The sequence below is a fragment of the Salipaludibacillus sp. CUR1 genome, from assembly GCF_021028955.1.
Lineage (GTDB): Bacteria > Bacillota > Bacilli > Bacillales > Salisediminibacteriaceae > Salipaludibacillus.
In genome coordinates this window covers 171,276-286,618 of the sequence record NZ_JAIWPE010000094.1, presented here as the reverse complement: position 1 = coordinate 286,618, position 115,343 = coordinate 171,276, and the positions used below count along the sequence as shown (strand labels likewise).

107 protein-coding genes and 4 riboswitches (1 of these 111 only partly in view) are annotated in these 115,343 nt (G+C 43.5%); of the genes, 36 read left to right on the top strand and 71 right to left on the bottom strand.

The genetic code is table 11. From position 1 onward, the window contains the following. A protein-coding gene (gene thiO, locus K8O68_RS17135) for a glycine oxidase ThiO (RefSeq protein WP_230898012.1) crosses the window boundary here: on the top strand, nt 1–697 show its 3' portion. Its footprint begins 416 nt before the window's first position; 697 of the gene's 1,113 nt are visible here — the last part of the coding sequence; the start codon falls outside the window, past its left edge; it ends in the stop codon at nt 695–697. 169 nt (nt 698–866) lie between these two features. On the opposite strand, the gene K8O68_RS17130 is transcribed toward thiO, so the two are convergent. Then, nucleotides 867–1,976, bottom strand: coding sequence for a DUF4097 family beta strand repeat-containing protein (locus K8O68_RS17130; RefSeq protein WP_230898011.1), 1,110 nt, complete (start codon nt 1,974–1,976; stop codon nt 867–869). A gap of 257 nt (nt 1,977–2,233) precedes the next feature. Between K8O68_RS17130 and K8O68_RS17125 the strand changes: the two genes are divergently transcribed. Together K8O68_RS17125 and K8O68_RS17120 are read left to right on the top strand one after the other, a co-directional pair. Beyond that, nucleotides 2,234–3,019, top strand: coding sequence for a GerMN domain-containing protein (locus tag K8O68_RS17125; RefSeq protein ID WP_230898010.1), 786 nt, complete (start codon nt 2,234–2,236; stop codon nt 3,017–3,019). 465 nt (nt 3,020–3,484) lie between these two features. Next, the gene (locus K8O68_RS17120; RefSeq protein ID WP_230898009.1) at nt 3,485–4,045 is read left to right on the top strand and encodes a flavin reductase family protein; all 561 of its coding nucleotides are present in this window, start codon (nt 3,485–3,487) and stop codon (nt 4,043–4,045) included. A gap of 29 nt (nt 4,046–4,074) precedes the next feature. Here the strand turns inward: K8O68_RS17120 and K8O68_RS17115 are convergent, their stop codons facing one another. Together K8O68_RS17115 and K8O68_RS17110 are read right to left on the bottom strand one after the other, a co-directional pair. After that, complete coding sequence (locus K8O68_RS17115; RefSeq protein WP_230898008.1) at nt 4,075–6,195, bottom strand: heavy metal translocating P-type ATPase; 2,121 nt, start codon at nt 6,193–6,195, stop codon at nt 4,075–4,077. Then, nucleotides 6,188–6,553 carry an ArsR/SmtB family transcription factor gene (locus K8O68_RS17110; RefSeq protein WP_230898007.1) on the bottom strand — a complete coding sequence of 122 codons (366 nt, stop codon included), beginning with the start codon at nt 6,551–6,553 and terminating at the stop codon, nt 6,188–6,190. The genes K8O68_RS17115 and K8O68_RS17110 overlap by 8 nt, the downstream gene beginning before the upstream one ends. Nucleotides 6,554–6,753: 200 nt before the next feature. Between K8O68_RS17110 and K8O68_RS17105 the strand changes: the two genes are divergently transcribed. After that, a complete protein-coding gene (locus tag K8O68_RS17105; RefSeq protein ID WP_230898006.1) occupies nt 6,754–7,656 on the top strand; it encodes a DUF2628 domain-containing protein in 903 nt (300 codons plus the stop codon). Between the two features lie 227 nt (nt 7,657–7,883). Here K8O68_RS17105 and csaA read toward each other — a convergent pair whose 3' ends face one another. Then, on the bottom strand, nt 7,884–8,216 hold the full coding sequence (csaA, locus tag K8O68_RS17100) for a chaperone CsaA (protein WP_230898005.1): 333 nt from the start codon (nt 8,214–8,216) through the stop codon (nt 7,884–7,886). Between the two features lie 222 nt (nt 8,217–8,438). Between csaA and K8O68_RS17095 the strand changes: the two genes are divergently transcribed. Further along, nucleotides 8,439–10,457 carry a BCCT family transporter gene (locus K8O68_RS17095; protein ID WP_230898004.1) on the top strand — a complete coding sequence of 673 codons (2,019 nt, stop codon included), beginning with the start codon at nt 8,439–8,441 and terminating at the stop codon, nt 10,455–10,457. A gap of 157 nt (nt 10,458–10,614) precedes the next feature. Here K8O68_RS17095 and crcB read toward each other — a convergent pair whose 3' ends face one another. The 4 genes from crcB to K8O68_RS17075 form a co-directional block, all read right to left on the bottom strand. Further along, nucleotides 10,615–10,998, bottom strand: coding sequence for a fluoride efflux transporter CrcB (crcB, locus tag K8O68_RS17090; RefSeq protein ID WP_230898003.1), 384 nt, complete (start codon nt 10,996–10,998; stop codon nt 10,615–10,617). Beyond that, the gene (locus K8O68_RS17085) at nt 10,995–11,402 is read right to left on the bottom strand and encodes a fluoride efflux transporter FluC (protein WP_230898002.1); all 408 of its coding nucleotides are present in this window, start codon (nt 11,400–11,402) and stop codon (nt 10,995–10,997) included. Before K8O68_RS17085 ends, crcB begins: the two co-directional genes overlap by 4 nt. Nucleotides 11,403–11,705: 303 nt before the next feature. Further along, a complete protein-coding gene (locus tag K8O68_RS17080; RefSeq protein ID WP_230898056.1) occupies nt 11,706–13,118 on the bottom strand; it encodes a sucrose-specific PTS transporter subunit IIBC in 1,413 nt (470 codons plus the stop codon). Nucleotides 13,119–13,250: 132 nt separating this feature from the next. Further along, complete coding sequence (locus tag K8O68_RS17075) at nt 13,251–14,243, bottom strand: LacI family DNA-binding transcriptional regulator (protein WP_230898001.1); 993 nt, start codon at nt 14,241–14,243, stop codon at nt 13,251–13,253. Between the two features lie 371 nt (nt 14,244–14,614). Between K8O68_RS17075 and K8O68_RS17070 the strand changes: the two genes are divergently transcribed. Beyond that, entirely contained in the window at nt 14,615–14,923 is a 309-nt protein-coding gene (locus tag K8O68_RS17070) for an STAS domain-containing protein (protein ID WP_230898000.1), read from the top strand. Nucleotides 14,924–15,009: 86 nt separating this feature from the next. On the opposite strand, the gene cspD is transcribed toward K8O68_RS17070, so the two are convergent. The 11 genes from cspD to K8O68_RS17015 all read right to left on the bottom strand — a co-directional run bounded on the left by cspD (nt 15,010) and on the right by K8O68_RS17015 (nt 24,202). Next, nucleotides 15,010–15,207 carry a cold-shock protein CspD gene (gene cspD / locus K8O68_RS17065; protein ID WP_230897999.1) on the bottom strand — a complete coding sequence of 66 codons (198 nt, stop codon included), beginning with the start codon at nt 15,205–15,207 and terminating at the stop codon, nt 15,010–15,012. A 181-nt stretch (nt 15,208–15,388) separates the two neighbouring features. Next, nucleotides 15,389–15,841: a hypothetical protein gene (locus K8O68_RS17060; protein ID WP_230897998.1), complete on the bottom strand. Its 453-nt coding sequence runs from the start codon at nt 15,839–15,841 to the stop codon at nt 15,389–15,391. 109 nt (nt 15,842–15,950) lie between these two features. Next, nucleotides 15,951–16,688 (bottom strand): glucosamine-6-phosphate deaminase, encoded by a 738-nt coding sequence (nagB, locus tag K8O68_RS17055; RefSeq protein WP_230897997.1) that lies wholly within the window; start codon nt 16,686–16,688, stop codon nt 15,951–15,953. 5 nt (nt 16,689–16,693) lie between these two features. Continuing rightward, on the bottom strand, nt 16,694–17,872 hold the full coding sequence (gene nagA / locus K8O68_RS17050) for an N-acetylglucosamine-6-phosphate deacetylase (RefSeq protein WP_230897996.1): 1,179 nt from the start codon (nt 17,870–17,872) through the stop codon (nt 16,694–16,696). 33 nt (nt 17,873–17,905) lie between these two features. Beyond that, nucleotides 17,906–18,637 (bottom strand): SIS domain-containing protein, encoded by a 732-nt coding sequence (locus K8O68_RS17045; protein WP_230897995.1) that lies wholly within the window; start codon nt 18,635–18,637, stop codon nt 17,906–17,908. 115 nt (nt 18,638–18,752) lie between these two features. Continuing rightward, complete coding sequence (locus K8O68_RS17040; protein WP_230897994.1) at nt 18,753–19,541, bottom strand: Cof-type HAD-IIB family hydrolase; 789 nt, start codon at nt 19,539–19,541, stop codon at nt 18,753–18,755. A gap of 332 nt (nt 19,542–19,873) precedes the next feature. Next, on the bottom strand, nt 19,874–20,674 hold the full coding sequence (locus tag K8O68_RS17035; RefSeq protein ID WP_230897993.1) for an HAD family hydrolase: 801 nt from the start codon (nt 20,672–20,674) through the stop codon (nt 19,874–19,876). Nucleotides 20,675–20,689: 15 nt separating this feature from the next. After that, complete coding sequence (gene phnE / locus K8O68_RS17030) at nt 20,690–21,490, bottom strand: phosphonate ABC transporter, permease protein PhnE (RefSeq protein ID WP_230897992.1); 801 nt, start codon at nt 21,488–21,490, stop codon at nt 20,690–20,692. Next, nucleotides 21,487–22,332: a phosphonate ABC transporter, permease protein PhnE gene (gene phnE / locus K8O68_RS17025; protein ID WP_230897991.1), complete on the bottom strand. Its 846-nt coding sequence runs from the start codon at nt 22,330–22,332 to the stop codon at nt 21,487–21,489. Before phnE (K8O68_RS17025) ends, phnE (K8O68_RS17030) begins: the two co-directional genes overlap by 4 nt. Before the next feature lie 12 nt (nt 22,333–22,344). Continuing rightward, nucleotides 22,345–23,094 carry a phosphonate ABC transporter ATP-binding protein gene (gene phnC, locus K8O68_RS17020; RefSeq protein WP_230897990.1) on the bottom strand — a complete coding sequence of 250 codons (750 nt, stop codon included), beginning with the start codon at nt 23,092–23,094 and terminating at the stop codon, nt 22,345–22,347. Between the two features lie 94 nt (nt 23,095–23,188). Further along, nucleotides 23,189–24,202, bottom strand: a complete 1,014-nt coding sequence (locus tag K8O68_RS17015; RefSeq protein WP_230897989.1) for a phosphate/phosphite/phosphonate ABC transporter substrate-binding protein — start codon at nt 24,200–24,202, stop codon at nt 23,189–23,191. Nucleotides 24,203–24,583: 381 nt separating this feature from the next. Here K8O68_RS17015 and K8O68_RS17010 point away from each other — a divergent pair, with 381 nt between their 5' ends. The 3 genes from K8O68_RS17010 (at nt 24,584) to K8O68_RS17000 (ending at nt 27,322) form a co-directional block, all read left to right on the top strand. Continuing rightward, nucleotides 24,584–26,044, top strand: coding sequence for a SulP family inorganic anion transporter (locus K8O68_RS17010; RefSeq protein ID WP_230898055.1), 1,461 nt, complete (start codon nt 24,584–24,586; stop codon nt 26,042–26,044). A gap of 15 nt (nt 26,045–26,059) precedes the next feature. Beyond that, complete coding sequence (locus tag K8O68_RS17005; RefSeq protein WP_230897988.1) at nt 26,060–26,485, top strand: universal stress protein; 426 nt, start codon at nt 26,060–26,062, stop codon at nt 26,483–26,485. A gap of 195 nt (nt 26,486–26,680) precedes the next feature. Continuing rightward, nucleotides 26,681–27,322, top strand: coding sequence for a class I SAM-dependent methyltransferase (locus K8O68_RS17000; protein ID WP_230897987.1), 642 nt, complete (start codon nt 26,681–26,683; stop codon nt 27,320–27,322). A gap of 281 nt (nt 27,323–27,603) precedes the next feature. Here the strand turns inward: K8O68_RS17000 and K8O68_RS16995 are convergent, their stop codons facing one another. From K8O68_RS16995 to K8O68_RS16965, 7 genes are all read right to left on the bottom strand, one after another. Next, nucleotides 27,604–29,067 (bottom strand): ammonia-forming cytochrome c nitrite reductase subunit c552, encoded by a 1,464-nt coding sequence (locus K8O68_RS16995; protein WP_230897986.1) that lies wholly within the window; start codon nt 29,065–29,067, stop codon nt 27,604–27,606. Between the two features lie 14 nt (nt 29,068–29,081). Further along, nucleotides 29,082–29,609: a cytochrome c3 family protein gene (locus K8O68_RS16990; protein ID WP_230897985.1), complete on the bottom strand. Its 528-nt coding sequence runs from the start codon at nt 29,607–29,609 to the stop codon at nt 29,082–29,084. A 260-nt stretch (nt 29,610–29,869) separates the two neighbouring features. Continuing rightward, nucleotides 29,870–31,273, bottom strand: coding sequence for an MATE family efflux transporter (locus K8O68_RS16985; protein WP_230897984.1), 1,404 nt, complete (start codon nt 31,271–31,273; stop codon nt 29,870–29,872). Continuing rightward, on the bottom strand, nt 31,270–31,740 hold the full coding sequence (locus tag K8O68_RS16980) for a MarR family winged helix-turn-helix transcriptional regulator (RefSeq protein ID WP_230897983.1): 471 nt from the start codon (nt 31,738–31,740) through the stop codon (nt 31,270–31,272). Before K8O68_RS16980 ends, K8O68_RS16985 begins: the two co-directional genes overlap by 4 nt. 430 nt (nt 31,741–32,170) lie before the next feature. Then, the gene (locus tag K8O68_RS16975; protein ID WP_230897982.1) at nt 32,171–34,378 is read right to left on the bottom strand and encodes a bifunctional 2',3'-cyclic-nucleotide 2'-phosphodiesterase/3'-nucleotidase; all 2,208 of its coding nucleotides are present in this window, start codon (nt 34,376–34,378) and stop codon (nt 32,171–32,173) included. Between the two features lie 443 nt (nt 34,379–34,821). Continuing rightward, the gene (locus K8O68_RS16970) at nt 34,822–35,163 is read right to left on the bottom strand and encodes a hypothetical protein (RefSeq protein ID WP_230897981.1); all 342 of its coding nucleotides are present in this window, start codon (nt 35,161–35,163) and stop codon (nt 34,822–34,824) included. A 530-nt stretch (nt 35,164–35,693) separates the two neighbouring features. Then, nucleotides 35,694–36,332 (bottom strand): YczE/YyaS/YitT family protein, encoded by a 639-nt coding sequence (locus K8O68_RS16965; protein ID WP_230897980.1) that lies wholly within the window; start codon nt 36,330–36,332, stop codon nt 35,694–35,696. Nucleotides 36,333–36,576: 244 nt separating this feature from the next. Between K8O68_RS16965 and K8O68_RS16960 the strand changes: the two genes are divergently transcribed. Continuing rightward, entirely contained in the window at nt 36,577–36,963 is a 387-nt protein-coding gene (locus K8O68_RS16960) for a hypothetical protein (protein WP_230897979.1), read from the top strand. 39 nt (nt 36,964–37,002) lie between these two features. On the opposite strand, the gene ytvA is transcribed toward K8O68_RS16960, so the two are convergent. The 7 genes from ytvA to K8O68_RS16925 form a co-directional block, all read right to left on the bottom strand. After that, on the bottom strand, nt 37,003–37,776 hold the full coding sequence (ytvA, locus tag K8O68_RS16955) for a YtvA family blue-light photoreceptor (protein ID WP_230897978.1): 774 nt from the start codon (nt 37,774–37,776) through the stop codon (nt 37,003–37,005). Between the two features lie 126 nt (nt 37,777–37,902). After that, complete coding sequence (locus K8O68_RS16950; protein ID WP_230897977.1) at nt 37,903–39,129, bottom strand: ROK family transcriptional regulator; 1,227 nt, start codon at nt 39,127–39,129, stop codon at nt 37,903–37,905. Nucleotides 39,130–39,165: 36 nt separating this feature from the next. Next, nucleotides 39,166–40,686: a UDP-glucose--hexose-1-phosphate uridylyltransferase gene (galT, locus tag K8O68_RS16945; RefSeq protein WP_230897976.1), complete on the bottom strand. Its 1,521-nt coding sequence runs from the start codon at nt 40,684–40,686 to the stop codon at nt 39,166–39,168. A 12-nt stretch (nt 40,687–40,698) separates the two neighbouring features. After that, complete coding sequence (galE, locus tag K8O68_RS16940) at nt 40,699–41,694, bottom strand: UDP-glucose 4-epimerase GalE (RefSeq protein ID WP_230897975.1); 996 nt, start codon at nt 41,692–41,694, stop codon at nt 40,699–40,701. A 57-nt stretch (nt 41,695–41,751) separates the two neighbouring features. Then, nucleotides 41,752–42,930 (bottom strand): galactokinase, encoded by a 1,179-nt coding sequence (locus K8O68_RS16935; RefSeq protein WP_230897974.1) that lies wholly within the window; start codon nt 42,928–42,930, stop codon nt 41,752–41,754. Nucleotides 42,931–43,327: 397 nt separating this feature from the next. Continuing rightward, nucleotides 43,328–44,131: a coiled-coil domain-containing protein gene (locus K8O68_RS16930; RefSeq protein ID WP_230897973.1), complete on the bottom strand. Its 804-nt coding sequence runs from the start codon at nt 44,129–44,131 to the stop codon at nt 43,328–43,330. A 73-nt stretch (nt 44,132–44,204) separates the two neighbouring features. After that, nucleotides 44,205–45,620, bottom strand: coding sequence for a sodium/glutamate symporter (locus K8O68_RS16925; protein ID WP_230897972.1), 1,416 nt, complete (start codon nt 45,618–45,620; stop codon nt 44,205–44,207). Between the two features lie 183 nt (nt 45,621–45,803). On the opposite strand from K8O68_RS16925, the gene K8O68_RS16920 reads away from it, so the two are divergent. Next, nucleotides 45,804–46,280 (top strand): metal-dependent hydrolase, encoded by a 477-nt coding sequence (locus K8O68_RS16920; RefSeq protein ID WP_230897971.1) that lies wholly within the window; start codon nt 45,804–45,806, stop codon nt 46,278–46,280. Nucleotides 46,281–46,410: 130 nt separating this feature from the next. Next, nucleotides 46,411–47,037, top strand: a complete 627-nt coding sequence (locus K8O68_RS16915; protein ID WP_230897970.1) for an FMN-dependent NADH-azoreductase — start codon at nt 46,411–46,413, stop codon at nt 47,035–47,037. Between the two features lie 199 nt (nt 47,038–47,236). On the opposite strand, the gene K8O68_RS16910 is transcribed toward K8O68_RS16915, so the two are convergent. After that, a complete protein-coding gene (locus K8O68_RS16910) occupies nt 47,237–47,752 on the bottom strand; it encodes a hypothetical protein (protein ID WP_230897969.1) in 516 nt (171 codons plus the stop codon). A gap of 170 nt (nt 47,753–47,922) precedes the next feature. Here K8O68_RS16910 and K8O68_RS16905 point away from each other — a divergent pair, with 170 nt between their 5' ends. Further along, on the top strand, nt 47,923–48,354 hold the full coding sequence (locus tag K8O68_RS16905; protein WP_093055209.1) for a ferritin-like domain-containing protein: 432 nt from the start codon (nt 47,923–47,925) through the stop codon (nt 48,352–48,354). A gap of 275 nt (nt 48,355–48,629) precedes the next feature. Further along, complete coding sequence (locus K8O68_RS16900) at nt 48,630–49,103, top strand: GNAT family N-acetyltransferase (RefSeq protein ID WP_230897968.1); 474 nt, start codon at nt 48,630–48,632, stop codon at nt 49,101–49,103. A gap of 108 nt (nt 49,104–49,211) precedes the next feature. Here the strand turns inward: K8O68_RS16900 and arsD are convergent, their stop codons facing one another. The 3 genes from arsD to murB all read right to left on the bottom strand — a co-directional run bounded on the left by arsD (nt 49,212) and on the right by murB (nt 51,060). Then, the gene (gene arsD, locus K8O68_RS16895) at nt 49,212–49,550 is read right to left on the bottom strand and encodes an arsenite efflux transporter metallochaperone ArsD (protein WP_370640542.1); all 339 of its coding nucleotides are present in this window, start codon (nt 49,548–49,550) and stop codon (nt 49,212–49,214) included. A 22-nt stretch (nt 49,551–49,572) separates the two neighbouring features. Beyond that, nucleotides 49,573–49,941 (bottom strand): ArsR/SmtB family transcription factor, encoded by a 369-nt coding sequence (locus tag K8O68_RS16890; RefSeq protein ID WP_230897967.1) that lies wholly within the window; start codon nt 49,939–49,941, stop codon nt 49,573–49,575. A 198-nt stretch (nt 49,942–50,139) separates the two neighbouring features. After that, on the bottom strand, nt 50,140–51,060 hold the full coding sequence (murB, locus tag K8O68_RS16885; RefSeq protein WP_230897966.1) for a UDP-N-acetylmuramate dehydrogenase: 921 nt from the start codon (nt 51,058–51,060) through the stop codon (nt 50,140–50,142). A gap of 260 nt (nt 51,061–51,320) precedes the next feature. Beyond that, nucleotides 51,321–51,485, top strand: a riboswitch (M-box (ykoK) riboswitch). A 265-nt stretch (nt 51,486–51,750) separates the two neighbouring features. On the opposite strand from murB, the gene mgtE reads away from it, so the two are divergent. The 4 genes from mgtE to K8O68_RS16865 all read left to right on the top strand — a co-directional run bounded on the left by mgtE (nt 51,751) and on the right by K8O68_RS16865 (nt 55,380). Then, a complete protein-coding gene (mgtE, locus tag K8O68_RS16880; RefSeq protein ID WP_230897965.1) occupies nt 51,751–53,112 on the top strand; it encodes a magnesium transporter in 1,362 nt (453 codons plus the stop codon). Between the two features lie 84 nt (nt 53,113–53,196). Then, a riboswitch (M-box (ykoK) riboswitch) is annotated at nt 53,197–53,362 on the top strand. A gap of 67 nt (nt 53,363–53,429) precedes the next feature. Beyond that, nucleotides 53,430–54,131, top strand: a complete 702-nt coding sequence (locus K8O68_RS16875; protein ID WP_230897964.1) for an MgtC/SapB family protein — start codon at nt 53,430–53,432, stop codon at nt 54,129–54,131. Nucleotides 54,132–54,149: 18 nt separating this feature from the next. Beyond that, nucleotides 54,150–55,019, top strand: coding sequence for a CBS domain-containing protein (locus K8O68_RS16870; protein WP_230897963.1), 870 nt, complete (start codon nt 54,150–54,152; stop codon nt 55,017–55,019). Nucleotides 55,020–55,074: 55 nt separating this feature from the next. Then, entirely contained in the window at nt 55,075–55,380 is a 306-nt protein-coding gene (locus tag K8O68_RS16865; protein ID WP_230897962.1) for an antibiotic biosynthesis monooxygenase family protein, read from the top strand. A 166-nt stretch (nt 55,381–55,546) separates the two neighbouring features. On the opposite strand, the gene K8O68_RS16860 is transcribed toward K8O68_RS16865, so the two are convergent. The 4 genes from K8O68_RS16860 to K8O68_RS16845 form a co-directional block, all read right to left on the bottom strand. Beyond that, nucleotides 55,547–57,007, bottom strand: a complete 1,461-nt coding sequence (locus tag K8O68_RS16860; RefSeq protein WP_230897961.1) for a spore germination protein — start codon at nt 57,005–57,007, stop codon at nt 55,547–55,549. 105 nt (nt 57,008–57,112) lie between these two features. Further along, nucleotides 57,113–57,919, bottom strand: a complete 807-nt coding sequence (locus K8O68_RS16855; protein ID WP_230897960.1) for an undecaprenyl-diphosphate phosphatase — start codon at nt 57,917–57,919, stop codon at nt 57,113–57,115. Nucleotides 57,920–58,104: 185 nt separating this feature from the next. Beyond that, a complete protein-coding gene (locus K8O68_RS16850) occupies nt 58,105–61,194 on the bottom strand; it encodes an efflux RND transporter permease subunit (RefSeq protein ID WP_230897959.1) in 3,090 nt (1,029 codons plus the stop codon). A 76-nt stretch (nt 61,195–61,270) separates the two neighbouring features. Continuing rightward, complete coding sequence (locus K8O68_RS16845) at nt 61,271–61,828, bottom strand: TetR/AcrR family transcriptional regulator (RefSeq protein WP_230897958.1); 558 nt, start codon at nt 61,826–61,828, stop codon at nt 61,271–61,273. A 248-nt stretch (nt 61,829–62,076) separates the two neighbouring features. Between K8O68_RS16845 and K8O68_RS16840 the strand changes: the two genes are divergently transcribed. After that, nucleotides 62,077–62,943 carry a transporter substrate-binding domain-containing protein gene (locus K8O68_RS16840; RefSeq protein WP_230897957.1) on the top strand — a complete coding sequence of 289 codons (867 nt, stop codon included), beginning with the start codon at nt 62,077–62,079 and terminating at the stop codon, nt 62,941–62,943. A 12-nt stretch (nt 62,944–62,955) separates the two neighbouring features. Then, on the top strand, nt 62,956–63,639 hold the full coding sequence (locus K8O68_RS16835) for an amino acid ABC transporter permease (RefSeq protein WP_230897956.1): 684 nt from the start codon (nt 62,956–62,958) through the stop codon (nt 63,637–63,639). Nucleotides 63,640–63,693: 54 nt separating this feature from the next. Here K8O68_RS16835 and K8O68_RS16830 read toward each other — a convergent pair whose 3' ends face one another. The 11 genes from K8O68_RS16830 to K8O68_RS16780 form a co-directional block, all read right to left on the bottom strand. Further along, nucleotides 63,694–64,959 (bottom strand): MFS transporter, encoded by a 1,266-nt coding sequence (locus tag K8O68_RS16830; RefSeq protein WP_230897955.1) that lies wholly within the window; start codon nt 64,957–64,959, stop codon nt 63,694–63,696. 849 nt (nt 64,960–65,808) lie between these two features. Beyond that, nucleotides 65,809–66,600 carry an SDR family oxidoreductase gene (locus K8O68_RS16825; protein ID WP_230897954.1) on the bottom strand — a complete coding sequence of 264 codons (792 nt, stop codon included), beginning with the start codon at nt 66,598–66,600 and terminating at the stop codon, nt 65,809–65,811. A 118-nt stretch (nt 66,601–66,718) separates the two neighbouring features. Further along, complete coding sequence (locus K8O68_RS16820) at nt 66,719–67,651, bottom strand: manganese-dependent inorganic pyrophosphatase (protein ID WP_230897953.1); 933 nt, start codon at nt 67,649–67,651, stop codon at nt 66,719–66,721. 87 nt (nt 67,652–67,738) lie between these two features. Further along, nucleotides 67,739–68,872, bottom strand: a complete 1,134-nt coding sequence (locus tag K8O68_RS16815) for a Ger(x)C family spore germination protein (RefSeq protein WP_230897952.1) — start codon at nt 68,870–68,872, stop codon at nt 67,739–67,741. A gap of 19 nt (nt 68,873–68,891) precedes the next feature. Then, on the bottom strand, nt 68,892–70,334 hold the full coding sequence (locus K8O68_RS16810; RefSeq protein WP_230897951.1) for a spore germination protein: 1,443 nt from the start codon (nt 70,332–70,334) through the stop codon (nt 68,892–68,894). A gap of 5 nt (nt 70,335–70,339) precedes the next feature. Further along, on the bottom strand, nt 70,340–71,434 hold the full coding sequence (locus tag K8O68_RS16805) for a GerAB/ArcD/ProY family transporter (RefSeq protein WP_230897950.1): 1,095 nt from the start codon (nt 71,432–71,434) through the stop codon (nt 70,340–70,342). A 954-nt stretch (nt 71,435–72,388) separates the two neighbouring features. Further along, nucleotides 72,389–75,847, bottom strand: a complete 3,459-nt coding sequence (metH, locus tag K8O68_RS16800; protein ID WP_230897949.1) for a methionine synthase — start codon at nt 75,845–75,847, stop codon at nt 72,389–72,391. A 28-nt stretch (nt 75,848–75,875) separates the two neighbouring features. Beyond that, complete coding sequence (locus tag K8O68_RS16795) at nt 75,876–77,738, bottom strand: bifunctional homocysteine S-methyltransferase/methylenetetrahydrofolate reductase (RefSeq protein WP_230897948.1); 1,863 nt, start codon at nt 77,736–77,738, stop codon at nt 75,876–75,878. A 24-nt stretch (nt 77,739–77,762) separates the two neighbouring features. Then, nucleotides 77,763–78,923 carry a cystathionine beta-lyase gene (gene metC / locus K8O68_RS16790; RefSeq protein WP_230897947.1) on the bottom strand — a complete coding sequence of 387 codons (1,161 nt, stop codon included), beginning with the start codon at nt 78,921–78,923 and terminating at the stop codon, nt 77,763–77,765. Beyond that, entirely contained in the window at nt 78,920–80,050 is a 1,131-nt protein-coding gene (locus tag K8O68_RS16785) for a methionine biosynthesis PLP-dependent protein (protein WP_230897946.1), read from the bottom strand. The genes metC and K8O68_RS16785 overlap by 4 nt, the downstream gene beginning before the upstream one ends. Before the next feature lie 196 nt (nt 80,051–80,246). Next, nucleotides 80,247–80,354: riboswitch (SAM riboswitch) on the bottom strand. A gap of 164 nt (nt 80,355–80,518) precedes the next feature. Beyond that, complete coding sequence (locus K8O68_RS16780) at nt 80,519–80,998, bottom strand: GyrI-like domain-containing protein (RefSeq protein WP_230897945.1); 480 nt, start codon at nt 80,996–80,998, stop codon at nt 80,519–80,521. Between the two features lie 281 nt (nt 80,999–81,279). On the opposite strand from K8O68_RS16780, the gene K8O68_RS16775 reads away from it, so the two are divergent. Next, nucleotides 81,280–82,089 carry a DUF4397 domain-containing protein gene (locus K8O68_RS16775; RefSeq protein WP_230897944.1) on the top strand — a complete coding sequence of 270 codons (810 nt, stop codon included), beginning with the start codon at nt 81,280–81,282 and terminating at the stop codon, nt 82,087–82,089. 4 nt (nt 82,090–82,093) lie between these two features. Continuing rightward, nucleotides 82,094–82,819 carry a class F sortase gene (locus tag K8O68_RS16770; RefSeq protein WP_230897943.1) on the top strand — a complete coding sequence of 242 codons (726 nt, stop codon included), beginning with the start codon at nt 82,094–82,096 and terminating at the stop codon, nt 82,817–82,819. Nucleotides 82,820–82,840: 21 nt separating this feature from the next. On the opposite strand, the gene K8O68_RS16765 is transcribed toward K8O68_RS16770, so the two are convergent. Further along, nucleotides 82,841–83,173, bottom strand: coding sequence for a hypothetical protein (locus tag K8O68_RS16765; protein WP_230897942.1), 333 nt, complete (start codon nt 83,171–83,173; stop codon nt 82,841–82,843). Between the two features lie 92 nt (nt 83,174–83,265). Next, a riboswitch (TPP riboswitch) is annotated at nt 83,266–83,373 on the top strand. A gap of 96 nt (nt 83,374–83,469) precedes the next feature. Between K8O68_RS16765 and thiW the strand changes: the two genes are divergently transcribed. Continuing rightward, nucleotides 83,470–83,952, top strand: coding sequence for an energy coupling factor transporter S component ThiW (gene thiW / locus K8O68_RS16760; protein ID WP_230897941.1), 483 nt, complete (start codon nt 83,470–83,472; stop codon nt 83,950–83,952). Nucleotides 83,953–84,017: 65 nt separating this feature from the next. Here thiW and K8O68_RS16755 read toward each other — a convergent pair whose 3' ends face one another. Further along, on the bottom strand, nt 84,018–84,776 hold the full coding sequence (locus K8O68_RS16755; protein WP_230897940.1) for a methyltransferase domain-containing protein: 759 nt from the start codon (nt 84,774–84,776) through the stop codon (nt 84,018–84,020). Between the two features lie 287 nt (nt 84,777–85,063). On the opposite strand from K8O68_RS16755, the gene K8O68_RS16750 reads away from it, so the two are divergent. Further along, the gene (locus K8O68_RS16750) at nt 85,064–87,526 is read left to right on the top strand and encodes a heavy metal translocating P-type ATPase (RefSeq protein WP_255717301.1); all 2,463 of its coding nucleotides are present in this window, start codon (nt 85,064–85,066) and stop codon (nt 87,524–87,526) included. 79 nt (nt 87,527–87,605) lie between these two features. Further along, nucleotides 87,606–88,070: a DUF2188 domain-containing protein gene (locus tag K8O68_RS16745; protein WP_230897939.1), complete on the top strand. Its 465-nt coding sequence runs from the start codon at nt 87,606–87,608 to the stop codon at nt 88,068–88,070. A 243-nt stretch (nt 88,071–88,313) separates the two neighbouring features. Here the strand turns inward: K8O68_RS16745 and K8O68_RS16740 are convergent, their stop codons facing one another. Together K8O68_RS16740 and K8O68_RS16735 are read right to left on the bottom strand one after the other, a co-directional pair. Continuing rightward, nucleotides 88,314–89,150 carry a 1,4-dihydroxy-6-naphtoate synthase gene (locus tag K8O68_RS16740; protein ID WP_230897938.1) on the bottom strand — a complete coding sequence of 279 codons (837 nt, stop codon included), beginning with the start codon at nt 89,148–89,150 and terminating at the stop codon, nt 88,314–88,316. Next, entirely contained in the window at nt 89,151–89,825 is a 675-nt protein-coding gene (locus K8O68_RS16735) for a futalosine hydrolase (protein ID WP_230897937.1), read from the bottom strand. Between the two features lie 265 nt (nt 89,826–90,090). On the opposite strand from K8O68_RS16735, the gene pgsB reads away from it, so the two are divergent. From pgsB to K8O68_RS16715, 4 genes are read left to right on the top strand one after another with little or no spacing between them, the layout of a single operon-like run. Further along, nucleotides 90,091–91,335, top strand: coding sequence for a poly-gamma-glutamate synthase PgsB (gene pgsB, locus K8O68_RS16730; protein WP_230898052.1), 1,245 nt, complete (start codon nt 90,091–90,093; stop codon nt 91,333–91,335). A gap of 59 nt (nt 91,336–91,394) precedes the next feature. Further along, entirely contained in the window at nt 91,395–91,844 is a 450-nt protein-coding gene (gene pgsC, locus K8O68_RS16725) for a poly-gamma-glutamate biosynthesis protein PgsC (protein WP_230897936.1), read from the top strand. A gap of 17 nt (nt 91,845–91,861) precedes the next feature. Beyond that, complete coding sequence (locus K8O68_RS16720) at nt 91,862–93,142, top strand: CapA family protein (RefSeq protein WP_230897935.1); 1,281 nt, start codon at nt 91,862–91,864, stop codon at nt 93,140–93,142. Further along, nucleotides 93,139–94,977 (top strand): gamma-glutamyltransferase family protein, encoded by a 1,839-nt coding sequence (locus K8O68_RS16715; protein WP_230897934.1) that lies wholly within the window; start codon nt 93,139–93,141, stop codon nt 94,975–94,977. Before K8O68_RS16720 ends, K8O68_RS16715 begins: the two co-directional genes overlap by 4 nt. 413 nt (nt 94,978–95,390) lie before the next feature. Here the strand turns inward: K8O68_RS16715 and modB are convergent, their stop codons facing one another. Both modB and modA read right to left on the bottom strand, forming a co-directional pair. Then, nucleotides 95,391–96,050: a molybdate ABC transporter permease subunit gene (modB, locus tag K8O68_RS16710; RefSeq protein ID WP_230897933.1), complete on the bottom strand. Its 660-nt coding sequence runs from the start codon at nt 96,048–96,050 to the stop codon at nt 95,391–95,393. Then, entirely contained in the window at nt 96,051–96,815 is a 765-nt protein-coding gene (gene modA, locus K8O68_RS16705; RefSeq protein WP_230897932.1) for a molybdate ABC transporter substrate-binding protein, read from the bottom strand. A 215-nt stretch (nt 96,816–97,030) separates the two neighbouring features. Here modA and K8O68_RS16700 point away from each other — a divergent pair, with 215 nt between their 5' ends. Together K8O68_RS16700 and K8O68_RS16695 are read left to right on the top strand one after the other, a co-directional pair. Then, nucleotides 97,031–98,452: an MBL fold metallo-hydrolase gene (locus K8O68_RS16700; protein ID WP_230897931.1), complete on the top strand. Its 1,422-nt coding sequence runs from the start codon at nt 97,031–97,033 to the stop codon at nt 98,450–98,452. Nucleotides 98,453–99,323: 871 nt separating this feature from the next. Then, nucleotides 99,324–99,680, top strand: coding sequence for a group I truncated hemoglobin (locus K8O68_RS16695; RefSeq protein WP_230897930.1), 357 nt, complete (start codon nt 99,324–99,326; stop codon nt 99,678–99,680). 65 nt (nt 99,681–99,745) lie between these two features. On the opposite strand, the gene K8O68_RS16690 is transcribed toward K8O68_RS16695, so the two are convergent. The 3 genes from K8O68_RS16690 to K8O68_RS16680 all read right to left on the bottom strand — a co-directional run bounded on the left by K8O68_RS16690 (nt 99,746) and on the right by K8O68_RS16680 (nt 102,042). After that, a complete protein-coding gene (locus K8O68_RS16690) occupies nt 99,746–100,738 on the bottom strand; it encodes a helix-turn-helix transcriptional regulator (protein ID WP_230897929.1) in 993 nt (330 codons plus the stop codon). A gap of 203 nt (nt 100,739–100,941) precedes the next feature. Beyond that, nucleotides 100,942–101,595: a DUF4352 domain-containing protein gene (locus K8O68_RS16685; protein ID WP_230897928.1), complete on the bottom strand. Its 654-nt coding sequence runs from the start codon at nt 101,593–101,595 to the stop codon at nt 100,942–100,944. Between the two features lie 99 nt (nt 101,596–101,694). Next, nucleotides 101,695–102,042: a hypothetical protein gene (locus K8O68_RS16680; protein WP_230897927.1), complete on the bottom strand. Its 348-nt coding sequence runs from the start codon at nt 102,040–102,042 to the stop codon at nt 101,695–101,697. A 262-nt stretch (nt 102,043–102,304) separates the two neighbouring features. On the opposite strand from K8O68_RS16680, the gene K8O68_RS16675 reads away from it, so the two are divergent. Then, nucleotides 102,305–103,474, top strand: coding sequence for a MalY/PatB family protein (locus K8O68_RS16675; protein ID WP_230897926.1), 1,170 nt, complete (start codon nt 102,305–102,307; stop codon nt 103,472–103,474). Between the two features lie 74 nt (nt 103,475–103,548). Here the strand turns inward: K8O68_RS16675 and K8O68_RS16670 are convergent, their stop codons facing one another. Beyond that, nucleotides 103,549–103,746, bottom strand: a complete 198-nt coding sequence (locus K8O68_RS16670; protein WP_230897925.1) for a YwbE family protein — start codon at nt 103,744–103,746, stop codon at nt 103,549–103,551. A gap of 160 nt (nt 103,747–103,906) precedes the next feature. On the opposite strand from K8O68_RS16670, the gene K8O68_RS16665 reads away from it, so the two are divergent. The 3 genes from K8O68_RS16665 (at nt 103,907) to K8O68_RS16655 (ending at nt 106,134) form a co-directional block, all read left to right on the top strand. Continuing rightward, nucleotides 103,907–104,704 carry a YihY/virulence factor BrkB family protein gene (locus tag K8O68_RS16665; protein ID WP_230897924.1) on the top strand — a complete coding sequence of 266 codons (798 nt, stop codon included), beginning with the start codon at nt 103,907–103,909 and terminating at the stop codon, nt 104,702–104,704. A gap of 558 nt (nt 104,705–105,262) precedes the next feature. Next, complete coding sequence (locus K8O68_RS16660) at nt 105,263–105,604, top strand: hypothetical protein (protein ID WP_230897923.1); 342 nt, start codon at nt 105,263–105,265, stop codon at nt 105,602–105,604. 185 nt (nt 105,605–105,789) lie between these two features. Continuing rightward, nucleotides 105,790–106,134, top strand: coding sequence for a YflT domain-containing protein (locus K8O68_RS16655; protein WP_230897922.1), 345 nt, complete (start codon nt 105,790–105,792; stop codon nt 106,132–106,134). Nucleotides 106,135–106,175: 41 nt separating this feature from the next. Here the strand turns inward: K8O68_RS16655 and K8O68_RS16650 are convergent, their stop codons facing one another. Further along, a complete protein-coding gene (locus K8O68_RS16650) occupies nt 106,176–106,769 on the bottom strand; it encodes a trimeric intracellular cation channel family protein (protein ID WP_230897921.1) in 594 nt (197 codons plus the stop codon). A 144-nt stretch (nt 106,770–106,913) separates the two neighbouring features. Here K8O68_RS16650 and K8O68_RS16645 point away from each other — a divergent pair, with 144 nt between their 5' ends. Beyond that, nucleotides 106,914–107,114, top strand: a complete 201-nt coding sequence (locus K8O68_RS16645; RefSeq protein WP_093052221.1) for a DUF2188 domain-containing protein — start codon at nt 106,914–106,916, stop codon at nt 107,112–107,114. Nucleotides 107,115–107,176: 62 nt separating this feature from the next. Here the strand turns inward: K8O68_RS16645 and K8O68_RS16640 are convergent, their stop codons facing one another. The 8 genes from K8O68_RS16640 to K8O68_RS16605 all read right to left on the bottom strand — a co-directional run bounded on the left by K8O68_RS16640 (nt 107,177) and on the right by K8O68_RS16605 (nt 115,172). After that, a complete protein-coding gene (locus K8O68_RS16640) occupies nt 107,177–107,914 on the bottom strand; it encodes a class I SAM-dependent methyltransferase (RefSeq protein WP_230897920.1) in 738 nt (245 codons plus the stop codon). A gap of 158 nt (nt 107,915–108,072) precedes the next feature. After that, entirely contained in the window at nt 108,073–109,035 is a 963-nt protein-coding gene (hutG, locus tag K8O68_RS16635) for a formimidoylglutamase (RefSeq protein WP_255717298.1), read from the bottom strand. Beyond that, the gene (hutI, locus tag K8O68_RS16630) at nt 109,028–110,290 is read right to left on the bottom strand and encodes an imidazolonepropionase (RefSeq protein ID WP_230897919.1); all 1,263 of its coding nucleotides are present in this window, start codon (nt 110,288–110,290) and stop codon (nt 109,028–109,030) included. Before hutI ends, hutG begins: the two co-directional genes overlap by 8 nt. 18 nt (nt 110,291–110,308) lie before the next feature. Then, a complete protein-coding gene (gene hutU / locus K8O68_RS16625) occupies nt 110,309–111,973 on the bottom strand; it encodes a urocanate hydratase (RefSeq protein ID WP_230897918.1) in 1,665 nt (554 codons plus the stop codon). Between the two features lie 17 nt (nt 111,974–111,990). Next, on the bottom strand, nt 111,991–113,505 hold the full coding sequence (gene hutH, locus K8O68_RS16620) for a histidine ammonia-lyase (protein WP_230897917.1): 1,515 nt from the start codon (nt 113,503–113,505) through the stop codon (nt 111,991–111,993). A gap of 120 nt (nt 113,506–113,625) precedes the next feature. Beyond that, the gene (hutP, locus tag K8O68_RS16615) at nt 113,626–114,069 is read right to left on the bottom strand and encodes a histidine utilization transcription antiterminator HutP (protein WP_230897916.1); all 444 of its coding nucleotides are present in this window, start codon (nt 114,067–114,069) and stop codon (nt 113,626–113,628) included. Between the two features lie 227 nt (nt 114,070–114,296). Further along, complete coding sequence (locus K8O68_RS16610; RefSeq protein ID WP_230897915.1) at nt 114,297–114,752, bottom strand: spore coat protein; 456 nt, start codon at nt 114,750–114,752, stop codon at nt 114,297–114,299. 96 nt (nt 114,753–114,848) lie between these two features. Beyond that, nucleotides 114,849–115,172, bottom strand: a complete 324-nt coding sequence (locus tag K8O68_RS16605; RefSeq protein ID WP_230897914.1) for a hypothetical protein — start codon at nt 115,170–115,172, stop codon at nt 114,849–114,851. Nucleotides 115,173–115,343: the final 171 nt, after the last annotated feature.

Sequence of the window (115,343 nt, the reverse complement as noted above, 5' to 3'; positions counted from 1 at the left end):
GGTCATTGCGGGGATATATTCAGATGAAGAAAGTCACGTATTTGCCCCGGACTATGTAAAAGCTTTAAAGGCGGCCTGCGAAAAAAATGGCGTAAGTATTGTTGATAACCTGAAAAAGGTGCGTATAAAAAAGTGGGCGTCAGCGCCGGTGCTGGAGGCCGAGTCTGGCCGGACTTTTACAGGGGATACCCTCGTTGTCTGCTCAGGTGCCTGGAGCGGGGAATTGGAAGCAGTTTTTAATATCCGTATACCAGTTTATCCAATACGAGGGCAAATTTGCGCTTATGATAGAGGTGCTGAAACAGTCAATCATATTATAACCACCAGCCAGGGTTATCTCGTTCCAAAGTCGAATGGCACACTTATTAACGGAGCTTCAGAAGATATAGCGGGGTTTAATACAGAAGTGACTGACAAAGGGATTTCGCGGCTGGTTAACTGGAACAGCCGTATCCTGCCTTTCTTAAAAGAAAAAAGCCCTTTTCATACGTGGGCTGGGCTCCGTCCAGCTACCCAGGACGGCTTTCCTTTAATAGGTCCTCTTAAAGATCACCCGCATATCATTTTTGCTGCCGGCCATTACAGAAACGGAATTTTATTAAGTCCAGTGACTGGAGAAGCAGTAGCTGACTATATCTCCGGAAAGCAGATAGATGACCATTACCGAACGGCCTTTCAACCGGAAAGGTTTACGTGATCAAGATTCTCTAAAAAGGACAAGCATCATTTTTCGGCCCACTCGGATGCTTTGATGCCATCCGGACGGGCCTTAATTTCGATATCACTTGCTCAACTGCTTTTCCGGAAATAAGGTCTTCCTTCCGAAAGCGTGGAAGCCTTTACTCAGAAACGATTACCCAAAAAAGTTAATCCAGAAACGACACCTGAATAGAACCGTTTGTTCCTTTCGCCTGCATATGATAGGTGGCGGCGCCTATAACAGCTGATCCTTCTTTCCTTTCTGTTTTATCCATCCATTCTACATCTCCGCCCACGTTACCGTTTGTCGTTCTCGCGTCAATTGATAAATCGCTGTCTCTTGGAATACGGACCGTAATATTTCCATTAGTAGTTTTGATGTCCCAGTTTCCGCCGATTTTTTCGCTTTCCGCATCTACCGTGCCGTTTGTTGTTTTTAATTTAACGCTTTTCATCACATTTGTAGCGGACATCCGCCCGTTAGTCGTTGCAGCATCCGCATCCCCTGAAATATTTCTCAGGGAAACGAGACCATTAGTATTTACGACTTCAACATTTCCTTTTATCTCTTCGGCCTGCACCCTGCCATTTGTTGTCCGGACTGCAAGATCATTTGACAGATGGCCGGCATCAACTGAGCCATTGGTGACAGATACCTCCAGCTTTCTGTCTTCCGGCACGTAAACTACAAGGTCAGCAATTATTTGATCAGTCTGGAAAAACCAGAATGAGCCGGGCTTTTCAACAGTATAATTGAAACTGCCCTCTTTCATTTCAACATTTCTTACTTCCTCAAAAGTTTTTACCACTTCTGCCTCATTTCCATTACCCCGGACAATACCTTCCAGTGTCATCACATTTTCCGGCGTTCCCTCTATACGCAGTCTCGCGTTTGGGATTTCAAGAATGATTTCGTTTATATCAGCAGGTATGTCATAAGCTTCTTCCACTTCTGCTTCCGCTCCGTTAACTGTCCATTGGAAAAACGGAATACCATGTGCTAAACCAGGTCCGGACCATTGGCTGTTCTGAATGCTTCCACTAACAACCATCGCCATAATGATAATGACGAGAGCTCCTTTATCAAAAGAAATGGTCTCTCCATCCTCCCTGTTGCGGTAAAACAATATCACTTCGATAAGGAGGGCGACTAAAATAATCGGCCATACATAACCAAAAGCGGCCATTAAGGTAATACCAGTCAGCTGCTGAGCCAGAAATATACCTCCAGTCAGTATAAACAATAGACCTAATGTTCTGCGGCCAAGCTTTTTCATAATTAGCCCTCCTCGTATATTGTTCTTTAATTCTATTTTATACGATTTTCCCATTCGAAAGTATGGTCCTGGGAAATATATTTCGTACGTCTTAAGGCGTACAATTATAAAAACAAATAATTGCAGAATGGGCCATGAAACCGGCCAAAAGCTGTTTTTCTTCTTCAGGAAAATATTTCTTCGAAAAGTTGTAACATTTGTTTGCTTATAACGACTAATCAGTTGAATTATACATACAAAAAGAAGGGGACTGGATTATGAAACATTTAAAAATGATTGTATTAAGTTTGTCCTTATTGCTGGTTTTAGCAGCCTGCGGACAAAATGAGAATGTGATTGAAGAAGAAGATGGTAATAACACAGGGAATGCAGGACTGGAATCAAATGAAACAGAAGTAGAAGAGACCGATGAAAATGACCCTGCAGAAGCAAACAATGAAGAAAATGAAAACAACCTTGCCGGTAATAATGATAATGCCGATAACAACAATGAAAATAACGTCACTTCAAACGAAGCTAATGAAGAAACTGCTGAGGAAGAAGTAGGTAATGCGGGCAATACGAACGAGGATATTAACGAAGAAGCGAATGAAGAAGGAACAGCTGAAGACGAAGACGGTGTCGTTGATCCGGTGACACTTTACTTTTCCGACGACCAGCTGTTAAATAATTACCGGGAAAAAACTGATCTTTCCGTCAGCGCGGATGAGCCTGGAGCTATGGAAGCCATGGACTTATGGACAGCAGGTCCGTCACATGACGACTTGTATACTTTATTACCTGAGGGTACCGCCGTTGAACATATTAATTTTCAGGGTGATACAGCCCACATTTCTTTTTCTGAAGAGATTACAGAAGCAAACCTCGGTTCAAGCGGCGAATTAATGCTTATTGAACAAATTGCTATGATGATGGAGCAATTTGGTTATGACCAGACTAAAATTCTTATTTCCGGAGAAGAAGTAGACGACTTTCTTGGTCATGCCGATCTCACCGAACCTGTCTCAGCAGGAAATCCTGAAGACTTCGAGTGGATTGAATAATAGAAGAAGAGGCCGGGACAAAAGAATATTAACCATAAAGAAAGCCGAACAAATCTTATGATTTTTGTTCGGCTTTTCGCTTTTACTGCAAAAGAAGCGGAACTAAGAATAAAGGCAGTGATTTCAGGCCGCCATACGGACGCTTGCCCAGGGGCTTGTCTTCAGCTAAAAAATGATGAGGTTCAAAAATCACGAGACGCCTGTAAGAAAAGCATCTTCTGAAGATCCCGCAGGCGCTTTTTGCCGAGGAGCTGAAGAGATGCCTGCGGCAAGCGGGTGCATTTATGAACCTCAACTCATGGTCTATTGTGAATTCATTGTTCGGTTATACTGGATTTAATTTAGTTATGTCCCGGCCTCTTTAATTGGCTGGATTTCCTATTTTTTCAAATAATAAAAAAAGTGCAACTCAAGCGTCTGTCTATTATAATTAAGTTGGATTTAAAACACTGGGAGGAATGTTCAATGTTAGAAAGCACCCCGCGAACTGTGATGCACTGTTATCCTGGATTAATTGCCCTCGTCACAGCTAAAAATGATGAAACACAAAATATTATGGCTGCAGGGTGGCACTCATACATATCGTATGACCCGCCTATTTATGGGGTAGCTGTTGCAAAAGAGCGTTTTACACATCATCTCATTAAAGAAAGCGGCAAATTTGCCATTAACTTTGTGCCTGCGGAATACGCTCATTTTATTGAAGCGTCAGGTAAAAAGTCCGGTTCTGACGGAGACAAATTTACTAAGCTGATGGCAAAGTGGAAAAAAGGCGAAGCTACCGGGGCGCCAATCCTGGAAAACGCCTATGTAGCCTACGAGTGTGAAGTAATGGATATTAATACTTACGGTGATCACGACTGGATAGTTGGAAAAATTACATTGTTTCATCAGGACAAAGAAAGGTTTGATGAGAATGGCTTGCCTGATTTCAGCAAACTTCAGCTCCCTTTGTTCCTGGGCCAGTCCAAATACTTAATTGCCGACAAAGCAACGACTATGAAAGAGATCCATTTGGATAAATAAATCATCAAAAAAATCTGTTGTGCTTATGGTCACAACAGATTTCTTTTATTTTTTATAAGGCGTAAGCTGTTAAACGTTACAAGAAGCGTGGCTCCCATATCTGCAAGAATCGCAATCCATAAGGTGAGCATACCAAATGGGACAAGTAATAGGGCCATCACTTTTAAACCAATCGAAAAAGCGATATTCTGTTTAATAATCTGAAGTGTTTTCCTGCTTAAATATACTAAATAAGGCAGTTTATGAAGTTCATCCCCCATAAGTGCAATATCTGCTGTTTCCAGGGCGGTATCAGTCCCTCCGCCTCCCATAGCTATGCCTAGATCAGCCTGAGCCATTGCTGGCGCGTCATTTATGCCGTCGCCTACCATCGCTACTATTTTCCCCTCTTCTTTCAATTCCTTAATTTTGTTTAATTTCTCATGAGGTAAAAGCCCCGCCTCCACTTTTGTAACTCCCGCTTCTTTTCCTACTGCTTCTGCAGTGAACGGCTGGTCTCCTGTAAGCATAATGATCTGCTTTATGCCAAGCTGCTTTAATTTTTTCAAGGAATCTCCGGCTTCTTTCCTGACATCATCCCGTAATGCTGCCAGACCGAGTAACCGGTCCGGCTTTCCTGCCAGGATGACCGTCTTTCCCTGTTTTTCCAGATCTTCCACCTGCCTTTTCACCGCAGGTAAAAAAATGTCCTGGTAATACTTATCAACATATGAAGGGTTACTTAAATAAATAAACTCTCCGTTAACTTTAGCTGATACGCCTCTTCCAGTGATGGTTTCCGCTTCGCGGACCTCGAAGCCAAGACCTTCACAGCCAGACGACGCCGCATACGCTGCAAGGGTTTTAGCCAAAGGGTGTGTCGAGTGTTTCTCAAGGCTGTAAATATAATTCAGCAAATCAGAACGGGAAACGGGATCAAAAGGAATCACATCAGTGACTTCAGGAAAGCCTTTTGTCAGTGTCCCTGTCTTATCAAATGCTAGGCTGTTTATTCGTCCTGCCTCTTCTAAATACACTCCGCCTTTAATAAGGACGCCTTGTCTGGCACTATTCCCAATCGCCGTAACGATCGCCACAGGGGTCGAAATAACCAGCGCACACGGGCAGCCAACCACAAGAGTAGCCAGACCTAAATAAATCCACTGCTCCCATGGAGCACCTGCCAGAAGAGGCGGCCCTGTCATCACCATAAAAGCCAAAAGCATAATTGCCGGAGTGTAATAAGCCGCAAACCGGTCTATAAACTGCTGTGCCGGTGCTTTCTCCCCTTGCGCTTCTTCTACGAGATGAATGATTTTAGCAAGGGTAGTATCTTTCACCAGTTTAGTAACTTCAGCTGTCAGCACCCCTTCTTTATTTAACGTTCCTGCAAATAAACTGTCGCCTTGCTCTTTGCCTGCAGGGATGCTTTCACCTGTAATAGCAGCTTCATTAACTGTAGAATAACCATCAGTAACTACTCCGTCCAACGGTATTTTTTCTCCCGGACGAATGATGATTCTTTCCCCTACGCCGACATCTTCCACAGGTACAGACATTTCGCTCCCATGACGGCTAACTATGGCTTCTTTAGGGCTCTTGTGAATGAGAGAGCGGATCGATCGTCTCGCTCTGTCCATTGAGTAACTTTCGAGGGCTTCACTTATTGCAAAGAGGACGACTACTAGCGCTCCCTCTCCCCACTCGCCAATAATCGCAGCCCCAATAATAGCGATTGTCATTAATGTTTTCATATCAAAAATTAAACGGGTAAGATTTTTAAAACCCTGCCAAAACATAGCATAGCCGCCGATAACCATACTTGATAAAAATAATAAGATCGTTAACCCGTGCGCTTCCCCATATAATAAGTGACTGATCCAGCCGGCTGTTACGAGTAAAGCGGCTGCCCCTACCCTGAGCCACTTTGTTTTCCGCCAGACAGGCAGGTCATTTGACCCGTCATTGCCCTGATGGACTTTCAGGTTTTCAAATGCCCCTGCTTTTTCGATTTCTGAAACCGTGACTTCCCCTACCACAGTCAGTTTTTCTGCAGCAAAATTTACTTTAGCCTCCTGAACACCAGGGAGGGCTTCCACATTCTGCTCGAACCGAGCAGCACAGTTTGCTCATGTAAACCCTGAAATTTTGTAAACGTGTTTATTACTCATTTATTTTGCCTTCTTTCATATGCTCTGACGCCACTTCAATAAGCTCCTGGACATGGTGGTCATCAAGCCTGTAAAAAGCAAGCTTTCCCTCTTTTCTGTATTTAACCAACCCATGTTTCTTCAGTATACGCAAATGATGGGAAGCTGTTGCTACGGAGCTGCCAAGTATATTGGCAACATCACACACGCAAAGCTCTTCTTCTTTCGAAAGCGCATAAGCCGCCTTCAGCCTCGTCTCATCCCCCAGAACTTTAAAAATTAGACTGGTGCCACGAATTATTTCTTTGTCCATATGTTTTTTTAATCGTGTGACTTTTTCCGGATCATAACAATAGACATCACAAGTATCCTTAGCCATCTAACCGCCTCCTCTGCAGGTATGCCTTATATTCAAACGGTTGTTTGAATATAGTGTACTTTATCAAAGGGGAATATTCAAATAAATATTTGAATATTAGGGAAATCAGGGGCTCTGCGGTCTTTTTTCCGAATGTTTTTCAGGCCGAGGGTTTTAAGGTAAAATAGACTCAGATTTAAATGTTGAAGGAGCTAATGATTATGAACAGACCGGGCCCCTATATAAATAATGTACTTCTTACTAATAAAAACCCTGTGGTCCAGAGCGTTATCGAAAAAAACACCCGTTATTACATCGGTCAATGGCAAAAATATAAAAATCCCGGTGTATACAGCGGCTGGAACTGGCCCGCTTTTTTCTTTACTCCGTTCTGGCTTGCCTATCGTCATATGTATGTCTGGGTCACGGTTTTTTTCCTGCTCTATTTATCAGGGATAGCCGTGGTCGCCTTCTTGCCTGCCATGACTTATTACGGGGTAATTCCTGAGTATTCTTTACCTGTGTGGCAAATGGTCTATCCTGTAATGATCAATGTGTTTTTCGGTTTAAAAGGAAATGCTTTATACGGAAAACGTACAGCAAAACTCGTGCAATGGAAAGAAGGAAATCTTGATAAACCTATGGCTCCTTTGTTTACTAAAACGGGAAGCTCCTGGCTGAGTGCTTTTGTTACCCCGGCAATCGTATGGCTTCTCCTGTTTGTGCCGTATCAGACAGTAGATTCCTGGGTTTACAACCCGCCTTTGGATTATGGAGTTTACGTCTATTCAGACGACGAACCTTCTCCTCAAGGTGTTTTGGATGTTGAAAGAACTCCGTCATTTGAAAAATACTCTGCCAGAATTAATTTCCTTTATTACGGGAACGAACCTGTAGATAACCGCCGTTTCGAGGTGCTGGTTTTTTACAAAGAAGAAGAGGAGGATAACGGCTGGACATTGGAGCGGGAACGGACGTATACCTTTTTCGCATCTGACCGTGTCTCGCTCGATTTGATTGATGCTGAAGACCCGGCCGCCAAAACAGGAGAGTACCGTCTTGAAATCCACATAGATGACAGCCTGGAAGCTGAGGAGGAGTTTACAATCACTCCTCCCCGGTAAATACGTGCCAATTATTTGGCGGCGGCAAATGAAAGCGTGATGCCTATTTGGAAAGGTGGTCTTTTTGCCTTTTCGTACGGCCTGCAGGCCGCTCGGGCATTTGCGGGCCTCTCTTTTTACCTTTTCCTCTGGCCTGCACACCGCTCGGGCATTTGCCGGCCCGGCCCATACGCTCTACGGCTGACAAACCTGAATAGCCGAAGAACTATTACAATCAATTCATTTTATTAGCTGACTTTTGTGCCGTTTGGTACTTCTTCGTCCAAATTTAACAGCACCACGTCTCCCTTTTCAGGCACTCCGCCCATGACCAGTACTTCCGAAGAATAACCGGCGATTTTCATGGGAGGAAAATTAACCACGGCCATGACCTGACGCCCCATAAGGTCTTTTGGCTCGTAACGTTTTGTTATTTGGGCACTCGACTGTTTTATTCCTATCTCTTCACCGAAGTCTATTCTTAATTTAATAGCAGGGACTCTTGCTTCCGGAAAAGGCTCAGCTTCCACGACTGTCCCAATTCTCATATCAATTTTTTGAAAATCATCAATTGTCGCCATGATGTCACCTCATTTAATAATAGATTTGTTACTTGCTTCATATATCAGTCTTCCTTTACCCCCTATTTAAACACAATATCTCAAATAGTGACGGTTATTCCACGAATTGTTTCATGCTATAGACAAATGGGGTAAATATATTTATCATGACAAGTGGCATTCTTTTTATAGCCAGTTAATTAACAATACGGGAGGAGGCCATCCGCTTCGGATGCCATCACTATGAAAAATTACGAATACGAAACGAAAAAACCTAATATTGTCTTTTATATTTCTGCTCCATTAGTTGCCTTGTTTGTACTTTGGGGTGCTGTAGGGCCAGCTTCTTTAGCTGCTGTTTCAGAAAGGGCTTTAGCCTTTACTTTAGACAACTTCGGCTGGTTTTATATGCTTTCTACTGCCTTTTTTATTGCATTTGTACTTTTTCTAGCTGTGAGTCCTTTCGGAAAACTAAAACTTGGCAAGCCACACGAAAAACCTGAATATAAGTTCTACACGTGGCTCGGAATGCTTTTTTCCGCAGGAATTGGTGTAGGTTTTGTCTTCTGGGGAGTAGCGGAACCAGTTCTGTATTTCTTTGATCCCCATCCGGATTATGTGGGCGCTCCCGATGGCGTAAGAGCTGCTGCAGGCCTTCGTTACGGTGTTTTCCATTGGGCAATGCACCCTTGGGCAATTTTCTCATTAGTTGCTCTTACATTAGCATATGTACAGTTTAGAAAAGGTCAGCCGGCTCTAATCAGTTCAGCTTTTCAGCCGATTTTAGGTGATAAAGCATACGGGCCGTTCGGAAAAGGGATCGACACTTTAGCCGTCCTTGCGACGTCCACAGGGGTTGCCACAACTTTCGGCCTTAGCGCCTTGCAAATCTCGGGCGGCCTTTCTTACTTAGTTGACGGCATTCCTAATAACTGGGGAACACAGTTAACTATTATTGCTGTTATTACTGTTTTATTTATTTTTTCCGCAGCTACAGGCGTCAATAAAGGAATTAAGATATTAAGTACGATTAACCTTTCAATAGGAACCGTTTTACTGCTTTTCGTCATTATTGCGGGGCCGACGTTATTAATTGCTCAGAACTTTGTAACCACCATCGGCGATTATATGACGAACGTCGTTCAGATGAGTTTTGATTTAAATCCATTCGGTGACGGAGAATGGCTCGGCAACAATACTATTTTCTTCTGGGCGTGGCATATTTCCTGGGCACCTTTCATGGGCATATTTATTGCCCGTATTTCCAGGGGCCGGACAATCCGGGAGTTTGTAGCGGGCGTACTTATTGTGCCGTCTGTGTTAGCCGCCCTGTGGTTTACCGCTTTTGGCGGAACTGCACTGGATATGATTCTAGGCGGAAACGAACAGATCGGAAACCTTGTAATGGAAAACGTGGAAGTTGCCCTGTTTGCTACTTTAGGGAATTTACCGTTCAGTCTAATAATGAGTATCCTTGCCGTCATACTCATCATCATTTTCTTTATTACTTCAGCCGATTCAGCTTCTTACGTGTTAGGAGCTATGACTAGTGCCGGAAGCTTGAGCCCTAAACTAAGCATCAAAGTCATTTGGGGATTCCTGATTGCCGGTACAGCCAGTGTCCTGCTGATCAGCGGTGGTCTGGAGGGACTTCAGACTGCTTCCATTGTCGCTGCTCTTCCGTTTGCCATAATAATGGTTGTCATGCTGTTTTCTCTACTGATTATGATGGGGAAAGATTTGCGCGCAGACAAGTTACGTTCAACTAAACGTGAGCGGAAGAAAGTTAAAGAAGAAGTTTACGGCGGCATGAAAGAAAACATTTATGAAGACTTTAAAGAAGAAGCTTATGATGAAATGAAAGATGAAGTTTATAAACAAATGAAGGGCGAAGTCTATGATGACTTTAAAGACAACGCCCAGGACACTATCAAAGGCGAAGTCTACGAGCAAGTAAAAGATGATGTTTACGATGATTTTAAAGAAGAAGCTTACGATGAAATTAAAGACGAAGTGTACGAACAGGTGAAAGATGAAGTATACGATGACTTCAAAGAAGAAGCTTACAAAGATATAAAAGACGAAGTATATGAACAAGTCAAAGACGAAGTTTATGATGATATTAAGGAAGAAGTGTACGAAGAATTTAAACAAAAGATTTACGAAGATTTACGTGACGACATCGGCGATCAGCTCCAAGGCGACTTAGAAGCCAAAGAAAAGAACGAGCCGAAACGCAAGAGAAAGTGGAGAAAGAAATAAGAGTTATTGAGCTGAGACAAAAGAATAGTAACATAAAGAAAGCCGAACAAAATTTTCGAATTTTGTTCGGCTTTTCTTTTTTAGAAATTGAGTGATTTCAGTCCGCCAGACGGACGCTTGCCCTGGGGCTTGTCTTTAGTTTTGTCACGGCCTCATTTTAAAATAATGTCATTAATGCCATACCTGCTAAAAAAGCTGCTATGCTTCCTCCGATGGTTAACCCAATATAGAGAGCGGCCTCAGGCCACTTCTTTTTCTGGAGCAGGGCAGAAGTTTCAACACTGAAAGTAGAAAATGTCGTAAATGCGCCGAAAAATCCAATACCAACTAACAGAAAAAGCGGATCATCATAAGCCAGCATAGGCACTTCATTGTAGATAAATCCAAAAAACAGCCCCAGACCTAAAGAGCCTGTTAAATTAACGAAGAGCATGGCAGTAGGGATCTTTTTCTGCGGCATTCTGCCTTTAATCCACAGACCGAGCAAGTATCTCCCCACTGCTCCGGTTCCTCCGCCAAGAGCCACCAGAAAAACATTCAAGCCCCCTCACCTGCTTCCCTTTTCTTTTGTCCGGCATATTGGCCTAAAGCCATGCCGGCTATAGCGAGCGTAACCCCGCCTGTCAAAGATATAATCAGGTAAAGGCCTGCCATAAATAAAGAACCTCCTTCTGTAAGAAAAAGAGTGTCTGCTGCAAGCGTGGACATTGTCGTGAAACCTCCGCAGAATCCGACACCAAGTCCTTCTTTTACAACGGTGGGAACCACTTTTACAAGCACCCACCCTGTAAGAAAACCAAGCAAAAAGCTCCCTGCGAGATTTTCTATTATGGTGCCTAAAGGAAAAAGGAGGGTCATTGTCTGTAAGTTAATCACATACCTCAATAAGGTACCTGCCGCACCCCCGGCAAAAACAGCGGCTATTACGAGAAGCTGACTCTTCATCTGTACCACCTTATTTATAAAATTTATGTATAACTTTCACTCAGCTGAATCCATTGCTGACTTTCTATTTTATCAGATTTTATTAGCTAAAACGATTTAAATTCAAAAGGCACTTGGTGTATTAAAGGAGGTTTCTAAGCCCCCTTTAATTGGGAGGCTCACTAGTGAGGTGCTTTTTCTGTTTATCATCCAATTAGCAGCTTCGGCTCTTACTGAGCGCCCCGTTTCCGCGTAAGCACTTAAAAAGGGGTTGTCCCCAAAAGTCCGGCTTTTGGAACAACCCCTTGTTTTTTATACAAACTATTATCCGTCCATTTCTTCTTTCATTTTATCTGAGTAACCGAATAACCATGTAAGTGTGAAAGCCACTCCGATAGCTATAACGTTTGTAATCAGGTATAAAATCAGGCTTGGGATTTCATAAATATAAAGAAGCGTTCCCGGTATAACGGTAATTGCCATCCCTGAACCTTGAAGGTTGAAGAGTGCCGCAAAGAAACCGCCGGCTGCCCCTCCGATGAGACCCATAACAAATGGCTTGATATAACGTAAGTTAACACCAAAGATCGCAGGTTCTGTAATCCCTAAAAATGCAGAGATAGAAGAAGGAACTGCCAATGCCTTAAGCTTTCCTGAAGCTGTTTTCAAACCAACGGCGAGCGCCGCACCACCTTGAGCCGCAATTCCCGCTGTAATAAGTGCGTTAAACGGATTTAAACCGTCTTCAGCAAGAAGCTGGATTTCAAACAGGTGGAAAATATGATGGACACCTGTAATAACGATAACCTGGTGAAGACCACCGACTATCAGGCCGCTTAACCCTAACGGCAATTCAAGAGCGACAGACGTTCCTGCCATAATCACATTTTCTACAACCGAGAAAATAGGACCGATTAAGAATAAAGCACCTGTAATCATAATAAGTAACGTTAAGAATGGTGTAAGGATTAAATCAAGTGCTTCCGGCACACGCTGTCTTAGCCATTTTTCCAGTTTAGCACCAAGGAAACCTGCAATAAACGCTGGTAATACGGATCCCTGATAGCCAATAACGGGTATGAACCCTAAGAAATAAAGTGGATCTGCATCCCCCGCACCTACTGCATAAGCGTTAGGAAGCACCGGGTTAACAAGCATTAAGCCCAGGACAATACCAATGACAGGGCTTCCTCCGAATACCCTGAACGCCGACCAGGCAATTAATGCCGGTAAAAATGCAAAAGCTGTGTCTGTTAATACTTCAGTGTACAGGATAAAATTTTCCGGGATCGCTTCAGGAGACGTACCGAATAAAGCGAGAATGTCTTCCTGGGTTACAAGACCGCGAAGTCCCATAAACAAACCCGTCGCAACTAAAACAGGAATAATTGGAACAAAAATGTCACCAAACGTACGCAGAAGTCTCTGGAACTGGTTACCCTGCTTTTTCGTTTCCTGTTTTTGTTCTGATTTAGTAGACTCCGGCGCACCCAAAGCAATTACCTGTTCATGGATCCGGTTTACTGTGCCCGTTCCAAAAATCACCTGGAATTGCCCAGCGGTATAAAACGCGCCTTTCACTTTGTCCAGGTCTTCTACTTTTTTCTGGTCAATTTTTTCTTTGTCTCTAACCATGATACGCAATCTTGTAGCACAATGGGCAACAGAGTCAATGTTCTCTAATCCGCCAACAGCTTCAATAAGTTCTTCTGCTATTTTCCGATTTTCATCTGCCATCATAAAACTCTCCTTTCATTCTTTTACATTATGCCCTGACTGATAAAAGCCATACAATGAGTTCAAATAATGTGTAATCGATTCCATAACGTGTAAAAAATAAGAAAATCGTTATGTAATCGATTCCACCACCTATAATAAACTATCCCTTATTATAAGTCCATAGCTCATCGACAATTTTCTTGTCATTTCTGTGATATTTTTAATGTGCTCGATCATTAACTTTGCTGTTTCTGTTCCCGCTTTTTCATTATAATAATCCACTGTCGACAAAGAAGGAGTGACATATTTCGACAAGTCTGAAGCTCCTATACCCATTACCGACATTTCTTCCGGAATTTTTATACCTTTTTTCTTTAAAGCTTGCATCGCTCCAATTGCCAGCCTGTCAGTTACGGCAAAAATAGCAGTAGGTGCTTGTGTGGAATCAGCCAGCATACTTAACATAGCTTTTTCTCCCGATTCAATATCAAATACCCCTTTTTGAACCCACGCTGGATCAACATTCAATCGCGCTTTTTCCATAGCATCAAAATAGGCTTTTTTCCTCTCATAGCCTACCGCTCTGTCAGTTTCATCTACACCGATAAAACCGATACGTTTATGGCCGCGTTTAATAAACAGCGAGGTCACATCAAATGCTGCGTGGTAATCATCATATAAAACAGAGGACACTCCTGGCACATCCTGCCCCAAAGCTACGACCGGAACATTAACATCCTTAATCGTTTGAATCAATCTCTCCTCAATATTTGTAGCTACGAGGATAATTCCATCTACCCGTCTGCTTTGTAGAAGCTTAAAGTGCTCAATTTCTTTGTCTGTATCTAAATTGGCATTTGCAAGTAAAATATGATAGCCGTGATTGCTTAACTCCCTGTCAATCCCGTCCACTACCCGGCTTGAAGTTTCAGTGCTGATTTTAGGAAGAATGACTCCAATTACTTTTGACTTTTTCGTTCTGAGTGACTTTGCCTGTTCACTTGGAACGTAGCCTGTCTCATTTATAACTTCCACTACTCTCTGTTTAGCTTTTTCACTGACATAACCCGAATTATTGAGCACCCGTGACACTGTGGTGCGGGAAACGCCTGATAATTTAGCTATATCATTTATTGTTACCAATATAACTCACCTCTCATTTACATATCACTACTACTATGGGTAATTCATCCATTTTTTTCAATAGTTTTAACGTCCTGCTTTTTAAGGGCAATAACTGGCTTTTTTCTTAAAAAGGGGAAAATTTACTTACTCAGATACTAATATAATATAACAGGTGGTGAAAATATTTCTATACATCACACCCTAACAAGGCCTGCCTTTAGTTTTGCCCTTAATTAGTAAGGGAAAGGAGCTGCAAGCAATATCAGTTTTGAAAGTGGTATAATTATTTTAGAAGAGACGTGGTGTTATCAACATACCCGGGAAAAGATAATATGAGACGAGGGAATTTTTTACAGACAGGGGGATCCAGACTAGGAAGGAGCGATTGGATGATAAAAACAATTCAGGAGCAGGATGGCTGGGTAAAAGTACAATTAGAAGGTGAAATCTATTTTGAAGAGGCTTCCATTATAAGAGAGAAACTGATTAAGTATGCAGAATCGGGCTGTGTTTATTTTGATTTCGATTTTTCAAACGTTACGTCACTGGACAGCAGCGGATTGGGAGTTTTGACAGCTATTTACAAACGGGCAGCCCAGCATAACGGACGAGTTAAAATATCGAATCCTCAAGGACCGGTAAAAGAGATCTTTGAGTTTACTAAACTGGACAGCCTCTTTGAAGTTGAGGAAAACTAAAATGAAAAGTTTGGAATGCCACGGAATTATAAAAACCTGCTCCTCTGGGGAGCAGGTTATATGAGTGTTAGTTTTATAAAACTAAATTATAGTTTAACTACGTTAGAAGCTTGTGGTCCACGGTTACCTTCGACGATTTCGAATTCAACCTCTTGACCTTCTTCTAGAGTTTTGAAACCTTCAGATTGGATAGCAGAGAAGTGTACGAATACATCGTCGCCATCTTCGCGCTCGATGAAACCAAAACCTTTTTCTGAATTAAACCATTTTACTTTGCCTGTCATATTAACGGCCTCCTTAAATTAAATCTTTGAATACCGTAAAAACCTTTCATGCCTTACCAAAATTACTTTTTCGAGGCCGAAAATTGTTTTCCGAAATTCAAATCAGTTACTGTTAAACCATATCACATAATACTCTTGAAAGCAAGGATCAGCAAAATATTTATTCCAAAACCTTTCCATATTAAGAGTCTGGACGCAGCTCAACCTTCTGAATTTTACTGTGGCGGTACTCTTCTAAACCTCCATTATCAGCTGATTCATCTCCCTGCAAATAGAAGCTGGCTGATAAATGGATGTCATAAGTACCGGGTTCAACCTCAATTTCAACCGGCTCACCTTCTCTTTCGCCTCCATTTTCCAAAGTCGTCTGCTGAGTAAGGTCTGCCTCTGTTTCTTCGTATTCATAGAGGACCTCATCACCATGTTCTATCCTGTCAATCCACGCAAGACTGCTGCCGTAATTAAAGGTAATGTCGTCATCACCTTCATACACCAGCATAGGGGTTGCTGTCAGCTTACCGCCCGCATACACAGGATCAAGCGTTAATTCGACATCTTCATGTGACGGGGCATCACTGCAGGATTGAAAAGTAATAGCTGTCAAACTCATTAAAAACAAAGCAATCAGTTTCATTTAAAACACCTACTAGAAAAATAAAATTGGAAACTCTCCCCTATTTTACTATAAAAATTATAATATTTGGGCTTTATGTATGAAAAACGCCCTGCAGGATGCAGAACGTTTATATATCTCTTGTAATTTGTGATAACGCTTCTTTATCGGCTATGACAGTCAGATCCTGATGGTTTTGCAAGATTGTCGCAGGTGTCTGTTCGGTTACTTCACCTTCAATCATTTTTTTCACAGCTTCCGCTTTATCTTTACCAGAGGCAAGCAGCAGAATACTTCTGCTTTCTATAATCGTTCCAATTCCCATGGTAATGGCTTTACGCGGAACTTTATTTTTGTCTGTAAAATATCTTGCATTCGCCTCAATCGTGGAAGGCGCCAAATCGACTACTGCTGTTCTTCCTGAAAATGAGCTGCCGGGTTCATTAAAGCCGATGTGGCCGTTCTGACCGATTCCGAGCAGCTGCAAATCAACTCCTCCCAAATCTTTTATCAGCTTTTCATATCTGGTGCATTCTGCTTCACTGTCTTCTGCATCACCATGAGGCAAATGTGTCTGGCTTCGGGGGATCTGAATGTGTTTGAACAACTCGTCTTCCATATATTGATGATAGCTGTTAGGGTCCTCATCTGAAAGACCCACATATTCATCAAGATTCACCGTATGAAGGGCAGAAAGAGAGAGATTCTTATCGTTGATATGTTTGATTAAACGTTTGTATAAACCGACTGGAGTGCCTCCTGTAGCTAAACCGAGCACTTTTACTTCCCCTCTTACGAGCCTTTCAAAAATGAACCGGGCAGCCTTTTCACTCATATCGTTATAATTTTCGGCTTTAATAACTTTCATTCCGCTCACTCTCCTCGATCAAAAACCTTATTTCCACCAATGTAAGTCTGCACAACTTCTAAATCAGAAGTTACTATACTAAAGTCAGCATCTTTTCCTTCCTTAATACTTCCCTTCCTGTCCTGGATCCCCAGCTGCCGGGCAGGATTAATGGTTGCCATTTGTACTGCTTCCTCAAACGAACATTCAGTAAAAGCCATCATGTTTTTTATCGCTTCGTTCATTTTTATAATACTTCCTGCCAATGTGCCGTCTTCAAGGACTGCCCGGTCACCTTCCACATGGACTGTCTGTCCCCCTAACGTAAACTTCCCTTCCTGTAAGCCTTTGGCTCTCATGGCATCAGTAATCAGGATGATACGTTCCGGCCCCTTATTCTTATAAGCGAGCTTCACCATAGGAGCTGAGATATGAATCCCGTCCACAATCATTTCCGTCACTAATTCCTCATGAAGCAGCGCTCCGCCCGCAACTCCTAGATCGCGATGGTGAGCTCCCCTCATTCCGTTAAAGAGGTGAGTGACATGGCTGACTCCCCGGCCAACAGCTGTCCGTACTTCTTCATAAGACGCGTCTGAATGCCCAATAGACGGAATAACTTTCTGACCCATCAATTCCTTTACGAGTTCGCCATTTTCATCTTCTTCCGGGGCCATTGTCACAAGCTTAATGTTTCCTCCCGAAGCCTCCTGGAACCTTTGAAACAGCTGGGTGTCTGCCGGACAAATATGCTGAAGGGGCTGTGCTCCTGCACGTTTTTCGGATATAAACGGCCCTTCGAGGTGTACCCCCAGTACTTCAGCCCCTGAATTCAGGTTCTGTTCCTCTATTACTGTGCGCACGGACTCCAGCGCCTTTATTTTTTCTTCGGCCGATTGGGTTATGGTCGTTGCCAGGAAAGCTGTTGTTCCTTCTTCTGGAAGAGCCTTTTTCATAGTATAAACCGCTCCCGCTGTCCCATCCATAATATCTGCGCCGTCTGCTCCGTGGATATGAATGTCAATAAACCCGGGCACAATACTGACTGGTTCAGCAAATACCACTTCTTCATCAATCTGCTCCGTTGTATTACCTCCACTTTCTTTCAAAGAGAATACTTTTCCGTTTTCTATTTCTATAATGGGGTTACCTATAGTTTTGCTTTCGCCGTATAGTCTGGCATTTTGAAAATGATACCGTTTCATACTTCTCCCCCTTCATTTGCAATACCTTCCGTTTTAAAGCATTGGTATTCTGTCCTTATATTGTTTTATCAGTTTAGCATTATGCTCATCGGCTCCATCAAGGTTTCCGCTTAAAAATACGGGCGCCTTTACGCCTCTTTCACCGAGGATACCGATGGTTTCTGCAATAATGCTGTTTATAATACACGCGCCAGTAACAGTTGAGGTCGGCGCAAAAGGCACATCAACTCCCGGGTGGCTGAGAACCGCATCCCCTTTGACACTCAGGTTGTCAATTGTTATATCTGCTACTTCATATAATCTCTTTCCAGACTGGTGTCTGGACTCCTGGCTTGATGAATAGGTAATAGACGTTAATGCCGCTACACAGGCCCCATGTTTTTTAGCATAAATCGCCGTCTCAACCGGCACTGCATTTCTGCCTGATGTAGAAGAAACGATTACCAGATCCTGCTTTCCAATCTCCAGTTCCTTCACAAACTCTGCCGCATAGTCATTGGACCTTTCAAACATAGAAGATCGCACAGCCCCCCTGTGAAGCATTATATTCTCTTCTAGAATCGGCTTTACCGGCACGAGCCCGCCTGCCCTGTAAAACACTTCCTCCCCGAATATATGGGAGTGTCCTGCCCCGAAAAGCTGAATAATGCCATTATTCTCTATAGAATCCGCAGCTTTTACAGCCACTTCTTTTAAAAGGTGGCGCTGCTCATTTTTAATTTGATCAAGCAATTCCTGAACTTTTGAAAAATATTCGTCAATCATTCCTGTCCCCCCTCACGATATTCTGGTTAAAATTATACTATAGTTATGTTTAGTTGTCTATACCAGTGGTGTGTTATAAAAGCCCCCCTATTTCGTCATAAGGAGGCTTTATAATTTAAGCAATAATAGATTTAATAAGGTGCTTTTCTATGAAATCAGCCAGACCGTCCTCTTCCTGCTTGAGTGTGACGAAGTCTGCTGCTTTTTTAATCTCTTTAGAAGCATTCCCCATCGCTATTCCCGTACCCGCAGCTTTCAGCATTTGTATATCGTTTGGTCCGTGGCCAATGGCAGCGGCCTCTTCTTTTCTTATATTATACTTATTTAGCAGGTATTCAATTGCAGACCACTTTGATACTCCCTTTTGCACAATCTCAAACCCGTCTCTCCAGCGAATGACTTCTCCGTTCTTTTCAAAATAATGGGCAAAAGGTGCACCTGAAATCCCGCTTATTACACTGTACTTCATCACATTTTCAGGTTTGACGTATTTTAAGTCTCCAACATAGACTGGATTTTTACGGCTTTCTTCAACCCATCTTTCAACTGTAGAGTCCATCTTCTTGCAGTACATCCCTTCAGGTGTATGCATAATAACATTGAACGGTTCAGTAGAAGTAAGGTTATATAATAGATGCTGATCTACTTTTACTGAACGGATCAGAAGAGGATCAAGCGTAAACCAGTCATACACCGCCGCTCCATTTAAACAAATCATCGGTGTTTTTAATCCTAATTCCTGGTGATATGGAAAGGTGATATCCATTTGTCTCCCTGTAGCAAGAAATACTTCAATGTCCTGTTTTAACAATAATTGAATAGCTTCATAATTTCTCTTCGAGATTTTGTTATCTTTATTAAGCAGAGTACCGTCCATATCAATAAAAACTGCCCTAATATTCATTCCCATTCCTCCCAATATAACTAATTGTATTATTATTGTAGCCTCCCTCTATTAACCTTGTTTTGATCATTTGTTTCATTTTTGTTGAGTTCGTTAAGGTGTTGTAAAGATTAGGAAATGATATAAAAACGCCGGTAATTTCAATAAAATTTGAAGAACTGCAGGCAACGCCTGCAGTGTTATCACCGACTCTTCTGAAGATCCATTATGGTGAAGCATCGACAAGTCAAATTAATTCGTGAAGACAAGCGCCGGTAAAGGTCTGTCTGCATGATGAAAGCCTCAGAATCTATTAAAAAAGAACCCACTTAAAAGTGGATTCTTACCTGCCCTCAGATAACTATTTTCTTTAAACACGAAGATAAATAATTTGCCACTCCCGAATCACCGCAAGAGGCGGTTGTTTTGTCAGCGGCGTTTTTTACTTGCTCAGGCGCATTCTCCACTGCTACACCTGTCCCGGCCACTTCGAGTAACTCGAGATCATTATAGTAGTTTCCGAAACTGACGATATCTCCAAGTTTAATATCCAGCATTTTACTCAGCTTTTTCAAACCTTCTCCTTTATTTACTGCTTTTCTATGAATGTCGATTCCCTGTTCTCCTCCGGCAACTATATACCACCCGGGAAATTGCTGTTCCAGGTTCGACCATACCGAAGGAACATCGGATGCAGGCATAGCAAGGGCCATTTTTACGATTGGCTGATTAACTTCTGCGAGATTGCTGTGTATGGAAAGGTCGAAAACTTCCGGAAAGTATTTTTCGTATATTGGGACGAATTGTTTTTCTATAAGAATTTTTTCTTTAGTAAGGATATGAAAATAGATGTCTCTTTTTTGGCAAAACATCATAGCTTCAGAAAGTTCCCCAGATTCAAACGTTTGATAGTGTAAATACGTGTTTTTTACAGGATCATAAATTGAAGCCCCGTTATGAGTAATAATTGGCTGAATAATATCCAGTTCTTCAATGATCCATTGACAGGTTCTTGGGTCACGACCTGTAGCAAGCGTCAGGTCCATTCCCTGCTGTCTAATTTCATTCACCATCTGTTTTGTTTCCTGTGTTATATGTCCTTCGTTATTAAGTAATGTGCCGTCCACATCCGTTACAAATAACTTAACTGTCACAAAATCGCTCCTTTACTATTCCATCGCTTTTAAAGTTGCCATATCGGCTCTGTCTTTAAGAAACCTGGTTACAAGTTCAGCGAGAAGAATCATTCCGAAAATTACAAGAGTAATTCCTAAGACTTCGTCGTATGCCATGACCCGGGAGGCTCTGACCAGTTCCCAGCCAATTCCGCCTGCACCTACCACTCCGAGCACAGCAGCATACCTGATATTAATATCAAACCGGAAAATCGACCAAGAAATAAAGATACTCATGATACTTGGAATAATCCCCTGCATGACAACTTGAAATTGTGAGGCCCCTGTTGCTTTTAAAGCATCTATGATACCTGTGTCTATTTCTTCAATTGCTTCGGCGTACACTTTCATGAGCATTCCTATACTATTGACTGCTAAAGCGAGAATTCCTGGTGTCGGTCCTAATCCAATCGCTACAATAAACAGTAATGCCCATATTAAAGCGGGGACAGCCCTGACAAATGCTGCAAAGGCTTTAACAGCATAACTGATGCTGATATGAGGAGATACATTTTTTGCCGCAAACATGGCAAGGACGATCGAAAAAACAACGCCCCATAAAGTCCCCATAACGGCGACTTGAAGAGACTCAACTGCTGCTCCGGCAACATCAATAGGTTCAGAAATGGTAGGCGGAACCATCCCTTTCAGCAGATTTTCCACACGTGAAAATGCCTGGAAAATCCTTTCATCCAGAATTCCTACTTGCAGGAGACTGAAAATAAAAAATATGATAAACAAGCCAACATATATTTGTTTTGTCATTTTGTTTTTCTTATCAATATAAGGCCTCATAGTAAACGCTCCCTTATTTTAGCTGTGGTATACTCCACAATAAGAATTAGAGCAAATATCATTAAAATTCCGACACTTGCCTGCTGGTACTGAAACAAGTTTATGTTTCCCTGCAGTGTATAACCAATCCCGCCAGCTCCAATCAGGCCGAGTACGGCTGCTTCACGGATATTTAAATCCATTTTATACAAAGACCACGCAACAAAACCTGTCTTAAACTGGGGCCAGACTCCCTGCCCCATTGTCTGGAACCAGGAGGCTCCAGTGGCTTTCACCGCATCTACTTGCCCCTGGTCTATTTCTTCCAGAACATCTGCAAATGCTTTTCCTAAAATCCCGATCCCGGACAGTCCTAACGCTAACGTTCCTGCCAACGGCCCAAGACCAAAAGCCACCACGAGTGTAATCCCCCATATTAAAGCAGGAATTGCCCTCAGGAAGGCGATAATTGCACGGCTTGTAAAAGCTATTACAGGATGAAAAGACGTATTTTTGGCTGCCATAAAGCCAAAAAAGATAGAAAATATCACCGAAATGACCATTCCTACTAAACTCATATAGACCGTTTGAAGGGCGGGCTGCAAGTATCTTCCAAAAGCCGAAAAATCAGGGGGAAGCAAATCCGTAAATATAAATGCGGCCATATTTGCAGTCCCTGTATATATAATTGCAATGCTGAAATTTGTTCCAGTCCATGCCCACGTTACGAGTGCAGCGATGATGGCCCATAATACCAGCCTGTTTTTTAAAATCACCTTTTTCCTGCGCTGAAGGTCTTTATACATATCAAGTACTTTATTCTCTTCAACAGGAGTATCAATTTGTTTTGCCAGCGAACTCATGTGATCCCTCCTTTATTTTGAATAATAAAGATAATTTGTAATACCTTCAGTAAGTTCTTTAGGAGATCCGTCGAACACGACTTCCCCTGCTTTAATTCCAATAATCCTATGAGCAAATTTCTTAGCAAAATCAACCTGATGCAGATTGACGATCGAGGTTAGCCCGTCTTCCTGGCACACATTTTTTAAGTAGGTCATCACATTCTCTGATGAAGAAGGATCAAGGCTGGCAATTGGCTCATCTGCCAAGAGAAGAGATGGCGTCTGAGCAATAGCCTGGGCAATTCCTACCCTCTGTTGCTGGCCTCCCGAAAGTTCATCTGCTCTCTTAAATGCCTGATCTTCCAGGCCCACCCGGCGGAGAATTTCCAGTGCCTGCCGAGTATCTTCTTCAGAAAAACGCCCTAACCCCCCTTTTAAAGAAGGCAAATAGCCAAGGCGTCCGTGAAGAACATTCTGATAAGTAGGCGACCGTTTAATTAAATTAAAGTGCTGGAATACCATTCCAATTCGCCTGCGGATCTGCCTGAGCTGCTTTCCTCTTGCTTTAAGTACATTTTCCCCTTCAAATACAATCTGTCCTTCTGTCGGTTTATTGAGCATATTTAACGAACGCATAAACGTACTTTTGCCTGCTCCACTGGGGCCAATAATCGAAACTAATTCCCCTTTTTTTATTGTTAAGGTCACATTTTTTAAAGCCTGGGTACCGTCAGGGAACTCCATGCTTAAATCTTTCGTTTCCAAAACCACTTCTGACATTTCCCATCTCCTCTTTCCTCATATATTAATAACGACAGGAAGGGGAGAGATACACTTGGTATCTCTCCTGCCCCTATGATTGCTTCTTAAAAACTTATTCCAGCAGCTCTTCCGGGCTCATTCCAAGAGCGTCTGCTGTTTCCTGAACAACGTTATAGGTGTCATGGTCAATCTCGAAATAACCGCCGAGATAGCCGTTAACTTCAAGAAATTCAGCGCCTTTTTCGTCCTGGTCCATTTCTAAAAACGCCTGGGTTACTGTTTCTTTAAACGAATCCGGTAGATCTCCCTGGATTACGTACGGACCTCCAGGAATCGGTTCAGACTCATGAAATACTTTCAACTGATCAAAATTCTCGTGGTCTTCTACCCGGTCGAATACTCTTTCAATACATGTACTGCAGACCCCAGCAGTTTTTACGTCACCATTTAATACTGAATACAAGGACGCTTCATGGCTTCCTGAGAACACCACATCTGATGGGAATTCGTCTACATTATCCAACGTTAAACCAATTTCGTTAATCAGCATGGCTTTTGGAAAGAGGTGCCCGGAAGTTGAAGCCGGATCAGCATATGCAAGAGAGTTTCCTTCAATGTCTTCCAGACTGTCAATTCCATGTTCCTCTAAAGTAATCATCTGGGCGTAGTAAAAGATATCATCAAGTGTCCCGCCTTCATCATTAACCGGAATGGCAAATGCTTCGCCATTTGCTCTTTGGTTTGCTACCAGATAGGAGAAAGGCCCAAATGTTGACGCATGCAGATGCCCATTAGCCATTGCTTCAATCAAGGCCGTGTAGTTTGTTGCATTGTAAATTTCCACATCCATCTCTAAATACTCTTCAAGATACTCAACCATAGGATCAAATCGCTTAGCAAGTTCTGCCTGGTCTTCTGTCGGAAGAAGGCCAAAAATAAATGTGTCAGGCCAGTCTTCGCGGTCGCCTGCCTCTCCATTGTCTTTATTTGACGCCTCACTGCTGTTCTCATTCGCAGAAGCCCCGGCCGCTGCCTCTTCAGCTGAATTATCGGCATTGTTTTCACCGCAAGCTGTAACTACCACTAATGTTAATGCTGTCATAAGACTGAAAATCCATTTCGTCATTCTTTCTTCTCCTCCCGCTGCTAAAAAAATATTTTTGCTACAAGTTAAATACTAGAGTAAGTTTTTTAAGCTATTTTTGAGTAAACGTATGACTTTTGTGAATATTTTAGGTGTTTTGTAAATTTATAGGTTATCTTGTAAATATGTATGTACAACTGTTCATAAAGTCTTTCATTTTAAGTTGTTCTGCTTTTATAAAAATAATAGTAAACAAAAGAAATTGCGACTATAGAAAAGTATTTAGCTGATGATTGACGCTTACATTGGATTTTTCAATTTATTAAAAATCTGCTAAAATGCCTTTGTTCTCGTCGGACCGGGCTTATTACGGAGAAGCCCTTTTTTTATGGGATTATTAAAACAGAAAGAGGTGCAAACGTGATAAACATTGAAAAATTGAAAAAAGAATGGTTTGGTAACGTTAAGGGGGATACACTGTCAGGAATAGTGGTGGCTCTTGCTCTTATCCCTGAAGCGATCGCTTTTTCAATTATTGCAGGGGTGGATCCTATGGTAGGGCTGTATGCGGCATTTTGTATCGCCGTAGTGATTGCTTTTATTGGCGGCAGACCGGGAATGATCTCAGGGGCTACTGGTGCAATGGCTCTGCTGATGATCACACTTGTGGCTGATCACGGGCTTGAATACTTATTAGCCGCTACAATCTTAACAGGTATCATTCAGTTATTATTCGGCGTGTTTAAGCTGGCCAGCTTTATGAAGTTTGTTCCGCGGTCAGTTATGATCGGTTTCGTTAACGCTCTTGCCATTCTAATCTTTACGTCCCAGTTGCAGCATTTTGTCGGAGAAACGTGGGTCATGTATGCTTTAGTAGCTCTTACGTTAGCTATTATTTACATACTCCCACGTTTTTCGAAGGCCGTTCCTTCCACACTCGTGGCAATTATTGTTGTGACAGGATTAGCTATTACTATGAATTTCGGGGTGCGCACCGTAGGAGATATGGGAGCTTTAACACAGGCCCTTCCGGTTTTCGCATTACCTAATATTCCATTAAATTTTGAAACGTTAATGATTATCTTTCCATACTCGCTCGCACTAGCAATTGTAGGCTTGCTTGAATCTTTGCTAACAGCATCTATTGTGGATGATATGACAGATACAGACAGTAACAAAAATAAAGAAAGCCGCGGGCAGGGAATTGCTAACATGGTAACTGGATGTTTCGGCGGTATGGCTGGCTGTGCGATGATCGGCCAATCCGTTATTAACGTTAAATCCGGCGGTTCAGGCCGCTTGTCTTCCCTGGTCGCAGGTGTTTTTCTCATGTTCTTAATTATCGTACTTGGCGGAGTTGTCGTTCAAATACCACTCGCTGCTCTGGCAGGTGTCATGATCATGGTTTCGATCGGCACTTTTGACTGGTCCTCTTTAAGAAATATTCATAAATTTCCGCGAACCGACTCAGCTGTCATGGTAGTGACCGTCGGAACGGTAGTCTATACACACGATTTAGCAAAAGGGGTCCTCGCCGGGGTAGTCCTCAGCGCCATCTTCTTTGCTTGGAAAGTATCGAAAGTCCGGGTGGAAAACTGGCTGAATGACAAAGGGGATGTGAGAACTTACGAAATTCACGGTCAATTGTTCTTCGCTTCTGTCACTGACTTTCTGGACCAGGTGGATTATGAAGAAAACGTGCGTAAAATTATCCTTGATATATCAAACGCTCATTTATGGGATGATTCGGCTATTGGAGCAATCGATAAAATTGAGCATAAACTTCAGCAGCGTGGAGTAAAATTTGAGATTAAAGGTATGAATCAGGAAAGCAGTGAACTAATGAATCGTATCGGCGGCTTGAGCAGAGCCTCCGGACATTAGAATTGGAGGAACTCCATGTTTAAACATTTACTTCTGGCAATTGACGGATCTGACCATTCGATGCGAGCAGCAGAAAAAGCTGTTGAACTTGCCTCTTTACAGGATAACAGCAAAATCGAACTTCTTTATGTCGTCGCTGGTAATAAATCCAAATCAGACGTGCTGCAATATGGCGATTCTGATGCCGCCTCACTTAAACGGAAAGAAATGCTTGTCCCTTTTGTGGAAAAAATTGAACAGGCGGGTGTTAAATATGATACGACGATCCTGCATGGAAGCAGTGGGGCAGCCGAATCCATTATTGAACATGCCAATAAAGGAGCCTATGACGCTCTCGTCATCGGCAGCCGCGGCCTCGGCACTGTCCAGACGATGGTACTTGGTAGCGTCAGCCATAAAGTTATGAAGCACGTTAAAGCTCCCGTACTTATGGTAAAATAGAAAAATCGGGCAGCCTGGATTGAAATGATCCAGGCTGTTTTTTTCTGCTCACTTATAGGAAGTTCCAGAGGAGTTAATTAGGTACTGTCGAAATGAAATTAAGGAACCCCTGCTTTTTCTCTGTCTCAACATTGCAAACACTTAAAAATATTAGTAATATAATTGATAACTCTATAAAGACAGCGGTGAAAATATGTGCTACAAGATACTGGAGAACGAATAATTCCTGAAGTGATGAAGCCGACAAACGGTATGTTGCTTGAGCATCTGGCAAGGTATTATTTTGCCCTCCCTTATACAAAGGGAAAAGTTCTGGACATTGCCTGCGGTTCGGGTTACGGGGCACACATGGCGGCTAAAACAAGAAAGAAACATATCAGCTCTGTGTTAGGTGTAGACCTTGACCCGGATATTATCACTTATGCCTCTAAAAATTACTATCATCCTCTTTTATCTTTCCGGGCTGGTGATGCCCTTGATAGCAGGCTTAAAGGTGACATTGGCACTTTTGATACGGTTCTTTCATTTGAAACAATTGAACATGTACCGAATGATAAAGAATTTCTACACAGAATATATGACCTGCTGGCTCCGGGTGGCACACTCGTCCTTTCAACACCTTTTGGTGAAGGACGAGGGAAACCGTGCGCCTCACCATACCATTTTCATCAGTTAACTGAAGAAGAGTTCTGCGCGCTTTTTAACGATAGCAAACTTGCTTTCACGAATACAGATTTCTATTATCAGCAGGGAGTCGCTTTTGAAAAGGAAAAACGGGCGGGTGTACGTTATCCTTTTGGAATTGCTGTTTGCAGAAAAGCTTTAAAAAACGACTAATGTTAAATAGGCTGAGACAAAAGTATAATAAACGTAGAAAAATCCAAACATTCATTTGGATTTTTTGCTTTGATTACATGGTTAAATTCGTGTCGTCAAAACACTTCGCTTTCCTTGGGCACGGCCTCAGCCTCCTTGATCACCAAAAACCGCTGATGTTCGGGGGCTTCGGCTCGCGCTGTTCCCACAGGAGTCTGCGTGTTGTGACGACACTTAAATCATTTTGGGATAAAGAGTTCGTATTAAACGATTCTCAGTTCTGTCCAGCCTCTTCTTTAAAGTTATTCATCCTCGTAATTAATGTCCAGTTCCAGAACATTAGGAAAGTAATCATTTGTAGCATGTTCATGCTTTGAATATGGATCTTCCTCGTCATAAACACTTTGCACTGTCTCTTCAATCTGGCTTTCCAGTTCATCGAGGTCTTGGTCCAGTTTTGTCAGTTCGTTTGAGGCTATATAAATGGCCTGGTGGGATGCTTCAGAAGACATTCTCATAGAATCCATACCGCCCTGTGGATTATGGAAACCGTCAGAGTTTTCCGCTGCAATAATGTCCCAGAACCACTGGCCTTTCCGTACATAATATTGGGCTTCTTCTATTTTTTCATCCGGGGCGCCAGCGGTAATCATCCGGTTTACATAGTAGTGCGCCCGGACAGAAGCTTCCTGTGTCTCATCCATCGCGTCTAAGTGCCTTCTTTGAATATCATATACCCGGTCTTTTAGTTCTTCAGCTGTCTTATCGCTGTGGCAGGCGCGGCATGACTGTTCAGCGTTAATGAGCGGCGAACCCCAATGATGCGATGAGATTTTCCTTCTGCCGTCAGTACGTTCATAAGGCATATGGCAGTCTGCGCAAGCGACTCCGGCTTCTCCGTGCGGTCCGTAACTTGATATTTCAAACTCAGGGTGCTGAGCTTTAAGCATTGGCGCACCTGAGATGCTGTGCTCCCAATCGTAATCGAATCCCATTTCTATTGCCTGGTTTTCTTTATATTCGAACATTTCTTCAGGCTTTAAACCATTATCCCACGGGAAAGTGACTTTTCCGTTATCCGGGTGGAAATAATACTCTACATGACATTGTGCACAGACGTAGGAGCGCATCTCATTTTTAGATGCTTCACTTACATCTATCCCCTGGCGTTCCATAGCATTAACAAAGGACGGACGTGTGATCCGCAGTTCCATGGTCTGAGGGTTATGGCAATCTGAGCACCCGACTGATATATGGCCGTATTCTCCTAATTCTTCGACTTCGTGGCCTTCTCCAAGAGCGACTGTTCTTGGAAAAACTTCTTCCCGGAAGCTTGCTCCCCAGTAATCTTCTCCCATTTCCTCAATAAGCAGAGGAACGGCAGTACTTTTACATGTCATACAGGAACCAATGGAAGACTCATTTATCCGTTTAATATTATTGACATCTTCTACAGCGTTTGTATGTCCTCTTGTCTTGTTATACTCAAGCATAAATCCGTAATTATTAAAGAGTATTGGAAGGTTGGGTTCAATATCTGAGATAAATTTTGATGTTACCTTTCCGCTCGGCTCCAAGTTTTTTAAATAGCTGTTATATTGCAGGGGGAAATCTTCTTTAAATGCGTGATTAATGATTTCATTTTCTGAAAGATCTGTGCTTATATCTCTGACTTCCGGTTCTTCAGGGGAACCGCAGGCTGCAATTATTAGAGAAAGTGCTGTGATGAGCATAAGGGAAAGGAGTAATGACACTTTTAACTTCATTTTACTGACCTCCTTTATTGCGTAGTAGGGGGTACTTCTACACTTTGCGGCTGATGCCACTCATCCGGTTTATAGATCCTGTTGCCGTGAGGAACCTGGCGGTGGCAATCCATACAATTATCTTTCGCATTCTTAAAATCAATGTTCCGCAGGCTTGGTTCGTGGCAGCTGACACAGTTTCTCTGTAAAACTTCTTCCGATTCCGCTGTGGCATGAAGGACATCCGGAATATCTCCAGAACCGAGGGTGTTCATATAAATATGTCCGAGGCCGGCCCTCGCTTTGAATGTCATTTTTGAGACGGTGCTGTCCCTTGGCGCATGACAATCGTTACAATTAAGGTGGGCATGGTTGGATTCTTTAAATGATTCATGCACAGTCCCCATAACATGACACCCTGAACAAAACTCTGCCGTATCTGTCGCCTGAAGAGTGGTAGCGGTTACAGAAAAGGCTGCAATGCCGGCAAACACCCCTATAAGCAGAATTAGAAGTGTTTTTTTAGAGATTCTTTCCCGCCACTTATCTCCTTTCCAATTCATATCAGTCACCTCCTGTCAAAAATTTGCAGAGTGGCTCACTTTAAGTGTACATGGAACAGGCTTTTTAAAATGTGATAATCATCACATTTTTGCTATAAATTACAAAATTTAACAATTACCTTATTAAACAGTTTATTAACTTATCGATCGTTTGCACCGTTACTAGTTTTATAACCTGTACTCTAAAAGAAAAGGGATCGTAAGTTCCTTATGACCAGCACTCTTAAAAAAAGAAAAGACTGTCAATTAATATGACAGTCTTAAGAAGACACGGGGTGTTCACTTACTTTCAATCCGCCTGATCCTCCACCAGTATCTTTCCCTTTAAAAAAGAGTTTGCGGTCACGGTACATAAATCCTATCGACAAAGCAAACGCGAGGATATCAGCCAGCGGAAAGGCGATCCATACCCCCCACACGCCAAAATAATTGGGGAGAATAAGGACAAGCGGGATAAGGAATAAAACCTGGCGGGCCATAGATAAGACAAGGGCAGGTTTTGCCTTTCCAAGAGCCTGGTACAGGCCTCCGCTTACCACCTGCACCCCGATTAAAACAGCTGCAGCAAACATGATTCTAATACCGTCCACTCCAGTAGCAATGACTTCCGGATCAGCCGTAAATATCCTCATAAAAGCAGCCGGGAACGCCATCATTGCAATAAATACACCCGCTGAAAAAACGGTGACAATTTTTAAACAAAGCAAAATGGTTTCCCGCATTCTTTCAAACTGCATGGCTCCATAGTTATAGCCGACAATAGGCTGCATCCCCTGAAGAATCCCCATCATAGGCATAAGAGCGAACATCGCGATTCGCTGGACGATTCCAAACACTCCGACATAAAATTCGCCGCCGTGCGAGATTAGCATGGCATTGATTGCCACCATCATAACACTACCCGCCACCTGCCTCACGAAAGCAGGCAATCCAATGACTGTGACTTCCTTTATAATCGCCAATTGAGGAACCATTTCTGACAAACGGATTTTAAGCGAACTTTTTCCTGTTAAAAAATAGTGGAGCACTATGAATGAGATACTTGCCTGAGATATAACAGTTGCAATAGCCGCCCCTTGGACACCCATATTTAACCAGATTATAAATACAGGGTCCAGAATGATATTAAGAACAGATGGAATAATCATTGTTATCATTGCAAACCGGGCATTTCCTTCTGAACGGATAATCGCGTTTGTAGTAAAAGAAAATGTAAAGAAGATAGTAGCCATCGTTATCGGAAAGATATAGTCCAAAGCATACTGCATAATTTCAGGGGTAGCCCCAAAGATTCTGAGTATAGGTTCAAGGACAGTAAAGGAGGCTATAACTCCAATAAAGCTTAAGACTATAATTAAGGAGATGATATTGCTGAAAACACGGTTGGCTTCCTGATCCCGTTTTTCCCCCAGCCGGCGGGAAATAACCGAAGATCCTCCAATACCAAGCGCAGCTGCTAAAGCCATCATAATAATCATAACCGGAAAAGCGATGGTTACGGCTGCGACTCCGTCAATCCCTACAAAGTAAGAAATGAAAATGGTGTCTACGACATTGTATAATGCCATGACCACCATTCCAATCATTGCCGGAATGGATAAAGATTTTAACAGTTTCGGAACAGGCTCCGACCCTAATCTCGTACTTTGCTCTTTCTGGCTCATTCAGTTTCGCCTTCTTTCTCTTTACTTTTCTGCAAAGATTTTTCTTCTAAGTTTGTTTTCATTCTTTTAAGCCAGCTGATAATGAGACTCTGTTCTTCTTTTGAGAAGCCTTCCATCAGGTCTTTCTCGAGAGTATTAATTTCAAGCCAAAGCTTTTCTTCAAGATCAGCTCCGGCAGCAGTCAGGCTGATCACTTTAGTCCGGCGGTCAGTCTCGCTGGACGATCTGATAATTAAGTCCTTTTTCAACATACTTTCTACAATGCCGTTCATTGTAGAAGCTTTAATATACAGGCGTTTTTGAAGTTCAGACTGGGTTAAATCACCGAAACGGCTCAATAAATAAAGAGCTTTTGCCTGAGCACGCGTGACATCGTAATCTGAAAGTTTATGGCTATGATTATTATGAATAAAATGAGTCACTAAGCCCATATGATAAGCTACAAATTCATCCATTTCCCTGTTCATTTCGTTAGCCCCCTAACTAAATTACACTTATAATTATATCAAAAACCTTTAATTCAGTACATATTTAACATGAAAATATTTAGTCAGCTAAATTTTAGTAATGCGAAATATTATATCTATATTGTCCCTGATTTTGCAAATTAAAAACAACGTGGGTCACTTTTAGTTTTACCTTAAATAGCCTCAGCTTTTTTGATTGAAGGACAGAAGGCGGCGACGCCACAGGGATTAAGCGCAGTCTGAAGATCCAATTCAACGAAGCTCCAGGCTGAGTTGAATTTAGCTGAAGACAAGCCCCTGGGCAAGCGTCCGCCTGACGGACTGAAATCTCTCCTTTTCTCAAAAAGAACAGCCGAACAAAATTAGAAAATTTTGTTCGGCCTTCTTTATGATTACTATTTTTTTGTCTTAGTCCCGCTTTTAATTTACTTTATTTATTTTTTAATAGTTCAATGATTTGCGCTGCTTTTTCTTCCAGCTCTTCCTTCACCGAGCCTTCAACATGGCGCTCATTCGGTTTGCGGTTTAAATGGTTAAGGTAATTCTCCATAAATTTAACAGATTGGCTGTAGCGCTCATGGCTGTGGTGATGATTCGCTTGCCTTAGTGTATTACTCAACTGATTTACAAGAGGTCCTTTAACGGCGCCTTCGTTAATGTAACTGTTCATAAGATCCTCAAGCTCAGCGATTGCCTGTTCGGCATTCTGCTCCGGCTGGTCTGCTCCAGCCCTCATTTCTTCAGTAAAGTTATACGTGTAGACAGCACCGCTATTACTGTCTTCAACTAGCTCACCTGTTGCACTGACAGCCAGTAACCCCAGCTTATCAATGTGGTCGGCTCCTTTAACAGAGCTGTTAAACACGACTCTTCCGTTTGTCTCAACAGGTTTGATTGACCAGTTGTACGAGGCATACGGTGTGTAAGGCTCACCAAGCGACTCCAGATAATCCAGAATAACATATCTGTTTTCTACACTCAGGCTTACTAAAGATTCCACTAACGGCGCGTCCAGCCCTTTAAGGTGGTCACCCCCGCCCCCTGCACGATAGTTATTTGTCGCAACTAAGAAGGTCATGTCTGAAGTGACAGGTTCACCTTCATACGTAAGGTTTGTAATTCTTTCCCCTACAGGCTGAGTCACATCGATCTGGTACTCGACACCTTCGATAACGTCGTAATTGAAAGCACTGAAACTTGCAAGCAGTCTTTGATCCTCTGTTTCTTCCGGATCAATTTGTCTGAAGCTTTCTGCTGACCTTTCGAGCCATTGGACCAGGCCATCGCCGTCTACTTCTACGACTTGCAGGGTATTATCGTAAACGTAAATATCCGCTAAGTCTCTTACTTTGATTTCTCCTGCATCAACTTCTGTATACCCACCTCTGTATCCGGCTCTGAATGGAGCAGCTGCGGAAAGTAAAGGTTTGTCTTCATACTCTGTTCCTTTTAAGTAATCTTCAGCAAACCATAACTGCGCATCGTTAACTAACTGTAAAACTTCGTTATCCATAACAAGAGAGAAGAATGTGTTAAAGCTTTCTGTAATAGTACCAACTGCACTGTTCACATAGTCGAGCGTTCTTTCGTGAACATTTGCAATTAAATCAACGATACTTTCTTTAGGCTCGACATCCTCAACCCCTGTCACTTCTGACTTAGAGCTGACAACTGTCCATTCCCCGTTTTCTTCTTTAAGATCCAGTTGGATTGTCCCTAAGTGGCTTCCCCAGGAGCCGGACATTACCGCAGGCACCCCGTGGATTGTTCCTGTCGCATCATCTACTCCCTCAACACGGTCATAGCCGGAGTTTCCAGGGAAAGTCTGGTGCGCGTGCCCCATAACAAGAGCGTCAATCCCTTCTACTTCCCTTGCAAGACTGACTGCCGCATGCTCTGTCTCACGGTCGCCAGTGTTGACACCGGTGTGAGCAAGTGCAATAACTAAATCTGTCTGTTCAGCAAGTTCAGGCACATATCTTTTAGCAGATTCAACGATATGTTCAACTTCTACATTTCCATCAAGGTGGAGGTTATCCCACTGCATGATTTGCGGAGGTGTAAAACCTATTACCCCAAGAGTAATCGTTTTTCCGTCTACTTCGTGTTCAATGATTTCATAAGGCTGGAACCTGTGTTCCTGCAAGTCTGTACCTGCTTCATACACGTTAGCGTTCAGCCATGGGAAATTTGATGTTTCGATAGCATTGTCTAAAAAGTCCAGTCCGAAGTTAAATTCGTGGTTACCAATAGACACTGCCGCATAATCAAGCTCATTAAATGCTTTAATGATCGCTTGAGTTTCACCCGGTTCAAGAGGTTCTATAGACGCTTCCAATTCGCCAAGAAGGCTTCCCTGAAAGATATCCCCATTATCAAATAGAATCGTATTATCATGATTTGCTCTAATTTGGTCAATCAATGTCGCCGTTTTTACTAATCCGTAATTGTCCACTTCTGAATCATTCATGTAATCATAAGGCATAAGATAAGAGTGAATATCCGTGGTCGTCATAATCATCAGTTCATGCACATCATCATTTTCTTCGCCAAATGCTGTCATAGGCATTAAAAACATAAATAACAATGAAACAATAGCTGCTTTCTTAAATACATTTGCCATTTTAGTATTCAACATAAAATACCTCCAAACGTTTTTTAAAGACTTTGGGAACTTAGCTGCGCCACTTAAAATCAGGATACTTATTTGCAAGTTTCCTCCTCTTTCCCCACACCTCCTAAAAAATCAGGCTGCTCCCTCCGCACAATAAAGCTAACTAGCCAGTTGGAAGCGGCTGTCAGCAAATAAACACTATATATTTTAAAATCAAGGCAGGTTGTACAAAGAGAGGTCTGACAATTGCTAAAATTAGTTTACCATATATTTCTGCAAGCCTTTACAAATTTTTATAGAATTTAATAGAATCCTACAAATTAACTATAATTTCCCCTTGGTATTACAAAAAAACAGGGAACCCTAGTTAGTAAGGACCTCCCCGTTTCCAAGTACTTGTATAAATCTGTTTTCGATAAGATCCGGTTTCCTGGAGGCTGGGCTACCCGCCCCGTTTACAAAGTAATTTAATGGCAATAAGCTAATCCGTATTTATCGTAAGTGCCGGTGACATCAATCGCAAAGTCAATGTCTGTTTGTTCTTCATTTAAGATAACAGCTATATGATAAATATTCCCTTCAGTTTCATCCATCACAGAAATGGCGTAACTTCCATATTCTTTGGCCCGGTCCGCAGACTCCACGGATAACCCGTTTATGTCTTTGTCATGCAGATCTTCAATGAGAGCAAGAGCTTTTTCCTCTGCTTCTTTTTTCAATCCGTCTCCATCCGCAAATATGAAAACCCCGGCCATGACGGCTCCTATAAGTAAAAAAGCTGCAGCAATAAGACTGATTAATTTTTTCACTGGCCGCCTCCTCACAAAAAAGCATCTTTTATTATATTATTCCATTATACATAATCCCGCTCTTAATTCCGACTATTTTTATGCGAAAAATTTAATACCATAAACTGGGGGGTCAGACCCCCCAGTTTATGGTATTTAAGTTGACATATGCTCATATATATGTTTAAATTGGTTATTGTGTTTCATTTAAGCACGATCGTTCTGATTAACCGATTCAAGTATTTTTGTAAGTGACCCCGGTCTAATGACATCACTTACACACTATATTGATTTATATTCTGGAATCCTGTGAACACTTCGAGTATGCCTGAGTTACACTGGCGCGGTCTCGGAGCCGCAAGGATGAAAGAGAGGCAGGGCTTTCATTATTTAGTAACAAAAAAAGTCTATTGCAGAGATTTACCGCGGCGGATATCGTCGGTTAGTATCATAGCGAAAAACAGTATAAGCTTCGTTAACTTATATAGAAATTACAAAAGCAGGCTCCCCGGGGGACGCCTGCTTTTTCCAATTTAACAGTAATTTGCTGATTATGCTGTCTGTTTATTTATTTCCGGGCTGCCGCAAACCTTCGTCCTTAAAGCCGTGACCGGTTTGTAAAACGTCTGTATAAGCGGACCGATTCCAAATGCGACGAGCAAAGTTCCCACACCGATTGGCCCTCCAATAAAGAAAGCAACAATAAGAACCGCCACTTCCAGAAACGTCTTGGAAAATGACAAACTTTTACCGGTCAGCTGATGAAATACCATCATTGACTGGTCGATAGGATTACGGGCAAAATCAGACTGCAAATAGCAGGAGATCCCCGCCGCACCGCTTAAAATACCGGTCAGCAGAATGAGCAGCCTGCTCCCCAATCCGGCTGCAGTAAAATCGGCAAAAACGACAAGCAGCCAAAAATCTACTAAACTGCCAATCACAAACATAGTGATAAGCGCAGAAAAGTCAGGCTTTTGTTTTAACAGCAGCCCATTAAGCAGAATAAGGATAAACCCGACAATAAAAGTCCAGCTCCCTACAGTAAGTCCGATATTATATGAAAGGGCAACAAACAGGGCATCCCAGGGGCCGGCTCCTAATCCAGCTGTAATAATCATGCTTATTCCAAAGGATAAAAGGACTAAACCAGTAAAATAAAACCCGCCGATAATTAATCTGTTTCTCATTTTTCTATCTCCATTCTCCATTTTCTTTAACACTGCCAAAACTGTATCTTATCATACTTAATGATGGATAGACGAAAGTTTTTAAGACGAATGGAAAAAATGGGAGGGTCTGCCTAGCTGTTTTCACCACCGGACATCCCCCTATGCCCTCGTTTTTTATTAAAAGCTTTCCAGTCGCAAAAATGCGGACGGGATGGTAAACTCATAGTGTTTCAGATTGATCAAAACAGAAGGAGCGATAATCTTGTCACACAGCAAAAAACTTCTTGTAGCTTCTGCAATTTTCGGGGTTATTGGAGTCATGATGGGAGCCCACATGGCGGGAGCCGGTTCTTATGCTTTGCGTCCTGTCCACGCCCATGTCCTGGTGGTCGGCTGGCTCTCATTATTTTCCTGGAGTATTTATTATAAAGTTTATAAACCCGAAAGAAGCCTCTTAACGACCCTTCACGTTTGGAGTGCCCTTATCGGGTCGGCTGGTCTGAACGCAGGAATGTATGTATTTATGCTTGATACCATTCCCTTACCGGATGTCTTTTCGCTTATTTTCTACATTGCAAGCGGCACAGTTCTGGCTTTAAGTTTTATCCTGTTCCTTGTTTTAGCTGTAAAGGAACCTGATACTGAATAACCGTTGAAGCGCCCCTGCATAACTGACAGGAGCGCTTTTTTATATATCGTTTCTTTCCAGAGATTCGACGGCTTGTCTTACAGACCTGAAAGTAATGAAATTATCAGAGCTAATATCCAATTCTTTCGTTTTCATGGCTATTTGGGGTGTAATTCCTGTAATAATCAATTGAATCCCTTTTAATTTAAGCAGGTCACTTAGCTGAAAAATCCCTATAGTCGCTTCTTCATCCATATTGGTAAATCCAGACAGATCCAGGATTAAATGTTCGGCATTTTCCTTGGCTAACACAGGGAGCACTTTCTCGAAAATATTGCCGACGCGTTCGCCATCTATATTACCAATAAGAGGAAGGACAGAGATACCTTCTCCAACGGGAACAATCGGAGTGGATAATAATTCTATTTCGCGGTAATATTCCTCTACCTGCTTCTGGGCGTGTTTAAAGCTGGTAATATCTTTTTGCATTCCAATAAAGTACCGTTTATTATCTTCTTCGATATAAATTGGATCTATATGGAGCTGATTCCAGAATGGTTCACCATTTTTTTTATAATTCAGTATATCAATAGATGCCGCCTCAAAATTACGAACCGCGTCCTTCAGCTTTTTTATCGCTTTCGGGTCTGTGTCTTCCCCTTGCAGGAAACGGCAGTTCTGTCCCAATACTTCTTCTTCTGTATACCCAGTCAGTTCAGTAAACCCTCTATTCGCATAAATAATCGGGTTGTCCTCCTGGTCTGCGTCCGTAATAATGACTACCAGCTGAGTTCTTTCGAATATTTTATTTTTTATCTCTGGTATATTTTTCACCGTCTCCACCTCTTTTATATTTCATTTCTGAAATGTCTCTCCTGCTCTTATTTTAACCGAACAGTAAACTTTTAGAAAGCAGAGTAAAAAACCAGAATCTGGGGGGACAGACCCCCCAGATTCTGGTTATCCACTATGCTCATGGCTGAAAAGTTCTGATAAGACGAGTGTACACGCTCCTATAACTGAGCCTTCTTCGTCCAGTTCACTTAAAACAATGCGCGTATTCCGGGCGCGTTTACTTAATGCCCTCGTTTTAATTACCTTGTGAACTGGATCCATTAAGAAAGATCCGGCTTTCGAGACACCGCCGCCGACAATAATCATTCGGGGATTGAGAAAATGAATAATGTTCAGCAGCCCGATCCCCAGGTATTCTCCTGTTTCTTCGAGAATTTCGGCAGCAACTGCATCGCCGTCTTTTGCGCATTCATATATTAGCTGGCCATCCAGCTCTTCCAGATCATTTCCCGATCTTTCTTTCAAAAGGGTTTCCCTGTCGTCTTTAACCCTTTCTCTGGCTCTTTCCTTTAATGCATGGCCTGAGGCGAGCATTTGAAAACAGCCTTTATTGCCGCAGGAACATAACGGTCCGTTCAAATCTATCAATGTATGACCAATTTCTCCCGCAAGGTCGTCACTTCCATGAAAGAGTTCATCATGCAGTATAATTCCGCTGCCGATCCCTTCGCCTACATTTAAACAGACAAAATGATCGGTTTCTTTCCCGGCTCCAAACCATTTTTCACCTAACGCTAATGCTTTAGCATCGTTTTCAACTCTTACCGGTAAATTAAAATGATCTTCCAAAACTTGCTTAACCGGTACGTTCTCAAGCTTTAAAGTTGGCGCGTGGACTGCTGTACCAGCTTCATGGTCCACAATCCCGTGCATCGCTACTCCAAGACCAATAAGTTTATCTTTGGCCTCTTCAATTTCCTCCAGAAAAGAAAGAATAATATCCTGTAAAAACTGAAGAAAACTTTCTTCAGTAAGCGATTCTCTATCGGGCATTTTTACTAATTTCCTTTTCAAAATATCAGCATTGAGGTTCGTCAGGGCGAGCCGGACTTTCTTCACGCCCACATCCACACCAATAATATACCTGCTGTTTGAATTAATCGTCAGGAGGATAGGCTTCCGCCCTCCATTAGACGTCCCCGCCCTGCTTTCAAGGACGAGGTCAGCTTTAATTAATTCATTAACAATGTTAGTAACAGTAGGAGGAGTCAACTTAGTTTTTTTAGCTATTTCAGACCTGGAAATAGCACCATTTACACGAATCGTATTTAAGATCAATGACCGGTTCAACGATTTCATTAACTGGAAACTGCCTGTCATACGGGAAGACAAGGTTATTCACCCCCTTAATATTTTTCTTTTTATTCTTTACTCATTTACAGCACTTATAAAACGAAGGAAAGCTTCCTGCCCTTCATTATCGCGCTTAAAGACACCAGCGTGGGCCAATATCGTAGAAAAAACAAGGCCTACTTCCTGCTGCAGAATGTGTCCGACGTTCTCCTGGTTTAATTCAGGGTGCTTTTCTTTTACCTGCCGCCCCCATTCAAGGTGTTTTGAAATGGTTTGATTGGACGCCATTTCTTTTGCAGGGTCATCCGTCAGCAAAGCTTCTGCCAGCTGCATCAGTTCGCTTTTCAGCCTGCCGGGCAGTACTGCAAGCCCCATTACTTCAATCAAACCAATATTTTCTTTTTTAATATGGTGCACTTCCTTGTGCGGATGAAAAATGCCCATCGGATGCTCATCAGACGTCCGGTTGTTTCGAAGCACCAGGTCCAATTCATACTTCTTGTCCCTGTATCGCGCAATCGGCGTAATCGTATGATGCGGTGTATCCCCTGTTTGTGAATACACTCCAACCGTTTCGTCATCGTAAGCCTGCCATTTTTTCCTAATCATCTCGGATGCTTGTACAACTTGATTCTTGTCTGAACCTTTCACACGGAGAACAGACATTGGCCACTTCACTTTACTGACTGTCACTCCTTGATAATCCTTCAAATGCTCTGTTTCTTCTTCCTCAGCACTCGCCATAGGAAACTCATATTTCCCCGCCTGGTAATGGTCATGGCTCAAAATCGATCCGCCGACAATTGGAAGGTCCGCATTAGAACCAATAAAATAATGAGGATACTGCTGAACGAAATCCAACAGCCTCTGAAACGTATTTACTGTAATCTTCATCGGCTCATGTGCCGCTGACAGGACAATCGCATGCTCATGGTAATAGACGTAAGGTGAGAACTGAAGGTGCCATTCTTCACCATTAAGATCGACAGGAATGGTCCGCAGATTTTGCCTTGCCGGGTGATTGAGCCTGCCTGCATACCCGACGTTTTCTTTACAAAGAAGGCATAACGGGTAATTGGATGTGGATGCTTTCTTTGCTGCTTCAATTTCCTTTGGATCTTTTTCAGGTTTGGAAAGATTAATCGTAATATCCAAATCCCCATATTCAGTTGGTGTTTTCCAGTTCATATTTTTTGCAATCCTGTTACGGCGTATATAATGAATGTCCTGATTCCATTCATAAAACCAGGCGGTAGCCGTTTCTATCCCGTCTGATTCTTCTTTTTTCCTGAAATCAGCTGTGACCCCGGAAGGCCGCTTCGCAAATACAGCCATTAACTTTGTATCAAGTAAATCTCTTTCTGTCACCGTATTGCTTGCCAGCCGTTCTTCCTTGGCTGCCCAATCCAGTATATCGTCAAGGATGTCAGCAAGAGAACGATTTTCATTCTCTTCATCAAGAGGCGCCTTATCAGCCTCATCAATCTCAAGAATCTCCATGAGCTGATTTTTACAAAAAACAGCGTCTTCCTCATCAATTAAATCTTTATTTACAGCATATTGTACCAGTTCATTTAACCGTTGATCTATTGTCATACTCTCATCTCCTTACGCGTTGGATTGGTAACCTCCGGGGTGACGCTGGTGCCATGCCCACGCTGTTTCAATAATTGATTCCAGATCCGCATATTCCGGTTTCCAGCCCAGGATTGTTTTTGCTTTCTCCGATGATGCTACAAGTACCGCAGGATCTCCGCTGCGGCGGGGTGCGATCTCACGGGGAATCTCTCTTCCGGTCACTTTGATTGCTGTATCTACGACTTCTTTTACGCTGAAGCCATTGCCGTTTCCAAGGTTGAAAACTTCAGAAGAACCGCCGTCACGAAGATAATCCAAAGCAATCAAATGAGCCTGAATAAGGTCTTTCACATGTATATAATCACGGATGCATGTCCCGTCCGGTGTATCATAATCGTCACCGAAAATCATTATTTTTTCCCTCTGTCCCAGAGCGACCTGCAGCACGATAGGGATCAAGTGTGTTTCCGGCTTATGGTCTTCGCCAATATCGATTGTCGGGTGCGCCCCGGCGACGTTAAAATATCTTAATACTACGTATTTTAAGTCATACGCTTCAGCACACCATTTCAACATCCGTTCTATAGCCAGCTTCGTTTCGCCATAAGGGTTCGTCGGAGCGGTCACCTCTGTTTCTTTAATAGGTACGTTTTCCGGTTCCCCGTAAGTGGCCGCAGTAGAAGAAAAAACGATGTGTTTAACGCCGTACTCAGTCATTTTTTTCAGCAGGCTTAACGCGCCATAAACGTTGTTGTCATAATACTGAAGAGGCTTCTCCATACTTACGCCTACAAGTGAATCAGCCGCAAAGTGAATAACTGAGTCAATGGCGTGATTTTGGAAGATATGATCGAGAATCTTTTCGTCTCTTAAATCACCTTCATAAAACACTGCCTCTTTAAGAACAGCTTGTTTGTGGCCTGTCTGCAGGTTATCGAGGACCACCACTTCTTCATTTTTTCCCAGAAGCTCTGCTGCCCCATGACTGCCGATGTAACCTGCTCCTCCGCAAATTAATACTGCCATTTCTTTCACTCTCCTTTTATGTTGGTTCTGCTATCTCAAGCTCCGGCTTTTTAGCCTTTAGTCGACATTGTTCCCTAACTCCCTTGTCCCGTCGCCAATATCCACCACATAGAACTCTGTCTCAATCCCTGTACGATTTTTATAAGTGTCAGCAATTCTTTTTAAAGTTTCCTCAAGACCTTCCTCTTTAATTAAATTAACTGTACATCCGCCGAAGCCTGCCCCGGTCATGCGTGCTCCAAGAACAGTCTCTTCCTTCCAGGCGGCTTCTGTCAAAGCGTCTAAATGGTCACCTGTCACTTCATAATCATCTCTTAACGAACGATGGGAATCATTCATCAGCTGGCCGAAAGCCGATACATCTCCTTCTTTCAGCGCCTGATGAGCTTTAATTGTCCGGGCATTTTCTTCAACGGCATGCTTAGCACGGCGGGCTGCTGTTTCACTTTTAATCACCTGGCGATTAGCACTGAACTCCTCAGGCGACAAATCACAAAGGTTTTGAATTGAAACAGCTTTCTGTAAATCAGCCAATGCTTCTTCACACTCCCGGCGCCGTTCATTATATTTTGAATCCGCAAGACCACGGCGTTTATTTGTATTGGCAAGAACAAGCTTAACCCCTTCCAGTTTTACCGGAGCATAGCTGTAGTCGAGTGTATTGCAGTCAAGAAGAACAGCGTGATCCTTCTTTCCCATACCGATGGCAAATTGATCCATAATGCCGCAGTTTACTCCGATATAGCGGTTTTCTGCCCGCTGGCAAAGCTGAACCATCGGAATACGGTCCATGCCGAACACGTTCTGGGCATCCCACGCAATCGCCATTGCGAGTTCAATTGAGGCAGATGACGAGAGTCCTGCTCCGTTAGGAATGTCTCCGTAAAAATACGCATCAAACCCTTTTCCTCCCGTGAAGCCTTCTTCACGGAACATATAAATAACTCCTTTAGGATAATTCGCCCAGTCGTGAGACTCCTCATAATCCAGATTATCAAGCGACGTCTCAATGATCCCCAGGTCAGGGAAATTATCTGAATAAAAGCGAAGTTTCCTGTCTTCTCTTGGTCTGATGACAATATACGTCCCCACACTTAATGCACATGGGAATACATACCCGCCATTATAGTCCGTATGCTCCCCGATCAGATTCACCCGTCCCGGTGACAAGTAAACTTTCGGACGCTCGTTTGTCTGAAACACTTCCTGAAACGATGAAATAAGGTTTTCACTCATCTTTTTTCACTCCCGTAAAAAATTATTGGTTGGTAATGCGAAGCCTTTCTTTATTAAATTATTTAATTAATTAGTTATATCTTATTTCCTTCTCATTTTTTAGTATACAACATAATAAATGAGAATGGAATCTTTATTAATAAATTTAATTAACTTTTAAAATTGTTGGTTGAAAGCTGAAGGGCGTGTTTTACAGGGGTGAGATTTTTGTCGAAATTTGTTATACGGTAGAGTTCGGGAGTTATACGGTAGAGTTGTACTTTTATAATGTAGAGTTCAGCATTTATACGGTAGAGTCCCTCAGCTATACGGTAGAGTTCCAAATTTATACGGTCGTACAGTTATATGGCAGAGCTCTAAAGGTAATAAAGGGCTGCTATTTTAGCAGCCCTTCCCCCTATATCGTCCACTTGTCAATTGTCACGCCAGTTAAATACCAGCCGCCATTGTTCTCTGCAAAAGAAAGAATCATGTTAGCCCAGTTCAGTTCCTCATCTGTCTCAGAGACATAATAACTGACGAACTCTCCATCGGGATAAACTTCTTCTACATTCACTTCGATATGGCCCCTGCTCTCTATTTCATTGACAAGTATTTCTTCTGCCTCCCGGCTGAAGTCACGGATATATACATAGTCTTCATAATACTCAGATGGGGTGAGAATAATTGGCTCACCTGATCCATCCTGAATTCCCCATTCATATTCTTCTTCATCCTCTGCAAACTCCTGAACCTCTTCCCTGCTGAACGTTAAATGCTCTTCAGGGTCTACGTGGCCGTAAGGAGAAAAACGGACGCCTTCCTCCGGGTGGACATAGTTTGCCAGACTTTGATAATCTTCATTCTCCAATGCAATTACGACGTCATCAGCCTTGTCGCGAAGTTCGTCATCCCCTGTTACTACGCTGTCCCCGTCGTTTTCGTTTCCCCTGTCATTTTCTGCATCATCTTCTTCAGTGCTGTTTTCCTGTTCATTCACCTGCTCTTCCAATTTTTCCATTTGTTCTTCCTTTTCAGCTAACTGTGCTTCTGTTTCTTTAAGTGCTGATTCTGTTTCTGAGAGATTTTGTTCCAGATCTTCAACTTCTGCCTCAAGCTGCTCAGTGCGATCACCGGTTGCCTCTCCGTTTCCATTGTTGCAGGCACTTAATACCAGCAGAGCACTTCCTGCGGTGAAGACTGATTTCCCTGGAGTAACCATTCAATCCCTCCATTAGTTATGTTACAGAACTTATTCCACTTGTTAAAAAATGTTAAACAGCCGCTTGTATCACTTAAGCTTCATCCTTTTTCTTTTTCCCGAAATAAAACAGGCCAAGAAGCAGCCAGCCAGTCATAATAATTGCTGCCACAATTAGGGAAGGAACAGGGCCGACAGCGATTATTAAAGGGACAGAAGCCGCTGTAACAAAACCTCCGCCTACAAAAATATCAAGCATCAGCTGTTTATAGCTGAATCCTTCTTTTGCGGGTGATTTAGTATTCGGGTCAGCCAGCTTTATTAACAGCAAACCTGCAGCGCTCATTCCCATCGCCTGACCTAAGTCGCCTATTGCCCGTTCAAACCAGTGATCTGTCATAATCTTAGGGGCAATAAACAGGAAGGCAAATAAGTTCCAGGCAATCGCAGTGACAGCCATAAGCAAAAATGGAATGAAGTGTTCTCCAATGACTGCAAGAGACAACGTTGCGATCGCTGAGGCTATCAGCAGATCCAGGGCAAGCCCCTGAATTCTGTTTACTACCCCTCGGTCTACCACGTTGTATTTAACAAACTTTGAAAGAAACAGCTGGACAATAACGGCACCGATCATAGCAAGCGGGAACAAAGGCAAATGGGTAAAAATTTCGATTTGCTCGATCCAAAGTGCCTCTTCAATCAGGATAATTCCCTCAAGAAGAACATAACCGACAGCAATAGCGACGCCAATGTAGCCCAGGTGGACGGTTAGCGTTTCAATAAATTCGGAGCGGGTTGTTTTTCTGCCAGCCGGTTCATCTTCCTGATTTTCTTCCGCAATAATCCCCCGTTTTTTTTCTTCGGATATATCACCCGGGTTTTCCAGTATAGCTGTCTTTCCTTTTCTGGCTCCCCAGTTGATCAGGCCCATCCCTAAGAAAACCACGCTCAGCACTCCGATTGTTGCTAATCCAACAGCAAGGTGCCTTCCTTCTTCAAATCCTACCCCTTCAAATGTTCCAGCTAGACCCGCAGCTGTCCCGTGTCCGCCTACAAAGCTGATTTCAAGAAGAGCCCCTGCGGCCGGATTCATGCCGAAAAAGGGAGTCAAAACTAAAAGAGCAAGAGTAATCCCCACGACATACATGCCCCATGAAATAAAATGGGCAAATGTAATCTGGGGGCCGGATATTTCCCACATTTTTTTTACTGAAGGAAAGGTCATTCCAAGAAACAGTGATGCAAATATAACGTTAATTAAAAGTCCCGGAAGTGTGCTCCAGATCTCCACCATGACTTCAGGGAACAAACCTCCGCTGTCAAACAGATTGATGCCCAGCCTGCCAAGCACTTCCGGACCTATAAGTAAACCTAACAAACCGGCAATCATCGAACTCGGTATAAAAAAGTTTTGGAATAAAGGTGTAAACACACGTATCCATTTACCAATTAAAAGCAGAATGCCGAGAATTATAAGGCTAAAACCTGCGACTTCCGGTGTAAGCGCCATACCGCTCCCCCCCTAATAAAAATAGCGTCCTTTGTCGTATAGTGTCTGTATACCATTTATTAGGAGCATTAAAACGGCGGAATTATAAATCATTAATGATTCATGCCATCGGCTGATTCCCGCTCAGTCTCTTTTTTGCTATGATATTAATTCAGTTTAAATTTAAGAAAGGAAAAACACAGCATGAGATATTTCACTCATATTACCACTTCATTATCGGCGGTAGTGTTACTTGGCGATGCTATCCCTGTAAATGTAGACACAACTTCCACACTTGCAGTTTCCGGACTTTTGCTTGGCTCTGTCCTTCCTGATATTGATGAAAGCAGATCGTGGATCGGCCGGAGAATTCCGGGGTTATCCTCCATCACTAAAACACTGTTTGGCGGACACCGCGGGCTCACTCACTCAGGGCTTATCCTTCTCCTAATGGCAGCCGGGACGGCTCATTTTTCAAATGAATTTCTTCTTGGCCTGTTTCTTGGTGTTATTTTGCATATTCTTGCAGATTTCTTTTCCGTCGGAGGCATTCCTCTTCTTTACCCTTTCTCTAAAAAACGCTCCCAGATCGCTCTGTATCGGACAGGCACATGGAGCGAAGGTGTGATTTTGGTTGCCGGTGCAGCTGTATTAGTAAATCATTTATTGCCGCTGTTTTAAAAATATTTTTGGAGAAAGAAGATGCTGGCGGGAAGCGAGCATCTTCTTTGACTTATATAAAGCTCCCCTTTATACTTTATTTTTGTAAGTACTAAACTTTTTTATTGTAAAATGAATGGAGGAACTGAAAATGTCAAAAGTATTATTTATTAAAGCTAATCCAAGACCTGAGGATCAATCTGTAAGTGTTAAAATGTATAATACATTTATTTCAAACTATAAGAGTGAAAATCCTGAGGATGAAATCGAGGAGCTTGATTTATTTCAGGAAAATTTACCTTACTACGATACAGATAAAATTAACGGCATGTTTAAACAAGCCAGTGGCCTGGAGTTAACACCCGCTGAGCAGGAAGCTGCTGACACAGTTAACACTTATTTAAACCAATTTCTTGAAGCTGATAAAGTCATGTTTGCTTTTCCTCTTTGGAATTTTACCGTGCCAGCTGCGCTCCATACCTACCTGGACTACCTGGCTCAAGCCGGAAAGACGTTTAAATACACGGCAGAAGGACCTGTCGGCCTGTTAACAGATAAAAAAGCCGTGTTATTAAACGCACGCGGCGGAGTCTATTCTGAAGGTCCTGCACAGTCCGCTGAGATGGCTGTTAATTATGTTAAAAACTTACTGGCTTTCTGGGGAATCACAAATATTCAAACAGTCATCGTTGAAGGCCATAACCAGTTCCCGGATAAAGCGGAAGAATTGATTCAGGAAGGCATTAAGGAGACAGCAGCGGCAGCACAGCAGTTTTAATTAAGTGAGGTTGACTGCCGGCTACAATTAAACGGTATGCAGCTCCTGCGGAAAACGAATTAAAACGAGAGTCTTCAGCGCAGTCTTTCCGGGCTGGCCTGAAGCGAATCCGGGGAAAGCCCAGTAACGGGTTCTTCTTAATGACTCTGCTTACTAAAACAAGGGTGTCACCAAATGACTTTGGGACGCCCTCTTTTTTTTATCCGAAAAAAAGTTTAAAGAATCCCATACTGAACAAAACAAAAAATGGAAGAAGATTCCCATACTGCTGATATTTAAAAACCCTGGAATGATGGGCTAAGAAAAGTCCGAACAGAAAAAACAGGGCAAATTGAATGCCTGCAAAAACAGGAAAATAAGTGCCTATGGCATCAAAACCGGCCAACAGCCCAAACCCTATATTGTCTACATTTATAATAAGGAAGATTTTAAGAGCCACAGCACGTTTGAAAAGCCCTTCGCCATCTATTAAATGAAATACACTGAGAATGAGCAGGAAAACCCCCGATATTTTATTAAAAAGGTGAAAAGGAATGACGTCTTCCAAAACAAGGCCAATCTGATAAAAAGCCCATAAAATGAGAGCCGTGCCCACAGTCAGCAGCAGAAAATGAATTAAGGGAAAATACTGCTTCCTGTACCCGATCAGCCACCCCCATATAAATCCGTCGAAACTTATAAAAAAAATCATGAACAACGTTGAGAAAAAAGCCATCTCCTCCACCGCCTCCCCCACATTTATATGCTTGCCCGCACCAAAATATAAGACATGGAATTAAATGGGGGGTCTGACCCCAAATCTTCAGGTTTAATTATTATAAATAGGTGGAAAATAACAAAATAGGTTTTGAATAATTTATTCAAAAAGGAAGGGATGATTAAGTAATGGACGCAAAAATGCAAGAATTAATTGACGGATTAAATGAGGACTTAGCTAACGAGTATGCAGCAACAATCATGTATACGTACAACGCAGCAGTTGTAACAGGATTATACCGCCAGGTACTCAAGCCATTTTTCGAAGGAGAAGTCGCAGATGAGGCCGGCCACGCGCTTTACCTGTCTGAAAAAATTAAAACATTGGGCGGAACTCCAACAACTACACCTGCACCTGTTAAACAGCTCACTGATGTAAAAGACATGCTTGAAGAAGCTATGCAGGCTGAGATTGACACTATTAACCGTTATGAAACACGTAAAGAACAGGCAGAAGCTTTAGGTTTAACTGAACTGACAGTCAAACTGGATGATTTCATCGCTGATGAAACAGGCCACAAAGAAGAAATGGCCCGTCTGCTTGAAGATTCCCGTTTCTAATAAGACATGACATTAAGCTCCTCTTAATCCTAAGAGGAGCTTTTTTACTGCTCGCTTCAAAAATAAATAATTTATTTCTCTGCTTCTTCAATCTCCAGATTTTTTCACTCTTTCATTTCTGTCAGATGCCTCTTTTTGTAACTAACCAAAAACATATAGTATGGGTTTGAACCGAACTCAATCCGGTACTTAAGTGCCCAATAAGGGCTCAAGGTGTTGTGAAACCTATAAGTGTGTTACTGTTAAACTAAGGCAGAAATGAAAGGAGCTCATATATGGAGCTTATTATTTACACAAAGCGGTTAATAGTTGCTGCCTGTTCTCCTCAGTTTTTTCCTGTCATGCAGACAGAGTCTTATAACCAGCGTCCCCATATTTCAGCTCACTTGAACAGCCTGAAGAAAGATCCTTCTTTATATGGCTGGGGACCGTGGCTTATTCTTCTAAGAAAAAATTCCCGGGTTATAGGTGACATAGGGTTTAAAGGAAAGCCTGATTCCAAAAAATCAATAGAAGTAGGATACGGCATCATAACTTCTGAACGGAACAGGGGCTATGCCACAGAAGCCTTGGAAGCTTTGGTTAATTGGGCTTTTTATATTAAAAATGTCAAATGTATCACAGCTTTATGCCGGCATGATAATTATTCATCTATCCGCGTGCTCGAAAAAATGAAAATGGTAAGGTTAAAAGAAGAACACCAGATGATTCACTGGCATTTGAAAGCCAATTTAAAAACGCCCTCATGAGCAGGGCGTTTTTTTGCCGGGTTAAAGAAAGCTTGTTTATAACCGTCTTTCCTATTGGCTCTGTTAAACTATGTTGTTCGACATTTACCTTTAACAAACCATGCCTGTCTAAAGCAGGTTTATTTTCTTTTCAGGTTCCTTCGTCTGCAACTCTTCCTTATCGAATCCGAGCCACTCAGAAAATTCCTCCATGGTCGGATAACGGTTATAAAAAGCGAGTTTGCCGTCAACAACAACTGCTGGAAGCGCATCAGGCCCCTCTTTTTCTAATAGCTCATTAACTCCTTTATGAGTAACAAACGGGTCCGGCTCCTGGGCTAAATTATATCTTTTAACGTTGTATCCGTTATTTACAAGTTTTAGATGCAGCCTTGAAATACGCGTTAGCTCAGGGTCTACATCCGGTCCGCAAACGCCTGTAGGACAGCAAAGCGCCGGGTCAAAAATCTCAATTTTTTTTCCATGGTTATCACCCTTGTTTTTTTGGAATAGTTGTACAAATCACGCGTTTACCATTTGAATTTAAGTCTTCTACTTCATGTTTCTTTGAAGGAAGATCTGCTAATATCCTTTTTAACATCTCCAGGTTCGGGTAGTCTTCGTTAAGACTGTAAAACTTCCATTGACCCTGGCTTCTGATTTTAATTAAAGAAGCTTCACGCAGTTTTTTCAGGTGCTGGCTGACTGCAGGCTGGCTCATCCCTAACAAATCAATTAGATTACAGACGCACAATTCATCTTCATACAAATACAGAAGAATTTTTAGCCGGTTTTCATCATTCATCATTTTAAATAAACGGGTATATTCCTCTAACGAACTAGACTTTGTTAACTCCACCGCCATACACCCTTTCTTTTTTAATGTATATAAAAATTTTATTATATAACCAATAATTTATATTCTACCAGTTTACTCCCTAACCTTCAAATATATTCGGCAAAGAAGGCAGTAAGTGGGGGTCATAACTGGGGGTCAGACCCCCCAGTTACTGGAAAAGCTGGTTCTGCGGGAGAACCAGCTTCAATAGCCTTATATTTAATTTTCAGGATCTTCCCCTACGATTTTCGCTTCGAGTTCAAGGTCTACTCCGAAGTTTTCTTTCACTTTATTTCGGACCATTTCAATTGTCGCGATATAATCAGTTGCTGTACAGCTATTTTTATTTACAATAAAACCGGCGTGTTTTGTAGAAACTTCTGCACCGCCTACGCCTTTTCCCTGAAGCCCGCTGTCCTGAATCAGCTTTCCTGCAAAATATCCCGGCGGGCGCTTAAATACGCTTCCTACAGAAGGGAATTCAAGCGGCTGTTTGGATTCTCTTTTATAAGTAAGGTCCGCCATTGTTTCTTTAATTTGCGCTGGATCTCCCTCTTCCAGATTAAACACCGCTTCCAGGACGATATATTTCTTTTTCCCTATTATACTCGTGCGGTAATCCAGTTCGAGCTCATCTTTTTGAAGCGTAAGCAGCTCTCCATCCTGCGTTACCACCTTGACATGGTCAATCACATCTTTTACTTCACCGCCGTAAGCCCCGGCGTTCATAACCATTGCCCCGCCGATCGACCCCGGGATGCCGCAAGCAAACTCCAGACCCGTTAAGCCGTGTATCAGAGCTAGTTGAGACGCGTCTTTGATATTTGCTCCTCCCTGGGCAATCAGCTGTGTCCCTTCTACTTTCAGACCTGACAGCCGGGCTAAATGTAAGACCAGCCCCCTTAAGCCCCCGTCCCGGACGATCATATTTGATCCATTTCCAAGAAGCATAAAGGGTAAATCATGTTTATTTCTTAACCTGACTATTTCTGCCACTTGCTCATGCGTTTCAGGAATAACAAACAAATCAGCTTTACCGCCAATCTGTGTAAGAGTATGTTTACTCATGGGTTCATCTTTTAAAACATTCTCTTCGCTGCAAATCGTGATTAATTCTTCATAGATGTTATTAACGTGCATATATTTTCCCTCTTTTAATTTAGTTATTATGATATTATAATCATTTACCTTAAAAAGTTGAACAAAAGAATTACTTTAACCTCACATGTTGTTTTCGTACGTTATTATTTTAAACAACTTAGTCCTTAAAACCAAGTCTTAATAAAGGAAACGTCACCTTTTAAACGGTTTTCACACATTTTCAAGGCCAAAATACTCTATTTTTTAAAATTTCATTGACATTAAAACCACAGGGGTTATATAATTCACATGTTGAAAATATAAAACCTCGTTAGGTGAGGCTCCTGTATGGAGATACGCTACTGCCCAAAAACGTCCAAAGACGCCAATGGGTCAACAGAAATCATCGACATAAGGTGATATCTAATGTAGCTGGCTCCGCCCTATGCCATACAGTGCTAAAGCTCTACGAATGGAGGCTCGTGGCGGTCTGGTTCGCCACGCTTAGTTAAAATCGGACTTTAACACCTTCATTCTGAGATGAAGGTGTTTTTTTATTTCCAGCAGCTGGGGGGTCAGACCCCCCAGTTACTGGAAAAATAAACGAAAGGTAAGGAGTGATGTGGAATGGACTCGGTTCCCGAACCCAGTTTAAAATTTGTGAAATTTGTAAAAAGAATACTAACAGGGGCCCATTCACTCACTCTTTTGATAATGGCGTCCCCCTTATAAACAAGGAGGCCCCACAACATGGTTAAACTAACTGAACAAAACCGTGAAGAGTATGCACAATCTGTTATAGGGGCTGTTGATGCCGGAAATATTCAGCAGTTCCGCCAGCTCTTCTTTGAATTGCATCCTCAAGACCAGCTTGATATCTACTTGACTATGAATAAAGAGCAGAGAAAGCATTTATACGACTATCTTTCTCCAGACGAATACGCTGAAGTGTTTGAGGAATTAAATATTGACGAACAAAAACACTATTTACAGGAATTAGACCAGACTTACGCCCAGGACGTTATCTCTCATATGGCTGCCGATGATGTCGCAGATTTCCTTGGAGAAATGAACGAATCAAAAGCTTCCGCCATTATCGAAGGTCTTGAAGAAGAAGACGCACGTGACATCAAAGAGCTGCTCGGCTATGAGGAAGACACAGCCGGTGCAATTATGACTAAAGAGTTTATCAGCCTGCGTGCCAGCTCAACAATCAGAGAGGTTATTGAACTATTAAGACAGGAAGGCCCAGATGCTGAGACGATCTATTACCTCTATGTGACCAATGAAAAACATGAACTTGTCGGAGTGGTTTCCTTACGGGATCTTATTACAGGCAACCCTGATGACCTGGTCGAAACGGCTATGAGCAGCCGGGTTGTGTCAGTTAAAACAAATGAAGACCAGGAAAACGTCGCCCGTCTTTTCAAAAAATACGACTTCCTTGCCGTTCCGGTTGTAACAGGAAACCGTAAATTAGTTGGGATTATCACAGTGGACGATATCCTGGATGTCATGGAAGAAGAAGCGACAGAGGACCTCGGCGAATTTGCCGCTTCACGTGGCGCGACAGATTTAAAGATTTCTCCTTTCACTGCCGCAAAAAAACGCGCGCCTTGGATTATTCTTCTCATGTTTTTTGGAATGGTTACGGCCAATGTCATTGGTCAATTCGAAGAGACTCTGGAAGCAGTCGTTCTTCTCGCAGGATTTATTCCATTAATTATGGACTCTGCAGGTAATACAGGGACTCAGTCACTCGCTGTAGCCGTCCGTTCCCTTGCCCTTGGTACTCTTGAGAAAAAAGGGCTTGGAAAAATGGTGCTGAGAGAATTCAGCACAGGTATTATGCTTGGTTTAATGTGTGCTGTCACACTAATGATAATCATACCAATCCTTCACGGAAGCGTATGGCTTGCTTTTATTGTCGGCACTTCCATTTTCTTGTCTCTAAGCATTGCTACTGTAATCGGTACGATTGTGCCGTTAGCTATTAACAAAATGAAACTGGACCCCGCTATCGCATCAGGGCCGTTTATCACTACAGTAAATGACATTATCGGCTTGTTAATCTATTTTTCTATTGCGACAGCTTTATTAACTTATCTCTAATCAATTACAGACCTAAAAGATCCCCGGAGCCTGAAACGATTCAAGGCTGCCCGGAAGCATTTACTATAAATATAACAATTTAATATTCCCTTACGTTAGGTGAGGCTCCTGTATGGAGATACGCTGCTGCCCGGAAATGTCGAGAGACACCAACGGGTCGAACAGGAACACATCGTTAAGGTGGTTCTTAACGCAGCTGGTGTTGCAACCTTATGCCATACAGTGCTAAAGCTCTACGGAGAACTGTCTTTCAAATGTTTTTTGGAAATCCCTCTTCTCTTGTAGAAGGGGGATTTTTTATTAGGAGGTGACCGGATATGATCTTATTACAGCTTGAATTTCTCCTGCAGCTTTTTCTTGCCAGTTTGTTCGGGCTTTTCATGGGAATTGACCGTCAAATGAAACATAAACCTTTAGGGTTAAAAACGTGTACCATTATAGCTACAGCCAGTTGCCTGTTAACAATTGTTTCTGTTCAGTCATTCCACACATTTGCGTCGTCCGTCTACAGCAATATGGACCCTATGCGGCTGGCTGCCCAGATCGTCTCAGGGATAGGTTTTATAGGGGCAGGAGTGATTTTACGCCGAAATAATGATGTCATTTCAGGATTGACCAGCGCTGCGCTTATATGGACCGCAGCCGGGCTTGGCATCGCCATCGGCGCCGGTTTTTATTTGGAAGCTTCCGCAGGGTTTTTGCTTATTATGTTTTCAATTAATATTATCCCTAATCTTATCAAAAGAATTGGGCCGGCAAGCCTTCGGACGAGAGATGTCTCAGTCAAAGCACTCATGCACCCAAACCAGAGGATGACCGATATAATTAAAGCTATTGAGTCAGGCAGCAACGGCAACGGCCAGATCCACATCCGTCATATGAAAATAACCGATACTCCAGAAGGGAAACAGCAGCTGGATTTGAAATTAAATGCTCCGGAAGACCAATATACCTCCGAAATTTATTATTTAATAAAAAAAATTGATGCTGTCATTACTCTGGAAGTCGAACATTTATAAAAGAAAGAGGTGTTTAACTTGAAACTCTCACTTCACAACCGCCAGGAATACACTTACTATCTGCTTTTTTACTTGAAAAACGGAAAGTATGACCTTTTTAATAAAGACTTTCTGCGCCTCCATCCTGCCGACCAGGTAGCATTCATTGAAGAGTGCAGCGAGGGACTGAGAAAAACAATTTACAGTCTTCTATCAGTCGATGACTTAAAAGAATGTTTTCCTTCCCTGGCTTTCCCATTGCAAAAAGAGCTTTTTGTTTATTTGGAGGAAAACGATCTGAAGAACCTTCTTAATGGGTTATCCCAGGATGATTTGGCGGATTGCCTGCAGCAGCTTCCTGACCATATCAGTCATTATTACTTACTGAAACTCGGTATAAATGAAGCCAAAGAAATGGAAAAGCTCATGGGTTATCCTGCCGGGTCTGCCGGGGCACTCATGACTACCGAATTTCTAACTTTAAATGAAAATGATACGGCTGATTCTGTATTAACCTCAATCAGGAAGACAGGCAAGCTAAAAGGAACGGTCTATTACCTGTTTGTCACTGGAGAAAACACCTCAAGCCTGATCGGTGTTGTCTCTCTTAAAGAAGTTTTAACTGCATCCCCGGAAGTGCCGTTAAAATCGCTTATGACCACCGATTTTTTGTCAGTAACCCCCTCAACTGATGAAACACACGTTTATCAAATCTTCCAAAGGTATGGTTTGCTTGCATTGCCTGTCCTTGAAGACAGCCGCCTTGTTGGCATTATTACGTTTGATGATGCTATGCGGGCAGCCTTATCTGAAAGTGTCACCAATCTTCCGAAACGGAAAGTTCTTAAGCCCCATCGTACGGCCGGCAAAAAATCGTTTAAGATGAAATTCTTCTCGATTTTTACGTAAAAAATCTTCTCAGATGTTAAAATAGACGCAATCCGATCTTAAATGAGGTGAGAGCTTGTACACAGTATTTTCAACCTTTGACGTGCCGGCTGAAAAAGCGGAGGAAGTCATTGATATATACAGAAACCGGTCCCGTATAGTGGATGAAGCGCCGGGATTTGTTGATTTTTACCTGCTTCAGAACGACAAAAATGCCGGCGAAATTACTGTTCAGCTTTTTTTTGAATCAAAAGAAAGTTATCTTGAATGGGTCCGTGGAGAAGACTTTAAGAAAATTCATGATCTGGAGAAAAAATACCCCGACCAGGAACTTGCCCAAATCGTGCCTAAAGTCGGCCAATTTAAAGTAGTGGCCAGATAAATTCACTCTGCAGGCTGCAGTAAGAGGCTGGCACAAAAGAATAGTAATCAAAAAGAAAGCCGAACAAAATTTTTGAATTTTGTTCGGCTTTCTTTTTGAGAAAAGGAGTGATTTCAGTCCGCCAAGCGGACGCTTGCCCAGGGGCTTGTCTTTAGTTTCAGCCTCATTACTGTCTCGTCTGGTCGAGAGTATTTAACACAGAAGGACGTGTATTTTTCATCGGCATAGGCGTCCTGAACAGAATATCAACAAACGCTTTTCCGTTAAATGGAATGAACGGCCATAAATATGGCGTATTCATCGTTTTTAAACTTGCCAAAGAAATAATAAACAGAGCGGTCCCGCCTACAAAACCTGCAACCCCAAATAAAGAGGTCGCAACGAGCAGCAATATTCTTATAATCCTGTTTGATATACTCATCTCATAACTAGGTGTCGCATAGCTCGACAAGGCCGCTAAAGCAATATAAAGAATTACTTCGTGCGTGAAAAGGCCTACCTCAATGGCAACCTCCCCTATCAATATAGCCGCGACAAGACCAAGGGCGGTGGCAAGCGCGTTCGGTGTATGAATGGCCGCCATCCGCAAGATTTCCAGCCCCACTTCAGCTATCAGAAACTGGGCGATAAGCGGAACGGCTCCAGTATCATCCGGGCCGATGTAATCCACAAAGTCCGGGACTATTTCAGGAACTGTCGCATACAAAAACCATAGCGGCAATAAAAATATTGACGACCAGACAGCGATAAACCGGACCCACCTTAGAAAAACACCAATAACTGGCTCCTGACGGTATTCTTCGGCATGCTGCAGGTGATGCCAGTAAGTGGTTGGGCAGATCATTACGCTCGGTGAACCGTCGACAAAGATAAGCACATGCCCTTCAAGCACATGAGTGGCAGCTGTATCAGGCCTTTCCGTGTATCTGACTAACGGGTATGGAAGCAGATTCTTCTTAAACATAAACTCTTCCACCGTTTTTTCTGCCATCGTCAACCCGTCTATTTTTATTGCCTCCAATTTTTCTTTTACTCTTTTAATTAACTCAGGATCTGCCACACTGTCTATGTAAGCGATGGAAATGTCCGTTTTTGACCTGCGTCCGACCTGCATAAACTCCATGACAAGTGACCGGTCCCGAAGCCGTCTTCTCATTAGACCGGTGTTAAATACTAGAGTCTCAACAAATCCGTCACGCGGGCCGCGAACCACCCGTTCAATATCCGGTTCTTCCGGGGACCTGCCGGGATACTCCCTGATGTCCACGAGAATTGCTTCCTCACAGCCTTCAATAATAAACGCCGCCTGTCCCGCCAGCGTCTGGCTGATGACCTCCTCCAAATCCTCTGTTGTCTCCACTTCCAAATGAGGGATCAGCTTCTGGACAAGAATGGTTATCGGATCACCTTCCAGGTCCTCCTTATTTAAAAAGGATAAATGCCTCATGATATGGACCATCACTTCGTCTTTTGCAAAGGCATCGACAAAGAACAGCCCGAACTTCCGCTCACCATAAACGAGCTTATGGTGAATGAGATCAAAGTTATCTTCTATTCTCATTTCTTTTCTTAAGTACTCTATATTTTCTTCAAATGTATCAAAAAGGGGTTTTTCAGTCCCGCTCATTTTAAGTCCACCTCATTCTTGCAACATTACCGTTAAGATGACCTTTTAAAGGCAAGATTATACAGTGCCCAAAATTAAAAACGCACCCGGAAGGATGCGTCTTTATCAAAATATGAAGAGGAGAGCCGCCACTGTAAAACAGTATATTGCAAAGTAAAGCAGCTTGCCTCGTGTGACTACATTAATTAAAAGTTTAATAGCAAATACAGACACGACTAAAGATGTAATAAATGCAGCAATATATAACACAAGAAAGTCGTTGTCCACTACTGTGCGAATAATAGTTGGCGTTTCAAGCACAAGACTTCCTATACTGACCGGAATGGACATAAAAAAGGAGAATTTCAAAGCTGTTTCTGCCTCGATTTTTCTAGCCAGGGCAGCTACAATCGTAGCACCAGAGCGGCTGATGCCAGGTGCTAATGCGACCGTCTGGGCCAGGCCGATAATGATAGCATCTGTATAAGTAATCCCTTCGTCAGTTTTATGTCCCCTTAAATTTCTAATCAGCCATAAAGCGGCCCCTGTAATCATAAGAGCCGTCGCTACAGCCGTTATGTGGGTCAGTTCTCCCCCAATAAAACCTCGAAATAACCCTCCAACCACAACAGCCGGCACAGTTGCTGCGATAATCAGGAGCGACAGTTTAAATGACGTTTTCGTTTCTTCCGACGGGCGCCTGACATGATTCAGTGTATCGCGAACCATCAGTATTAAATCTGACTTATACACAATAAACACGGCAAGCAGAGAAGCCCCGTTTAAAAAAACTTCAAAATGCAGATCAGGAACATCTACCCCGAAAAAATACGATACAATTCTTAAATGTCCACTTGATGAAACAGGCAGCGGTTCAGTGGCCCCTTGTATAATGCCTAAAAATATGTATTGCAAAATTTCTATTAAATCCATATATGTACCCCTTTTAATAAATATAAAGCAATTTTATTGGCCATAGGGCCCTGATGGAAACTAAAACTTAAAGCGAGTTAAATCATATCATAGTTACTAGTCCCGATTGTTAAATTTAAGTAAAGATTAAATAAAAATAAGTTTACCCGGCCAAAAGTTTCAGCCGGGTAAAGCTTCCATAATATTTATTTCTTAAACTTCACAGCAAAAGCTGTATACACGGCCGGTACGATAACAACTGTCAGCAATGCCGAGAACAGCAAACCTGAAATGATTGAAATAGCCAGCGGCACAAACAGCACGTCACCGCTTAAAGCTACGGGAGTCAATGCACCAATGGCAGTAAATGCCGTTAACAGAATCGGCCGCAGCCTTACCCTGCCTGCTTCAACGACAGCATCTTCAATTGACATGCCGTCAGCTCTGCGCTGCTTAATAAACTCGAGCAGCACGATGGAATTCCGGACCACGATCCCGGCCAGGGATACAATGCCCATGAGCGCCATGAACCCTAGACCTGTCTGGGTCAGGAACAAACCGACGACAGCGCCTGCGCTTGCTATATGAACCGTACTCATAACAAGGATAGGAATCGTCAAGGAATAGAACTGGATTGCCATGACGATATAAATCAGGAATAACACAACGAGAAACAATGTAAACAATTCAAGGATGAAATCTGTTCTCGCTTCAGTCTCTCCTCCTAAGCTTACTGTATAGTCTTCGCTTACTGATTCCCTGACATCATCCGTGATCGCTTTGATTTCTGATTCAAGTACTTCATCATTATCGTTAGCCGGGAAGACTCTTACTGTAATTGTTCTGACACCGTCTTCCCTCAGCACTTGCGGTATCTCTTCAGATTCAGTTTCTTCGAGGAGAGTATCAAGTGCGATCAGTTCCGGCGGGCCGCCCTGACCTTCACCCTCTTCTTCTGCCTGGCTCGGCACCTCAATATCTGATAAATCCAGCTCGCCACCCTCCTCAACTCTATCCAGGGTCAGCTGCAAATCTATCGCGTCCTGATCGGTACGGAAAGTCATTAACGGAATTCCGTCTGTACGCAAGCCAATTTGTTCGCTGATCTGGCTCATCGTAATTCCATTTTCTTCCATTTCTTGTCTGACAGGCTCATAGACGACCGTTGGACGAAGCGGTCCCATATCGTCCAGCACTGTGCCGCTTTCAGGCAGCTCTGCAATACGCTCCTGCAATTCATTACTCATGTCTATCAGCGTGTCCACCTCAGGCCCTTGAAGCATAATTGCCACAGGCGCCCCTACCGGCGGACCTGATTCAATTGTTGTCAGTTCCACTTCTGCCTCAGGGAATTCATCCTGCAATGGTTCTGTCCATCTGGAAATTGTTTCCTGGGCTGACTGCTCCTCACGATTTGTGCGGAGCATCAGATTTCCTGTCTCTTCACTGCTGTTGTAAATCCCATCTCCAAACAGCGGGGGGAGGCCATCTCCAGCGTAAACAGCCGTTTCGAATATATTCTCGTCCTCAGCCAGCACATACTCTCTCATCTGCTGAAGGGTTTCTTCAGTATCTTCTATAGCTGTCCCGGCCGGCATCCGTACTTCCACCGTAACCTCCTGCCGGTCAGTATCCGGGAAGAATACCACAGGGATGAATGGAATCAGCCCGTAAAAACTCGTTGTTACAATAAATCCAATAATGGCAACTTTCCAAGGGTGGCGTACCACTCTTCTTAAAACAGAGTCACTGTACCAGTCAGATAAGGAATTCAGCTGTTTGCCTAACAGGCCGTCCCTCGGCGCCTTGCGTGACTTATTCTTTTTCCGCCGCTGCTTCTTTTGTCTCCATACGAGAAAAATAGGGACGAACGATAAAGCGACTATCGTAGAGGCCAGAATTGTTGCAATAAGCACCGTCGGAAGCGCGCGGATAAAGTCCCCGTTGCCGCCAGAAATAAAGACTAAAGGTAAAAATGTAAAGACAATTGTTAAAGTTGACGTAATAATAGAAGCTCTGACTTCTTTGGAGCCTTTTAATGCCCCTTCGAGCGGATCATAGTTTTGTCTGTATTTATGCCTGATATTGTCCCCGACTACGATCGCGTCATCAACGAGAATACCCAAGGCAATAATCATCCCGATTATGGAAATCTGATTCAGGTCCACGTTAAAAAACGGAAGCGGGATCAATCCGATAAGAACAGACGTCGGAATGGCCAAGGCTACAATAACAGCTGACGACCAGTTTAAGCCGAGGAGGGTGACCACAACAACCGAGAGCCCTGCCAAAGCAAAGGAAAAAGCCAAATCTCCGAAAATCTCATCTACTATCGTTTTTTGAGTGTAGAATAAATCAATTTCCATTTCTTCCGGCAAGTCCTGTGCAAGGGCCATTACCCGCTCATCCACGTCATCGTGAAGTTCTGGAATGTTCACTCCGCTCCCTGGTATGACAGTAAACGAAACAGCAGGCGTTTCTTCAAAGGTAATTAAATCTTCAGGGGTTTCATTCATTATTCCCACATCAGCAATATCTTCCAAATAAACCGATTCACCTTCAAAGTCCTGTCCGACAAAAATTGAACTGATTTCTTCTTCATCTTCCAAAACAGACAAAGCGAGCTGGACATTCTCGCCGTCTATCTGCTGCACCCCTAAAGGCTGAGTATTTAACTCCTCCTCAACCGCCTGAATCACATCAGGAAGCTGCAGGCCGCTGCCAAAAAGCTCGTCGGAATCCACATTAATCATAAAATACTGATCAGGGAAACCTTTCACAATCGTGCGGTCTACACCGGGCAAAGCTTCAACTTCCCCCTGCCAGTCTTCAAGCATATTTTTAAGCTCGTATAACTCCTCTCTGTCTTCATGCAAGATATGATAGCTTGATAAACCGCCTAAACTCACTTGCTGGGAAAAATCTGGTGTGACAGCTTCGTCAGGCAGATCACCTTCTGTCCTTAAAATGGCCTGCTGAATCTCTGTAAACACCTCATTCCTATCTGCGTTTTCTTCCAGCTCAATGACTATGTTTGAAAAACCGGAGGTAGACACCGAACTCATTTCACTAATGCCGTCGATATTTTCAACAGCTTCTTCCAAAGGAATCGTCACTTGCTGCTCCACTTCTTCAGGGGCGCCGCCCGGATACGGGGTATTAATAATTCCTATATCAAAAGAAAATTCAGGGACTTCCCTCTGCGGAAGCTGAAAGAGTGTCAGAACTCCTACGACTACAAGGATAAATATAAACATCATGGTTATTTTAGGGCGTTTAATAATTGCATTAAACATGTTGGTGCCTCCTGTCTTATTTATGTTCTATTATGTATTGCATAATGACAGTTGTGTCATTTTAATCTATAAAAAATCAGCCTTTACAGCCGTTCATGACGAGATCATAAACTTCATCCACCCACTGGCCAAGACTGTTATGGTGGACAGGAACTTGAACCGTTGACATCAGAAGACCTGTCATCGTAGCCATGTGAATATCTTCCCTGATTCGTCCGGATTCCTGCTCCTTTTTTAAGATGTGGTGGATTTTATTTTTCATTTCTCCAAACAAGGTGTACATCACCCGGATATTTTCTTCCACTTTTGGCGTGGCTTTCTGGTTAATATAAGGCATAATTTGAAGCATCTGATGCATATTGGCGTACCTTGACCATACTCTGATCAGCTGCTTAACCGGATACTCTGCCTCAAAAGCCTCATCCATGTTTTCAACGGCTCTTTCCAGCAGCCGCACCATGTAGCTTGTGATTAGCTCTTCTTTGTTTGGATAGTAATTATAAATCGTGCTTCTTGCCACTCCCAGCCTTTCTGCCAATGCTTTAAAATGAAACTCGGCATAACCTGACTCCATTATGAGTTTTTCAGTTTCCTGAAAGAGCTGAGCTTCGTCTATCGTCTTTTTTCTGCTCATAGCGGTCTCCTTTATTTTGCCCCTGGAAAAAATAAATTGATACTGCTGTATACCCTGGTTTATATTATCTATAACATATTTGTACAACTTTTTTTCACTTTTTGTCAAACTTATTTACTGGAAAATTATTATTGGCAAAATATTTTTACTTTTACCGTTTAAAGCAACCTTATTGCTTGAATGCTAAGTGGCATGCTATGTTTTTTACTGGACTAAAGATCATATTTAAATTTTAAAAGGAGGATATTATGTATTTTTTAAGAAAAACAAGGATGCCAGCCTTAGTTGCTGGTCTGTCCATGACTCTTATACTTGCAGCTTGCGGTGGAGACACTAATAACGACACCGGAGAGACCGGTGAGACTTCCCGGTGGGATGAAATAGAGGAGGAAGGCACTTTAAAAGTTGCTACTTCAGGAACTCTGTACCCAACATCTTTTCATTCCGATGAGACGGATGAATTAACCGGATTTGAAGTTGAAATTACCCGAGAGGCAGCTGATCGTCTCGGGCTGGAAGCTGAGTTTACAGAAATGGGATTTGACGGGATGCTCACTTCAATCCAGAGCGGCCAAATAGATATTGCCGTTAATGACATTGATATTAATGAACGCCGGGAAGAGGACTTTCTTTTTACCGACCCTTATAAATTTTCCTACGGGTCAATGATTGTCCGTCCTGATGACTATTCAGGCATTGAAACACTCGAAGACCTTGAAGGCAAACGCCATGGCGGCGCTGCCACGACTATTTACATGGAGATTGCCGAAGAATACGGGGCTGAAGGCGTGACATATGAAAATGTCACAAATGATACGTATTTACGGGATATAGAAAATGGCAGGCTGGACGCCGTGATGAATGATTATTATCTTCAGTCTCTGGCCATTGAAGCACTTCCTGAAATTGATGTCGTCATTCATCCTGATTTATTTTATCATCCGAATAACCAGGCAATGATTATGAACCAGGATAATACGGAACTTCACGAAAACCTGAACCGCGTGATTAATGAGATGCTGGAAGACGGCACGATAACCGAGCTGTCTGAACAGTTTTTCGGAGGCCAGGACGTGTCGCAGGAACCTGACATTGATTTCGCAGACGAAGATTAAAGGAGAAGAAGCATGAGAGATATTCAGTGGGAGCACATTTTTGATATCCAATTAGCCATTGAATCCTTTCCATATGTTATGCAGGGGATCTGGTATACTTTGCTTATTTCATTAGTGAGTATGGCAGCAGGGCTGATTATCAGCTTATTTTTAGCTGTGGCAAGAGCTTCAGACCGTTCCTGGCTTCGCTGGCCTGCCCGGATATATATTTCATTTATGAGGGGCGTCCCCATTCTGATTATATTATTTATGCTGTATTTCGGCTTTCCGTTTATAGGAATAGAATTTAATGCTGTGACAGCGGCGTTAATCGGATTCAGTTTAAACAGTGCAGCTTATATGGCAGAAATTAACCGTTCCGCCATCGCTGCCGTTCCAAGAGGGCAGTGGGAGTCGGCCCGGTCACTCGGCTTCTCCTACTGGCTGATGATGCGCCGGATCGTGCTGCCCCAGGCTTCCAGAATTGCCGTTCCTCCGCTGACAAACGTGCTGCTCGACTTAATTAAAGCCTCATCGCTGGCTGCCATGATTACAGTCCCTGAGATCTTTCAGATGTCGCGTATCGTCGCAGGGCGTGAAATGGACTACATGACCATGTTTATCCTCGTCGCTCTCATATACTGGGGAATCTGTTCAGTGATGACTGTGCTGCAGAATTACCTTGAAAAACGCTTTGAGAAATACGGTGAAATATAAAAGCTGAACCACGCGGCATGTGCCGCGTGGTTTTTTAAGTTCAGGCTTTAATTGTTAATCAACTGGTGCTGCTTTGTTTACTTCCGTTTGAAACCCCCGCTCTGCAGGCTCTTTCAGCCACTTTATGGAAAGTATGATAAAAAGCAGTGAAGCGAAAACATATAAGGAAGTGATTCCTAACCATTCTGCAGCCATGTATCCAATCAGCGGACCGAGGGCTGCCCCTGTGTCCTGTGCGACTGATAGGGTTGTCATAACGTGAACTTTAGATGATCTTTGTGCGACGTCAGCAGCAAGAGAAAGAACAATTACTTCCATAGCTGTACCAATTACCTGCAGACCGAGCATAATAGCTATAAACATAAATAACGGCATTGGCAAAGGGGCAAAAACCATGAGCACAGCCGCTCCCCCCAGAAGCCCTGCGAAAACAGGAGCCCGTCTGGCAGTCCTGTCTGCAAAACTGCCAAGTAACGGTGAAAGCCACGGCTCCCATAAAATCCGGATTGACTGAATCGAACTTGCAAGTGTAGAAGCCCCTACCGCGAGTCCTACTAACATGAACTCAGAATCAATTTGCAGGTTAACAAGATAGCTGAGCGTTGATTTGAGAATTCCATCATATACAACTGCTATACACATCGCACTGGCAAGTACAGTAATTACCGACTGTTGAATAATCACTTTCTTAAAAGGAACGGTTTCTTTATTAGTAATAAATTCAGTGGAAGACTGTTTGCGATCCAGCCCCGTAAAAATAAATGGAAGAGTGAGTAAGCTTGCTGCAGCAAAGACCGTCATTACTGGGGAAATGCCGAACTGGTCCACCGCAAGCCCCCCTAAGATCATGCCAAGCAGGGCACCTGACCGGTGGATTCCTTTATGAAGTCCAAACAAATAACCCCTGTTGCTGTTGTCCGAAAAAGCAGGAATGGCAAGATAAGCGCCAAGTTTTAAAAACGTCCATGCTAAGCCCCATAAACAGCGTGCTATAAGAAGGATCCAAAAAGACTGGAAAGCGCCGTAACAGAAAGTAGTTATAGCGGCCAGAATCATCCCCAAAATAAATCCCTGACGATAAGATATTCTTTTATAAAGCCATGCCACCAGCGGGTTTAACGGCAGACGTATAAACCTGTTAACAGACAGGAGCACCCCTATTTGCCATAAAGCATGAAGCCCCATCTCTGTCCAGTATAAAGGCAGTATAATGTAAAGGAGTGCGTCCCCAAATAGCGAAACAGCTGTAGCAGCTGCCATCACAATTACTTGTTTTTTTGCATTAATTTGACCTGTCGACACTTCAAAAATCCTCTCCATTCCTGAGTACTCTGTCTATCATAAAGCAAACCTTCAGACAGATAAGGACGAGAGAGAATTTTTTACAAGATCTTAAGTTTCAATTCGTAATCTGTTTATATTTCCCGCTACTGACGGCGGGTAGGTTGCAGAGTTGGTAGCTTGGCAGGTAGAGTCGGTGCTACCGGGGTAGCACCGACGTAGCACCTACAAACGTATCAGGTAGAAAAACGGCGAAAACGAGAGAAAGAGTGAGCCGGAAGAGAGTAACAGAGAAGCAGGTGCTACCGGAGTAGCACCTACGCAGCACCTACAAACGTATCAGGTAGAAAAACGGCGAAAACGAAAGTAAGAGTGTGCCGGAAGAGGGTAACAGAGAGGTAGGTGCTACCGGGGTAGCACCTACGTAGCACCTACCAACGTATCAGCTAGAAAAACGGCGAAAACGAAAGTAAGAGTGTGCCGGAAGAGGGTAACAGAGAGGTAGGTGCTACCGGGGTAGCACCTACGTAGCACCTACCAACGTATCAGCTAGAAAACTGGCAAAAACGAAAGAAAGAGGAAGCTGGAAGAGGGTAACAGAGAAGTAGGTGCTACCGGAGTAGCACCTACGTAGCACCTACCAACGTATCAGGTAGAAAAACGGCGAAAACGAAAGTAAGAGGAAGCTGGAAGAGGGTAACAGAGAAGTAGGTGCTACCGGAGTAGCACCTACGCAGCACCTACCAACGTATCAGGTAGAAAAACGGCGAAAACGAAAGTAAGAGGAAGCTGGAAGAGGGTAACAGAGAAGTAGGTGCTACCGGAGTAGCACTCTGTACCTGCGACGAGCAAGCCTGGGGGCGGCGCAGGAGCACCTACCTTCCTCTCTCAGGCATCGCCGTTTCTGAACCCGCCTTCTGAATGGATGACCTGTCCGGTTACCCAGGCTGCATCATCACCAGCCAGAAATGAAGCCAGTTTGGCGGCGTCTTCCGGTTCCCCCAGCCGGCCGGATGGAAATCTGGGCAGCAATTCTTTTTTAATGTCTTCATTCATCCAGCCCGAATTAGTTGGACCAGGGTTAATTGCATTAATAGTAATGTGTTTTTCAGCCAGGGTTGATGCCAGCGTATAAGTTAACGTTTCTACGGCTGATTTCGTCAGAACATACGACAGTTCATCGGGCATCTGCCCCCGGCTCCAGCCGGTAGTCAGATTGATAATACGCCCATTCCTCCCTTCCTTTTTGGAAAAACAATCAACAAACGCTTGTGTTAACAATGTGACAGCTCTCACATTCACTTTATAATGGCTGTCCAGCTTCCCTGCAGTAATCGTGCTGATCGAATCATTCACTGAATAACACGCGTTATTGACAAGTATATCAGGGGCTGAACCAAAGGTTTTCGCGGCGAAATCGAGCAGCGTAACCGGAGCCGCCGGAGCCGTGAGGTCAAGCTCTATATTTTCACATCTTACCTTATGCGATTCCAGCTCTCTTTTAAGTAAGGCAGGTTCACTGCTTTCCACTCCCCATGGCATAGACTGATCATAGTCCGTCCAGTAAGTGAACAGAATATCCGCCCCTTTCCTTGCAAACTCCCTGCAAATCGCTGCACCTATCCCCTGGCTGCGGCTCACTCCTGTAACTAAAGCTGTTTTTCCTGTTAAAAATGCCAAACTGCCTCACTCCATTCCGCTAATTATCTGCTTGTTTGTATTCGCCATATAAGCGGAAAAGACCTTCAAAGTTATTTGCACAAAAAAAGACCGGCACATCTGCCGGCCTAGTTCATGTTTATGATAAAGCGTTAGTTAGAGGAGGTACAATCTGCTTTTTTCGTGAAACGACGCCTTCGAGTGTCGCTTGGCTGTCTTCAAGCTTTACATCAAAAGCTTTTTCTACCGCTTCAGTCTGTTCACCTGTTGCTAAGGCGATAGAGTCATTTTTCAGGATATCAGTCACCGCTAAAACAAACAGGCTTAGTTCTTTTTCCGACACAGCCTTTTTCATAGCTGACAAGACATCATCTTTACGGTTAAGCACGTCATTTGAATCGACCACATTTACCTGGGCGATTTGAACTTTATGGTCTCCCATTGTAAATTCTTTCGCATCCATAGTCAGGAGCTGATCAACAGATTTACTGCTCATGTCTGCCCCAGCTTTAAGCATCTCAAGGCCGTATTCCTCAAGGTTAACACCTGCAATTTCAGCCAGGTCTTTAGCCGCAGCCACGTCTTCTGCCGTGCAAGTCGGCGATTTAAATAACAGGGAGTCTGAGATAATCGCAGATACCATCAGTCCTGCAATCTCTTTCTTAATCTCTACGTTGTTTTCTTTAAACAGCTTGTTTAAAATCGTCGCTGTACAGCCGACAGGCTCAGCACGGTAGTAAAGCGGACCTTCTGTTTCAAAATTAGCAATTCTGTGGTGGTCGATGACTTCAAGGACTTGCACCTGATCAATATCCTTGGCGCTCTGCTGGCGTTCATTATGGTCTACTAAAATGACTTGGTTCACTTCATTTGCAACTGTATTCACCTGACGGGGGGCGTCCACTCCAAAATGATCAAGAGCATACTGGGTCTCAGCGCCCACTTCGCCAAGCCGGACTGGTTCAACAGCCAGGCCCAGTTCTTTTTTTAAATCAGCATAAACAAGCGCTGAACAAATCGTATCGGTATCCGGGTTCTGGTGCCCAAAAATTAAAACTTTTTCTTCACTCATGACATGCCACTCCTTTTCGTCTCTTCAATACGGTTTATTTTATCACGACGGAGGGTGAGATGTCATCGCTTGATAGGAAACACCTGTTTACTTGATTCGTTTACTGCGGTTTAAATCAACTTTTACATTTACATTAACCGGCATTTCTTCATACTGTTCACGCCAGTCACCCTCTATTTTTTTCCATACATCCGGAAACTCTTCCGCTATCATGTCCGCTGCGCCAAAGACATCAGATTGAGCTTTCTGAACTTTGGCGATTGAATTCTCGACAATTGAAATGACCTCTTCTTCCACGTCTTTTGTGACTTCAGGAATATCTTCTTCACTTAAAAATGCTACCGTATGCTCTTTTTCAATATCAGAAATATCTCCCTGCAAATTTATATCTACGTTCATTTCCAGGCTGGCATCATCTGCTTTCTCAACGCTTACTTCGGAATTAGATTCCCGGAAACTGACTGTAATTAATTGCTCGTCTTTTGAACTGATGCTTACTAACCCTTCGCCTCTGTCCAGTGCCCAGGATAATCCACGGGCATCCAAGCTGTGCAAAGAATCCACCATGAGATCCTCTTTAAATAAAGCCATACCGTCAATATGGACCTGGCCTTCTTTATGTGTAATAATCGGCAACACAAGATCTTGATTCTCATTAAGATAACGTTTACTTGCTTCCAGCAAGTTCACAGCAAAAGCCAGTCCCGCGTCTTCAGCCTGATCCATGATTCCTAAATACGCCTGGCTCGGGATGTCTTCCAGGCCTGTCCTCTTTTCCATTACAGATTTAGCATTAGGCGAGGCAACCGAAATCCAAATAAACGGCCGTAAGACGTGGTCACGCAATGTATAAGACAGGATTGATGAAACTCCTTTTTCTCTCAGAAGCTCTTCACTGGCTATTATATTTGATACATGACCGTATTTTGGTTCTCTTGCTAGAAACTCTTTAGCTTTAAATACCGCTGTCTGTATGGAATCAGCTGTTTCTGAAACCATAAAAAAGGCGTCTTCTTCTCCCTGTCCACCCTGGTCTCCGGCAGCCAGCATTTTTGTTAAGGCAACCATTTGGTGGACCTCAAACGGGCCATCCTCCTCTGCTAAATCAAATCCAAGTGAAGTCACCCACGCTGCTTCCTCTATTTCCTGACTGTCCCAGCATCCCGGGAGGAGCAGGAGAGCAGCCAGTCCAAATAATGATAATAAAAATTTCTTTCGCATAACCCGCCCCCTTACTTAGCTAAAGCAGCTTCTTAAATTTTTTCCAAGGTGCAGACATCGTAGTTTTCCACGGCAGATGGATGACGCTGTCTGATAAATCATCAGGTGACATCGGAGCGAAAGGCTCCATCATTGCATTGCCAAACGAACGCATTTTCAAAAGGTGGGTCAGGAGCACCATCAGTGCAAAACCGATACCTAACAGCCCTAACGTCGATGCCAGAATAATTATCGGAAAACGCAAAAAACGAATGGCGTTCGCAAAACTGTACTGGGGGATGGCGAACGTTGACAAGGCGGTCATCCCGACGATAACAACCATAATATTACTGACAATTCCAGCATTTACGGCTGCTTCACCAATAACTAATACACCGACAATACTAATGGCAGGACCTATCGGCTGCGGAAGCCTTAATCCGGCTTCGCGTAAAATCTCAAATGCTACTTCCATCAGTAATGCTTCTAATACGGCAGGTAAAGGGATGCCTTCTCTTGTTGCCGCAATCGTAAAAAGCAACGGCGTCTGAATAATTTCATGGTTAATTGTTGTCGCCGCTACATATAACGAAGGGAGCAGCAATGCAATGAAAAGCGCCATCCAACGGACAATCCGCATCAGGAAAACCTGAGGATACCTTTCATAATAATCATCACTTGATTGCATCATGCTGTTAATGGAGGCCGGAACAATTAAAGCAAATGGGCTTCCGTTTACAAGAATACATACTCTTCCTTCCAGAATATCCCCCGATACAACATCAGGTCTTTCTGTCACTTTAATAGACGGCAGCGGTGACATCGGGTTGTCTTCAATTAATTGCTCGACATATCCGGACTCTAATACAGCTTCGAGGTCAATCTGGCCTAACCGTTCTCTTACTTCTTCCACCACCGAAGCTTTTGCTTTATCTTTTATATAACCTATCATTACTGAATTAGGTGAAACAGTGCCTACCTCATATTTTTCAAAAATAAGTTTTGAATGATTAACATGCGTGCGGATCAATCCTAAATTTGTCTGGATCGATTCAACAAACCCTTCCTGAGGGCCCCTGGTCGCTCTTTCTACTATAGGCTCTTGAACGCCCCTTTGTTCCCACCCTTTCGATTCGGCAATAATCCCCCCTTCTTCTCCCTCAACTAAAAGACATGTATCTCCCGCTAAAATAAATTCGTTTATTTCATTGAGATTTTTAATTACCTTAGTTTCAGAGACGGTAATAAGACTCGTAAGCTCCTCCAGGGAATGAGTATTTTTAGCCGTGCCGGTAAAATTTAATATCAGGGGCCTGACTACATGTTGGCTAATGACCGCCGTATCCACTAACCCGTCCAGGTAAATAACAGCAGCCTGACGGGAAGACGGATCCATTAATGAAAACCGGCGGATAACCAAATCTTCTGTTTCACCAAACGACTGATTAATTGCCTGTAAATTCTTCTCAAGTGCATTTTCCATATTAATCACCCCTTCACACGCCGAATTAATGCTACAAGCATTAATAAAGCCGGTATCCCGACCTGAAGCGGCAATGCATGCAGCAGCCACTTTTCAGGCATTAGAAAACCAATGATTTCATGTATATTATCAAAAACTAAATATGACCAGATGAACATTAAAGAAATCACAATCCAAATAGCGTTTTTAAATTGTTTCATCTGGAACATTGACTGCACACCTGCCGCCCCTCCATACAGAAGGACACTAAGTTTTACTGCCATTGAACCGAGCCATAACAAAGACACCAGCCATTCAATCCGTTCAACCACTACACCAAAAGATATAGCCGAAGCGACCTCGAACGACGGAAAAATAGTCAGTCGGACTAAGTCTTCTCCAAGCACCGCAATAAGAACGACAGCTGCTGCTGAAACCATAATTGAATTAATAACTGTACTAATAATAATTGCACGGGGCCCGTCTTTAAACTGGTTCAAATGAGGAAGCAGCAGCAGAACTACCCAGGATACTTCTCCAAAAACCCCTAGAGGCGTAAAGGATTGTTGTATCAGTTCCCCCATATGTAATTCCCAGGGTGCCGGCACTTCACCGAGCTCCCACCGGTTGGCTGAGCCAAAATAAATAAACAAGCTGGCAAAAATCACAAAAAATGCCATTATTACTCCTTGCCTTCCTAAAACTTCTACCCCGCCCCTCACAATTTGAACGGCTAACAGGGCTATAAGAAGTGAAAAAATAAACAGCGGGGTGTCAAGATACTTAAGGCTCGTGTAGTATTCTGAAAATTGGCGTATTGTCACGCCTCCCCAATCTATGAGTAAAACCACAATAATGAAATTAATAATCCAACCTAAAAAGGTTCCCATAATTTTTTTTGAATACTGAAAAACCGTCTGTCCGGGAAAACGGCTTGAAAGCTTGTAAACAAACAAGCCAATCAACAAACCGAAACTGCCCGCAATGAGAGGTACCATCCACGCTTCTTCTGCAAAAGGCTCACTTTTAACAATATATCCGTATGTTAAGGTCCCCGTTAATTTAGTCGCTACAATAACCCCGACTAACTGAGTCCACGAGATTTGCTGAATATTTTTCAATTTAATTCCTCATTTCATGCCGCCCTGTAAATCTTTCTTTACTCCTTTTCCTTTACATTTTTTACTAGTGTTTTTAAAAACAAGGCTTTTATACAGATAATGGTGGATTTTTTTATTAAGTATGTGGAGATGGTAGCACCCACCTGCCTGTTACTCTCTTCCGGCTTCCTCTTACTTTCGTTTTCGCCGGTTTTCTACCTGATACGTTGGTGGGTGATACGTAGGTGCTACCCCGGTAGCACCCACCTGCCTGTTACTCTCTTCCAGCTTCCTCTTACTAGCGTTTTCGCCGGTTTTCTACCTGATACGTTTGTTGGTGCTGCGTAGGTGCTACCCCGGTAGCACCCACCTACCTGTTACTCTCTTCCGGCTCACTCTTACTCGCGTTTTCGCCGGTTTTCTTCCTGATACGTTGGTGGGTGCTACGCAGGTGCTACCCCGGTAGCACCCACCTGCCTGTTACTCTCTTCTGGCTTCCTCTTACTCGCGTTTTCGCCGGTTTTCTTCCTGATACGTTGGTGGGTGCTACGCAGGTGCTACCCCGGTAGCACCCACCTACCTGTTACTCTCTTCCGGCTCACTCTTACTCGCGTTTTCGCCGGTTTTCTTCCTGATACTTTGGTGGGTGCTACGCAGGTGCTACCCCGGTAGCACCCACCTACCTGTTACTCTCTTCCGGCTTCCTCTTACTCGCGTTTCCTCCTGTTTTCTTCCTGATACGTTGGTGGGTGATACGTAGGTGCTACCCCGGTAGCACCTACCTACCTGTTACTCTCTTCCAGCTTCCTCTTACTCGCATATCCTCCAGTTTTCTTCCTGATACGTTTGTTGGTGCTACGTGGGTGTTACTCCAGTTGCACCAACTTGCCAAGCTGTCTGCCAAGCTACCTACCCGCCTCCCCGCTAGCCGCACAAAATTACCCCGTGCCTCAATGGCACGGGGTAATAAGCTATCTATACACTGAAGTATCGTCCTTCGGGGTGGGCGAATACCATGGCGGAGACGCTTGCTTCAGGTTCCATCATGTATTCGTCAGTCAGTTGGACACCGATTTTTCCCGGGTCAATTAGTTTGAACAGTTTGGCCTGGTCTTCCAGGTTCGGGCAGGCCGGGTAGCCGAAGGAAACGCGGACGCCCTGATAACGTGCGGAGAAACGCTCTTTCATTGTGAAGTCAGGAGAATCAGGAAAGCCCCATTTATCGCGCATGAGCTGATGAACACGCTCAGCAAAGGCTTCGGCGACTTCCAGAGCTACCGCCTGAATCATATGGCTGTCGAGATAGTCTCCGGCTTCTTTTGATTCTTCTGCCATTTGCCGCACGCCTTTTCCGGCTGTCACAGTCAAAAATCCAACATGGTCCATTTCTCCACTGTCCACGGATCTCAGAAAGTCTGCTAAGCAAAGGTACGGCTCTTTCGTTTGTCTTGGAAACTCAAAGCGCTCTAATACTTTGCTGTGGTCTTCCGGGTCATAGACCAGCACGTCGTTCCCGTCGGACTGGGCAGGGAAAAACTGATACATGCCGTCCGCCTGAAGAAAGCCTTCTTTTTCAGCACGCACCAGAAGATCATTTACCTTTTCTTTCAGCTGAATGGTTTTTTCATCCCCGCGTTCAAGGTTTCGCTGAATGTTACCCTGGATGCCCAGATGCTGCCCGAGCAGCGTCTGCATGTTCACATACGGATGCAAATGGGATAGCCTGTAATTTTTCAGGACGTGCTGCTTGTAATCCTCAGGCTTAAACAACGGGGCGTCTTTAGCCACCTTAGAACGTGGTGCCTCAAGAGTGGCTGTGGCAGCACCTCCGGCAGTACCTCGGCCGCTTCCGTTTGCTTCAGCTTCTCTGATCTGTTTCTGTCTTTCCTGATGAGCCGTAACGAGTTGTTCGCGGTCGTCAGGGCGGGCGAGCTTGTTTGCTAGCTCCAGGCCTGTCATCGCATCTTTGGAGTACAGGACAAGCCCTTCATATTCCTTAGATATTTTGTTCTCGGTGAAACGGCGTGTTAAGGCGGCGCCCCCCACGAGGATCGGGATGTTAATGCCCCGTTCCCGAAGATCGTTCGCTGTTAGAACCATCTGCTGGGTGGATTTTACGAGCAGGCCGGACAACCCAATGGCATCAGGGTCTTCCCTTTCTATCGCTTCAATTAATTCATTTGAAGTGACTTTAATACCGAGATTAACGATCTGGAAGCCGTTATTTTTTAAAATAATTTCTACGAGATTTTTGCCTATATCATGGACGTCGCCTTTAACCGTGGCAAGCAGGATTTTTCCTTTACCGCGGTCATCCTCTTTCTTTTCCATATGAGGCTCGAGATGAGCGACAGCCGCTTTCATTGCTTCGGCGCTCTGGAGCACTTCGGCTACAATCAGTTCGTTGTTGTTAAACAGCTTACCGACTTCGTCCATGCCGTCCATTAAAGGCCCGTTAATAATTTCCAATGGTGTATCATATTTTTCAAGGGCTTCATCCAGATCTTTAAAGAGACCTTCTTTCGTCCCTTCGATAATATATTCTGCCAGGCGCTCCTCCAGAGTAAGAGTTGAAGCTTCAACTTTTTTCTTAGGCTTTTTCTCGCGGTAAAAAGCTGTAAAAGTAGCTAATGTTTCATCCCCTGTACGGAATAACAGGTCATCTGCCAGCTGCTTCTCTTCTTCGGAAATAGAGCCGTAACGTTCAAGTTTTTCTGTATTAACGATTGCATAATCAAGACCTGCTTTCGTGCAATGGTACATATAAGCCGCATTAAGCACTTCCCGGCCCAACGGCGGCAGGCCGAATGACACGTTGCTGACGCCAAGAACAGTAAGGCAGTCAGGCATATCTTCTTTAATCATACGAATGCCTTCTACTGTGGCTTCAGCAGAACCGATATATTGCTCGTCTCCCGTACCAACCGGGAATACGAGCGGGTCAAATATAATATCCTGCGCAGGAATGCCGTATTTGTTTACGAGTAACTCATAAGACCGGCGGGCTATATCAAGTTTCCTCTCCGCTGTGACACCCATTCCTTCTTCATCGATGGTGCCGACGATAACGGCAGCGCCGAACCGTCTGACGAGAGGCGCTACTTTTTCAAACCGTTCCTCCCCGTCTTCAAGGTTGATTGAATTTATAATAGCCTTCCCCTGTGAAAAAGTCAGGGCCCGCTCGATGACAACCTCGTCAGTGGAGTCAATCATTAACGGCACTTTTACTTTATTAATGACGTGCTGTAAAAAGTTTTCCATATCAGTTAATTCATCACGGTCAGGATCTGCGACACACACATCGATCACATGGGCGCCTTTCTTCACCTGGGCACGGGCTATTTCGGATGCTTCTTCAAACTTTTCGTCGGCAATCAGCCGTTTAAATTTTCGTGAGCCGATTACATTAGTCCGTTCACCCACGAGTAAAGGACGCATAGAGTCGTCGTATACAAGCGGCTCAATTCCCGAGACGGCATGCGGATGTCCGCCTTGAGGCTGGCGGGGCTCGTACCCTTTTACGGCTTCAGACATGACGCGGATATGCTCTGGTGTTGTTCCGCAGCAGCCGCCGACAATATTCAGCCAGCCTTTTTTGGCGAACCCTTCCAGTTTAGCGGCTAACGACTGGGGAGATTCGTGATAATGCCCTTCTTCATCAGGCAGCCCGGCATTAGGGTAACAGTGCACGTAGGTCGTTGATAACTCAGATAAAGATCTGAGGTGATCCTGCATGAATTCAGGTCCGGTCGCGCAGTTCAATCCGACCACTGTCGGATTCATATGCTCAAGGGAAATGTAAAAGGCCTCAATCGTCTGGCCTGCAAGCGTGGTCCCCATCGGCTCAATTGTTCCGGAAACGATTAACGGCACGTGGATCTCCCGCTCCGTTGTTACTTGTTCAATGGCCACATAAGCTGCTTTTACGTTCCGCATATCCTGGCTTGTTTCAAGAAGAAGAAGATCCACACCACCGTCAAGCAAGCCTTCTACTTGTTCGCGGTAGGATTCTGTCAGTTCCTCAAACGTTGTTCCACCTGTAACGGATAACGACTTTGTAGTAGGCCCCATCGCTCCGGCTACAAACCGTCTCTTACCTTCTTCTGAAAAATATTGTGCTTCTGCGGCAGCAAGCTCCGCTGCTTTTTTGTTCAGTTCGTATGCCAAGTGCTGGAGGTCATAATCGGCCAGCACGATATTCGTTGCTCCGAATGTATTCGTCTCAATAATATCCGCCCCTGCTTCAAGGTATTCACGGTAAATCCGTGTAATCACATGAGGCGCGGTGACGTTTAAATATTCGTTGCAGCCTTCATACGCTTCACCGCCAAAGTCATCGGCTGTTAAATCAGCATTTTGAAGCATGGTGCCCATGGCTCCGTCCAGGACAAGGATGCGTTGTTTTAATTCTTGTTCAAAAAGGGACTTTTCCATGACTATCGTCCTTTCTATTGCTTACTTTCTATATATTTGTTCTGTCCGGTGCCTGGATCGTAACCGGCTGGTCTTTTTCTACAATGTGCCGGGTTAATTCGGCTGTTATTCCGTACCTTAAGAACGGTGTGATTAAATAGATGCTCGGGAAATACTCAAGAGCCGCATCTGTCAGTTCTTTAGCAAGAGCAATTCCTTCCCGCTGGCTTGCTTCCCTGTCACCCCCGTGCTTGGCCATACTGTCCCTGACACTTTGGGTTAACGATATTCCAGGTACTTCATGGTGCAGGAACTCCGCATTACGGCTGCTCACGAGAGGCATGATACCTACATAAACCGGTACAGGCAGGTGCTTTGTCGCTTCGTGTATCTCCTTAAACTGTTCCACACTGTAAACTGGCTGACTCATAAAGTAGTCTGCGCCAGCTTCGATTTTTTTCTCCAGACGTTTCACTTCTCTGTCAAGCCGTCTCGCATTCGCATTAAAAGCGGCGGCGACAGTAAATGACGTCTTAGCACCTAAATCTTTACCCGAAAATGAGATGCCTTCATTCAACTGTTTAATCAGGCGGATTAGGTCAAGGGAGGCCATATCATAAACAGAAGATGCGCCTGGAAAATCCCCCACTTTTGCCGGGTCGCCTGTAATGGCCAGCACATCATGAATACCAAGAGTATGCATCCCTAACAAGTGCGACTGCAAACCGATCATATTTCTGTCCCTGCAGGCGACATGAAGAAGAGGACGCGCATTCGTCTGCTGTTTCATAAGCGAGCCAAGTGACAGGTTATCAATTCTGGCTGAGGCCAGTGAATTATCAGCTAAGGTCACCGCATCCGCTCCGGCATCTTTTAAGGCCTGAGCCCCTTTCATAAATTCGGGAGCTTTGGATAAAGCTTTTGGCGGATCTAATTCAACAATAACTGACTTTCGGTTTTTTGAAAAATCAGGAAGCCGTTCCGGGGGTTCCGGAGCATTCACTACGACTGAAGGTGTTTCTTTTTCCTTCACAACTTTTTCTGTGACTGGTTTGAGGCCTTTCTTATCTACTGCCTCACGAATCGCCTGCACGTGTTCCGGAGTGGTTCCGCAGCACCCGCCGATTAGCCGCACTCCTTCTTTTACTAACGATTCAGTCATATCTCCAAAATAGGTAGGATTTGACTGGTAAAAGAAGCGGCCGTCACGCACATTTGGCAGGCTCGCGTTTGGGAAAACACACAGGGCTGCTTCCTCAAGTAATGGCACTTCCTCAAGAGACCTGAGCATATGGTAAGGCCCCATCCGGCAGTTCAGCCCTGCCACGTCAGCCCCTGCTTCTTCAAGGCGTCTGAGCCCGTCAGTGAGTGCAATTCCTCCTTGCAGGACACCTATGTCACCCAAGGTCACCTGTGCCACGACCGGTTTATCTGTCCGGCTCCGGATATACTCAACAAGTTGAATTAATTCCTCAATATCATAAAAAGTTTCCAGTAAAAACCCATCGATATCTGTTCGTAAAAGAACGTCGGTTTGTTCTTTCAAACTGGAGAATATCTCTTCCTCATGAAATTCTTTATGGTGGATGCTTCCGATCCCGCCAATTGTCGCAAACACATAGGTGTGCTCAACTGCTGCATCTCTCGCGATTTCCACCGCTTTTGTGTTAATTTGTTCCATTTGGCCTTCAAGCTGGTAACGGCTCAGTTTCAATGAATTTGCCGCGTACGTATTCGTCTGGATTATATCTGCTCCGGCTTCAATGTAGCGCGCGTGTACAGCGCGGATTTTTTCCGGTTCGGTTAAATTTAATTCTTCAAAACATCCGTCTGCGCCTTGCTGGTATAGCAGGGTACCCATAGCTCCGTCGCCAATAAGAATGTCTTGTTTTAAGTCTTCTCTAAACCCCATACAGGTACTCTCCTCTCTGCTGTTCTAGCTATCTATTTTATTAAACGCCTGTTTAAGGTCTTCAATTAAATCTTCTTCTCTTTCCAGTCCAACTGACAATCTCAGAAGACCGTCAGATATTCCCCGCTTCTCTCTTTCGTGCGGAGGCATAGCGGCATGCGACATCTTTGCCGGATAGGAAAGAATCGATTCCACAGCCCCAAGGCTTACTGCAAAAACAGGAATCTTAACGGCTTCTACCACTTTTTTCACCGCAGCACGATCGGCCAGTTCAAACGAGAGCACTGCCCCCGGTCCGTCTGCCTGGGACTTGTTTAAATTATAGCCTGAATGGCTTTCGAGCCCTGGATAATACACCTTGCTTACTTCAGGCTGTTCAGTAAGCCAGAGAGCTATATTTTGCGCAGCTTTTGAAGACAGTTCCATTCTGGCATGCATCGTCTTTAACCCTCTCATAATGAGCCAGCAGTCATTAGGCCCAAGGATTGCTCCAAAGCTGTTTTGTAAAAATTTAATCTGCCCTGCCAGATCAGGGTCTTTCACTACAGCAAGACCGGCTACCACATCACTGTGCCCGCCGATAAATTTGGTGGCGCTGTGGACGACAATATCCACATCTAAATCAAGCGGCCGCTGCAGGACAGGGGTCATAAACGTATTATCAAGGACTGTTAAACAGCCATTTTCCTTTGCCAAAGCCACAATGTCCCGGATAGGCGTCACTTTCATTGTCGGGTTGGACGGGGTTTCTATATGAATCATTTTCGTATTCGGCTTAATCGCCCGTTTCACTTCTTCCACTTTTGTCATATCGACAAAGGTATGTTCAATACCATGACGTGTTAAAACTTCCGTAGTGAATCGGAAAGTGCCTCCATATACATCATCTGTGATCACTAAGTGATCTCCGGCTGACAGCATCATAAAAACGGTTGAAATAGCTGCCATCCCTGATGAAAAGGCAAAAGCATCTGTACCGTTTTCCAGCTCCGCGAAAGTCTCTTCCAGTGCGTGCCTTGTCGGGTTCCCTGACCGCGCGTAATCATACTCGCCAAATTGATCAAGGTCTTCCTGATGGAACGTTGAAGCCGGCTGAATAGGAACACTGACGGCTCCTGATGCCGGGTCGGTTTTATGCTTATGGTGGATTAACCTGGTTTGTATGCTGTAGTCATTACTGCTCATTCTTTTCCTCCATTCACGCCGCTCGCGTCATTTAATGCCTGATTTAAATCTTCTATTAAGTCATCTGCTGCTTCAATGCCTACTGAAAACCTGAGAAGTTTGTTGCAGACGCCCAGTTTATTTCTGACCTCTTCCGGTACATCTGCATGCGTCTGGGTTGCCGGATAAGTCATTAAGCTTTCTACGCCTCCGAGACTTTCTGCAAAGGTGATGAGATTAAGCTTTTGTAAAATCGGATTGACCCAGCTTTCATCTTTAACCCGGAAGGAAAGCATGCCTCCCCTTCCCGGATAGATGACGTCCTGTACAGCCGGGTGGTCTTTCAGAAACCCGCTGACTTCCTGTGCGTTCTGTTCATGCTTTTCCATTCTGAGAGTCAGTGTTTTTAAACCTCTGATAACAAGCCATGAATCCAATGGCGATAAAATCGGCCCCATACTGTTAAAGTTATAGAAAATTCTCTCGGAAAGCTCTTCTCCTTTTGAGACCACAAGGCCTGCGATCACATCGTTATGGCCCGATAAGTATTTTGAAGCACTGTGGATGACAATATCTGCGCCTTCCAGAATAGGCCTCTGCAGAAGAGGCGTATAGAAGGTGTTATCCACGATCAGCAGGAGACCATGCTCTTTAGCCAGATCGCTGAACGCTTTAATATCTGCTTCGTGCATAAGTGGATTGGTTGGTGTTTCTATAAATAATGCTTTCGTATTTTCAGAGATATTATCTTTGAAAAATTGAATATCTGCTGCGTCCCCGTATTTAAATGACAATCCCCAGCGTGTCCATCCTTCTTCAAACAGCCGGTATGTTCCGCCATATAAATCACTTGACGCCAGAATCTCATCTCCGCTCCGGAATAAGGAAAGCACCACCTGAACGGCTGACATGCCCGACGAACAGGCAAAGCCCCTGTCTCCCCCTTCCAGTTTTGCGATGGCTTCTTCAAGCAGCTCCCTGGTCGGATTGCCAGTGCGCGAATAATCATACCCGGTCGACTGGCCGATTCCCTCGTGGCGGTAAGCTGTAGAAAAATAAATTGGCGCACTGACCGCTCCTGTCGCTGACTCACTTCTGTTGCCTATTTGAACGAGCACTGTTTCAAGCTCCTTGCGGTATTTACTCATGTGAAATGACCCCTTTCTGTCCTTGCACTACTGATTCTTTATTAATGAGATTAGAAAACTTGGTTTACTGCCACGCCAAGTCTGGCGGAAGAGTTAGGATTTATATACTTTAACAGGGTTAAACCATCTTAAAGTACGAAAAACCTTCTTCTTAAAAGTAAGAAGAAGGCTGACATTATAATTCCAATTAGTCTTCTTCTTATCTTTACAAGCATCTGCTTGCAGGAATTAGCACCTGACCCTAAACGCGCGGCTGGTTGCTGAGACTTCAACGGGCCTTTCCCTCCATCTCTCATGATAAGAACCTGTATAACTATTTTTTTGTAAATGATTGTTCCCCATTGTATCGGATGTCAAGGGAAGATGCAACAGCTTTTGTGAATTTTCTGTTAACTGGAAATATGTTACAGGAGAATAGACTCAATTTAAAATCCCCGGTTCTATAAACCAGGGAATCATCTTATCTGTTTACTTTATTACGGGTATATGGATTTCAAACTCCATCTCTTCGTCTAATACGTGATCAGCGGGGTATAACTCAATTTTTATCGGCAGCTCATCATAAGAATCTACTTCTTCCGGTTTGAGAGCCGTTAATCCTCTTTCATAGATGTTTTGCAGAACTTCTGTATAAGAGTCTCCGATATTTTTGCCCTTTTCGTGTCTGAAGATTAAATAATCGGCTTCTGGCAAGTGGCACAGTTCAAAGCCGTCGGGGACCGAGGTTCCTTCTTTAACTTCCCAGCCTGCATAGTGCGTAAAGCCGCCTCTGCGGTCGTGGATCGACACACCGGCAAATTCGTGATCGTTCACTTTATCTTCAATTTCGTCTTTCCTGCTGCTAACTTCTTTAATTACTTTTCGAATGTCCCCTCTAAATGCTTCCTCAAATGTCCCTTCCCATTTTAAACCGACAATAAGTCTTTCTTTCATACCCCTTATTTTCATAAATTTTCCCCTTTCACATGTGATTGATGGTTTGGCCAAAAGTGTTTCATCAGCTCTTCAGCCCAAAAAAATAACGCAAGTTTTAATATAGTTTACCATGTTCACTTCAAATTTCTAAATTTTCTATAATTTTTTTCGCCAAAAAGGTTTCTATTTTTCAAACTTGTGGTATTATCTAATTGTACAATTGTTAAACACTGCTTTAACATTACTTTTACAAAAGTAATTAACTGGAAGTAATTGAGTGGTGTCTGACAAAAAATAAAAAGGAGATGATTAAGTTGAAAAAATGGTTCAGTGCTGGTTTCGTGTTTATGCTCTTATTTGGTATTTTTGCAGGTACGGCTTTAGCAGACGGACATGAGGACAATGCAATGGTTCGAGTATTCCATGCTTCCCCTGACGCTCCTGAAGTGGATGTATATGTAAATGGCGAAGCGGCTGTAGAAGGAGCCGGGTTTAAAGATATTACCGGCTATCTGGAACTGCCGGCTGGTGATCACGATGTAGCTATCTTCCCTGCTGGTGAAGGCGGCGAAGGTGATCCTGTTATTGAAGAAACGCTGACTATTGAGGCTGGCCATTCCTATACAGCAGCAGCCACAAATCTGCTTGAATCTCTAACGTTGGAAGTTATTCATGATGACAATACAGTAGATGAGGGAATGACTAAAATCCGTGTTGGACATTTATCGCCAGGTGCTCCAGCAGTTGATGTAGGACTGGCAGGCGGCGATGCTTTATTTGAAGGAGCAGAGTTCTTTGCCGTAACAGACTATTTAGAATTAGACCCTGGTACTTATGACCTTGAAATCCGGGCTGCAGGCACTGAGGACGCAGTATTAGACTTATCCGGAACTGAGCTTCAGGAAAATATGATTTACTCAGCATTTGCAGTTGGTGAAGATGCAGACAATCTTGAGGTGGTTGTTGTAGCGGATGAAGCTCATCACATGCCTTCTGAAATGCCGCAAACAGGTATGGGAGGAGCTTACCAGTCCAACAGTTTCCTTCCACTGATGTTAACTTTTGCAGCAGGCGGTGCGCTTTTCTTCATCATTTTTCGCAGAAAAGCAGCTTTCCAGGCGTAACATAATGAGATTCCTTTCGGCGATCCTGCTGACTTTCATTCTTGCTTCCTGTGGCGGAATGAACGAAAGCAGTCCCGAGCCTGAGCGGGACGACTTAACCCGTGCAGAGGATGAAGCCGTGACTGTTTCGGCTTCAGAAATTGATGACAAGATGACTTTTCCTGCGATTGAAAATAAAAAGAGGGCTCAAAAAAAGAAAGACGAGCCCTCTGAAGAAGTATCATCTATAGAGCCATCTCAGCCGGTGGAGCCTGTTTACAGCGCCTCCTCCCAAGGGATTATTCCAGACACCATTGAAATTCCCGCCCTGGACGTCAAGGCAGACATTACTCAAGTCGGTTTAAAAGATGACGGGGCGATGGAGGTTCCTGATGACGGCGACCTGGTTGGCTGGTTTAACAGGGGGGTCAAACCCGGAGGTGCAGGAAATTCAGTATTAGCAGGCCATGTGGATGACCGGACGGGCCCCGCTATTTTCTTTGACCTGAAGGATTTAGAGATTGGGGACGTCGTCAAAGTACGTGACGGTGACGGCACAGAACTTACTTTTGAAGTCAAAAGCCGTGAGATTTATCCTTACGATGATGCTCCTATTTCAAAAGTGTTCGGCCCTTCTTCTTCGAGAAATTTAAACCTTATCACTTGCACAGGGGAATTCGACCGTGATCAGGGAACACACCGCGAACGGCTTGTCGTATTTACTGAATTAATAGAAGAAACGCAGACCTGAAAAAGGTCTGCGTTTTATATTTTAAGTCTCGTCTTCTACTTTTTTTCTGTGCTTATATATGCCAATCTTGTGGAAGATGGCGAATTCTTTCTGAGCCTGGCGGGCACGCTTGCTTTTAATCCCCATGCTGTCTATAAACTTTTTTATAAAACTTTTAGGAATGCCGTACTTATCCGATGCTTTGCCTATCGCATCTTTTTTCCGGGAATTATAAATAGTCATGCCATTTATAGCAAAAAGGACGGCTGCAAATTCTTTTCTTGAAAGACGTGTGCCGTTCTCTTTTAAGTAAGTCTTAAGTTTAGTAAAATTGGCCTCTCGCGCCTGCTCAATACTATTACGGTCGGTACCCACCGAAAACCACCGCCTTTTTATCTATTATACCCCACTGAGAGGACGAAAGGTTGACAGAATGCTTAGATTTGTTACAATCTTAAGAAATTGAATGGATCTACTGGGGGTGCCCTGACAACGGGCTGAGAAAAAGGAATGCCTTTTAACCCTGAGAACCTGATCTGGTTAAAACCAGCGTAGGGAAGTAGTCGGCGATTAAAACTGTTTTCCGTGACCAAAGTCGGGTTCTTTCATTGTAAGTGAGAGGGCTTGGCTTTTTATTTTGCTCTCCAAACCTGAATTAGGGAGTGTTCGCTTTGACAAGGACAAACAAATTAACTCTTATGGCCATGCTAATTGCAATTGGCCTCGTTGGGGCAGCCTTTATCTGGTTTCCTGCAGGGGTGGCACGCGCTTACCCGGTTCAGCATGCTGTCAATGTAATCGCAGCTGTCATACTTGGTCCGGGCCCTGCCGTTCTGGTCGCTTTTGCGATCGGATTATTACGAAATATGCTTGGAATCGGGACAATACTTGCTTTTCCGGGCGGGATGGCAGGAGCTTTACTTGCAGGGCTGGCATACCGCTGGATCAGAAAGAAGCCGGCAGCGGCGGCGGGAGAAGTGATCGGAACAGCGGTTATCGGATCCCTTCTGGCCGTTCCATTAGCCCAGTTTTTTCTTGGCCAGGCAGCAGGTGTCTTCTTCTTTATCCCCGCTTTCTTCGTAAGCAGTGCTTCCGGGGCGTTACTGGCCTGGTTTATATTGAGCCGGATTCCGGAAAACAAACTCCCCAAATAACGTGAATTTTTCACATAGGGGTCAGACCCCTATGTGAAATTATTTAAAAACAATACGTGAAACTCCTATTTAAACACGGAGGCTTCAAAGGTGATAGTTTCATCAGTCCCCTCGGGGTATCGCCCATGTTCGTAATTACTTGAAATAATAATGTTCTGAAATCCTGCCTGCTCAAGGATCAGGCGAAATTCTTCCACTCCATACCACCTGAGCGGGAATCGTTCCAATTCTGTCTGTATAAGTGTCCCGTTTCTCCACTTTTCGTATCTGCCATGAGAAACAGTATATTGGTGAATAAAATTTACTTCAGCCAGTTTATTTTCGTGAGTAATGACGTCTCCGTTTGCACATTCCCACGTCTTAACAGACGCCCGGCCAATATCAAAGTCTCCCGGCATAATTAAGTCGAGTATCAGTTTACCTCCATCCTTAAGGTGTTTTTTAAAGTTTACTAAAGCCTGAAGAGATTTATCCCGTTCATGAAGTAGCAGGAAAGTCCCTGTAGGAACAATAATCGCTTCATATTTCTTATCTGAAGTAAAAGACGCCATTTCAGCTTCATAAAGCAACGGATTCAGACCCCGTTCTTCACAATGGCCTCTGCAGATTTTCAGCATATCCGAAGACACATCAAACCCTTCGATCTTGATGCCGGATTCCAGTAAAGGAATAAGGATTCTTCCAGTGCCTGCTGCCGGTTCCAGCACAGGTCCTTTGACTTCCTTCAATCTTTCTTTGTAAAACTCGATATCCCCGAATGAATGGCCGACCGGCTTATCCATATCGTATACTTCAGCAGACAAACGGCTGTAATAGCTAAGCATACACTCTCCCCCTTGCACTTTTAAATATTCGCCATTAATCATTCGACGTTCTCTCGTTTTCCCCTTTATTTTTCATAAGGCAATAAGCGGTAATGAAGCCATTTTATTAAATAAAACGCTTTTATCCCCTCCGCCTCACGACACACAATTTTCATATATTATAAGCAAACAAATTACTATACCGTACAGAGGTATGGTAAAATAAAACCGAATTAACCTTTGATTTTCAAGATATAAATAAACATATATGCTAATACCCCTTTGAAAAAGGACAGGAGGGAACTCTGTTGGATAACAAAACCCAGGACTTCAGTGTGCGTGGAATGACGTGCGCGTCGTGTGTCGCACGAGTAGAAAAAATTATAAACAGAAAAGACGGAGTCGATTCTGTGAGCGTAAATTTAGCTACTAATCAGGCTCAGGTCAGATACAACCCTGAAGAAATATCTGAAGATGACATTGTCAATGCCATCAGTAAAGCAGGGTATGAAGCTGCCCCTAAAGCTGATCCTGCTGTAAAAAAATATTTATTTTCTGTTAAGGGCATGACCTGTGCCTCTTGCGTCGGCCGTGTAGAGAAAGTAATCGGCAGACTTGACGGTGTAGAAAATGTATCAGTGAACCTTGCTTCAAACCAGGCGCAGGTGGAAACGAAAGACCCCGCATTTGACCCTGAAAAGGTCATTGATAAAGTGACTAAAATCGGGTATGAGACTGCTCTGCTCGAAGAAGAAATGCCCCGCTCTGATGAAGATGAACAGGAGCAGGAGGCAGCGAAACTGAAAAAAGATTTTACGTACGGGGCCATCGTTACGTCAATTGTTCTGATTGGCAGCATTCCGCACATGATGCCCGGATGGGGTGAATGGGTGCCGGATTTTATTGCAAATCCCTATTTCCTGCTGCTGCTCACGACTTATGTGCAGCTCGTGCCGGGCTGGCGTTTTTACAGAAACAGTTATAAAATCTTAAAAAATAAATCGGCTGATATGAATGTCCTCGTCGCAATGGGAACGACCTCAGCTTGGGTATACAGTGGAGCGATGACTCTGTTCCCTGAGACGCTGACTAACATGGGCTTCCCTTATCAGCTTTACTACGATGTCACCACGGTTATTACGACACTTATTCTTCTCGGACGCTACTTTGAAGCGAAAGCGAAGGGAAAAACGTCAAATGCCATTAAGAAACTGATGAACATGCAGGCAAAAACAGCCAGAGTGTCGAGAAACGGTGAAGAAGTTGATATCCCGATTGACCAGGTTGTCATCAATGATAAAATTATTGTAAGACCAGGAGAAAGAATTCCTGTAGACGGCATTGTTATTAAAGGAAAATCGTCAGTCGATGAATCCATGCTGACAGGGGAATCAATTCCAATAGAAAAAACAGCTGACGATGAGGTCATTGGAGCGACAATTAATAAATCGGGAAGCTTCACTTTCCGGGCGACAAAAGTCGGAAAAGAAACCGCACTCGCCCAAATCATCCGCCTCGTTAATGAAGCCCAGGGGTCTAAGGCTCCTATTCAGCGGATCGTCGATGTGATCTCTGCTTATTTCGTGCCTGCCGTCGTGCTGATTGCCACTTTATCTGCGATTGTATGGTACTTTATCGGCCCGGCACCGTCTACTATTTTTGCCCTGACGACATTTATCGCTGTATTGATTATTGCCTGCCCGTGTGCCCTCGGCCTGGCTACTCCTACAGCCATTATGGTAGGTACTGAAAAAGGCGCCGAAAACGGTGTATTAATTAAAGATGCCACAAGCCTTGAAAAAGCACATAAAACGGATATCGTCGTGCTTGATAAAACAGGAACCATTACAGAGGGGAAACCTAAAGTAACAGATATAATTAAGGATGGAAAGATGTCTGAGGATGAGCTGCTGGCTCTTGCGGCTTCCGTAGAGACAGCTTCAGAGCATCCATTAGGCGATGCGATTGTCCAGGCAGCTAAAGAGAAAGAACTTGAACTTGCTGAGCCGGACTATTTCAATTCCATTACCGGCCAGGGGATCGAAGCGACCCTGGGACAAAAAGAAGTTTATATCGGTAATGCGAAATTAATGAAAGAGCGCAGCATCCAGCACAATGACATGTTAAATAAAGCAGACCAGCTGGCAAACGAAGGTAAAACTCCGATGTTCGTGGCTGTAGACGGGATTTGCATGGGTGTCATTGCTGTGGCTGACACTGTGAAAAAAGATTCTGTAAAAGCCATCCAGCAAATGAAAGATTTAGGACTTGAAGTAGTGATGATCACCGGGGACCATCACCGGACCGCCCAGGCAATTGCTAATGAAACAGGCGTGGACCGGTTCATTGCCGAAGTCCTGCCTGAAGATAAAGCGAAGGAAGTATCGGCACTTCAGGCGGAAGGAAAAATCGTTGCAATGGTCGGGGACGGGATCAATGACGCTCCTGCCCTGGCACAGTCTGATGTCGGAATTGCAATTGGGACAGGAACGGATGTGGCCATGGAAACGGCCAATATCACACTCATGCGCGGGGACCTTTTAAGTGCCGTCACGGCCCTCCGCCTTTCCAAATCAACGATGAGAATGATCTGGCAGAACCTCGGCTGGGCGTTCGGGTATAATATTGTTTTAATACCAGTTGCTGCCGGCATGCTTTATCCTTTCTTCGGCATTCTTCTTAACCCTATGCTTGCTGGAGCGGCGATGGCCTTCAGTTCTGTTTCTGTCGTACTGAATACACTGAGGCTGCGTTCGTTTAAGACGCTTTAAGTTCACACCTCCTTAGGCTGTTTAGCTTGTTTACCGTTGTGGTAAATGGATTACAACAACCTAATGGAGGTGTTATTTTATGCCTTGGGATAAAGACGATTATCCTTCTTCATTAAAAAACCTTGATACTCCTATTCGAAATAAAGCCATCGAAATCGCCAATGCGATGATTGACGAAGGATACAAGGAAGGACGCGCTATTCCGATCGCTACTGAACAGGCAAAAGAATGGTATGACAATGCCAGCGACAAAGAAAGAAAAGAAATGAAGTCTATCTCAGATGAAGATTTAAAAGAAAGAGACGATGAAGACGACCAATCCGATTCCCGGCCCGAACTGATGGAAAAAGGCGAACACGTTTATCCTCATGACGATGGCTGGGCCGTCCAGGCCGAAGATGCCAAACAGCCAACACAGGTTTTCGATGATAAACAGGAAGCCATTGAGCGGGCAACAGAAATTGCTAAAAAGAAAGAAACTCACTTAGTCGTTCATAAAGCTGACGGGTCTGTTCAAAAGAAACAGTCCTATGATGAGGTATAGAATGTTCTTAAGTTATAATTGGGATAAAGAATAGTAACCATAAAAAGATCCGAACAAATTTTTAAATTTTGTTCGGATCTTCTTTTAGAGAAAAGTAGTCGTTTCAGTCCGCCAGGCGGACGCTTGCCCAGGGGCTTGGCCTTTTAATCAGCCTGGAGCTTGTTGAGTTGAATCTTCCGACTTCTGCGCATAATTCCGTTGGCGTCGCCGACTTCTTTTGTCATCCCTTTTTAATAAGAAAGGTCAATCTCTCAGTTTCTGTAAATCAAATGCGGGAATAAGACCTTCATCCGCAGCCCGGCCTAACAGAGATTCTACGGCAGCATACCCGTCTTCACCCAGCCCCCTTGTGAACTCATTGACATACAGGTCAATATGGGAACGGGCCACTTCCTTAGACATTTCCTGAGCGTGCTCCATCACATAATCCATAGAAGCATCAGGGTTTGCCCATGCAAACTCAACAGACTCACGAATCCACTCTGTCAGTGACGCCTTCATTCCTAATGATCTTCTGGCAATAATGGCGCCAAGAGGAATAGGAAAACCTGTATCTTCTTCCCACCAGTCACCCAGGTCTGCCACCTTATCAAGATCATACTCCTTATAAGTAAACCGTGCTTCATGAATGACAAGACCGGCGTCTATTTTCCCGTCTCTTACTGCCGGCATAATCTCGTGAAACGGCATAACAGTGATTTTCCCCGGTCCCCCAGGGATCTTCTGGGCGGCCCACAGCCTGAACAGTAAATAAGCGGTCGACTTATCACTTGGGACAGCCACCGTTTTCCCGGCAAGCCTTGAGGGGTCAGACCCCCCATTTTTTGACAGGACTAACGGGCCGCAGCCTCTGCCTAACGCTCCTCCACAAGGAATCAGTTCGTAGTCGTCAATGACGTATGGCAGCGCGGCATAAGATATTTTCATAACTTCCGGGCCTTCACGGCGGGCTGCCCAGTAATTTGTTTTATCGATATCCGCGTAAGTGACGTTCAGCTCCGGTGCACCCTCAAGCAGACGATGGACCCACGCATGGAAAACAAACGTATCATTTGGACAAGGTGAAAATGCTATATTCAATTAAAAAACCTCCTTAAGGCATTCACTTACAATGGTTAGGGACGTTAAGGCATCTTTAAGCCTCCAGGCATTTTTATTCCTTGGGCCTGCTGCATTGGAAATCGTCCTGATTTCATAAAACGGCACACCATGAAGATCGGCAGCAGTAGCTGCTCCGAAACCCTCCATGGCTTCTGCAGAAGCTTCCGGGAATCGCATTTTTAACCTTTCAAGAGTTTCAGCTGACCCGGTAACCGTAGATAAGGTTAAGACTGCGCCGGTATGTACAGTAATATCAGTATTATTGTTAATTTCTTTCTTTAATGGAGAGACTATCCGATTGTCGCACTTAAGCCGGGACACCCCGAAACCTAATTCTTCCAAAGGTTTAAATCCTTCCGGGGATTCCGCACCTAAGTCCCCTGCTATTATTTCAGACGCAATGACAGCGTCCCCAATCTGAACATTTGAAGGAATTCCCCCGGCTACCCCCATATTTATAACAGCCTTGTACGAATTATCCCCAAGCAGCAATGCAGTGCGGGCTGCAGCAGCCACCGGCCCTACCCCAATCGTTTCAACTTGAAACCGATGATCACTCTGTAAGCCTTTTAAAATAGCTTCCTTTTCAGCTTCGACAGAAGTGACGATCAGGACAGAGCAGGGATCTGTCATTCTTTTCAGGTCACGATTCATTATTAACCCCCTATAAAAAGCTTATTATTATTAGTTTACCAAAGGAGGAAACAAAGAGAAAAGCAAAGAGCGATTAATGTATATATATGGAATATCAGTATATAAGATTAAGTTTTTGTTTCAGAGGGTAACAAGTATAATAGTTTTAGTACTTTTTCTCTTTGATGATTTATAATGGATAAGGTAGAATTTTTGTTGGTTTAGTAAAAAAAGGTTGAAATATGCAACTAAATTGGGAGGCCTTATTGTGAATGAGCTTATTTATATGACGTTTTTCGCCGCGATCGTATTATACATTGGACTGAGAGAACGGAACAAACTGGACAGGAATATTAAACGGATTCCAAACAGAATCCTTGTTAACGGTGTCAGAGGGAAATCAACAGTTACGAGACTGCTGATGGGAATTTTGAAAGAAGATAAACAGCGTGTTGCCGGAAAAACGACCGGTACTTCTCCAAGATTGTTTTACTGGGATAAAGAGGAGGAGGAACCAATTACCCGAAGCCTCCAGGGGCCAAACATCTCCGAACAGAAGATGATGGTGAATAAAGTTGCACGCCGAAAAGTGGATGCTTTCGTTACAGAATGTATGGCTGTAAATCCGGAATATCAAAATGTTTTTCAGGAGCGTTTTGTCAAAGCAAACATTACAGTTATTACGAATGTTATGGAAGACCACCTTGACGTTATGGGACCTACCATTAATCAGATTGCCGAGGCATTTGGACGCACCATTCCTCATAACGGCTATTTAGTTATTCCCCCTACGACTTTCCAGCGATACTTTAAAAAAATTGCAGAAAGCCGTGGAACAGAAGTAGTGGTGGCTGATCCGGGCCGAATAGATGAAAAATATTTGACTGAATTTCCTTACATGATGTTTGCCGAGAATGCGGCGCTTGGTCTTGCAGTGGCTGACATACTGGGCATTGATGAAGATACAGCACTGAGCGGCATGCTTAACGCACCTGTAGATCCGGGTGCGATGAGAGTCCACCAGTTTGGCAGAGAAGCAGCACCGAGCTTCTTCTTTAACGGGTTTGCTGCGAATGATGCTACGTCGACAATTAATATCTGGAACAGGATTCTGGAGCAGGATTATCCTTCCGAAAATAAAACGGTAATTATGAATTGCCGTGATGACCGGGTAGACCGGACAATCCAGTTCTCAGAAGAAGTTCTTCCTAAATTAAACATGGATACTCTCATACTAACCGGAAAGAGCGTCTCTCCTGTTATCCAGGCGTATGAAAACGGCAGCCTTCAAGTGAAAAATCTTATAAACCTTGAAAAACATCCGGCAGAAGAAGTCGTAGCAAAAGTCAAAGAACTTCCGGAGAACAGTTTGGTCTACGGAATAGGAAATATTCATGGCGGCGGTGAAGAAATCGCCCATGCTATATCACACCTTGAATTAAAAGAAATGAGCCTGCATGAGTACAGGCCTGAGAAAAAGAGGGTAACCTCTATGAAAAAAGAAAGAGCTTTTGCCCAGTCCCCTTCTTAAACTTTGTATAGAAGCAGCTGGAATGTCACGTTAGATTTAAAATAAGGAGTTGGCCAAACGTGTTTGGAACAGATTTGTATATTGCAATTGTCATAGGAGTACTGCTTTCCCTTGTCTATGCGGAAAAAACAGGGATAGTCCCTGCGGGATTAGTAGTACCCGGATACCTAGCCCTTGTCTTTGACCAGTTAATGTATGTAGTAGTTGTCGGAGTAATCAGTTTAATCACATATCTCATTGTGACGCAGTTAATAGGAAGAATGACTGTCCTGTATGGCCGCCGAAAGTTCGCGGCCATGCTTACTGTCGGGGTGTTAATGAAGATGGGGATGGATTATCTCTATCCGTTAACCCCGTTCCCCGTTATGGAGCTCAGGGGGATCGGGGTTATTGTGCCGGGGTTAATCGCTAACTCTATTCAGAAACAGGGCGTCCTCCCTACCTTCTCTTCTACTTTTGTTATAGCCTTTTTCACTTTTCTGATTATTACAATTTATCATTTGTTTTAGACTAGGAGCGTTAAAAAATGTCCAAAGAACTATCTTTTAAAGAAAGAATGAAATTAATGATGGTAAGGCATCGTGAGAGAGCCCTTCCACATTCTATTATTGCTTTAGTAATATTAGCGATCCCCTTCTTTGGGCATCATTGGTATTTTTCTGCTTCGGTGCCATCAGATACAAGGCCTGACAATGTGGAATACCGGATGTCCATGGTAGGAGATATGATGATGGGGCGCCATGTGCATGATGCGGCTGTAAGAACAGGTGAACATATAGACCGTGTTTTTGATTACGTTCACCCTTTCTTTCATGAGTCCGATTATGTCACGGGAAACTTTGAAGCCCCTGTGATGAATGTAGCGGACCCTGAAATAGACGCCCAGGTAGAAGATGCAGAACTTCATAATAAAGATATCCACCTTTACGCTGAGCCCTGGTCGATGGATGCTCTCGTCAATGCAGGCTTTGATTCTGTGAACTTTGCCAACAACCATACTCTGGATTACGGCGACCTGTCACTGCAACAGACGCTTGAACATATCAGGCAATACGAAGACGATATTGATACAGTGGGCATTGGAGATGCTCTGAAATTATCTGATGACGAAATTGCAGAAGGCGCCAGAGAAGCCGCGGGTGTATCTTATTTTGATATTAACGACGATGTAAGAGTCGGGCTTATAGGTTTTACTGATTCATTTGTCCAGGGTTTTTCCGCCCAGGATTATGTCGGAGGTGTTTTCACTCCGTCTTACCAAGGCTTTGCTGAGTTGAGACAACGGCTGCTTGAAGCTAAAATGCCGGAAGAAGAAGGTGGCGGCGGAGCTGACATTACAATGGTCCACGTACACTGGGGCGATGAATATCAAGTGGGATATAACGACCGGCAGGAAATCCTGGCCCAGTATATGACCAATTACGGTGCTGATATTATTATCGGGCATCATTCACATGTTTTAGAACCCGTTAAAATAATGGAAGGCAGGGATGATCATCGCTCCCTTGTCATGTTCAGTCTTGGCAACTTCGTATTTGACCAGGGTTGGACAAGAACGAAAGAATCAACGATTGCCCAGCTCGACTTTTTGGATGATGGATCTAAACGAATGTCGTTTGTTCCAATGTTTATTGAAGACACCCGTCCAAGGGAAACAGCCGGGTGGACGAAATTTTACCGGGATTACAGGATCTTCAGAACTTTAAGGCAAGAACTTGACGAGAATATCTGGACTGTAGAAGATGGTCGGCTTAACGTTGACCTCAACGCCGCCGGTGTACTGGAAGGGGTGGACATAACACCATGAATTACAAAGGTTACTTAAAAATTACGCACCTTCTTGCCGGAATTATTCTAATAGGTCTGATCGCGTGGAACTTCTATTTTGAAGAAGAATTTGACCCTTTCAGAGAGCCTTACTCCAGTGATGATTTCACCTCAAGACAGGTGGATTCTGTGGCAGTTGATTCTCAGCCTGAAGAGAATGAAAACAATGCCGCAGAAGAAGAGGAAAGGCCGGGAATATACGGCGTCAGTGCTGTTCATCCCCTTGCAGCTGATGTAGGGATGAAAATTATTGAAGATGGCGGTAACGCTATTGATGCGGCGGTCGCAGTGTCCTTCATGCTGAATGTGGTTGAGCCATACGGGTCAGGCATCGGGGGCGGTGGTTTAATGTTATACCACGATCCCCATGAAGGCGCCATGAGTTTCGACTACCGTGAACAAGCACCGCCAAGCGGAAATGAAGCCCCGTTACAAACTGGCCGGAGCCCTGCTGTACCAGGATTAGTAAAAGGCATGGAGTTTATTTATGAAAATTACGGCAGCGGGAATGTAGCCTGGGAAGATCTTATTACTCCGGCTATTGATAGAGCGGAGGAAGGAGTCCAGGCAGGTGAAGTATTTGCCCAGCAGACGGGTAACGCAGTCCGTTATCTTGAAATGGCCGATGACGAAAGAGAGATATTTTTCCCGGGAGGCCAAGCTCCTGAAGTTAACGATCTGATCGTCCAGGAAGAACTGGCCAATACGTTAAGGCTGATTCAGGAAGACCGGGCCGATGGCTTTTACAGCGGTGAAGTCGGCCAGTCACTTCAGCAGCAGTTTAATTTTACCGAGGAAGACTTGATGGGGTATGAAGCGCAGGTAACAGAGCCCGTCCAAGCTGAAATCGGTAATCAGGTTGTTTATGGCGGCCCGTCCCCTTCTTCAGGGACAGTTGTCGTCCAGGCGCTGCAAATGGCAGAGCAGATGGATTTAGACATGGTTTTTGATGAAGAAGAAGATATTCCTGAACATCTTACTATGGGTGAGATGATCAATCACGAAGAACTTCAGGCTGTTTATATGCACCTTATTAACGAAATTACACGGTCTGCTTATTCAAGCCGTCTTGGGACATTAGGGGATCCTGAATTTGAGAATGTTAATCATCAGGCCCTTACTGACGATGCGTTTATTCAGGACCTTCTGAATGACATTAATTATGGTTCACATGACTATACAGATGCATCGGAACTGTTTGACACGCCTGCCGAAGAGGCGGATTCGCGGCATACAACGCATTTTGTTATTGTAGATAAAGAGGGCCGTATGGTCTCAGCCACTCATTCACTTGGGGAATTCTTTGGTTCAGGAATTTACACTAACGGCTTCTTTGTTAATAACCAGATGAATAACTTTAGTTATGATAATCCTGAGTCACCAAACTATTATGAGCCAGGCAAACGGCCGCGGACATTTGTGTCTCCGGTTATATTTGAAGAGCATGGCCAGCCTGTTTTAGGGCTTGGCTCACCAGGCGGAACGAGGATACCTGCGATGATCTTCCAGACCATAATGTATTACCAGTATGGGTTAAACGACGATGGAGAACGCATGAGTCTGCAGGAAGCTATTGAAGCGCCCCGTTTCTATAATGATAATGACGTGATTTATATTCAGGATGATGATTTACCTGAAGAGACAATGCAGCAGCTTAATGAACTGAATTATTCAGTCGTTCCTCACAGTTCCCCACTCTATTACGGAGGCATCCAGGGATTAGGTGTAGTCCTTGATGAAAATGGAAATTTAGAAGGAATGTACGGAGGAGGCGACCCTCGCCGAAACGGAGCATGGCAGATTGAAAGTGAATAAGCTAAACGGCCACCAAATGCTGGTGGCCGTTTTTATATTACCGTTTCCAGGGTGAGTAAAAACTAAACTAAAAATACGTTTGTAAAAGACGAACAATGATTTATCCTTGCACCTGAATGAGACAATACCTTTATATTGCCTGTCAAATTAAGTTCTAAAATTATTCTATAGTTATCTTCTTTGATTGAAGGACAGAAGGTGGCGACGCCCGAGGGATTACGCGCAGTCTGAAGATCCAATTCAACGAAGCTTTAGGCTGCGTTGAATTTAGCTGAAGACAAGCCCCTGGGCAAGCGTCCACCTGGCGGACTGAAATCAATACTTTTATCCAAAAGAACATCCGGACAAAACTTCTAAGATATTGTTCAAATTTCTTTAAGTTTACTATTAATGTATCTAAGCCTCTGTTTATATTACCGCTTAAGTCTGTGAACGACACTCAGCAATAAAAAAGAAAATAAAATCATTGATCCGACCCAGTAATAGGCCAATACTGTTTGCCCTGACTGGACAGACGCATAAATTGCGGTCGGCATGGTTTGAGTCCGTCCGGGAATATTGCCCGCAAACATTATCGTTGCTCCGAATTCACCCAGACCTCTGGCAAAACCGAGCATATAGCCTGTCACTAAAGACCTCCACGATAAAGGTAAGGTCACATATAAAAAGACCTGGCTCTGTTTAGCCCCCATTTGGCTTGCAGCTTCTTCCAACTCTTCTTCAACACTCTCAAAAGCATTTATGAGGGTCTGATAAATCAACGGAAAAGCCACAACTGCCGCTGCCACAACTGCAGCCCAAAAAGAAAAAACAAGCGGCATAGAAAAAAGCCACTCAAAAGCCTGGCCGATCCAGCTCTGCCTGCCCATTAAGATGAGCAGGCCAAAGCCTATAACAGTTGGAGGTAAAACCAAAGGAAGCATCAGGACTGTTTCAATAACACTTCTTCCTTTAAACGATTTTCCTTTCATCCACCATGCGATGAAAAGAGCGGCTGTAAAAGAAATAATGCTTGCAATAAGTATGACTTGAGCTGAAATAATGACCGGCGACAAAAAGCTTTGAAAATCCATTTAATACACTCCAAATCCGTACGATTCAAATACGTTTAAAGCTTCGGTTGTTTTAAGCCACTCGTAAAATTCCCGGACTTCCTCAGGGTGGTTTGAATTAGCTAAAAATCCGACAGGATAAATAATTGGCTCGTGGTTATTTAATGTATAATCAATCCGGATGTTCTCTAACTCATAAACATCCGTTTCATAGACTACCCCAACATCCACGTTCCCGGTTTCCACATAGGTTAGAACTTGTCTTACATCAGATGCAAAAACTAATTTATCTTCCACCTCTTCCCAGATACCTGCTGCTTCTATAGCCTGCTTTGCATATTCCCCTGCGGGCACTGTAGCCGGGTCTCCTATCCCTACCGTATCGACACTATCATTAAGCAGGCCATCAAGCCCCTCCATTTTAAAATCGTTCTGCATATGACTGACTGCCACAAGTTCGTTGATAAGCAGGTTTTCAAACTCTGATACAACTTCAGCCTCGTTTAATTCTTCCATCCATCTTAAAGCGGCAGATAAGAAGACATCTGCAGGCGCTCCCTGGCTGATCTGGTCTTTTAACTGACCGGAACCGCCGTATACAGGCACAATAGTTATGTAAGGATTTTCACTTTCATATAACTCTTTCAGTTCATTCATGGCAGGCGTCATACTAGCAGCGGTTAACACATGTATCTCAGTTTTTTCGTTTTCCTGCCCGCAGCCTGCTAAAGAAATAATAACCATAATTATAATAATGTAAGCAGAGTTTTTCCATCTGCTCCTCATAAACATCACTCTTTCTATCATTCTGTCTCTTAATTATAACTTAATAAATACAGTAATAAAGCATGCCGCTTTTAATCTTTCTTACAATGTGACTTTTTTCCAATTTAATGAACAAAGAGAGAAATATCATTTTTACTGTTTAAATCTTATCGTTTTCGGTTACCCCGTACTGTATATAGGAAAATTCAAAGAATAATTTTACAGGAGGAATCGGTATGCTTTTAAAATATTTTTATGATGATGCATTAGCGCAGGCGTCTTATATGGTAGGCTGCCAGAAGACTGGAGAAGCTGCCATCATTGACCCATCAAGGAACATAGACACTTATTTTGATACAGCGGAAAAAGAAGGTATGACGATCACTAAGGTGCTTGAAACCCATATTCACGCTGACTTTGTTTCCGGTGCAAGAGAAATGGCCGAGCGTTCATCTGCAACCATTTATTATTCGTTAGAAGGTGAAGGTGATGAAAGTGGAGAATATAAATTTGATTCTTCCCTGCCTCAACAAGGGGTTCGTGACGGGGACCAGATAAAGCTTGGAAACGTGACATTTGATGTGTGGCATACTCCAGGGCATACTCCGGAACATATTACTTTTCTCTTAACAGACGGAGCGGCCTCTGATGAGCCATTAGGAATGTTTACTGGCGACTTTATTTTTGTCGGAGACGTAGGGAGACCGGATTTATTGGAAAAGGCAGCAGGTGTAAAAGATTCTGCTAAAAAAGGTGCTGAACAAATGTTCCACTCTTTAGAGAAAGCTAAAGAGATGGATCCTACTCTGCAAATCTGGCCGGGACACGGAGCCGGCAGTGCATGCGGTAAATCACTCGGCTCTATCCCTACCACCACTCTTGGTTACGAACTGAAAACAAACCCGGCTCTTCAATACAACGATGAAAAGAATTTTACAGACTTTTTATTAGATGAACAGCCCGTCCCTCCTGCCTATTTTGCAGTTATGAAAAAAGTGAATAAAGAAGGAGCACCTTTGCTGAAAGACCAGAAAACTCCGCTCCGTTACGGATCCAACGTCAAGAAAATGGATAACATTCTTGAAGCTGATGTCACCGTGGTGGATACTAGAAGCCGTGAAGCATACTCCCAGTCCCATATTCCAGGCTCAATAAACATTCCTTACGATTCATCTTTTACTAACTGGGCAGGGTCCCTTATTTCTTATGACAAACCAGTTTACTTCATTGCATCTTCGTACACTTTCGCAGAGATTATTGAAGCTATGAATGCGATTGGGTTAGACAAGACAGCAGGCTTCTTCACCCCTGCGATTGTTGAAAGCTTTGAAGAAGAACACGGAACAGGTCAATACGAAGTTATTTCACCTGAAGACGCCTATGAAAAGCAAAATAATAATGAACTTCAGATTCTTGATATCCGGGAAGACCATGAATATGAAGCAGAACATGTCGAAAATGCCAAGCATATGGTTATTAATTATCTCCCTGAAAAAGGTGATGACTTACCGGACAAGACACTGGCTTTATACTGCGGCTCCGGAGCACGGTCTGCGATTGCTACCAGTATTTTAAAAAGCAAAGGTTTCGATGTGAAAAATATAAAAGGCGGCTTTATGCGCTGGAAAAAAGAAAACCTTCCAACGGCCTCAGAATAACCTATGATTTCCCCAGCCCCGTTTTAAAACGGGGCTGGGGTTTAGTTTCCATATAAAAAACTGAATGTTCACAAAATATACACATTATTTTTTAAAAGAAAGGGTACATTAATAATGACAACTTAATAATGTTAGCACCGTAGGAGACTCAACCATTAAGTTGGTTCCGTCACCCGACAAACGCCTTTAAAACTTATGGTCTGAAACCGTGGGGAGTTTGTTCTATAAAACTTCAAGTATTTAAAATCTTTCAACACGGCAAGATTAATGATTAGACCAGCTTTTCCGGTTTTTAAGGCACCATGATAAAGGTTTCAGACAAGGGTTAAAAAAAGCCGATCTGTACCACATTATTACTTTAGCAAATGAGAGCTGAAAGTAATTGGCTTAACTGGAGATGGCTAAACTCCAGCCCGAAGTTAAAGAACCGGCAGTATTAAAGATTCTTCTACGGAAACAACTCACTTTCTCATCTGTTAGTGAAATAATATAAGCCCTTAAGACGAAGGGAATTTCTTAAGAACAGCATGCAGAAGTGACATGGTTGAGTCCCCTTTGGTGTTAACAACCCTTCCCCCGGATGTAATCCGGTTTTTTTATTTTCTAATGCAGTTCAAAAAAACAGGAGCCAGTCTCTCATTTATTTAATAGAGATCCTTGAGCCTCCTCTTCTGAAAAAAACCACTGAAACTTTCTCCCTTCTGTTATTATAAGGGCAGCCTTCACAGGCAGGCACTTTCAGGGTACTCTCCTGAATCTTCTTAGCTTAGATTTATGGATCGATTTGTGATCTATGTCACTGCAGACCGGCTGCTTTTTTTATACCATCACCATAGTGCAAAACTAATATTTCTTAGGAGGAAGATATTTTATGACATCTCTTTACGAAAAACTGGGCGGGAAACCTGCTATTGAAACAGCAGTTGATAAGTTTTATGTAAAAGTTCTGGCTGATGACACAGTCAATCAGTTTTTTACTGAAACGGACATGGACAAACAGCGGGAACACCAGACAAAGTTCTTGTCTTATGCCCTCGGCGGTCCTAATCAGTACAGCGGGACAAGTATGGAAAAAGCTCATGAAGGAATGAACATTAAGCCGGAGCATTTTAATGCTATTGCTGGTCATTTAAATGAAACTTTGGAAGAATTAGAAGTACCAGAAGAAGATAGAGATCAAGTAATGGAAAAAATCGGGGCGCTCGCTCCCCATATTATGCATAAATAAAACAAAGCTGCAGCGGCAATCTCCGGGGGCCCGCTGCAGCTTTCATTTGTTAAATGATATCGGGCTTAGTGCTTGCCCGAACCGTACCTTTCTGCCATCTGTTTATATTCTTCTGAAAGCTGTTTACGGACAGACTCCGGCTTAATTACTTCAGCATCGGCTCCAAACGACCGGACCCAGCGTAAAAATTCCTGCCTGCTTTGTACAGTGACTGTTAATAGAAGGGATTTATCCTTCTGCAGCTCCCTTTTTGTTTCAACGTGAAACTCCCCTTCCAAGACATACCTTGCCGCTTTTTCTGTAAAATGAACAACAAAAGTAGTTTCCTCATCATCAGCGATAATTGACCATCGATTTTCGAGAAAATCATCAATATTAAAGGTGCGGGGAATTTTGAATGTTTCTTCTGAGACTTTAACCTCCTGAAAACGGCTTAGCCGGAAGACACGGATATCTTTGCGAAAATGACAGTATGCTACCAGATAAAGATGCCCCTCTCTCGGCACAAGATAGTAAGGATCGAGACGCCGCTCTGTTTCCCTGTCCCTGTGAATGGTATAGTAGGTGACATCAATGACCCGGTTTTCTGAAATAGCTGTCAGAAGTGACGGCATGACTTTAATCTGGGATGAATCTTTCGGACGGGCATGCAGGCGGATCCGTTCTCCTAATCCTCCGCCTGCAGAAGACAGGCCACCGTCCTGCTGGACGTAGCTCATTACTTTTTCCAGCCCTTTCCGGTAAGCCTGATGAAAAGGATGGTCACCTGACGTGATCCCCTCTGAAAGCATAGGAAACAGCGTTAAAGCCATCCATTCTTCATTAGTCAGCCTGCCTCCCGTTTTTACAGGCTGATATAAAAGCTTATAGCCGTTTCGTCCTTCACTTTGGTAATAAACCCCTAATTCCTCAAGGGACTTCATGTCCCTGTAAATACTGCGTACAGAAGTCTGACAGTGTGAGGCAAGCTCCGAAGCTGTCGCTGTGTCATGATTTGTTAAATACTGCAGTATGTAAAATAACCGTTCTGTCCGTAAAAATCCCTTTGTCTTTGGCATATGGCTTCCACCTTTCGCCTAACCTGATTCGAATAAGTTTTCTCTCCTTCATTATACTATCAGCCTATTTATCTGGAAATGGTTATGTAAAAAAGCCCGCAAGAAGTTATGGCGTCTTGCGGACTTTTGGTTCATCACCAGGAGCATGGTGGTAATATTGGCTTCTTTATCTGTAATTATTACGATAATTACATTTAACAGAGTTATTCACCTCTAAGGTCAAACCATACATCACCATATTTAACCAATGGTTTTTCATCCTCCTCATTTATAAGAAACGGCACCCATCCCTCTACTTCTCCACCTTCATATAAATCTGATCTGAATTCCGGCTCTAAACCAGAGATACTAATAAACTCTTCATAAGACGACCCACCGGAGCTAATAACATCAAACTGTTGAGGGTTCACATCGAATGGCTCTTCTTCCGCATATTCCAATTGAACACGGAATTTAGCTAAAATATATTCTTTTCCCTCACCTGACTCATCATTAAATTGGTTTCCATCTGCAACCATCTGCTCTGCCTCTTCACCACTCACTGATTCGATTAATTCCATTTCATAAGTCGCTTCACCAAATAACCAGTTTTCTTCATTAATAGTTACGGCTTTTTTATGTTCTACAGGATTGTGGCGAGTTCCAAATTCTTCCTTGGCATCTTCTTTTTCGTCGGCTTCGTTCACGTTGTTCCCTGTCTCTTCCTTGTTTGCTTCCTTTTCATTATTAGCTTCCTGGTTTACATCATTGGCCTCTTTATTATCTGCTTGAACTTCTTCAACTGTAGTGTTTTCTGTATCACATGCTCCTAGTACCATAACACTTACTAAAACTGTTGCTAGTAAATATTTTTTCATTATTCATCTTCTCCTTTTTTTAGATAAAATTGACTACATCTTTAAGTTTAAGAAGAAGAGTGACAACAGCTGTCAGGGAATAGAAGTTTGCTGCAAAAATTAATTAATCGCTATGTAGGCAATAAGAATTGCATACGAACCTGCTACAGCAGCAAGGCTTATTATTAGAAGACGGCGGGTCATCTTTTTTGAAAAAGGCTTTTGGTTTTCACTATTGTACCAGCCTGAAAACTGGAGTTTATTACGGTACAAGATTGTGATTAATAAAAACAGGCCGCCTGTCTGCATAAAAAAGTAAACGACAATCGTGACGGTGCCTTCAAATTGGCCAAGGCCGCCTATGAGGCCAAGAATAAATGAATTTACAAGACTAAACGCTAGCAATACTAAAAAGATAATAAAAATAATCCGTGTCAGTTCAAGTAAGAATCCCAGTGATTTTTTCAATCGAAATCTCCTTTCCTGAGTTAATAATCCTTTACTATTGTAGACCATTAAGGGAGAAAATGAAAAATGCTTCTGTCCAGCCATTTATAATGGCGGTCTGGGTGCAACGGGAGGCATGGTTCTGCCCGATTGCAGCCGGAGATAAAGAACGACTCTCTGAAAAAAAACCACAAAAGAATTAATACCTCTTCTTTTGCTAAATAAAGGCCTGCCATTTATACTTTTATTAACAGGCGTCAGTACATAGGGAAAGGATGATAAAATGGATTTTTTTGAACAGAATATTAACCGCATTGGAACTTCCTCAGTCAAATGGGAAAGAACTAAACAAGTGTTTAAAACGGATGAGGAAATTTTACCTATGTGGGTGGCTGATATGGACTTCAGGCCCCCTGAAGCCGTCACTGATGCTCTTAAAGAGCGAGTGGAACATGGGATTTTCGGATACACCTTTACAGCTGATTCCGTAGGTGAGTCAATTGTTTCCTGGATGGGAAAAAGGCATAACTGGGAAATTAAAAACAGCTGGATTCAATACAGTCCGGGAGTCGTGCCTTCAATAGGAAAGGCGATTCAGGCCTTCACAGAACCCGGTGATAAAGTGCTTATCCAGTCTCCTGTTTACCCGCCTTTCTATTCAATGGTTAAAGAAAACAACCGGGTCATTGAAAACTGCCAGTTAGTTAAAAAGAACGAGCAGTACGAAATAGACTTCAATGCTTTTGAACAGTGTTTAAAGAACGGAGTGAAATTGTTTTTACTTTGCCACCCTCATAATCCGGTTGGCCGGGTCTGGACGGAGGAAGAATTACGAAAGATGGCCGAATTATGTTTGGAAAATGATGTTGTTATCGTGTCGGATGAAATTCACTCTGATCTTATTTTTAAACCGAATAAACATATTCCACTCGCATCGTTATCCGAAGAAATTGCGGATCAGACAATCACGTTGGTCGCTCCAAGTAAAACATTTAATTTAGCAGGTCTGCAAGCGTCTGCCATTATTTGCTCAAATAATGACTACCGTCTGAAAATCAGTGCAATTGATAAACAGATCGGAGCTTTCACCCTTAATACGTTCGGAATAACAGCAATGGAAGCGGCTTACCGTAAAGGAGAAGAATGGCTCGAAGAACTCCTTCAGTACTTACAGGGAAATATTGAACTGGTAGAGAACTACTTATCTGAACATCTGCCGGAATTAAAAGTCGTAAAGCCTGAAGCTACTTATCTTTTATGGATTGACTGCAGACAGCTGGGGTTATCAGACGCAAAACTGAATCATTTATTTGTTGAAAAAGGCAAAGTCGGTTTTAATCCCGGGACCAGTTTTGGAAAAGGCGGCGAAGGCTTCGTACGCATGAATGTAGCCTGTCCCCAAAGCACCGTTAAAGAAGGACTTGCCCGAATGAAAACCGCTCTTCAATCATAGAGTATAAGTAAGAATAAATCCGCAAGCCACATACGGGTTTGCGGATTTTTCCAGTAAATGGGGGGTCTGACCCCTTATTCAGGATAAATATGTTTGACGCGTCCCACTTGTCCGTCTTGCAGGCGGACTTTAATGCCATGGGGGTGGTTAAGGGATTTAGTTAATAAATCTTTAACTGTTCCCCGTGTCAGTTTTCCTGTTCGCTGGTCCTGCTTGAGGACGATATCTACTTCCATGCCAGGTTTTATATTGTTTCGTTTTTCACCATTCAAATGAGTCACCGCTTTCTAAAGTTTATAAATCCCCTGTTAAAGGGGTTATACAACATAAAATAATGAAATTACTTGTTCCGGTTAAGACTTTACGGGAAAGGCTTAGCAAAAACAAGAAGAAGTTATTCTAAAGTCATCGGATATGGAGGGGGGCTGCCTGATGCTGAAACTTTTATGGAGACGCTTTAAAGAACACAATTTAATTGATCTGGGTGCGCAGTGCGCCTATTTCTTTCTTCTGTCTTTATTCCCTTTTCTTATTTTTATTATCAGTCTGTTAACGTTTCTCCCTTTTACAGTTAACGACGTTTACCGCCTTTTACAGGAGGCCTATATCCCCGGAGGTGTTCTGGAAGTTATAGAAAACCAGTGGGACGTTCTTGAACATAACCAGCAGACAGGAGCTCTCTCTTTAGGGATTATATTTACCTTATGGACAGCTTCCCTGGCTTTAAACGCGATCCTCAGGTCTTTAAATTTAGCCTATAACGTAACTGGCGAACGCGGATTGGTGATGGCAAGACTGATTTCCATTGGCCTGACAGTAGGGATGTTCTTTGTGGTCAGCACGGCTCTTTTTGTCCAGGTAATCGGAAGTCAGGTTAGAGACTATCTCGCTATAGACTTTGGGATCTTTGAGGTTGATGTTCTCCGATGGCTGTTAATCTCCGGATTTACGTTCCTCATATTTCTTATTCTTTACCTGGTCGGTCCGAATACGAGGCTCTCATTCCGAGAAGTGTATATAGGCGCCGTTTTCGCGACAATCGGCTGGCAGTTAACTTCTTACGGATTTTCTTTATATCTTAATTCATTTGCAGACTACTCAGCCACTTATGGAACAATCGGAACGGTAATCGCGCTGATGGTGTGGTTCCATTTATCCTCCATTATTATTCTCGTGGGCGGAGAAATCAATGCCATCCTGAAGGAAGACAAACCGGATTATTTTAAATGAGAGTGGGACTAACCAAAAGACAAGTTTGTAAAACGAACAAAAATTTTATTAGACATTTTATAACATGGGTCACTTTACCAATATTGAATAGCCTCAGCTTTTTTGATTGAAGGACAGAAGGTGGCGACGCCCAAGGGAGTAAGCGCAGGCTGAAGATCCAATTCAACGAAGCTCCAGGTGAGTTGAATTTAGCTGAAGACAAGCCCCTAGGCAAGCGCCCACCTGGCGGCCTGAAATCACTTCTTTTCTCAAAAAGAACAGCCGAACAAAATTTTCTAATTTTGTTCGGCTTTCTTTATGGTAACTATTCTTTTGTACCGGCCTCGTTTTTTTCGCCTGTTATTTTCCATTAAATGGGGGGTCTGACCCCCTGCTTGACCCCTGCTCGATTATTTAACTTTTTTCCAAATAAATATTGACACATTACGACAAATTGAGTAAAATTATTAGTTTTGAATTCTATAAAACATTGAAAAAATGTCGATACGGTTGATATGGCGCGGCGGTATAGCGTAGCATATAAATTGTAGGTCTTTCCCAAGAAGGAGAGGATTTATTTTGGGAACCTCTATTATTCATATTAACCCTTATGACAACCGGGTTAATGTTAAAGTTGAAGGATCATTTTCAGAAAGAGACATTTCGGCTTTTTTCAGAAAATATACTGAAGAAGTGACCCTCATTCCCCCTGGTGAATTTGCAATTGAAGTTGACTGCACGGCATTAGATTATGACTCCCCCTTACGGAATCAATTACTGGAGAGAAGTTTTGAGCGTTTTAAAGAAGATGGGTTTGCCAGCATTCTGTTTATTGTGTTAGACACGTTTGTACCGCTCCCTCCTTCCTTAAAGGAGAAAGCAAAACTGCAGATTCCTGACGTCCAAATTAAAGTCGTATAACTCCTTTTTAAATCAGGCTGATTATGAGTTTAACTCTAATCAGCCTTTCTGCATGTTATCTAGTCTTTAGGTACCAGTTTCTCCCCCTTTTAATAAATGATGTTTATATATTTTCTATTTATGGTAAACAAATACCAACATCCTGTTTATAGCAATTTTAAATTTTGAAATGGAGGAATGTAAACATGAACCCTATTTATCAGGAATTTTATAACGATGAGGAAGTAGCAGGAGCAGTAAATTCATTGAAGGAAAAAGGCGTAGATCAGGACAATATTTATGTAGTAACACATGATGACGACCGAACTGAACGTTTGGCGGATAACGCAGACGCGAATACAATTGGCTTAGACGAGCAGAACTTCGGAACAGCAGCTAAAAATGTATTCCGTAAAAAAGGCGATGAGTTACGCGCTAAATTTGATGAAGTAGGCTTTACTAAAGAAAAAGCTGATGAGCTGGAAGGTAAACTTGATGAAGGCAAAGTTATTGTCGTCGTAAAAGATGCTCCAGCCGGCATGGAAATATAATAAACACGTAAGAAGCGGCCTCCTGAAAAGAGGCCGCTTTTTTATATCGAACGGTTTGGGAGCCGCCAGCCGTAATAGACTGAACAAAGCCTCAAGGCGACTACCAGAGCGACGACTGTAAGCAGTTCAACTGGTCCTGTCAACCAGCCAAGGCCTACAGTAATACCCGGGAGCAGCGTCCACGCAATATAAATTTCCTTCTGTAAAAACAAAGGCTTTCTGCCTGCAAGCATATCACGGATCATCCCGCCCCCTGTTCCTGTAAGGGCAGCTGCCGCAATACATGCACTGAGAGGATGCCCCATGGAATAAGCGTAGAGGGCCCCCTGGACTGAAAAAGCCCCCAGACCAATCGCATCAAAAAAGACGCCGCGGCGGAGCAACGTCCAGCGCACAATCCGCGGGAACACAAAAGCAATTGTCATAACAACAAACGCGACGGTAAACAGGGCCCCTTGATCCCAAAGTTCAGCAACCGGCACGCCAATCAGCAGGTTTCTCACTGCCCCTCCTCCAAATGCGGTAATAAAACCCAGTATATAAACACCCATTAAATCATAGCGTTCTTCCATCGCTACCAGAACACCGCTCAAGGCGAAAGCAATTGTACCAATGACATTTAATAATTCCCACACATTTATTCCCTTCTTTCACTGCCATCCTATTAAAATACTAATCAATTTTAGAGTACGCAGCTAAAATGATCAAGTGATAGTTTACGTCCTCCTGTAAATGGGAATTGAAAAATACAGTTAAATGATATAAGGAGTGTTGAACCAATGAAAGAATACACAGTAAGACCTAATAAAGATGCAGACGCATGGTTTTTAAAAATTGAAGATGTGGCGCCAGAGCAGGACTTTGATAAGAAAAATGACGCCATAGAGGCAGGCGAAAAAGTGGCACAGGAAAACAAACCAAGCCGCCTGGTCATTTATAACCATTTAAATGAAGTTGAAGACGAAAAGAATTTTAAATAGTTACTGAAAAATGACCGCTCAGTGCGGTCATTTTTTACTTTGCCTGGATTCGCCGGAAACTGTCAGTCTTTTCGCAGTACTGCCACTAAAGCCGGAGAGTCTTCTGTAAATATATCTTTATTGAAACTGCCATATACCTTACACCCGTCAAAAGGCGACGTTTCAACTAACGATTTAAAATCTTCTTCCTTTAAAGGTAAAAGAGACGTCTCACTGCGGTATACCTTCTGCCCCGCATTTCTCTCCACCGTCAGTTTCATTTGAAACAGGAACTCCTGAGCATTCCAATCGTAAAACCTCTCAAAAATGATTCCTTTTTCCTTATTTCTTATCACGGGCAGCTGACGGATTTCCCGGCCAAAAATCCTGTCATAATTAACTGTTTGCAGAATAAATACCCCGCCTTTATTTAAATTCTCATAGACTCCTTTAAGTACATTTACCATTTCACTCCGGCTTTTTATATGGACAAACGAGTTTCCTATACAATAAACCCCTTCATAGCCTGGGCCCGGCCACTCGCCAATCTCCTCCATAGCCATTTGTATCACTTTCATTGATACATTGTGCCGCTCACTCTTATCCCTCAGTATTTTCACCATGTCCCTATTCATGTCTACCGCTGTTATATCATAACCCGCTTCAGCAAGAAGGATAGCCTCTCCTCCGGTTCCGGCGGCTAAATCCAGGATGCGTGTGCTGTGTCCGGCTGGTACCTCCTCTTTTATAAGCGAGACTGCTTCTTTTTTCGGTTTGAAAATATCATCATAATAAGTGCTTAATACATCATAAAATTCCATGAGAATTCCCTCCCTCGCCCTTATTTCACCACTTGGCGGGATATTTTGCAGTGAGGCAGGTCACTTCCCCCGTTTTACAGCAGGTTTTAAACCCTTTTGCCTCTATATCCGCCGATTATTTTCCAACGTAAAAAGCTGAGGGGTGTTCTCCCCCAGCTTTACTTGCCTTCTTTCATTTTCGCTTTTAAAAAATAAAGAATCACATGAGCTGCCAGCCGGCTTGTCATGTCCCTGAAATCGACGGTCGGATCAATTTCTACGATTTCGATCCCTTTCACCTTTGGTTCTGCGCCCAGAAATGATACCGCATCGAATAAATCAGCCGCATCCATTCCGCCCGGTCCAATAGCCGGACACCCCGGTGCCTGAGCCTGGTCTATCACGTCCATGTCGACCGACACATAAATTGCATCCACCCGCTCACGCATGCGTTCCACCGCTTCAGCCAGTATACCGGTTACAGGCTTGTCACGGACATCTTTCATTGTATATATGGCAACTCCCTTTTCCTCAGCGTAAGCTCTGTAGGCTTTACTGTTTGAAAAATCCCTGATGCCTACTTGCACCAGATTTTGACCTTCAATTGTTTCAGTCTCCAGCAGACTGCGGAAAGGAGTCCCATTCGTCGGGCCGCCGTCCTCCAGGTTCCTGACATCATGGTGGGCGTCAAACTGGATCACCCCGACAGACCCTTTATGTTCAGCAAAAGCCTGAATACTCGGAAATGAGACAGAGTTGTCTCCTCCGAGTACGACGGGCAGCCATTGCGGATTATTTTTATACACATGGTCAAAGGCTTCAAATACACGGCGCTGAGACTGCTTAATATCTGTCACATGCATGGCAACATCGCCTAAATCACTTATAGTCATGCCACTGAGATCGGTATTGTCTTCAATGGCATACGTACTGAATCCTCCCAGTGCTTTACGGATCGTCCCCGGAGCAAAAGAGGCGCCTGAATGGCTGATAGATGACTTAGATAAAGGTGCGCCGATCAGCCCGGCTCCAGTAATTTCTCCATTGTCTCCGTCGGCCTCTTTAATTATTTCCGCCACTTTTGTCATCTCTGTATCTTTAAAAGGCGTGCCGGCTTTTTTCAAAAAAGGATAATCAGCCAATAATCTCCCTCCTTTGGTAAACGACCTTGCCATTCTTCAATACGGTATTTACATGATTCACCCCGTAATGATACGGAATGTATTTATAATTGGCTGCATCCCAAATAACAATGTCCGCATTTCGTCCCTCTTTCAGCTGCCCAGCCTGTTCTGTTCTTCCAATGGCATGAGCCGCATTGACTGTCACAGCGTTCCAGATTTCTTCAGGGGACATCTTCAGCTGCAAAGCGGCTATTGTCATAATAAGCTGCAGGTTTTCTGTCGGCGAACTGCCCGGATTAAAATCAGTGGCCAGAGAGACAATGACACCTTCTTCTATCATTTTTCTCGCTCTTGCATACGTGTGCTTCCCTAAATAAAAAGTCGTCCCCGGGAGAAGCACAGCAACTGTGCCCGACTCAGCCATCTTCCTGATCCCTTCATCGGTTGATCCTACTAAATGGTCGGCGGAAACAGCTCCGAGCCCTGCGGCCATCTCTGTCCCCCCGAGCGGATCGATCTCATCGGCGTGGATTTTCAGTCCAAATCCGTACTCCTTTGCTTTCTTTAAATACTTTTCTGACTGCTCGACTGTAAATACGCCTGTTTCAGTAAAGATATCGACATACTCAGCCAGTTTTTCGTCTTTGACCTGCTGAAGCATGCCGGCCATCTCTTCTAAAAAAACGTCTGGATGATCTTTATGTGATTTTGGAATAGCATGAGCTCCTAAGAAAGTGGAAACGAGATCCACCGGGTGCTTATCTTGCAATGTTTTAGTCACATAGAGTTGCTTTAGTTCAGTCTGAACATCAAGGCCGTAGCCGCTTTTAACTTCTGCCGTTGTAGTTCCTAAAGAAAGCATCCGGTCGAGGTAAAAAGAAGATTTACGGACAAGCTCCTCTTCTGAAGCGGCCCGTGTCGCTTCTACGGTAGACAGAATCCCTCCTCCCTGTTTCAAAATATCCAAGTAGGGCACGCCTTGCTGTTTAAGTGCCATTTCATGTTCCCGGGAGCCGCCAAAAACTGCATGTGTATGGGGATCAACGAGACCCGGGGTCACAAGTTTTCCCCCGCAGTCAATCGTCTCACTGGCCGTCAGCCCATACGCTTCTTCAGCTGTTCCTGTAAACGCCACTTTGCCGTCTTTAATGCCTAAAACTGCCCCTTCAATTACTTCTAATGTCTGCATCTCTTTGCCTGCTTTAGGCCCTGAAGAAGCCATCGTTAATAACTGGCCTATATTCGTCACCAGTACATCCATTGTTTCTGCCATATCTATCGCCCTCCCGTTTTATTTGTCATCCATTGGAATGGATACATTCTTCTCTTTTGCGACCTCTTTTGCTTTGTCGTAGCCTGCATCGGCATGACGGATAATCCCCATGCCGGGGTCTGTCGTCAGGACTCTGTCCAGTCTCTGCCGGGCTAAATCTGTGCCATCGGCAACCACTACCATGCCTGCATGAAGAGAATAGCCCATCCCGACACCGCCGCCGTGGTGGACAGACACCCAGCTAGCGCCTGCAGACGTATTTAGTAAGGCGTTTAATACCGCCCAGTCGCCGACCGCATCACTTCCGTCAATCATCCCTTCTGTTTCCCTGTTCGGGGAGGCAACTGATCCGCAGTCCAGATGGTCACGACCGATCACGACTGGTGCTTTCAGTTCACCTTTTCTTACCAATTCATTCATCGCCAGCCCCATTTTACGGCGGTCTCCGTATCCGAGCCAGCAGATCCTTGATGGCAGTCCCTGAAAGGCTACTTTTTCCTGTGCCATATCAATCCAGCGGCACAGCGGCTTATTTTCAGGAAACAGCTCTTTAATTAATCTGTCAGTCCGGTAAATATCTTCAGGGTCGCCCGATAACGCCACCCAGCGAAAAGGCCCTTTCCCTTCGCAGAAGAGCGGACGAATGTAGGCCGGCACGAACCCTGGAAAATCAAAGGCTTCTTTCAGCCCTTCATCTTTTGCTTCCTGTCTGATATTATTTCCGTAATCAAACACGACGGCTCCCCGCTTTTTAAACTGGAGCATCGCTTCCACATGTTTTTTCATACTGGCCTTTGCAAGTGTTATATACCGGGATGGGTCATCCTCACGCAGATTGCCCGCTTCTTCTACAGAGAGACCTTCAGGCACATACCCGTTCAAAGGGTCGTGAGCAGAGGTTTGGTCTGTGACGATATCTATCGGATAGTTTTTTGACAGGAACTCATGATGAATTTCTGCCGCATTGCCAACCAGTCCGACCGACAATGGCTCCCCTGCCTTCTTAGCATCAGTGGCCCATGCCATAGCCTGTTCCAGTGAATGCGTCATTTTATCACAGTACTTTGTTTCGAGACGCTTTTTAATCCGGTTTTCATCTACATCAACCGCTATGATTACTCCGTTATTCATCGTTACCGCAAGCGGCTGAGCCCCGCCCATTCCGCCAAGTCCTGCTGTCAGCGTAATGGTTCCTTTCAGACTTCCTCCAAAATGCTGGCGGGCTAATTCGGCAAACGTCTCATAAGTGCCCTGTAAAATCCCCTGTGTTCCGATGTAAATCCAGCTTCCAGCCGTCATTTGCCCGTACATCATCAATCCTTCTTTTTCCAGCTTATTAAAGTGCTCCCAGGTCGCCCATTTGGGAACGAGTACAGAATTAGACAGCAGGACCCGCGGTGCCTGTGCGTGGGTACGGAATTTCCCAACCGGCTTGCCGGACTGGATAAGCAGCGTTTCATCAGATTCTAAAGCTTTTAAACTCCTCACTATCGCATCAAATGACTCCCAGTTCCTTGCTGCTTTGCCTATCCCGCCATAAACAACGAGATCTTCCGGTTTTTCTGCCACTTCAGGATCAAGGTTGTTATGAAGCATACGGAGAACGGCTTCCTGTTCCCAGCCTTTACACTCTATTTCAGTTCCCCGTTTGGCATGGAGAACACGTTTTCCCGTTAAATTCATCTCTTTCCTCTCCTTTATTAAATTTGTTTAATTCTCCCCGGCTCGAACACCATCTTTTCCTCTTTCAGCCAGGACGACATAGCTTCGATATCCTTTGAAAAGACCCTGTCTTTCCGGATGGAAGGGACGATTTTTCTTCCATCTTCAAAAAATTTATTAGTGAGGGCAGCCATCTTGTCTGTTCCTCTGTATTCGACGCCCTGCATTGAACAGATGGCTTCAATAGCCAGTACGCGTCTCGTATTTTCCACGACCTGGTAAGCATGCCTAGACGCAATCGTCCCCATACTCACATGATCTTCCTGGTTTGCGGACGAAGGAATAGAATCCACGCTCGCAGGATGGGCCAATGTTTTATTTTCGGACACTAGCGACGCGGCAGCATATTGCATAATCATCGCTCCAGACTGCAATCCCGGCTCCGGACTTAAAAACGGCGGCAGATCGTTTAACTGCGGATTGACAAGCCGTTCAATCCGTCTCTCAGATATATTGGCAAGCTCTGCAACAGCAATTGCCATAAAATCCATAGCAAGTGCAATCGGCTGCCCGTGGAAGTTTCCGCCTGAGATCACTTTTTCCCCGTTATCGAAAATCAGCGGATTGTCTGTCGCCGCGTTCATTTCTATTTCGAGCTTCTCTTTTACATAATTGAGAGTCTGCCATGTTGCTCCATGTACTTGGGGAATACAGCGAAGCGAATAAGCATCCTGCACTCTTACTTCTCCTTGATTTGTTATGAGCCTGCTGCCTTCCAGATAACCGCGCATTCTTGCAGCCACATCCATTTGTTCCTTATAACCTCTTGCTTTATGGATGTCTTCATCGTATGCATCCTTTATCCCTTTAAGACCTTCCATTGTTACTGCAGCAATCAGTTCAGCCTGAAAGGCAAGCGTTTCCGCCTCCATATAACCTACGACTCCCATAGCCGTCATGGCCTGTGTCCCGTTAATTAAAGCCAGACCTTCCTTTGCAGTTAGCCGGATCGGGAAGACTTCTTCTTTAGTAAGAACATCCAGCGCAGGCAGCCTCTCGCCTTTGTAAAATACTTCGCCTTCACCTAGCAATACTAAGGCCAGGTGAGATAAAGGAGCCAAGTCTCCACTCGCCCCCAGAGAGCCTTTTTCAGGTATAACCGGGTGAATCTCTTTATTAACAAGGTCAATCAGACGTTCAATGACAACAGGCCGAACGCCGGAGTACCCTTTTAATAATGCATTGGCTCTCAGCAGCACCATCGCTCTTGACACCACTTCGGGAAAGGGGTCTCCAATACCGCACGCATGTGAATGAATGAGATTCAACTGAAGCTCTTCTGTATCGTTTTTATTAATAAACACATCGCTGAACTTGCCGAATCCCGTTGTAATTCCGTAGACCGTTTTTCCTTCCCGTACAATTTTCTCGACAGCCAGCCTGCTCTTCCTCACTTTTTTCATACTTTCTTCAGATGCTGCCACCTGTTCCTTTTTATAAAGAATTCTTTTCATCTGGGTAAAATCAAGCGTCTCTCCTGTCAGTGTGATCATTATTCTCCCTCCTCGCTTCCTTGCTCTACTGAATAAAAGTACAAAAAGGGGGCTGTATCAAAAAACGCTGACGTTTTTTGATACAGCCCCCTGAACTCTGCTAATCACTATAGGCTGTGTCTAAATATGATTTATGCCTAAACCAATTGTCTCATGTTCTGCCCCTTTCATGGGGGCCCCGATTGTGCCATATAAAGAGACTGCAATCCATTCTCCTTCTTCGCTGCTGTCATAAGGCTCGCCGCGAACAATAGCAAAACTTAAACCGACTGTACGAAGAACAGAGCCGAGCTGCACCTGCCCTCTCGTCACCCCATGCAGGGCTTCGATAATCGCATGGTAAAGGGCATGCCCTTCTCTGTATACACCGGCTTTGACAATTCCATTTTTCCTAGCTGCTGTTTCAATCGCAGCTACCACTTTACTTGCTTCCATAGAGCCTACTTTCCCTGTACATGTCGTCCAGCCCAGCTCATTAACAATTTCTGCAGTCTTTTCCTTATCGTCGTCAAGCAGCATCAGCACTGCCAGACGCCCTATCCTTCTCTCTTTATTTAATGACATTCAAACCCATCTCTTTCCTGCCTTCTAATAGCTAATATCTGAAAGGTCTCACTTACTTTTATTGTAAGCGCTTACCGGAAAGGAGTCAATTATCATTTGCTGGCTCGTTTTTGTACTGCTTTCCGGGCTTATGTGTATTTTTTTAATATCAGTGACTTTCATGCCCTAAACAGAATAAAGATAACTATAGCCCTGATAAAAGCTATAGTTATCAGTGAATGGGGATATTATAAAATATCAAGCTTGGCAATCAGGGCTATAAGAAGCTGTAATAGAACCTGAATATTTACGGCTGCCTGAGTATCCGTCGTCTTCACATCTACATTTCGTGAATTTTCAATGACTGTTTTCTGGAAAGACAGCTGCTTTGTTTTAGCTGTCTGCAGCAGATCCTGCGTCACCTTTTCGGCTTTGCTGCTGTCTGCAATAGAGATATGAATAATGAGCGCTATCGCTGCCTGCAGTGCTGCCTGAAGGGAAACAGCTGCTTTTGTATCTGTGGTTGAAACTGTGATGTCACAGGAATCTTTAACAAAAATATAATCTTCAGACACCTGTAATGTTTTATTAACCTGGTCCCCGCTTTGAGTGTCATCATCCTTCATAGGATGGCAGTGATTTGGATCTAGCGCAGACCACTTAACTGACTTGTCATTTCCTGAATAATGAATTTCCTGATTCATTTTTTATTTTCCTCCTTTCTGTTTACTTTAATGTATTCGTTTTATTTCCATTCGTTTGGACAAACTGACTAAGTCAGGTTAATCAATTTAATTAGCTTAAGGTAAATACGTTTTAATATTTCTGGTATCGTTTTTACTCCTTCTTATTATTCTGCTTTTTCTTTTTGGTTCTGTCTGAGGAGACGGCTCTGTTGGTACTGAAGATCTGCTCTCTTTTTTTTCCGTGTTCCCCGTGTTCCCTTCTGTTACTTGTTTTCTGCTGTTTTCAAGAAATGCGTTTGCCTCTTCCGTCAGCTGATCTACTACTTCTCTCAATTTTTTCCTGTCTTTTACTGAAATGTCTGCTTCCTCTTCGACTCCATGTTTAGCAAAAACCCGGTCAACCATCAGTTCAAGCAATTTTTCCTGAGATTTCTTCATTTTAATCATCCTTTTTAATCTTTTAGTAATACACTATGTCCAAATTGATTTTCATGTGTTATGGAGGTTGCGGATTTTTCCATTATTAAAGTTAAGGAACCAATTTTTTCAGCGGATAAGAAGGTATGTAATTCACATGATAATGATGTGGTCACAGATACTCGACCATCA

What these genes read in the sequence shown, in the direction of transcription:
- K8O68_RS17130 (WP_230898011.1), bottom strand. Translation starts at nt 1,976, where the DNA reads ATGAAAAAGCTTGGCCGCAGAACATTAGGTCTATTGTTTATACTGACT.
- K8O68_RS17125 (WP_230898010.1), top strand. Translation starts at nt 2,234, where the DNA reads ATGAAACATTTAAAAATGATTGTATTAAGTTTGTCCTTATTGCTGGTT.
- K8O68_RS17120 (WP_230898009.1), top strand. Translation starts at nt 3,485, where the DNA reads ATGTTAGAAAGCACCCCGCGAACTGTGATGCACTGTTATCCTGGATTA.
- K8O68_RS17110 (WP_230898007.1), bottom strand. Translation starts at nt 6,553, where the DNA reads ATGGCTAAGGATACTTGTGATGTCTATTGTTATGATCCGGAAAAAGTC.
- K8O68_RS17105 (WP_230898006.1), top strand. Translation starts at nt 6,754, where the DNA reads ATGAACAGACCGGGCCCCTATATAAATAATGTACTTCTTACTAATAAA.
- csaA (WP_230898005.1), bottom strand. Translation starts at nt 8,216, where the DNA reads ATGGCGACAATTGATGATTTTCAAAAAATTGATATGAGAATTGGGACA.
- K8O68_RS17095 (WP_230898004.1), top strand. Translation starts at nt 8,439, where the DNA reads ATGAAAAATTACGAATACGAAACGAAAAAACCTAATATTGTCTTTTAT.
- K8O68_RS17085 (WP_230898002.1), bottom strand. Translation starts at nt 11,402, where the DNA reads ATGAAGAGTCAGCTTCTCGTAATAGCCGCTGTTTTTGCCGGGGGTGCG.
- K8O68_RS17080 (WP_230898056.1), bottom strand. Translation starts at nt 13,118, where the DNA reads ATGGCAGATGAAAATCGGAAAATAGCAGAAGAACTTATTGAAGCTGTT.
- K8O68_RS17070 (WP_230898000.1), top strand. Translation starts at nt 14,615, where the DNA reads ATGATAAAAACAATTCAGGAGCAGGATGGCTGGGTAAAAGTACAATTA.
- cspD (WP_230897999.1), bottom strand. Translation starts at nt 15,207, where the DNA reads ATGACAGGCAAAGTAAAATGGTTTAATTCAGAAAAAGGTTTTGGTTTC.
- K8O68_RS17060 (WP_230897998.1), bottom strand. Translation starts at nt 15,841, where the DNA reads ATGAAACTGATTGCTTTGTTTTTAATGAGTTTGACAGCTATTACTTTT.
- nagB (WP_230897997.1), bottom strand. Translation starts at nt 16,688, where the DNA reads ATGAAAGTTATTAAAGCCGAAAATTATAACGATATGAGTGAAAAGGCT.
- nagA (WP_230897996.1), bottom strand. Translation starts at nt 17,872, where the DNA reads ATGAAACGGTATCATTTTCAAAATGCCAGACTATACGGCGAAAGCAAA.
- K8O68_RS17045 (WP_230897995.1), bottom strand. Translation starts at nt 18,637, where the DNA reads ATGATTGACGAATATTTTTCAAAAGTTCAGGAATTGCTTGATCAAATT.
- K8O68_RS17040 (WP_230897994.1), bottom strand. Translation starts at nt 19,541, where the DNA reads ATGAATATTAGGGCAGTTTTTATTGATATGGACGGTACTCTGCTTAAT.
- phnE (WP_230897992.1), bottom strand. Translation starts at nt 21,490, where the DNA reads ATGAGGCCTTATATTGATAAGAAAAACAAAATGACAAAACAAATATAT.
- phnE (WP_230897991.1), bottom strand. Translation starts at nt 22,332, where the DNA reads ATGAGTTCGCTGGCAAAACAAATTGATACTCCTGTTGAAGAGAATAAA.
- phnC (WP_230897990.1), bottom strand. Translation starts at nt 23,094, where the DNA reads ATGTCAGAAGTGGTTTTGGAAACGAAAGATTTAAGCATGGAGTTCCCT.
- K8O68_RS17015 (WP_230897989.1), bottom strand. Translation starts at nt 24,202, where the DNA reads ATGACGAAATGGATTTTCAGTCTTATGACAGCATTAACATTAGTGGTA.
- K8O68_RS17005 (WP_230897988.1), top strand. Translation starts at nt 26,060, where the DNA reads ATGTTTAAACATTTACTTCTGGCAATTGACGGATCTGACCATTCGATG.
- K8O68_RS16995 (WP_230897986.1), bottom strand. Translation starts at nt 29,067, where the DNA reads ATGAAGTTAAAAGTGTCATTACTCCTTTCCCTTATGCTCATCACAGCA.
- K8O68_RS16990 (WP_230897985.1), bottom strand. Translation starts at nt 29,609, where the DNA reads ATGAATTGGAAAGGAGATAAGTGGCGGGAAAGAATCTCTAAAAAAACA.
- K8O68_RS16985 (WP_230897984.1), bottom strand. Translation starts at nt 31,273, where the DNA reads ATGAGCCAGAAAGAGCAAAGTACGAGATTAGGGTCGGAGCCTGTTCCG.
- K8O68_RS16980 (WP_230897983.1), bottom strand. Translation starts at nt 31,740, where the DNA reads ATGAACAGGGAAATGGATGAATTTGTAGCTTATCATATGGGCTTAGTG.
- K8O68_RS16975 (WP_230897982.1), bottom strand. Translation starts at nt 34,378, where the DNA reads ATGTTGAATACTAAAATGGCAAATGTATTTAAGAAAGCAGCTATTGTT.
- K8O68_RS16965 (WP_230897980.1), bottom strand. Translation starts at nt 36,332, where the DNA reads ATGAGAAACAGATTAATTATCGGCGGGTTTTATTTTACTGGTTTAGTC.
- galT (WP_230897976.1), bottom strand. Translation starts at nt 40,686, where the DNA reads ATGACAATAGATCAACGGTTAAATGAACTGGTACAATATGCTGTAAAT.
- galE (WP_230897975.1), bottom strand. Translation starts at nt 41,694, where the DNA reads ATGGCAGTATTAATTTGCGGAGGAGCAGGTTACATCGGCAGTCATGGG.
- K8O68_RS16935 (WP_230897974.1), bottom strand. Translation starts at nt 42,930, where the DNA reads ATGAGTGAAAACCTTATTTCATCGTTTCAGGAAGTGTTTCAGACAAAC.
- K8O68_RS16930 (WP_230897973.1), bottom strand. Translation starts at nt 44,131, where the DNA reads ATGGTTACTCCAGGGAAATCAGTCTTCACCGCAGGAAGTGCTCTGCTG.
- K8O68_RS16925 (WP_230897972.1), bottom strand. Translation starts at nt 45,620, where the DNA reads ATGGCGCTTACACCGGAAGTCGCAGGTTTTAGCCTTATAATTCTCGGC.
- K8O68_RS16920 (WP_230897971.1), top strand. Translation starts at nt 45,804, where the DNA reads ATGAGATATTTCACTCATATTACCACTTCATTATCGGCGGTAGTGTTA.
- K8O68_RS16915 (WP_230897970.1), top strand. Translation starts at nt 46,411, where the DNA reads ATGTCAAAAGTATTATTTATTAAAGCTAATCCAAGACCTGAGGATCAA.
- K8O68_RS16910 (WP_230897969.1), bottom strand. Translation starts at nt 47,752, where the DNA reads ATGGCTTTTTTCTCAACGTTGTTCATGATTTTTTTTATAAGTTTCGAC.
- K8O68_RS16905 (WP_093055209.1), top strand. Translation starts at nt 47,923, where the DNA reads ATGGACGCAAAAATGCAAGAATTAATTGACGGATTAAATGAGGACTTA.
- K8O68_RS16900 (WP_230897968.1), top strand. Translation starts at nt 48,630, where the DNA reads ATGGAGCTTATTATTTACACAAAGCGGTTAATAGTTGCTGCCTGTTCT.
- murB (WP_230897966.1), bottom strand. Translation starts at nt 51,060, where the DNA reads ATGCACGTTAATAACATCTATGAAGAATTAATCACGATTTGCAGCGAA.
- mgtE (WP_230897965.1), top strand. Translation starts at nt 51,751, where the DNA reads ATGGTTAAACTAACTGAACAAAACCGTGAAGAGTATGCACAATCTGTT.
- K8O68_RS16875 (WP_230897964.1), top strand. Translation starts at nt 53,430, where the DNA reads ATGATCTTATTACAGCTTGAATTTCTCCTGCAGCTTTTTCTTGCCAGT.
- K8O68_RS16860 (WP_230897961.1), bottom strand. Translation starts at nt 57,007, where the DNA reads ATGAGCGGGACTGAAAAACCCCTTTTTGATACATTTGAAGAAAATATA.
- K8O68_RS16855 (WP_230897960.1), bottom strand. Translation starts at nt 57,919, where the DNA reads ATGGATTTAATAGAAATTTTGCAATACATATTTTTAGGCATTATACAA.
- K8O68_RS16850 (WP_230897959.1), bottom strand. Translation starts at nt 61,194, where the DNA reads ATGTTTAATGCAATTATTAAACGCCCTAAAATAACCATGATGTTTATA.
- K8O68_RS16845 (WP_230897958.1), bottom strand. Translation starts at nt 61,828, where the DNA reads ATGAGCAGAAAAAAGACGATAGACGAAGCTCAGCTCTTTCAGGAAACT.
- K8O68_RS16840 (WP_230897957.1), top strand. Translation starts at nt 62,077, where the DNA reads ATGTATTTTTTAAGAAAAACAAGGATGCCAGCCTTAGTTGCTGGTCTG.
- K8O68_RS16835 (WP_230897956.1), top strand. Translation starts at nt 62,956, where the DNA reads ATGAGAGATATTCAGTGGGAGCACATTTTTGATATCCAATTAGCCATT.
- K8O68_RS16830 (WP_230897955.1), bottom strand. Translation starts at nt 64,959, where the DNA reads ATGGAGAGGATTTTTGAAGTGTCGACAGGTCAAATTAATGCAAAAAAA.
- K8O68_RS16820 (WP_230897953.1), bottom strand. Translation starts at nt 67,651, where the DNA reads ATGAGTGAAGAAAAAGTTTTAATTTTTGGGCACCAGAACCCGGATACC.
- K8O68_RS16815 (WP_230897952.1), bottom strand. Translation starts at nt 68,872, where the DNA reads ATGCGAAAGAAATTTTTATTATCATTATTTGGACTGGCTGCTCTCCTG.
- K8O68_RS16810 (WP_230897951.1), bottom strand. Translation starts at nt 70,334, where the DNA reads ATGGAAAATGCACTTGAGAAGAATTTACAGGCAATTAATCAGTCGTTT.
- metH (WP_230897949.1), bottom strand. Translation starts at nt 75,847, where the DNA reads ATGGAAAAGTCCCTTTTTGAACAAGAATTAAAACAACGCATCCTTGTC.
- K8O68_RS16795 (WP_230897948.1), bottom strand. Translation starts at nt 77,738, where the DNA reads ATGGGGTTTAGAGAAGACTTAAAACAAGACATTCTTATTGGCGACGGA.
- metC (WP_230897947.1), bottom strand. Translation starts at nt 78,923, where the DNA reads ATGAGCAGTAATGACTACAGCATACAAACCAGGTTAATCCACCATAAG.
- K8O68_RS16785 (WP_230897946.1), bottom strand. Translation starts at nt 80,050, where the DNA reads ATGAGTAAATACCGCAAGGAGCTTGAAACAGTGCTCGTTCAAATAGGC.
- K8O68_RS16780 (WP_230897945.1), bottom strand. Translation starts at nt 80,998, where the DNA reads ATGAAAATAAGGGGTATGAAAGAAAGACTTATTGTCGGTTTAAAATGG.
- K8O68_RS16770 (WP_230897943.1), top strand. Translation starts at nt 82,094, where the DNA reads ATGAGATTCCTTTCGGCGATCCTGCTGACTTTCATTCTTGCTTCCTGT.
- K8O68_RS16755 (WP_230897940.1), bottom strand. Translation starts at nt 84,776, where the DNA reads ATGCTTAGCTATTACAGCCGTTTGTCTGCTGAAGTATACGATATGGAT.
- K8O68_RS16745 (WP_230897939.1), top strand. Translation starts at nt 87,606, where the DNA reads ATGCCTTGGGATAAAGACGATTATCCTTCTTCATTAAAAAACCTTGAT.
- K8O68_RS16735 (WP_230897937.1), bottom strand. Translation starts at nt 89,825, where the DNA reads ATGAATCGTGACCTGAAAAGAATGACAGATCCCTGCTCTGTCCTGATC.
- pgsB (WP_230898052.1), top strand. Translation starts at nt 90,091, where the DNA reads ATGACGTTTTTCGCCGCGATCGTATTATACATTGGACTGAGAGAACGG.
- K8O68_RS16720 (WP_230897935.1), top strand. Translation starts at nt 91,862, where the DNA reads ATGTCCAAAGAACTATCTTTTAAAGAAAGAATGAAATTAATGATGGTA.
- K8O68_RS16715 (WP_230897934.1), top strand. Translation starts at nt 93,139, where the DNA reads ATGAATTACAAAGGTTACTTAAAAATTACGCACCTTCTTGCCGGAATT.
- modB (WP_230897933.1), bottom strand. Translation starts at nt 96,050, where the DNA reads ATGGATTTTCAAAGCTTTTTGTCGCCGGTCATTATTTCAGCTCAAGTC.
- modA (WP_230897932.1), bottom strand. Translation starts at nt 96,815, where the DNA reads ATGAGGAGCAGATGGAAAAACTCTGCTTACATTATTATAATTATGGTT.
- K8O68_RS16700 (WP_230897931.1), top strand. Translation starts at nt 97,031, where the DNA reads ATGCTTTTAAAATATTTTTATGATGATGCATTAGCGCAGGCGTCTTAT.
- K8O68_RS16695 (WP_230897930.1), top strand. Translation starts at nt 99,324, where the DNA reads ATGACATCTCTTTACGAAAAACTGGGCGGGAAACCTGCTATTGAAACA.
- K8O68_RS16690 (WP_230897929.1), bottom strand. Translation starts at nt 100,738, where the DNA reads ATGCCAAAGACAAAGGGATTTTTACGGACAGAACGGTTATTTTACATA.
- K8O68_RS16685 (WP_230897928.1), bottom strand. Translation starts at nt 101,595, where the DNA reads ATGAAAAAATATTTACTAGCAACAGTTTTAGTAAGTGTTATGGTACTA.
- K8O68_RS16675 (WP_230897926.1), top strand. Translation starts at nt 102,305, where the DNA reads ATGGATTTTTTTGAACAGAATATTAACCGCATTGGAACTTCCTCAGTC.
- K8O68_RS16665 (WP_230897924.1), top strand. Translation starts at nt 103,907, where the DNA reads ATGCTGAAACTTTTATGGAGACGCTTTAAAGAACACAATTTAATTGAT.
- K8O68_RS16655 (WP_230897922.1), top strand. Translation starts at nt 105,790, where the DNA reads ATGAACCCTATTTATCAGGAATTTTATAACGATGAGGAAGTAGCAGGA.
- K8O68_RS16645 (WP_093052221.1), top strand. Translation starts at nt 106,914, where the DNA reads ATGAAAGAATACACAGTAAGACCTAATAAAGATGCAGACGCATGGTTT.
- K8O68_RS16640 (WP_230897920.1), bottom strand. Translation starts at nt 107,914, where the DNA reads ATGGAATTTTATGATGTATTAAGCACTTATTATGATGATATTTTCAAA.
- hutI (WP_230897919.1), bottom strand. Translation starts at nt 110,290, where the DNA reads ATGGCAGAAACAATGGATGTACTGGTGACGAATATAGGCCAGTTATTA.
- hutU (WP_230897918.1), bottom strand. Translation starts at nt 111,973, where the DNA reads ATGAATTTAACGGGAAAACGTGTTCTCCATGCCAAACGGGGAACTGAA.
- hutH (WP_230897917.1), bottom strand. Translation starts at nt 113,505, where the DNA reads ATGATCACACTGACAGGAGAGACGCTTGATTTTACCCAGATGAAAAGA.
- hutP (WP_230897916.1), bottom strand. Translation starts at nt 114,069, where the DNA reads ATGTCATTAAATAAAGAGAGAAGGATAGGGCGTCTGGCAGTGCTGATG.
- K8O68_RS16610 (WP_230897915.1), bottom strand. Translation starts at nt 114,752, where the DNA reads ATGAATCAGGAAATTCATTATTCAGGAAATGACAAGTCAGTTAAGTGG.
- K8O68_RS16605 (WP_230897914.1), bottom strand. Translation starts at nt 115,172, where the DNA reads ATGAAGAAATCTCAGGAAAAATTGCTTGAACTGATGGTTGACCGGGTT.